The organism is Arthrobacter sp. RAF14, assembly GCF_052114185.1.
Taxonomy (GTDB): Bacteria; Actinomycetota; Actinomycetes; order Actinomycetales; family Micrococcaceae; genus Arthrobacter_E.
In genome coordinates this window covers 1-112,907 of record NZ_JBFREG010000005.1, presented here as the reverse complement: position 1 = coordinate 112,907, position 112,907 = coordinate 1, and the positions used below count along the sequence as shown (strand labels likewise).

The following is a 112,907-nucleotide window of genomic DNA, read 5'->3' as shown; positions in this document are numbered from 1 at the left end:
CTGATCGGCGTCGCCGTCGCGGTGGTCATGGCGGCCCTGATGGCGCTGGTCGCACACTGACCGACGACGGCGGGGCGGCCGGGCCGCCGGGCCTCCGGCCGGCCCTACCCGCCCATCCGGTTCTTGGTGCGGGCCGTCGCGACGGCGGCCCACGGGTCCTCCGGCCAGGGGTGCTTCGGGTAACGCCCGCGCATCTCGGCCCTGACCTGCGCATACGGTCCGGACCAGAATGACGCCAGATCCGCCGTCACGGCCAGCGGCCGCCCGGCGGGGGACAGCAGATGGAACACCACAGGCACCCGGCCGTCCACGAGACGCGGCGTCTCGGCCCAGCCGAAACACTCCTGCAGCTTCACCGCGACCACCGGCTGGGGCACCGGGGCGTCCCCGTCCGGGGACTCCTCCACCTCGGGATACTCCAGGCGCACCTGTCGCCCACTCGGCACCTCCAGTTCCGCGGGCGCCAGCTCCTCCAGACGCACGGCCTCCGGCCAGGGAAGCAGCCTCCGCAACGCATCCACCAAGGCCAGTCCCTTCACGGACGCCCCGCCGGCAAGCGCATCGAGTTCGCTCCCCAGCCACTCCTCGGCGCGGGCCAGCAGCGCCGCCGACGACATGTCCGGCCACGGCTCCCCCAGCACCCGGTGCAGCAGCGCGAGCCGACGCCGGAGCGCGTCCGCCGGGCCGGGGAAGCCGATGACTTCGAGCCCGTCCCGCTCCACAGCACCCAGGACGGCGGCATGGCCTTCCCGGGGGCCCGGCTTCACCGGAGTGGACGACAGAACGATCGCCCCGAGCCGGCGGACCTTCCGCGCGGCCACCCGGCCGCCCTCGAAGGACGCCTCCACACCGTCCGCAAGCAGAGGTGACGCCGCGAGCGCGGCCGTCTCCCCGGAGATCGCCGCGGCAGCCCGGATCACGGCCCCGGTCCCGGCAGCCTCACGACCTGCGGCGCGGCTCGCCTCCGCCACCGCCAGCCACTCGTGTCCGGCCAGCGGACTTCCGGCCGGCAACGCCGCCCGCGTCCCGGACGCCAGCAGGAACACTTCCCGCTCGCCCGGCACCCTGCGTGCCACCTGCGCCGGGAAGCCGAGCGCGACGACGGCGCCCACCTCCTCCCCGCGCGGCACCGCCCGGGCGGGGGCCGACGTCGTCGTGCCGGACGAGGCGGTCATCGCCGGCGAAGAGTCCGCGATCCTTTCGAAACGCCGGGCCTCGTCCTTCCAGGCCCGCGCCTGCGGGTCCTGTCCGGAACGCAGGCCACTCAGCAGCCTGCCCAGATCCGCCCCGGGCGCCCGGAACTCCCGCGCCACCAAGGCCACCGCCTCCGCCGCCGGACGGGCGCCCAGCAGCGCGGCGCCCTCCAACAGGGCGCGGCCCAGGCGCGGGTCGGCGGGGATGGCGGCGAGGACGCGGCCCTCGTCGTTCGCGTGGCCGTCCGTGGTCACGGCCCCGAGTGCGGTCAGCGTGGACACCGCGTCTCGCAGAGCGGCCTGCGGCGGCGCGTCGGGCAGGGCGAACCGCTCGGGGCCGTCCGCGCCGGCGAGCACTCCGGGCAGCGCACCCCAGCAGGCCAGCACCAGTGCGGCCTCGGTCAGATCGGCCGCGGCGATCTCCGGCGTCGGCTGCGCGGGAGCGGCCGCGAAAGCCCGTTCGTCGCAGCAGCGGACCGCTCGCCCCGGCCCCTGCCGCGCGGCGCGGCCGGCACGCTGTGCGGCACTCGCTCTGGACGCCGCCACCGTGACCAGACCGTTCATGCCCCGCGAGGCATCTCTGCGGGGCTCGCGGCTGAGGCACGAGTCGATCACCAGGCGCACACCCGGAACGGTCAGCGAGGACTCGGCGAGCGACGTGGAGACGACGATCCGCGGCCCGTCGCCGGGACGCCGCCCGGACACGGCCCTCTGTTGTTCCGTGGGGCCGATCTGACCATGCAGTTCAAGGACCTCCGTGCCGGGAACCCGGCCCCGGAGCCGCTCGGCGACGTGCCGGACCTCGCGAGCACCGGGCACGAACACCAGGGCGTCGACGTCCGGGTCCGCCGCGAGCGCCGCACGGTGCTCACGCGCGGCGGTGTCCGCCACATGATCCAGGAATCCCCGCGTCACACCCCGTTCGTCCATCCGGGCCACGGGCGACGGGTCCCACGCCACCTCGAGCGGATGCAGGGCGGAGGGGCAATCCACCACGGGCACCGGGCCTGCGGAACCACCCAGCAGCGCGGCGAACCGCGCGGCGTCCAGGGTGGCGGACATGGCGACCACCAGCAGATCGTCGCGGAGCTGCCGGAGCTCGGCGAGCATGGCGAAGAGCAGGTCGCTCTCCAGGGCGCGTTCGTGCACCTCGTCCAGGACCACGGCGTCCACGCCGTCCAGACCCGGATCGGCCAGGAGACGGCGCAGCAGGATCCCCGGCGTCACGAACTCGACCATGGTGTCGCGCCCGGCCTGCCGCTCGCCGCGGACCGTGAAACCCACCTTCCGCCCCAGCGGGCTGCCGTCCAGGGCCGCCAGCCGGGCCGCCGCGGCTCGTGCTGCCACCCTTCGCGGCTGGGTCACGACGACGCGCGGGCGCCTTCCACCGGCTCGCGCGGCGGCGAGTGTGGCCACCAGAGGGGGGACGAGGGTCGTCTTGCCCGTGCCGGGCGGCGCCTGCACCACCGCGGCGGGCCCGGCGTCGTCGTCCGCCCGGCCGGAAGCGGACCCGTCCGGTCCGCCCAGCGCGGCGGCCAGCTCCCCCAGGGCCGCGGCGAAAGGCAGCCCGGCCCCGATCACGTCAAGGTCGAACATCCCGTTCCCCTCTCGCGAGAAGCCAGCTGAGCACAGTCCGGGTGCTCAGGACTGTGCTCAACTGGCGTCTCGCGCCGCGGAGGCGGACGGGGAAGCGGCCGCAGAAGACTGGGCCCGGCGCAGCTTCGTCACGGACAGGACGGCGATCTTCAGACCCACCAGGACGCTGCGGAGGCCGAAGGCGAAGGCCAGCACCGTGGCCCCGGTGCCCGGCAGCACCGCGCAGAAGGAGGCCAGGACCAGGTCCAGCACGCTCCGGAAGAGGTCCTGCCACGGAGCGTCGGAACGGTTCCGCAGGACCTCCACCAGGCGGGTGGCCCCACTGGAAAGCAGGGTGAGCGCGGCCAGGTACACCAGCGCCGCGGACGGCAGAGGGATCAGCAGGACCACCAGGCCGGCCGCGACCCAGATGAGGCCCAGGAGCATGGGCCAGAGCCGGCGTCGCGACTTTCCGGCCCGGGCCTCCTGCGCGGCATCCGCCACGTCGTCCAGACCGGACAGGACGAACCCCACCCCGGCGTAGATTTCGATCCGGGTCAGCGCCCCGAGCGGATGCAGGAAGAGCCAGAGGCCGCCCGCCAGAGAGGCTAGACCCACCAGGAACACCACCCACCATGGCAGTCGTGCCACATGTTTGCCGAGCAGGCCAGGCAGGGTCCAGAAGCGCTGGTGGATGGAACTCATCCCCCTATTCTCCCCGGCGATCGCTCCCTGACCACGCACGCGAACCGCCACTTGATGCCCTTTTCCGGGGTGGATACGGGCATCAAGTGGCGGTTCGCGTGCGTGGTGGGGGAAGCGGCGGAGGATCAGTCCTCGAAGTACTCGATCCGGGCGCCGATGGAGTTGAGGCGGTCGGCCAGGTCCGCGTAACCGCGCTCGATCACGTAGATGTTGCGCAGGGTGGACGTGCCACGGGCGGCCAGCATGGCCAGCAGGAGGCAGGCGGCCGGGCGCAGGGCCGGGGGGCAGCCGATCTCCGCAGCGCGCCACTTGGTGGGGCCGTTGACGTAGATGCGGTGCGGATCCAGCAGCTGCACGTTGGCGCCCAGACGGTTGAGCTCCGTCAGGTAGATGGCACGGTTCTCGTAGACCCAGTCGTGGATCATGGTCTGGCCCTCGGCATTGGCCGCGATGACCGCGAAGAACGGCAGGTTGTCGATGTTCATGCCCGGGAACGGCATGGGGTGGATCTTGTCCACGGAAGCGTGCAGGACGCTGGGCTTCGTGGTGACGTCCACCAGACGGGTGTGGCCGTTGCGGGCCACGTACTCGCCCGAGATCTCGAGTTCCTGGCCCATGTGCTGCAGGAACGCCAGCTCGATCTCCATGAACTCGATCGGCACGCGGCGTACGGTCACCTCGGAGTTGGTGACGATTCCCGCGGTGATCAGGCTCATGGCCTCGATGGGGTCCTCGGACGGGAAGTATTCGATGTCCTGGTCGATGTTGGTGCGGCCGGTGATGCGCAGCGTGGTGGTGCCGATGCCCTCGATGGTCACACCCAGCATCTGCAGGTAGAAGCAGAGGTCCTGCACCATGTAGTTGGGGCTGGCGTTGCGGATCACGGTGGTGCCGGTGCGGTGGGCCGCGGCCATGATGGCGTTCTCGGTGACGGTGTCGCCGCGTTCGGTCAGCACGAAGGTGCGGTCCTTGCTGTCGGCCTCCGGGGCCTGGACCAGATAGAAGCCGGACTTCGCCTCGACGGAAAGGCCGAACTGGCGCAGGGCCTGCATGTGCGGCTCCACGGTGCGGGTGCCGAGGTCGCAGCCGCCGGCGTAGGGCAGCTGGTACTCCTCGCGCTCGTCCAGGAGGGGTCCCAGGAGCATGATGACGCTGCGGGTGCGGCGGGCGGCATCCACGTCCATGGCGTCCAGGTCCAGGACGGCGGGGCGGCGGATCTGCAGGTCGTTCTCGTTCAGCCAGGTGCACTCGACGCCGATGCTCGCCAGCACCTCGACGATGCGGTTGACCTCCTCGATGCGCGCCAGACGGCGCAGCGTGGTGGTGCCACGGTTGATGAGGCTGGCCAGCAGAAGCGCGACGCCGGCGTTCTTGCTGCTGTTGACGTCCACCGCTCCGCTGAGCTGATGTCCGCCCTCCACTCGCAGGTGGGTCACGCGCGGCCGCGCCGGGGTGAGGAGCGTGGCCTCGAACAGATCCTCCAGGCGACGGATCATGCGCAGGCTCAGATTCTGCTTGCCGGTCTCCATGCGGGCCACGGCGCTCTGGCTGGTACCCAGCTCCTCGGCCAGTTTCCCCTGAGTCCAGCCCTTGTCGCTGCGGGCGTCGCGAAGCCAGGAAGCCAGATGATCCATCGTCTCAGTCATGAGCACGAATATATCAGATGTGAGTTACCCGGAGGCAAATCACCGGTCCGGTGGCTCGAATATGGGATACCCAAGTCATATTGTGCGATATTTCTTCCCGGATTCCGCGTCACGATCCGGCTGCCCGGACCACATACCGACCGCGTCAGTACACCACGTGCCAGGCGCCGAACAGCACGGACAAACCCACGGACAGCCCGGCGATCACCAACGCTCCGAGAACCACCCACAGGTCCACGGCGGAGAGTCGGGACGGGCGCGCCCAGGTCCGCGGACCCGCGCCGAAGCCACGCGCCTCCATGGTCACGGCAAGTCGCGATGCCCGGCGGATCGATTGGACCAACAGCCCGAAACTCTGGCCCAGCTTGGCTGCGATCCCGGACAGCAGGTTCCCGGATGTGCCCACCCCTCGGGCCCGACGGGCCATCCCGATGGTCTGCCACTCCTCCACCATGAGGCCCACCAGACGGAGCGCCGCCAGCGTCCCGAGGACGAAGCGGTGCGGCAGCCGGGCCAACTGGGCCAGAGCGTCCGCCAGGTCGGTCGGTTCGGTGCAGGCCATCACGATCACCGCGGGCAGCGCGATCGCCAGACCTCGGAGCAGGAACCCCAGACCCAGCAGCAAGGAGTGCTCGCCCATGGTCCAGATCCCGAAACTGAAGAGGATCGGCCCCTTGTCCGGGGCGAGCACCGCCGTGCTCCATCCACCCAGGACGGCTGCCGCCACCAAAGGCCACGCCCTGCTCCACAGGAGACGGAGGTTCAGCCCGGCCAGGGGCAGCGTGAGGAGTTCACAGAGCACCGCGATCCCCGCGGACAGCCAGTCGATGGACCAGACCAGCGCCACGGTGATGATCGCCAGGGCTCCGAACTTCGCGAGCGGATTGGCTCTCCCCAGCAGCGGCTGTTCCGCCCGGGCGGCGGCATAAGGGTCCAGCGCCCCGCGGTTCTCAACCCCGATGCTCATGCGTCCCCCTTCGCGGGTCCGTGCCCGGTTCGTTCAGCACTCGCCGCACCGGCGAGCACGGCTCCCGTGGCACCCCCGAGCACCAGCTCCGTCGCGCCGAGCGCACGGGTGAAGTCGGCGTCGTGGGTCACGGAAAGGATCGAGACGCCGTCCCGGAGCAGTTCCAGCAGCAGCGAACCCAGCTCGGCCCAGGTGCGGGCATCCTGCCCGAAGGTGGGTTCGTCGAGGACCAGGAGACGCGGGTGGGCGGCCAGCACGGTCGCGACGGACAGCCGCCGCTTCTCACCTCCGGAGAGGGTGTACGGATTGGCGTCGGCCAGCCCGTCGAGCCGGAGACGATGCAGCAGTTCGTCCACCCGTTCCTCCCCGCGGCCGAGCTGCCGGGGGCCGAACCGCAGCTCGTCGAGCACGGTTCCGGTGACGAACTGGTGCTCGGGTTCCTGGAACACCGTCCCGATCCGCGTGATCAGTTCCTTCGCCTTCCAGCGGTATGGCTCGGGACGCCGGGGCACGGCCTCCCCCGCGGCCAGCAGCTCGGACGAACCGACGACGGCGCCCGCGGCCGGGGTAAGCAGGCCCGCCAGCGTGAGGGCCAGGGTCGATTTGCCCACGCCGTTGGGTCCGGTCACCGAGAGCGCGCGGCCGGCCCGGAGATCCAGCTCGACGCCGCTCAGCACGGGCGCGGCCTTCCGGGACCCGAAACCGCGGCGCGAGACCGCGGCCCGGCTCACCGCCAGGTCCCTGGCCTCCAGAAGCACGACGTCGCCGGACGAGGAGAGGGGAGAAGACGAGGACGAAGGCATTCCGGCACCGGGCGCCGCACCCGTCAGCACCGGAACCCGGCCGGGGATCCAGACTCCCTGGGCCGCCAGGGCCTCGCCCTGGGATTCGAGGACGGTGTCGGGATCACCCGAGGCCACCATCCCGGACGGCCCGTCGGGCCCTGCCCCGAGGACCACCACGCGGTCCACGGCGTCCTTCCAGACCTCCACCCGGTGCTCCACCACGAGCAGCGTCGCGCCTGAGGCGGTCACCGCACGGATCACCGCGTCCCGGACCTCCAGCACGCCGGCGGGATCGAGGTTGGCGGTGGGCTCGTCCAACAGGACCAGTCCGGGACGCATGGCGAGCACCCCGGCGAGCGCCAGGCGCTGCTTCTGGCCGCCGGACAGGGCGTGCGTCGGGTGGTCCAGCGGCAGGGACCCGAGCCCGACATCCTCCAGGGCCTGGCGTACGCGGGGCCAGATCTCGGCGGGAGGCACCGCGAGGTTCTCCGCGCCGAAGGCCACGTCGTCGCCCACCCTGCCGAGCACCACCTGGGTCTCCGGATCCTGCTGCACCAATCCGGCCCGGCCCCGGGCGTCGCGGGGAGAGCGGCCGTCGATCAGCAGCGCGCCGGACTCGTCGGCGTCGTCGTCCTCCGCCGAGCCGAGAACACCGGCCAGGGCGTGCAGCAGCGTCGACTTGCCCGCGCCGGACGGACCCAGCAGGAGGACTTTCTCCCCCGGTTCCAGGTCCAGGTCGAGCCCGGCCACGGCGGCGCGGCTGCGCCCGCCATGCCGCCAGCCCCAGTCGCGGGCCGTGACCCGGGCCGGGGTCACGGCGCTGGCGAAAGAGGCCATGCTCAGCCGAAGACCGGCTCGGCACCGGCCTTGCGGGACGCGAAGGAGGACAGGGCGCCGGTCCGGGCCAGGCCTCGCGTGGCCACCCAGGAGACGGCGCCCGCGATCACGGCGCCGGAGATGATGCAGAAGAGGATGTAGAGGAACTTGGCGGTGCCGTCGTAGGCGATGTTCCAGCCCCAGGGCAGGAAGCAGTCGTTGAGGCCGCAGAACAGGCCGGAGGCCGCGCCCGCCAGCACGGCGGTGGGCAGGTTGAACTTCCGGTAGAGGAACGCGGCGAAGATCAGCTCCGCGCCGAGGCCCTGCAGCAGCCCGGAGATCAGCACGGTGAGGCCGTACTGCGATCCCATGATGAGCTCACCGCTCGCGGCGACGGCCTCGCAGAAGAGAGCGGCGCCGGGCTTGCGGATGATGAGCCCGCCGAGCACGGCCGGGATCATCCAGCCACCGGCGTAGAGGCCGGAAAGCGGGGCGTAGGCGGCGGTCAGCGGGGTGATCAGGTTCGCGCCCTGGGACCAGGCCCAGAACAGCACGCCCCCGGCCACGGCGATCAGCGCCGCCACCACGATGTCCACCACGCGCCAGCCACGACGCTGCGCAATAGCCTGAGTAGTCATTGTCATCCTCCTGGGATTACAGGAGGGGAGGTGCCCGGAGGCACGTTCTGAGATGCTCGACTCCCTAGCGCCGGTACTAGCCGGATCAGGTTCGAGGGTCTGCGGTTGCTCCGCACTCTCAGCGCCCACACACCCTGCGGTGGCGGCGCTCCCCTGTCGTTCGTTGTGTCACTCAGTTTATACCCGCCCGACAACGCCGGCGGAGGCTCCGCTGTCACATTCCCGGGGTGCGGGGGCGGGGTGAGCCCGGGCCGGCGCCGGGCGGGCTGGGGCACCGGAGTCGGGGCGGGGTCCGGGTGCGCTCCCCGCCCACCGCGCACCCCGCCGACCGCGCACTCCACCCACTCGTGAGTCCGCTATGGAGGGGGTGAGTTCGCTACAACTGGTAGCGAACTCACCCCATCCATAGCGGACTCGGCATCGCTCGGCGCACGATCGCCCACATTCGGCGCCCCGTGCCCGTGCCCGTGCCCGTGCCCGTGCCCGTGCAACCCAACTCTGCCCCGCGCCCGCACCATCTCACCTCCCCCCGCGCCACCCCCGGTCCACGGCACCGAGGAACCGCTCGCCCCCTGTTGCCCGCCTCACGAAACTTGGCCCCCTCACGACGCGCTCGTTAGGCTCACTCGCAAGCCGAACGTGACGATGGAAGAAGACTGATGCGCAGCCAGAAGCCCGGATCGACCGCCAAGACCCTCCTCGCCTCGCTGTCCCTGGTCGTCGCGGCCGGGATGCTGGGAGCCTGCGCGGCGCCGTCGTCGTCGAGCGCTCCGGTGCCGTCCGCGAGCGCAGCCGGCACCGCACCGGCCACGCCATCCGCGGCGCTCATGGCGAAACTGGTTCCCACGGACGCCCGGACCCTCACCGATCCGGCGAAGCCCAAGACGACCCTGGTGCTCTTCACCGATTACCAGTGCCCGTACTGCGCCAAGATGGACACTCTGATCGAGCGCGCCACGAAGGAATACGGTTCGCAGGTGCGGATCGTGGTGCGCAACTTCCCGCTGCCCATGCACCAGAACGCGCCGCTGGCGGCGAAGGCCGTGGAGGCCGCGGCCGAACAGGGCGCCCTGGAGAAGATGGGCCACCTCGTGTTCAGCAAGCAGGCCGACTGGGCCAAGTCCACCTCCGGCCAGGCCGAGACCTTCACGGGGTACGCCCGCAAGCTGGGCCTGAACATGGACCGCTTCAACAAGGACTTCACCTCCCCGGCCATCGCGAACCGCGTCCAGCGCGACCTCGACGACGCCAAGGAGCTCGGCCTCCGCGGCACCCCGTCCCTGGTGCTGGAGGGTCAGCTGCTGCCGGTCGATTCGAGCGACTACAACACCCTGAAGGCACCGCTGGACGAGGTTCTGGGGAAGTGATCTCCCCCTCAACATTGCACTCGGTCCCCTAATTGCACTGGGTGCACAAATTGCCGTAGCATGAAACCATGGACTCCACCACCTTCCTGGACGGAACTCCACCGGATCATCCCCACGGCGGCTCCGCGGAGGAGAAGACGTCCCGCCGCGAGCTCAACAAGCAGGCCACCCGTGCAGCCATCATCGAGGCCGCGGTCAGCCTGCTCTCCGAGAACGGCCTGGGCAACTTCACGGCGGAGGACCTGGCCGACGCCGTCGGCATCTCCCGCCGCACCTTCTTCAACTACTTCCCGAGCCCCGAAGCCGCGCTGGCGGCCACCGTCCAGAACTTCCTGGACGGCGCCATCGAGGAATTCCGCCAGCGCCCCGGGGACGAGACCATCCTGGACTCCGCCATCGCCGCGGTCGTGGCCCTCGTGGAGCCCGGCTCGCTCTCCCGCATGGCGCGGGTCTGCCTGCTGACCGAGAATCAGCCGCAGGTCCAGCGCTGGCAGCTGCTGGCCTGGGATGACGCCACCAGCAAGCTCAGCGCCGCCGCCGTCGAACGTCTGGGAACCGAAGCGGACCCCTTCTTCGTCAGAACCATGGTGGGCGCCATCATCGGCGCCGGGAAGGCCGCCATGGAGTACTGGCTGGAATGCGAGGCACCCCGCAGCGGCCTGGTGACCGACGCCCACAGCGCGGCGCTCCGGAGCCTCATCACCCAGGCACTCCAGCATCTCCGGAACGGCTTCGCCTGAGCGGCCACCCCCGGAACACCCAGAACCTCCCGAACACTCGCACTCCGCACCCGCACCACCGGCACCAACAAAGGCACAGACCATGGCACTCCTGCTCTACAGGCTCGGCAAGTTCTCCTACCGGCACCGCTGGTGGGTCGTCTCCTTCTGGCTCGTGGTGCTCCTGGCCGTCGGCGGCTCCGCCGCGCTGTTCAAGGGGCAGCTGACCAACGAGTTCAAGATCCCGGGGACCGAGACCCAGCGGGTCATCGACCACCTCAAGCAGGCGCTCCCCGAAGCAGCCGGCGGCACCGCTTCCGTCGTGTTCCAGAACAAGGACGGCAAGCCGTTCACGGACGAGCAGAAGAAGGCCGTCTCCGACGCGCTGAGCTCGCTGGACGGCACCTCGCAGGTCCAGTCCAGCGTCGACCCGTTCGCCACGCAGGCCGAGGTGGACGCCGCCCCGGCCAAGCTGGCCGCTGCGCAGAAGCAGCTCGACGCAGGCAAGGCCCAGCAGGAGGCCGGCAACAAGCAACTGGACGATGCCAAGAAACAGCTGGACACGGCCAAGGCGCAGGCGGCGGCTGCCCAGAACTCGGGCGTGCAGGTGCCGGCCGCCCAGGCCGAGGCGGCTGCCGCCCAGATCGCCGCCGCGGAGAAGGATTACAACGTCGGCCGCGCCAAGTCGGAGGCCGCAGCCAAGGAGCTCGCGACCCACCAGGCCGAGCTGGACCTCTCCAAGCGCAAGGCCGACGCGTCGCAGGGCATCCGTTTCGTCTCGAAGGACAACACGGTCGCCGTCGCGCAGATCAGCTTCAAGGGCACCCTGAGCGCCCTCTCCACCGAGGACCGGAACCACGTGGTGGACAGCCTGGTCGCCACGGAGAAGACCGGCCTCAACGTCTACCCGAGCAAGGAACTCTCCGAGGACCTCGGAAGCCTGGCCGGTCCGGCGGAGATCATCGGCCTCTGCGTGGCGGTGCTGGTCCTCATCATCATGCTCGGCACCCTGATCGCCGCGGGACTGCCGCTTCTCATGGCGGTCGCCGGGGTGGGCGTGGGTGTCGGCGGCACCATCGCGCTCTCCGGAGTCATCCAGATGAACAGCATGACCCCCATCCTGGCCCTCATGCTGGGTCTGGCCGTCGGCATCGACTACTCCCTCTTCATCGTCAACCGGCACCGCGGCCAGATCCTGTCCGGGATGAGCATGGAGGAATCCGTCGCCCGCGCCACCGGCACCAGTGGCAACGCGGTCTTCTTCGCGGGCGTCACGGTGGTCATCACCCTAGCCGCCCTCGCCGTGCCCGGCCTGCCGTTCCTGAGTCTCATGGGTCTGGCCGCCGCCGCGACGGTCGCCGTGGCGGTGCTGGTCTCCCTCACCCTGACCCCAGCGGTGCTCGGGCTCATCGGCAAGCGCGTCATCTCGAAGCGGGGCTGGCGGCGTGCGGCTGACAGTGCCGCGCACCCGCTGGCCGACCACGACGACGCCGCCCGCGGCTGGGGCGCGTGGGTCACCAAGTGGCCGTGGCTGGCCGTGGTGGTGTCCGTCGTCGTGCTGGGCGTGGTCGCGCTTCCCGCGCAGAAGCTGCACCTGGCGCTGCCGGACGGCGGTTCCGAGGCCGCCGACTCCACCGCGTACAAGGCGTACTCCACCATCAGCACTTCGTTCGGCGACGGCATGAACGGACCCATCGTGGTGGTGGGCGAGTTCCCGGCCGGCCTCAGCGAGCAGGACGCCACCCTCAAGCAGCTGGATCTCGCGGACCGCCTGCGCTCCGTGCCCGGCGTGGTGGCGGCCGTTCCGGCCAAGCTCAGCGACGACCGCCAGACCGCCGTCTTCCAGGTCATCCCCACCGAGGGCCCGGCGAGCGAGAAGACCGTGCAGGTGGTGGCCGACATCCGCGCCAAGGGTGCGGACATCCAGCGGGACCTCGGCGTGAAGATCGGCCTGACGGGCCAGACCACCGCGAACATCGACGTCTCCAACAAGCTGATCGAGGCCCTCCCGCTGTACCTGAGCATCGTGGTGGGGCTGTCCCTGATCCTGTTGCTCCTGGTGTTCCGCTCCATCTGGGTCCCGGTCCTGGCGACGGCGGGCTTCCTGCTGTCCCTGGCCGCGTCGTTCGGAGCCGTGGTGGCCGTGTACCAGTGGGGCTGGCTGGGCGCCGTGTTCGACGTCCCGCACCCCGGCCCGATCCTGAGCATGCTGCCCATCATCCTGATCGGCGTGCTCTTCGGCCTGGCCATGGACTATCAGGTGTTCATCGGCTCCGGCATGCGCGAGGCCTATGTGCACGGCGCGAAGGCCAAGGCGGCCGTCCGGATCGGCTTCAAGCACGCCGCCGTGGTGGTCACCGCGGCCGCGATCATCATGACGAGCGTGTTCGCGGGCTTCATCTTCAACCACCTCACCATGGTCCGGCCGCTCGGGTTCTCCCTGGCGTTCGGCGTGCTGGTGGACGCCTTCGTGGTCCGCATGACACTGATCCCCGCCGCCATGCACCTGCTGGGCAAGCGGGCCTGGTGGCTGCCGGCCTGGCTGGAGAAGCACCTTCCGGACGTGGACGTGGAGGGCGCGCGCCTGAACCAGGAGCACGGCGAGAGCTCCGGCACGGACGACGACGCCGCGGGCCACGTTCCGGCCCTGGCCACCGCGACGACGGGGGTCAACGCAGGGGCGGGCACCTCTGCGGAACCGGCCACGGCTGCGCAGCGTGCCACCGGGGCGAAGAAGAAGGCGAAGGGGAAGCGCGTGGTCGCCGAGCAGCCCCAGGAGCCGCACGCCCACACCGGTTCCCACGCCCTCATCCAGATCCCCGACGCCGAGCCGCGCGAGCTGGGCAACCCGATCCCGGGTGGGCGACGGGAAGCGCGCCAGCGCGAACGGCTGATCGAGACGGGGATGATCCCCGTGGTGCCGGCCGCCGGCGAGCAGGAATCCCGCCGTGACGACGAACCGGAGAACGACCCGGTCAACGCCGGCCGCTGAGCCGGTCGCCGCTGAGCCCCCGCCGACCCCGGCGGGGGCTCAGCGCGTTCCCAGGCCACCGACTCGCTTGGGCCCCTCGCGTACTAGCGCCCAGTACGCTCCCCAACCTCGCTTCGCTCCCCACCGGCTCCCAAAACTCGCTGCGCTCGTTTCGGGCCCCTCGCCGACGGGGCCCCCGGTCAGGGCCCCTCGCGTACTAGGCTGGGGGGTGAAGGCATCGTCAGCACCGTGAGGGAGAAACATGCAGCTTCTGTTCAAATTGCTCGGTACGGCCGTGAGCATCGGCGCGGGTCTCGTGGGTTCGAAGCTGGTGAACGCGGCGTGGGAGAAAGCCACGGGCAACAAGCCCCCGCAGAAGGGCGACGACGCCGAGGCCAGCCTCCGCGCGGCCCTCAGCTTCGCGGTCATCTCCGCCGCCGTGAGCGCCGTGATCCAGGTCCTCACCAACCGCGGCACGCAGCAGGCCATCGCCAAGTTCAACAAGTCGCGGGACGTCGTCTAAACACGGCCCCACGCATCACCACGCCTCGAGTGGGCACTCGATCGTCGTCCCTCCAGGGGCTTGGCGATCAAGTGCCCACTCGAGGCGTTTCCGGGGCTTTCAGTGCGATCCGGGGGCGTGGCTGTCGTGGGCCGAACAATGCGACTGGCCGCCGTAGACCGGCGCCGGGGCAGGGTCGAGGTCCGCGTCGTGAACGATCTCCCCGCCCACCAGGGTCAGCGCCGCGTGGTGCTCCAGGAGGGCCGCCGGAGCCTGTTCATGGTCGTAGAGGTTCCCGCTCCACGCCACCAGATCGCCGTGCGCCCCCGGCTTGATGACGCCCAGATCGTCCTCCGCGTGCCAGGCCCAGGCACCCTCGGCCGTGTAGCCGCGCAGCGCCTGGTCCAGGGTGAGACGCTCCGCAGGGGTCCAGGCGTCGGCGCCGTCCAGCCCGGCCCGGGTGAGAGCGGAATAGAAGCCCACCACGGGGTCCATCTCGCCCACCTGCCAGTCGCTGGAGAGCGCCACATGAGCCCCGGATTCCATGAGCGAGCGGAAACGCCAGGCACGGTCCCAGCGCTGTTCGCCGACGTTCTCCATCCAGGTCCCGGCCACGAGATCCGGAGAGCAGTGCCGCGGCTGCATGGCCGCCGTGACCCCGAGTTCACGGAACCGGGGCAGATCCGCCGGATCCAGGCATTCGACGTGGACGATCCCGTGCCGGCGGTCGGTGGTCCCGTTGCTGCGCGCCGCGTGCTCGATCGCGTCGAGCGCCAGCCGGATGCCGCCGTCGCCCGTCGCGTGGGTGTGGGTCTGGAAACCGAGCCGGTCCAGTTCCGTGACGATGCGCGTGAGCTCGCCCAGCGCGGCCGAGGGGTGGCCGCGGTGACCGGGCCGGTTGGCGTAGTCCTCCAGCATCCAGGCGGTGTGGGGCTCGATCACATCGTCCGCATAGAGCTTGATGGGTCCCAGGCGGAGACGGTCGTGGGACGGGCCGTGGTCGACGGCGTCACGGAGTTCGCGACGGAAGGCGTCGTCGGCGTCGACGGGGTGGAAGAGCGCTGCGATCACGCGGGAGGACAGCTTGCCCTCGCGGATGGCGCGGTCCAGGAGCGGCACCTCGGCGAGGGGGACCTGCGGCTCCACCACGGTGGTGATGCCCGTTGCGGTGGCCATCTCCAGGCTGGAGAGGAACTTCCTGTATCGGCGGTCCGGGGAGTACATCGGGATATCGCGCTGGAGCCCGGCCAGGCCTGCCGTGGTCATGGCGCTCGTGTAGAAGTCGGTGACCCAGCCCGTGGGGCGGCCCTCGGCGTCGAGCTCCGGATTCCCCCAGGGGATGTCGCCGCCGCCGCTGATCCCCAGGACGCGCAGCGCCGCCTCGTTCAGCCAGACGGAGTGCTGGTCGTACGTGGTGACGAAGACCGGGCGGTCCGTCAGCCCGGCCAGGTCGCGGGCGTTCGGGCGGCGTCCCGGGACCACGGAGTAGACCGCGTTCTCGGCGCAGATCCAGCCCAGTTCCGGGCGGCGGTCCGCGAGTTCCTTGATGCGGCGGCGGACTTCTTCGAGAGTCTCCGCGCCCTCCAGGCTGACCGCGTCCGCGTCGAAACCGAGGAGCAGGTGGTTGTGGGAGTCGATCACGCCGGGGGTGACCAGAGCGCCGTCGAGCTCCCTGGTCCGGCGGGCAGCGGGGGCGTCCGCCGCGCTGCCCACATAGCTGATGCGACCGTTGACGATGCCCACGGCTTCGGCCCACGGCTGAGCGGGATCGAAGGTCCGGACGGTCGCGCGGGTCACGAGGAGGTCGAGCATGGTGGGTCCTGTCGGGGGTCAGAGGAATTCTTTGACATCAGCGTCAAGGAATTCCTCACAGTGAAGCACCCCGCCTCCGACGGCGTCAAGAGACGCGCCTCCCGAACACCGTGGTTTTCCCCGAGCGCACGGTTTTTCCCCGCGGCCGGAGCGCAGGGGAAAGACCGCAAGACCGGGGATTCCGGGCACGTCAGGTAACCTCAGGGGCATGGCGAGGCCCAGCAACCAGACTGCACGACGCGAGAAGCTCGTGGCGGCCGCCCTGGACGCGGCATCGGAGCGTGGGCTGCGGTCCATCTCCATCACGGATGTGGCGGCGAAAGCCGGGCTGACCAGGGGCGCCGTCCTGTACTACTACGAGGACCTCGACGAGCTGCTGGTCGAGGCGCACCGCGCCGGCATCGCGCGGTTCTGCGACGCCCGGGACGCGATCGTGGCGGAACTCCCCTCCCCCGCGGCCCGGCTCGCGGCGGCCATCCGGCACGGCCTCCCGAGCGGCCCGGACGACGCCCTCATGCGCCTGCTCTACGAATTCGACGTGCTGGCCGGGAACTCCGCACTGCACCATGAGCTGGTCGAGACCATGTACCGGCGCCAGCTCCAGACCTATCGGGGCATCCTGGAGACGGGCGCCGCGAGCGGGGACTTCACCCTCCGCCTGCCGGTCGACAGTCTGGCCATGAACCTCGTGGCGCTGGAAGACGCCTACGGCCTGCACATCACGGCGGGCAACAGCCTCATCACCGTGGCCACGGCGGAACAGGCCATGCGCGACGCCGCGGCAGCCCTGGGCGCGCCGCCCGCCTGAGCGGGACCCGGCCGCGCGCAGTCCGGCTAGGCCCAGCCACGGCCCGGCACGGCCCGGGCACGGCGCCGGCCCGTGCCGACCCTTACTTCTCCCGCTTCTCCGCCACCTGGGACACGACGGCGGCGAGGTCGTCTTCGCTCAGCAGCTCCGGGTGACGGTGCTTGGTGCGATAGCCGGCGCGGCTGACCATGTGCGCGGAGATCGGCACGGTCAGCAGCTGGAAGAGCCACGCCAGCAGGAGCAACGGCCAGACCACCCAGCTGCGCATCTGCAGACCGAGCGCCACCAGGACCAGGAACAGCCCCAGCACCTGAGGCTTGCTGGCGGCGTGCATGCGGCTCATGAGATCCGGGAAGCGGACCATGCCGACCGCGGCGCCCAGACTCAGCAGGGCGCCGAGGGCCAAGGCGACCCCGCTCAGGATGTCCACCACGGCGTTCCAGTCGATCCCGTTCCAGTCAGCGGTCATCATGGGGCTCCTCACGGCGGTCCTGCACGAAGCGTGCCACGGTCACGGAACCGATGAAACCCACCACGGTCAGGGAGATCACCAGAACCAGATTGTTCAGATGGCGGTGCACGGCCATGTCGATGCACAGCGCGGTGATCACGATGCTCAGCAGCACGTCCGAGGCGAGCACCCGGTCCAGCAGGGACGGGCCTTTGGCGATGCGGTAGATGGCCGCGGCGGAGGCGAGCCCCAGCGCCACGACGGCCACGGTCACGAAGACGGGGTTGATCATGCCGCCACCTCCCCGGCCCGCTCGGCGCGCAATCGCCGGAGTTCCTCACGGCTGCCCATGATCCCGATCAGCTTGGCTTCGATGCGGCGCACATCCGCGCGGACCTTCTCAGCCTCGGCCTCGGTGCGCACATTCAGCGCGTGCAGATACAGCGTGGACGTGGAACGGTCCACCTCCACCACCATGGACCCCGGGATCCACGAGCTGACGTGGCCCACCGCGGTCAGGATCAGGTCCGAGTGACTGCGCAGCGGCACGCTCAGCACCGCATTGCGCACCTTCGGGCCCTGGACGATCGCCACGAGGCTGACCTGGAGCGACGCCCACGCCATCCGGGCCAGGACCTCCGCCCCGAAGGCGACGGCCCGGAACACGTTGAAGCGCCCGCTGAGCTGCACCGGTGGCAGGTAGAACACCCGGGTCACGGCGACGGCCAGAAGCGCGCCGAACAGCAGGGTTCCGGGGCTGAAATCCTGCCAGAGCACGGCCCACACCAGCATCAGCCAGATGAGCAGGGGCAGCTCCTGCAGGAAACGGATCTTCCGGCGGTGGAGACTCATCGCGCACCTCCCTGGGAATCACCGGACGGGGAGTCGGCGGCTGGAACGTCGGCGGACGACGGCGGAGCGCCCTTGGGCGGCACCGCCACCTCCGGGCCGAGCACCGCGTGGATGTAGGAACTGCGGTCCAGCATCTGGGCGGCCGAACGGTCCGCGAGCCCGAAGAGCGGACCGGCGAACACCGTGAGGGCCACGCCCAATGCGACGAGCGCCGCCGTGGGGGCGACCATGCCCCGTGGCATGAGCCTGCGCGCCGCGGCACCCGTGGTGAGGAGCTCGGGCTCGGGATCCTCGGCGTCGTCGACCGTCCGCCAGAACGCACGGTTCCAGACACGGGCGATCGCCAGCAGTGTCAGCAGCGAGGCGAACACGCCGCCCACCACCAGGATCACGGCCAGGACGGTCCCCTGCGCCACACCGGCCTGCAGGAGCCCCAGCTTCCCGAGGAACCCGGAGAACGGCGGGATGCCGGCCAGGTTCATGGCGGGGATGAAGAAGAGCACCGCCAGCAGCGGGGACAGCTTGCCCAGCCCGCCGAGCCGGTCCAGCGAGGAACTGCCGGCCCGGAGCTCCACGAGGCCCGCGACGAGGAAGAGCGAGGTCTGGATGGTGATGTGGTGCGCCACGTAGAAGACGGCGGCGCCCAGGCCCGCGGTGGAGCTCAGGGCCAGCCCGAACACCATGTACCCGATGTGGGAGACCAGGGTGAAGGAGAGCAGACGTTTGATGTCGTTCTGCGCCACGGCACCCAGGATGCCCACCACCATGGTCAGGAGCGCCACCACCATCAGGGGCTGGTTGAGGGTGTCACTGGGGAACAGGAGGGTCTCCGTCCGGACCATCGCGTACACGCCGACCTTGGTGAGCAGGCCCGCGAACACCGCGGTGACCGGCGCGGGAGCGGTCGGATACGAGTCGGGGAGCCAGAAGGACAGCGGGAACACCGCCGCCTTGATGCCGAACGCCACCAGCAGCATGACGTGCAGCAGGGTCTGTATGCCGGGGTCCAGCTGCGCGAGCTTCACGGCCAGATCGGCCATGTTCACGGTGCCGGTGGCGGCGTAGATCATCCCGATCGCGATCAGGAACAGCAGGGAGGACACCACGGACACCACCACGTACGTCACGCCTGCCCGGATGCGCGCTTCCGTGCCGCCCAGGGTCATGAGGACGTAGCTGGCGGTCAGCAGGATCTCGAAGCCCACGTAGAGGTTGAACAGATCGCCCGAGAGGAACGCGTTGGAGACGCCCGCGATCAGGATCAGATAGCTCGGGTGGAAGATCGAGACCGGGCCGTCGTAACCGGATTCACTGGCGCCCTGGGCCGAGGCGTACAGAAGCACGCAGAGGCTCACGGCGGAGGAGACCACGAGCATCAGGGAGGAGAAAGCGTCCACCACCATGACGATCCCGAACGGCGGGAACCAGTGGCCCAGCCGCACGGCGGTCGTGCCGCCATCCCAGCTGGACGCCAGCAGGAAGCACTCGAGGAGCAGCGTCAGGGACAGGACGGAGACGCTGACGGCGCGCTGCGCCCGGGGGTGCCGGACGAGCGTGAACGCCACGGCCGCGCCGAGGATCGGCAGCAGGACGGCCAGAGGGGCCAGGTAGGCGAGGTTGACCGTCATGCCTGCTCTCCTTCCGTGGGGTGCTGCCCGTGGTCCGCTTCAGGGTCGGCGCGGTGATTCCAGCCTTCCTTGGGCTCGACGCCGGACTGCCGGCCGCCGCCGTCGGCCGCCGGGCCGCGGGTACCGCCGTCTGCGGAGCGGGTCGCGGTGTCCACGCCGTCCGCCAGGGCGGCCCCCGAACCGGACGCCCGCTGACCGCCGTCGCCGGAAGGCTCCGTGGCCCGGCCGCTGCCGCTGCCGGTGCCGTCGTCCGGCGCCCGGGAGGCTCCGGTGTGAGCGGCGCCCACGGCGGCGAGCACCGCGCCGTGGGTCGCGTCGTCGTCGGCCGTGAGCGGGAACTCGGTGGTCTCGTCCGGGATGACGGCGTCGTCCTCGGCGTCGAAGCTGGGCGTGTTGGCCACTCTCTGGTCTTCCGTGTCGTCCGCGATGACGTCCTGGCGGCCCAGGACCCACGTGCGGTAGATGATGCCGAGCATGAAGGCCGTGACCGCGAAGCTGATCACGATCGACGTCAGGATGAGGGCCTGCGGGAGGGGGTCGTTGTAGTCGTGCGGGTCGGTGCCCTTCACGAAGAGCGGGGCCAGCCCTGCGTACCCGCCGGTCACCAGGATCAGGAGATTGGTGGCGTTGGCCAGCAGCATGAGGCCCAGCGTGACGCGGGTGAGGCTCCGTTCCAGCAGCAGGTAGATGCCGCACGCATACAGGATCCCCATGATCACCAGGAGGGTCATATTGGCGCTCATCGTGCCGCCACCTCGCTTTCCTCCTCGAGTTCCACATCGATCTGGGCGCCGAAGCCCCTCAGCACATCCAGCACCAGGCCGACCACCACCAGGTACACCCCGATGTCGAAGAACGTGCTGGTCACGAACTTCACGTCACCCACCACGGGCAGGCTGAAATGGACGATCGCGCTCTGGAACACGTTGCCGCCCAGGAACAGTGGGGCGAGCCCGGACACGGCGGCCAGCGCGAGACCGATGCCGAGGACCAGGCCCGGGCTCATGCGGACGGCCTCGGCCAGTTCGAAACGGCCTCCAGCCAGATAGCGGATGGTCAGCGCCATGCCGGCCATCAGGCCACCGGCGAATCCGCCGCCGGGGAGATTGTGGCCCGCGAACAGCAGATAGACGGAGAACACCACCATGGTGTGGAAGATGAGCCTGGTGACCACCTCGAAGAGGATGGAACGGCGCTCCGGCGCCAGGGTCCGCCCGGCCACGAGCCAGGGGTTGCGCAGGGCCACCCCGGTCCTCGCCCGCGGCGGGGCGCCGAACTTGCGAGCCGTGGCCAGCGCCGCGGCCTCGGGCGACCCGTCGGCCTGGGCGCGCACCCGGCCCACGCTGCCGGTCTCCACCCCGGCGCTGCGGCCGAGGCTGTTGCCGATGTTGCGGACGAAGATCAGGCTCGCCACACCCGTGGCGGCCAGCGCCAGCACCGAGATCTCGCCGAAGGTGTCCCAGGCGCGCAGATCCACCAGGGTCACGTTGACCACGTTGAGTCCGCCGCCCTGTTCGTAGGCGAGCTTCGGGAAGTCCAGCGAGATGGGGGTGGCGACGCGGGAGTCCGTGGCGAACAGGGCGAACACCACCATGGCCGCGCCGAACGCGAGCCCGAGGATCACGCGGATCACCCGGAAATGCCCACCCGTGCGGTCGCGCAGCTCCGGGGGCAACCGGCGCATCGCCAGGACGAACGCCACCAGAGCCACGGTTTCCACGAGCATCTGGGTCAGGGCGAGGTCCGGCGCACCCTGCAGGGCGAAGATCAGGGCCATGCCGTATCCGGTCACGGATACGAACAGCACGGCCATGAAGCGCTTGTCCGCGCGGACGGCGCCGAATGCGCCGATCACGATCGCCAGGCCGATGAGCCACTGGAACGGCGAGCCCGGGTCGATCCAGTACAGATTGGACGGCACCGACTGGCCGTGCCAGAGCAGCGTCACGGACGGCATGATCACGGCGACGGCCAGGATGACCACCAGGTAGAAGAACAGCGAACCGCGCTGGGTGCGGCCCGTGACCCAGACGGCGGTGTCATCGAGCCCGCCGATGACGTGCTGGTACACCCGGTCCGCTTCGGGGACCTTGGGCATGGCCGCCTGGAATCGGGTGACCCGCTCCCGTCCGAGGACCAGCAAGGTGCCGGCCAGGAAGGTCACGGCGGTCAGCCCGAGTGCCGCGGTGAAGCCGTGCCACAGTTCCAGATGCCCGGCGGAGGCCGCCTCCTGGACGTGCTCCCCGGTCTCCTGGAAGAGGGCCGCGTACGGCTGGACCCAGGAGTCCACCGGAACCGGCCAGAGGCCGTACACCAGGCTGAGTCCGGCCAGGATGGCGGGCGAGGCGAGGAACGAGAAGCGGATCGGTTTGAACGGCGTCGGCGGCACCCCGGGCTTCGTGGCGAAGGCGCCCCATATGAACCGAGCGGAATATGCGAACGTGAGGATAGATCCCAGCACGATCCCGACCAGGACCACCGGGCCCCACGGACCCGGCGCCGTCGCGGACTCGCCCGTGGCCCAGTCGACGAAGGCCGTGAACACACTCTCCTTGGCCACGAAGCCGGCGAGAGGCGGGATGCCCGCCATCGAGGCCGCGCCCAGGATCGCCACGACGCCGAGCGCCCGGGAGGAGCGGAAGACCCCCGAGAGCTTGCGGACGTCGCGGGTGCCCGTCTGGTGGTCGATGATGCCGACCACCAGGAACAGCGCGGCTTTGAACAGACCGTGCGCCAGGAGCAGCGCGAGCCCGGCCAGCGCCGCCTCGGGAGTGCCCAGACCCACCACCATGGTCAGGAAGCCGAGCTGGGAGACCGTGCCGTACGCCAGGATGAGCTTGATGTCGGTCTGGCGCAGCGCCCGATAGCCTCCCACCAGCATCGTGATCAGGCCGAGCCCCAGGACCATCGGGAGCCAGGTGTCCGCCTGCGCGAACCCCGGAGCCAGGCGCGCCACCAGGTAGATGCCGGCCTTCACCATGGCCGCCGCGTGGAGGTACGCGCTCACCGGGGTGGGCGCGGCCATCGCGCCCGGAAGCCAGAAGTGGAAGGGGAAGAGCGCGCTCTTGGTGATGGCGCCCACCAGCACCAGCACGACGGCGACGTTCAGCGCGGCGGCCGCGGCGCCGTCGGCGTTCGCACCGCTCAGCAGGGCCGGCGCACGCTCCAGGAGGGCCGAGACACGGCTGGTCCCGGTGATCTGAACCATCATGATCAGGCCGATCAGCATGGTCAGGCCACCGGCCGTCGTCACGATCAGCGCCGTGAGAGCGGAGCGCCGGGCGGACAGACGGGCCCGGGCGTAGCCGATCAGGAGGTACGACAGGATCGTGGTCAGTTCCCAGAACACGAACATGAGGATGAGGTCGTCCGAGGTGACCAGCCCGAACATGGCCCCCGCGAAGGCCAGAAGCTGCGCGCCGAAGCTGCCCAGATAGGCGTCGTCCGCCTTGAAATAGCGGGCACAGTAGGCCAGGACCAGCGATCCCACACCGAGGACCAGAAGGCACATGACCCACGCCAGCGGGTCCATGCGGAAGGTGAGGTCCAGCTGAAGCTGGGGGATCCAGTCGAAGTGCTCCTCCAGCCCTCCGCCGTAGGCGGCCGGGTACTGGAAGAGCAGCCAGACGAAGGCGGCGGCGGGGGCCGCGGCCAAGAGGTAGAAAGCGTTCCGCCCCAGGCGCTTGAAGATCAGCGGAGCCACCGCGGCAAGCGCGAAAAGGGAACAGAGGACTAGGGTCACGTGGTCATCACCACTTCCGGTGTTGCTGGCCGCGGGCAGTCCTGTCATCCGGAGCGGTTCCTTAAACAGGTGTCTTCTCATTTTAGCAACTGGCGCCCGTTACTATTCGTGCTATGAGCCCCGAAGCGACTTACAACGCCGGTAGCGAACACGCGTCGCAGGAGACCGGACGGCGGCGGGGCATGGTCCTGGCCTGGGCGTCGTGGGACTGGGGTTCGGCCTCGTTCAACGCGGTGATGACCACGTTCGTTTTCACCGTCTATCTGACGTCCAAGGCCTTCGGCGGTGAGGACCACGCGTCCGGCGTCCTGGGACTCGGTTTCGGCCTGGCGGGCTTCGCGATCGCCCTGCTCGCCCCCGTGACGGGGCAGCGCGCGGACGCGGGCGGGCGGCGGAAGCTCTGGCTCGGCGTCTACAGCGCCGTGGTGGTCGTGCTCATGGCCCTGTGCTTCTTCGTCCGGCCCGAGCCGGAGTACCTCGTCCTCGGCGTGATCCTCATCAGCGTGGGGCACGTGTTCTTCGAGCTGGCCGGGGTCAATTACAACGCCATGCTGACCCAGATCTCCACCCCGGCGACCATCGGGAGGGTCTCCGGCTTCGGCTGGGCGGCCGGGTACCTGGGCGGGATCGTGGCGCTGCTGCTGGTCCTGCAGCTCTTCGTCCAGCCGGCGTTCCACTGGTTCGGGGCCTCGACCGACGACGCCCTCAACATCCGGCTCGTGGCGCTGTTCTCCGCCGTGTGGTTCGGGGTGTTCGCGCTGCCCGTGTTCTTCCGGGTGCCGGAGCCTCCGGTGCAGCCGGGCGAAGCCCGGGTGGGTTTCCTGCAGTCCTATGTGGTGCTGGTCCGGAGGGTCCGCGCGCTGTACCGCCGCGCGCCGCACACCATCTACTTCCTTCTGGCCAGCGCGGTGTTCCGGGACGGCCTGGCGGCGGTGTTCACCTTCGGAGGCGTGATCGCCGCCGGCACTTTCGGATTCCACCTCAAGGACGTCATCTTCTTCGCCGTCTTCGGGAACGTGGTGGCCGCCGCCGGCGCGGTGCTGGGCGGCTTCCTGGACGACCGGATCGGCCCGAAACGCGTCATCGAGCTGTCCCTGGTGGGGCTCCTCGTGGCGGGAACGGCCATCCTGGTCCTGGGCAACAGCGAATATTCCTTCTTCGGCATGCAGTGGCACGGCAAGCTGACCTTCTGGGTGTTCGGGTTGCTGCTGTGCCTCTTCGTCGGCCCGGCGCAGGCTTCCGCCCGGGCGTTCCTCGGGCGGCTGGCCCCCGACGGCGAGGTGGGCGAACTCTTCGGCCTCTACGCCACCACGGGCCGCGCGGTGTCCTTCCTGGCGCCCACGCTCTTCACCATCTCGATCGCCGTGGCGTCGCAGTACGTCGCGGAAGGCCAGGCCCAGCGCTGGGGCATCCTCGGGATCATGGTGGTCCTCCTGGCCGGGCTCCTGGTCCTGCTCCCTGTGAAGGCCCCGGCGAAGGCCGAGGCCACGGCCTGACCCGTCTTCCCCTCCTACGTTGTGTGCTCAGTAGTTGCGGGTGTTTCGGGCCAGGACCCGCAACTACTGAGCACACAACTGCGGGGACCGGGCCCCGGGAACCTGGGCCATCCACATACGTGAAACGGCCCGACCATTCGCGCTCCCGTCTTGTTCCGATGGGTGGATGAGAGCACAAGAACTTCCCGCACGACTCCTGAACACCTCGTTCACCGTGGCGGAAGCCCTGGCAGGCGGTGTGTCCAGCAGCCGCCTCCGAGCCGCCGACTTGCGGGCGCCGAGCCGTGGGATACGCATTCCCCGAGGCGCGGACCCGACACTCCTGGCGAGCCTTCGGGCTCTGACCGCACTTGACCACGCGACGGCGATCTCCGAGTTGACCTCTGCACGCGCCCGAGGCATCCCGCTGCCGTTCTGGGCTGATCAGCGGATCCATGTCTCGCGCACCCGGGGCGGGACGCATCCCCGCCGCACCGGTGTCGTCGGGCATCGAACGCTGCTGCTTCCAGGGGAAGTCGAATACGTGGCCGGTGTGCGCATCACCTCGGCGGCGCGCACCTGGCTGGATCTGGCGCACCATCTGCCCCTCGCGGATCTCGTGGCTGCGGGGGACCACCTCGTCAATGAGCACGGCTCGGATCATCCATTCCCACGGGAACCGCTCTGCACGGTGGCCGACCTCCGCCGCGTCACGATGGCCCACCCCAAGATGAAAGGGAAAAGGAACGCCCTGGCGGCGTTGGACCTGATCCGCCCGGGCGCGGACTCGGTGCAGGAGACCCGGATGCGCCTGATCCTGCTCGATCATGGCGTCCCCGAGCCGGAGCTCAATGTGGTTCTTTACGACCCTTGGGGCTACCCGCAGGTCTGGCCCGACCTCGCCTACCCGCGGCAACGGCTCAGCGTGCAGTACGACGGCAAGGTCCACGGGGCGGAGCGGCAGTACGGCAGGGACATCGCACGCGCCACGATCACAGCGGAACTGGGCTGGCAGGAACTACGGATCAGCGCGGCCGACCTCCGCGGTACGCGGCCGAGCGTGGTCCGGAAGGTACAACGGGCTCTTCGATCGGCCGGCGAACCCTCATGATCACGTTGTGTGCTCAGTAGTTGCGGGTGTTTCGGGCCAGGACCCGCAACAACTGAGCACACAACGCGAGGGGAGTCCGGGGACTAGGCTTATCCCATGCACGTGGATGAAACCGACCTCCCCGGACTCGGGGTGCGGAAAGACTTCATGACCGCCAGCGGCCGAAGGATCGGCGTGGTGGTCCACCGTGATGGAACCACGGAGTTCATCGTCTCCACCTGGGACGACCCGGACACTTGCCAGGCCTCCATCCCCCTCACCGGGCAGGAGACCACCACACTCGCTCAGCTCCTGGGCGGTCAGCTGATCGTCAATCAGCTCACGGAGGAGCACCGGGACGTCCCGGGGATCGTGACGCGCCAGTTCTCCATCCTCCAGGACTCCCCGTTCCGGGACCTGCCGATGGGCGCTGCCTCGATCCGCACCCGCAGTGGCGTCTCGATCGTGGCGATCATGCGGGAAGGCGAGGTGATCCCCTCGCCCGGCCCCGACGTCGTGCTCCACCGCGGTGATCTGCTCGTGGCGGTGGGGACGCTGGAAGGCCTGGACAAGGCCGCCGAAATCCTCCGCAAGGGATAGCGGTGGACGAACTCGCGGTGACCCTGATCGAGCTGGGGGCCGTGGTCTTCGTACTCGGTCTCCTGGCCCGGCTTGCCGGACGGGTGGGCATGTCCCCCATCCCGTTCTATCTGCTGGGCGGCCTGGGCTTCGGCGCGGGCGGTGTCATCCAGCTCGACGGCGTGCGCGAGTTCAGCCACCTCTCCGGCGAAATCGGCGTGATCCTCCTGCTGCTGATGCTCGGGCTCGAGTACAGCGCCGATGAGCTTTTCACCGGGCTGAAGAAGTCCTGGCAGGCCGGCGTGCTCGACGCCGTGCTGAACGCCATCCCGGGCGCGGCCGTGGCACTCCTGCTCGGCTGGGGTCCGGTGGGCGCGCTGGTGATGGCCGGCGTCACGTACATCTCTTCCTCCGGCATCGCGGCCAAGACCTTGACGGATCTGGGCCGGCTCGGCAACCGCGAGACCCCCGTGGTGCTCTCGGTGCTGGTGTTCGAGGACCTGGCCATGGCCGTCTACCTGCCCATCCTGACGGCCACCCTGGCCGGAGTGGGATTCTTCGGCGGATTGCAGGCCGTGGCAGTGGCCCTCGCAGTCATCACGGTGGTCCTCCTAGTGGCGATGAAGCACGGGCAGCGGGTCTCCGCCATCGTGCACAGCGAGAATGCGGAGGTGTTCCTGCTGACCGTGCTGGGCGCGGCACTGCTGGTGGCAGGACTGGCCTCGGCGCTCCAGGTCTCCGCCGCCGTGGGCGCCTTCATGCTGGGCATCGCCATCTCCGGAGCCACCGCGCACAACGCCACCCGGATGCTGGAGCCTCTGCGGGACCTGTTCGCCGCCATCTTCTTCGTCGCCTTCGGTCTCAGCACCGACGCCACGTCCATCCCGCCGGTGCTCGGCTGGGCACTCCTCCTGGCGGTCGCCACCACCGCGACCAAGATGCTCACGGGATGGTGGGCGGCCGGACGGGCCGGGATCGGCAAACCGGGCCGCGTCCGCGCAGGGGCGGCGCTCGTGGCCCGTGGCGAGTTCTCGATCGTCATCGCAGGCCTGGCGGTCGCCTCCGGTGCGGTGCCGGGGCAGATGGCCGCTCTCGCCTCGTCCTACGTGCTCATCATGGCGGTGCTCGGACCGCTCATCGCACGCTTCATCGAGAGCTGGGCCCGCCCCTTCATCAAGTCCCGCAAAGCACCGGTGGCCGGAACCGGCACCTCGTTCTGAGGTCCGGTTCCGGCCACCGGCCTGAGGCCCGGTTAACCTACTCAGCTCCTACAACGTCGGCCCCGATTGCGGCGTGTCCCGACTTTTGGTTTGGTCCCCTCTTACTTCTGACCACAGCCGAGATCAACACCCACAGACCAATCGCCACGATCCCAGCCCAAGCCGGGTTCTGTGATGCGCCCAGCGCGTACGCAAGTTGCAGCCCCATCAATGTGCCAGCTGCACCAAAAGTGTAGGACCAGCTCATCACACGGGAGTACTGAGCCTTGGTGAAAAACGTCTGACGATGCGTCTCCAGCACGACAGTGCGCAGGCGCGCAAGAACCACGTTCAGAAAGACAAACACCAGCGCAGATGCAAAATTAGCGCTCTCACAAAACAGTACGATCACGAACCATCCGATGTTCACTACAGACGCCAGGCCCGTGGCAGAGAGAAGTAGTTCAGTAGGGAACCGTCTCCCTATGCTTCGAGCCATCAAAGGACCAAACGTCGCCGCAAGACCGAACACGAACAGAACCATCGCCATCGCTTCAGGAGGCTGGAGGGCGGACCGCGAGGCAGCCCAGATTAGAACTAGGTGCCCCGTCAGCGCCCCGATCGTCTGAAGGACGAAGTTCACCGCTGGGGATGCTGGTCCTGATCTGAAGAGGTCGTGGAGAAATTGCACAAGCGGCTGAGCTTGACCTAGCGGCGAAAAGTCCTCAGAGTCTGCATCGTGGAGCGGCTTCGCTGGATACTTTCGGCGCGCATTCAACCTGAGCAGGGCACCGAGTCCCGAGAGGACGACGTTGGCCGTGACCAGTGCTGAAATAGATAGACCCGCGACCAACGCCCCGAGCGGTACCGCCACAATAAACCCAGCGATACCAAGCCAACTGTATAGCGACGCATTGAACGAAAGCGCGTGATCGGCACTTGTCTCGGCTAGCTTTGCTCCATAAAACTCATCGGCGATATCGCTCACGGGAGCCGTGAAAAGCATAAATCCCAGATAACAGATTAACAAGTTGACTTGCTGAACAGGCCAAACCGCCATCAATCCCACGACGACAATGCCAGATACCATCTCCATGAGATCTTCAATTATCAGGATCTTATCTGGAGACCATCGCTTCAGAACGCTAGCATAGGCCGGCAGCGCAAACTCGATGATCTTCCCGGCTGAGGTCAGTAAAACCAACCAATATATAGGAACTACTGCAGAAGCGGCAAGAGAATCCAAACCTCCATCGATGAGCCTGTTTCCAAGAACAGAAACAACTAGCCCCGAAACCATCCAGCGTCGGGCACGGACCGCAATTCGCAAATGCCTATCGTCCACGCGCGGCCTCCGCCCAGAATCGTTCGCATTGAGCGACAGGGAATGAGGCGTGATCGAGAATTCTTTGACCTCGAGACGCCAAGTTTCTTGGCATGGGAACATTCGCGCATAGCCACGAAACCAATTGGCACCAGTCAGGTCCAAAAATCTGTTCAGGAAGGTCGGAAAGAACGCGGGATAGATAGTTCGCCCGGAACGCGCATCTCGCGTACGGGACTTCGGATACTACGCCGTTCGCCTCAAGCACCTCAAAAAGGTGAGACAAATGAGTGTATACGTATAGAGCGTCGATGCAACGTTTTACGTCCCAGAGCGTCACTCCACCATTCAGCGACCACCACGGAATGGCGACCACATCGGACGTCCGCGGCGGATTTGGGAGTCCAAATGAGCGGGTTGTTCTAGCCGTCTTCGCATGCAACGCCTCGTGGAGTAGATTGGCCGCGTCCTCCCACATTGAATTTCCCACCCCTGGACCAAGACAAACGGCTCCCAGCGTATCCACCCAACTCGCGCCCGACAGCCGATGATCCTCGACAAGGAAAATTCGGGAAACATAGGCCCTCGCATCACGCCAGAGATGCGGGACGAAAGTCTCCAGAAAATTCGATGCTTCATCTACTCTCGCGACATGCGTCTCATCTTCGACGCGCGACGCACCCAGTCGTGACTCAACAAGGGCAGTCAGAGCGGCATCCAACGGGTGGGAGTCCGGAAACAAAGAAGCCACGTCGGACCAGTCATTCGAAACGTGAGATTCGTCCATATCCCGCACCGAACCGTTCGTGGCAAGGAGCTGCATTTCGAGAATGGGGTGCGGAACAACTCCATCGAGGCTTCGATCTATGCTCACACCTCTGTCTAGATACCAGGGTCGCGAATGGTCCAACACTAGGGAACTGTCTCCGAAACGTCCTACAAGGAGAGTGTCCATCAGATCTTCCCTGCGAGAAGATGGCTCAGGCTTGCCCGCGTGCGTAGTCGCCCGGAAGTAACAATAGGCCGACAAAATATCAAGTTGTTGAGTCCCTCGAATCCCGGAATTACCACCTGCACGACAGAAATTCCACTTGACTCGTCGGTCCAGATCACGCGGCCATAGACCTTGAACCCAGCTTGTTCGATCGCCGACATGGCCGATCCCCCTCCGGCAGGAAGAGCTTCTCTCATCAACGTGCGAAGCGAGATTCTGTGGCCGTCCAGCCGGGGGAATATGCGGGAAGCGATATTCTTCATATTCGGGAAACGGTCCAGATTGGAGGGCCGCTCACCGCCCTCCTTCTCCCACGTTTCGTCCACACGCCGCGCATGCTGCACCTGCTGCAATTCAGTCAGCGCCCTCTCCAATGCCACGTCGGGGTACATAGAGGCCCCGAATCCAAGCTCAGCATGCCCATCTGGCACCCAGGCCTGGGCGCAAAAGGCATACCCCGCAACGGTACTCAAGCTGTAGAGGGAACCTCTGCCTCCATATCCACCCGTCAGCTCGTGAAAGAGAGGCGAAAGATGATCCTCATCGTCGAGCTCGACCACAGTCCAGCTTGGGGCGCCCATACTGACGTCCAACAGGAATTTGCTCTCGGCGTCCCGCTCAATCAGTTCGTTTGTCGCATGGACGAACGCATCGTGTGTATTAGCCCCAGAGGCAATCCCCGTGTTGGACGCATAAGATGAGAGCGGCAGGAGGCGACCGAAATGCCGCTCGAGAGGCAGCGATACATCACAGACAATCGCCGGGTAGTACAGAACATCCTTCTCGTCGAGTCCTCTTTCATTGAGTCTGTAAAACCGATGGACTGGCTGGACATCGTCACCCGCGAAGCGCGCATACCGATACAGGTAGTCAATGTCCTCAATGTCCGCTGGCTCAAGCAGTCTGCGATCCCACACGGCCCTCTGTCCCGGCAACAGATATCTGAAAGCTGCGTGTTCAACTACCTCATAGACGGCGCTCGCTTTGCTCTGCGCGCCAATGCCCTTTCCCGCAGCCTCGGTCAGAAGCACGCCCCGGTCATCACTCAAGTACGCCTTGGTCGTCGACACGTCAGAAACGCCTGATCTACTGACCACCCTGGTTTCGACTCGAAGACCTTTGCGCCGCAATAGGTCGCCAATTCTGCGCAGAGCCTCATCAACCCCGACAGTCCGTTCCCGGTCAACCGTTCTCATCGGTGCACCCCAATCAGTCTCACTCAACCGAGCGTCGAGGGTGGGGCCGAACCAGCACCGCCACCCTCAACAGGCTCTAGTCCGTCCGCTCGTCTACAAAATCGAAGAACTCAGATTCAAGGTCGCTATCAATGGACTTCATGTCGACATAGTTCTTCTCGCCACTAGCAGTGTTTGTATTACCCACCCCTCACCTCCTTAGCAAGCCGGGGAGTGATCATCACTCCGCTTCACATCCAATCAGATGTAGGACATTTGCACAATGCTTTGCTGGGTTATCAGTCCAGTTGGGTGGCGTAGAGGTTTTGCGGATGATCCGTGGCAGCGCGCATCAAGCCCCGCAAAGCACCGGCGGCCGGAACCGGCACCTCGTTCTGAGGTCCGGTTCCGGCCACCGGCAGGACACCGAACGCCTGCGTGGAGCCCGCGTCAGGCGGCGAGCGCTTCTTCCGACCGGACGGGCGCCTCGGCCCTGGTCCGCGCCGCCAGCGCCTGACGGATCCTCCAGGCCGCGACGATGGCCACCACGCTGATCACCAGGTGCATGATGAGGAACGCGTCCCCGAGCCCCGCCCCCAGCAGCACGCCCGCGATCAGCGGGCCGGCTGCGGAGAACGCCGTCTGCAGTGCCGCGACCACACCCAGAGTCTGACCGACCATGCCCGCAGGCGCGAGCGATGCCGTGAGCGGGTTCAGCACCGGGCTGTAGACCGTCTCACCGACCGCGAAGATGCCGTACGTCATCACGAACAGCGCCGACGCGACTCCGGGCATGAACTGCGCCACCGAGAGCAGCAGCCACGACACCAGCCAGACCGAGCCGACCGCCATGAGCAGCGTCGCGGCGGGCCGCTTGGCCGTCAGCCGCACGACGACGAGCTGCAGCGCCACGATCACCAGGCAGTTCACGGCCGCCGCGGTGCCGATCACGGACGGTTCGGCGTTCAGGACCGTGAGCGCGTAGGCGGGCAGGCCGGACTCGAACTGGGCGTAGAAACCGAGCGCGAGCGCGATCGTCACGACGGCGGTCCAGCGCATCGCGGGTTCGGCGAAGATCAGGCGCAGGGCGCCACGGCGGCGCTCACCGCCGTCGAGGGCCTGGCCGGTGGTGGAGGTTCCGCCGTCGAGCACTGTGACGGCGCCCCTGCGGAGACCTCCGGCGAGGGCGATGATCGCGGAGGAGATCACGAAACCGGCCGCGGCCATGAGGAAGCCGACGGTGAGGCCGTCGGTGCGGCTGAGGTCGACGACCAGGCCGGCCAGGAACGCACCCGCGGCCATGCCGAGGGACTCGCCCGTGAACTTGTAGGCGAAGACCTTGCGGCGGTCGGCGCTGGAGGACCACTCGAGGGCCAGCACCTGCTTGGCAGGGACCGCGCCGGAGAGGCCGAGGCCGAACACCAGCATGCCCAGCAGGAACGCCCACGGTTCCTGAACGAACATCAGAGACCCCACCGCCAGAGCGCCGATCAGCTGTGCGAGCACGGCCACCAGCACCGGGTTGAAGCGGTCCGCCAGCCGACCGGCCACCGGCGAGGCGAAGAGCGCCCCGAGGGAGAAGAGCGATGCGGCTGCCGCAGCGATGAGGGCGCCCCAGCCGCGCGTTTCCGCGGCATAGGCGTACTGATAGGGAAGAACGGCTCCCCAGCCGAGAGAACCGATGGCGGACGCGAGGATCAAAAGCTTCGCGCGCATGAGTGCACCCCCTTGGGTCTGATGAAGGAACGATGTCCGCTGAAGGACATGGGCGTCGAATGCCCTGCGGTGAACAGGACGAGCCGCCCTCATTCCCTCCGGAGTGAGCGCGGCCACATTTATTCGACATCGAATATTTCGATATCGAAATATTACCAGATCGAAGGTCGTGAGAGAATCCCTGAATGCCCCCACGCAAGCCCAGTGCCCAGGAAGAACACCGCCGGAGCGTCGCAGCCTATGTCGCAGCCGGCGGCGAGGAGACCGTGCAGCGGGTCATCACCGCGGTGCAGTCGCTCAACCGGAAGCTGGACCAGTGGTACGCGCGCCAGCTGGCCGATCTGGATGTCACGGCGGGCGAATGGGGCGTGGTCACGGCCCTGGTGAAGGCGAAGGAGCCGCTCACGCCGAGCCAGCTGGCGGACCTGAGCAACGTCGCTCCGTCGTCGATGACGCACCGCCTGGACAAGCTCGCTCAGCGTGGGCTGGTCGAGCGCATGCAGGACCCCGGCAACCGCACCCGGGTGTTCGTGAGCCTCACGGAGGAGGGCCGTCAGCTCTTCAACCTCGCGATCAAGGGCTCCAGCGTCGTGGAGACCGACGTGCTTCAGGACCTCAGCAGCCCGGAGATGAAGGAGCTGGCGCGCATGCTGGAGGTCGTGATCGCCCGGCTCGACGACATCGAGGCGTAGGCGCCCTCAGGCCTCGGCGCCTTCGGCCTCCTCGGAGATCTCCTCGGACGCCTCCACGGTGGTGGGCAGTTCCAGGAGGACCACCAGCAGGATCATGACCACGGCGGCCGCCACCATGGAACCGAGAGTGTTCTCCCCCGGCACCAGCGCACAGGCTGCCAGGAGCACGGTCAGAACCAGGAAGACCAGGCTGATGGTCGGCGGCAGAGACTTCCTCAACGTGATGAACCAGGTGGTGAAGACGAAGAGCGCGATCGGCACGGTGAGGGTGGCGGCTGCGGCCACCCTCCCGAGTTCGGCGTGACCGTCCGCGAAGTCGATCGCCACCTCGATCCCGGCGGAGAACGATGCGGCGGCCGCGAAGACCAGGTAGTGGCTGTAGCCGAAAATCAGACTGTTCCGCAAGGAGCCGAAGTGCTCGTGGTGCTCGCGGGAGAAGTAGATCCACCACATCCCTGCGGCCAGGACCAGCCCGCAGGCGGCGATCGGCAGCAGCGCCCCGAGGTGCTCCTGCGCCCCGGCGGCATCCACGATCGCGCCGGTGGACGCCAGGATCGACTCGCCCAGCACGATCAGCGTGAAACAGCCGTACCGTTCGGCGATGTGATGAGGATGCCAGGGCGTGGTCCGTGCCGATTCGGCCCACACGGGGACGGCGACCTCGGCCAGCACCAGGACCAGGAAGGCCCAGAATCCGATCTCCGCCGGAAGCAGCAGCCTGAGCAGCCAGAAGATCTGGACCACGGCCACGCCGCCCGCATAGCGCAGCGCGGTGACACGGAGTTCCGGGCTGGACGCGGCGGCGCGGAGCCATTGGCAGACCAGCGGAACGCGCATCACCAGGTACCCGAGGGTCACCACGGTGAAGTCACCCTCGGACATGGCCGCCCCGACGCCGCCGGCCAGGACCAGGGCGCCGGCCATCTGGATGATCGTCAAGATCCGGTAGAGCCAGTCATCCGTGTCGAACGAAGTCGCGAACCAGGTGAAGTTCATCCACGCCCACCAGATGCCGAAGAACACCAGGAGGAAGGCCACCAGCCCCTCCCCCACGTGGTTCTCCGCGTAGAAGTGGTGCAGCTGGGCGGAGATCATCGACACCGCCACCACGAACACCAGGTCGAAGAACAGTTCCAGGGGGCTCGCGGCCCGGAACGCCTCGAAGGGGTCGCGCGGCGTCATGCGCCTCAGTCCAAGACGTGCCGTGCTCATCTGCGGTTCTCCCAGCGCAAGGCCGGAGCGGTTGGGCCCCGGGATTCCTGATCGGTTCTGCCTCCCAAGATATAGAACCCGCGCAAGGCCGACGACGTTCCGGGCCCGGAAACGCCGGTGTCCCCTGGGATCCGCACCGCGGAACCACCGCGGATCCAGGGGACACCGAGAACGCCGGGGCGCTCCTTCGGCGCGCCTTCAGGCGAAGTTGCCGATCTCCAGGACCAGGCCGCCGGGTGCGCGCACGAAGGCCGCACGCTGGCCCCATTCGCGGTCGGCGGGCTCGACGAGCGACTCCGCGCCCGCGGTGACGGCCTGGTGGTAGGCGGCGTCGACGTCGTCGGCGACGAAACTGAGCACGCCCGTGACCCGGGCGGAGTCGGCGGTCTCCAGCGGCTGCCCGGGCAGGTGGTTGCCGGCGGCTTCCAGCGTCCCGAAGGCCAGCTTGGTGTCGCCCGTGGCGACCTCGGCGTAGCCCTCGCCGTAGACCTGCGTCTGCAGACCGAAGGCGGTGCCGAAGAACTCGGCGACATCCTTGGCGTTGCCGACGTAGAACATGCTCTTGGCGTAGCGCATGGGATTCTCCTTCATGATCGATACGGGCACTTCCCGCATTCACCCTCTTGACGTCCGGCGTGCCCAGGATGTGACATGGCCACGGTGACTCGTCACATCTGAGGGGCCCCGAACGTCGAAGAGGCATGGAGAACATGGAATCCGAGCTGGAACTCGCCACCCGCTTCGATCAGGAGCGCCCCCGTCTGCTGGGCATCGCGCAGCGGATCCTCGGACCGTCCGGTCCGCTGGGGGCGGAGGACGCCGTGCAGGAAGCGTGGTTCCGCCTGGCGCGGCTGGACCAGGAGGTGGACAACCTCCCCGCCTGGCTGACCACCGTGGTGAGCCGTATCTGCCTGGATGCGCTCCGCTCGCACGCCCGGCACGAGGCGCTGGCAGAGACTCTCGCGGGGCAGCTGGATGAGGTCGCGCCCGGGCCGGAGGAACAGGCCCAGCTGGACGACTCCCTGAGCGTCGCCCTTCTGGTGGTGCTGGACACGCTGAGCCCGGCGGAGCGGGTCGCGTTCGTCCTGCACGACCTCTTCGGCGCCCCGTTCGAGGAGGTCGCCGCGGCGACCGGCCGCTCAGCGGCGGCCGCGCGGCAACTGGCCAGCAGGGCACGACGCCGGGTGCGCGGTCAGGCGGGAACGGAACCGGCCGCGTCTGCCGAAGTGGCCCCGGAACGGACGACGGCGGACGAGCCGGACGGCGCCCGGGCGCCGCGGGCCGTGGTGGAGGCCTTCCTGACGGCCGCGAAGGGCGGCGACCTGGCCGCGCTGGTCAGGCTCCTGGACCCCGATGTCGTCATGACCTCAGACGCGTCCGCTTCGGCGATGGGCTCCCCGGCCCTCAAACTCGGTCGGGACGAGGTGTCCGGCTTCTTCAACGGCAAGGCCAAGGCGGCGCGCTTCGCCATGCTCGGCGGCGAGCCCGGCCTCGTATGGCAGTACCGCGGCGTGGTCCAGGTGGCCTTCACCTTCCAGCTCCGCGACGGCGTCATCCACGCGGTGCGCCTGATCGGCGACCGCGAGGAACTGGACCGGCTCACGGCGTAGAGGCATGTTCCTGCGTTGCGGGGTCGCCGCTCTCCCGACGGCGTGCCGGATCGGGGAGACTGGGACCATGGACGAGATCCTGGCTTCACTCCCTCCCGACGCCGACCACCGCCTCGCCGAACACGCCTTCACCTCTGCCGGGTGGACGCCCTGCGGCGCCGGCGACTGGGCGATCGCCTTGCGTTCGCCCGACGGCTCGCTGGTAGCCAGGATCAGTCCGTTCGATCCGACCGGCCCGTACACCGCCGCGCTCTACCGGGCGGCCGCCCACACCCGGCAGGTTCCCCGGCTGCACGACCACCGCAGACTGGCCGGCGGCGGGGATCTTCAGGTGATGGAGTGGCTTGGCCCGGCAACCGAGGATGACGCCACGGAGTTTCTCCGGGCCGTGGCGGAGGGCGCTCCTCCGGTGAACGGCCTCGCGCGGATCGTCCATGAGGTGCATGCCCGCGCGATGGACGACCTCCCCTGGTGCGGCCCGCTGGACCGGAACCCGGCCAATGTGATGCGCGGCGCCGACGGCCGCCTGGTGGTGACGGACCTCTTCTACGCCGATGGGCCCGCCCTGTATGCGCAGGCGGAATCAGATCCCGGATCGTTCGTGACGAGGATGCCCCGGGAGGAACGCCGATTCATGACGGAGATACCCCTCGCCGCCTCCGGGCCGTGGCCCGAACCCGAGCGGGAAGCCCTGCGGGCGGCCATCGCAGAGGCGGACCGGGCACGGAGCCTTCCGGCCCGGCGCGACTCGCCTGGCGGCAGGGCTCAGCCTCTCAGCTGAGCCGCGCCTGCAACACCTCGAAGTGCTCTGGACCGATCCCGCAGCACCCGCCGATGATCGTCGCGCCCCGCTCGCGCCAGCGCTCCGCCCAGGCCAGGTAGCCGGCCGGGCCGAGGTCCTCGCGCAGCTCGTCGAGCCCGTCGTTCGCGGTGGCGTCCTCGGGCTGCGGCGGGAAGGCGTTCGCGTACACGCCGAGCTCCAGCTCAGCCCCGAGACGCTCGACGACGGCGCCCGCCTCAGCAAGGGCAGCCTCCATGACCTCGGGCCGGCTGCAGTTGAACAGCAGCGCCGCAGCGCCCAGGGTGACGGCCGTTTCAGCGGCCTCGGCCACGCTCTCCCCGGAACGCAGCACGGCCGGTCCGTCCTCCTGCTCGTCCTGCAGGGTGAAGGAGATCCAGAAGGGCAGGCCATCGTCGGGCAGGCCCGCCTTGACGGCGCGGACCTCGGCAAGGGAACCCTGGGTCTCGGCGAGCCACAGGTCCACGTGGCCGGACAGGCCCGCCACCAGGGGAGCCAGCACCTCCGGCGCGCGCTCGGCGTCGAAGAGATCGGGGCGGTAGGAGCCGAACAGCGGAGGCAGGGAGCCCGCGACGCGCACACCCGGCACGCCGGCGTCGTCGGCCGCGGCGCGCGCCACGCGGCCCGCACGGTCTGCCAGCGTCTGCGCCTGTGCGGCGAAGACGTCCTCGCCCAGGTGGAACGGGACCAGGGCGTAGCTGTCCGTGGTGATGACCCGCGCGCCTGCGCCGATGAAGTCCTGGTGGACGGCCTGGACGTGCTCCGGCGCCTCCATGAGAGCGAGCGCGGACCATTCCGGCTGGCGGAACGGAGCGCCGCGGCGCGCCAGTTCCCGGCCCATGCCGCCGTCCAGGAGCGTCAGGGGTGCGGACACCCTCAGATGTCCGTCCGGTGGAAGTTCAGGTGGCTGCGGGAGGCGGTGGGGCCTCGCTGGCCTTGGTACCGGTTGCCGTACTCCTGCGAACCGTAGGGGTGTTCGGCCTCGGACGTGAGCCGGAAGAAGCAGAGCTGCCCGATCTTCATGCCGGGCCACAGTTTGATCGGCAGGGTCGCGACATTGGAGAGCTCCAGCGTGACGTGACCGGAGAACCCGGGGTCGATGAAGCCCGCCGTCGAGTGGGTCAGCAGACCGAGACGGCCCAGCGAGGACTTGCCCTCCAGCCGGGCGGCGATGTCGTTGGGGAGCGTCACCGACTCGTAGGTGGCGCCGAGCACGAACTCACCGGGATGCAGGATGAAGGGTTCATCCCCTTCCACCTCCACCAGACGGGTCAGCTCGGGCTGCTCCTGCGCGGGATCGATGTGCGCGTACTTGTGGTTGTCGAAGAGGCGGAAGAACCTGTCCAGCCGGACATCGACGCTGGAAGGCTGCACCATGGAGGCGTCGAAGGGGTCCAGGGCGATGCGCCCTGCGGCCAGTTCGGATCGGATGTCGCGGTCGGAGATCAGCACAGTCTCAAAAATACCGCACCGGCCGTCAGGCCACGCGCTCCAGGGGCGTCTCCAGGATCGCCTTGAGCCGCTCCAGCTGACGGACCTCCTGCTCCAGGACGCGCTGGGAATCCCGCCAGTAGAAGCGGCGGAAGCCCCGCGGCGTGAAGTCCAGGGCGTACCGGACGCGGGTGGAATCGCCCTCGGTGCTCAGGTAATAACCGCCACGGGTGCCCACCGGACCGTACAGCACGGCGAATTCCAGCTCCGCGCCACTGCGGGAGGCCGTGATCCGGTAAGTGCCCGGAATGCTGCTGAGCGAGCCGTGTTCATAGGACTGCTGGTAGACGGCGCCCACCGCGCCCGGCGCACCGCTTCGCAGGATCACGGACCGGAGACCCTCCCGCCATCGCGGATTGTTCGCGCCGTCAGCCAGGAAGCTGAAGACAGAGAGCGCATCACAACGGATGAGCACATCATGCGATGCATGCACCACTGCCATAGTCCTTTCCGAGAGTCGTCAACAGCCCATATCCCCCGATCAAGGCACAAAAAAGAATACGTTTCACTTGCAGGTACAACCAGCACTTCCGGCCAGGATTTACCGAATGGTTATCCCCGGTCACGAAGAACGACCACGCCGTTCGTCTTCCACCCGGCGGAAAACCGGGGGATGATGAGCCTGACTGCACAGGGGGTTGCTCATGTCCGAAAACGTTCACGTGTCCGCACCGTCACCCGTCGGAGCGCCGCGTCTGGTGCGCGCCCTGGCCGCCGCGCTGGCGGTCGCAGCGCTCTCTCTGGGCCTGACGACGCCGGCCCACGCCACCGGGAATCCGCTCCCTTCCGCGGATCCGTCGCCGTCCGCGTCCAGCATCGCGGTGCTGGTGAACAAACAGCGGCCGCTCAACCCCACCCAGTACTACCCCGCCGATCTGGTGAACTTCCGCGGCACGGGATACTCGCTCCGCCGCGAGGCCGCCACGGCGCTGAACAACCTCTTCAACGCCGCCGGCGCCGCGGGGAAGCCCCTCACGGTCGTCAGCGCGTTCCGCAGCTATCAGACCCAGGTGAGCACCTACAACTACTACGTGAGTCAGTACGGAGAGGCGTACGCCAACACCATCTCCGCACGCCCCGGCTACAGCGAGCATCAGACCGGCCTGGCCGTCGACGTCGGGAACACCTACAACTGCGGACTGTCCACGTGCTTCGGTGACACACCGGAGGGCCAATGGGTCGCGGCGAACGCCTGGCGCTTCGGCTTCATCGTGCGGTACCCGAACGGCTACACCGGCACCACGGGATACGCCTATGAGCCCTGGCACCTGCGCTATGTGGGTGGCGACGTCTCCTCGGACATGCGCGCCCGGAAGGTGCCGACCCTGGAGCAGTACTTCGCGGGGAGCCCGGCCCGGGCCGCCACGGTCAAGAGCGGCGGTGACATCCTGGCCGTGGACGGTTCGGGCGCATTGCGGCTGTACCGGGGATCCGGGGGAACCGTCACGCTCGCCGGCACCGTCGGCAACGGCTGGTCGGGATTCCGGGAGGGGCACCTGGTGGACTGGACCGGCGATGGGATCTACGACGTCGTGGCCGTCACCAAGGACGGACGGCTCATGCTGTACCGCGGCGGGGCTCAAGGCGGATTCGCGGCGGCCCAGCAGATCGGGAGCGGCTGGGGGCCCATGACTCTGGCCATCGGACGCCTGAAAGCGGGCCAGCGGCCGGGGATCGTCGCCTACAACGCCGGCGGGTATCTCTACTACTACGCCAACACCACCGGCGGCGCCCCCGCGGCGGCCACGTACATCGGCGCGGGGTGGAAGGGCGCTGCCCTCTCGATCACGGATTTCAGCGGTGACGGCCAGGCCGATCTGATGGCCAGGATGCCCAGCGGAACGCTCCGCGCCTACCCGGGCAACGGCACCGGGTCGGTGCGTGGCTTCGCCACGGTGGCCACCGGCTGGCAGGGCTACACGAGCATCTTCGCGGACTACGGATTCGCGGGCGCGGGCAGCCGGGGATTGATGACCCGTCAGTCGAACGGAGGGCTGGTGTACCACGGCTTCCGGAATGGCCAGTGGCTGACGCCGAAGACGGTCGGCTGGGGCTGGGGACCACTGAACATCTTCCGCTGACCGCCTGGTCCAGCGGGCTGGACCGGATTCGCACCGGACGCGCGGCTACGCTAAGCTGAGGCGTGCTGTCAGGGTCCGACCCTGGCTCCGGGGCTGTAGCTCAATGGTAGAGCACCTGCTTCCCAAGCAGGTGACGCGGGTTCGATTCCCGTCAGCCCCTCGTTTCCGGAAGGCCCCCACTCACCGAGTGGGGGCCTTCCGCGTACCCGGCCGCGCGGCGTCGCGCTCGATGCTCCCGCCGGGTTCGGGGGTTCGCGCCGAAAGCGCGGGCTGCAGACCATGCCGTCGGCAGCACCCCCCGAGCTCGGCACAGACGGCGGCCCGGCACCAGCCCCGCTCCGGGCACGCGAAAGGCCGGCCACCCTTGCGGATGACCGGCCTTTCAGTCTCAGGCAGAGCGACCCTCAGAGGGTCACGGTCTTACCAGGAAGACTTGGTGATGCCCGGCAGCTCGCCCTTGTGGGCCATGTCGCGGAAGCGGACACGGGAGATGCCGAACTTCTGGAAGGTGCCACGGGGGCGGCCGTCGATGGCGTCGCGGTTGCGGACGCGGACGGGGGAAGCGTTGCGGGGCAGCTTCTGCAGACCCAGGCGGGCCTCCTCGCGTGCCTCGTCGGTCGCGTTCGGGTCGACCAGGGTCTTCTTCAGTTCGAGGCGCTTGGCGGCGTAGCGCTCAACGATGACCTTGCGCTGCTCGTTACGAGCAATCTTGGACTTCTTAGCCATGTGTTTAGCGCTCCTCTCGGAATTCAACGTGCTGGCGGACAACCGGGTCGTACTTCTTCAGGACCAGGCGGTCCGGGTCGTTACGACGGTTCTTGCGCGTCACGTAGGTGTAGCCGGTGCCCGCAGTGGACTTCAGCTTGATGATCGGACGTACGTCCTTGTCCTTCTTTGCCATTAGAGCTTCACCCCACGAGCCAGAATCTCGGCGACAACAGCGTCGATACCGCGCTGGTCGATGACCTTGATGCCCTTGGCAGAAACCTGCAGGGTCACGTTACGGCGCAGGGACGGAACCCAGTAGCGCTTCTTCTGGATGTTCGGGTCGAACCGACGCTTGTTGCGGCGGTGCGAGTGCGAAATGCTGTGCCCGAAGCCCGGCTCGGCCCCAGTCACCTGGCAGTGTGCTGCCATGATCGACTCCTCGATGTTCAGTGATACCGGGACGGTTTTCCTTCCCGGGCGCTGCCGTCGCGTCCACGCACGTCACCCCTGAAAGGATGAGCACGGGAAACAGAAATGGCTGACTTGAGCCCCTAACTACCGGCGAGCTTGACCGCGAGGTCCGCTGCAAGCCGGAGCAATCAGGCACACTTCACACAACTGAGCGCCTATCAAGTCTACGGGGCCGCGTCAATTAAGGCCAATCAGCGCGTTTCGCCGGGACGACGACGGCGGGCGGCGCCGTCGTCGCACCTGCCCGGTAAGGCGGTCCGCGGCTCAGTCCCCGAGCGTGCGAGGGTCGATCAGCCGCGGATAGCGGGGGCTCAGCGAATCGCCCGACGAGGTTCCGGTCAGGCGGCGCTTGACCCACGGCAGGGCTTCGTCCCTAGTCCACGCGGCGTTGGCCCTGAGCGCCTCGGCCCGCGGGACGAGCGGCACGGCCGGCAGACTCGGCGGCGTGAACGACCCCGGCTCCGCGCCGGGTTTCTGCGCGCCGCACAGGCGATGGAACACGCGCTCGGCCATGTTCCGGTGGCCCAGGGTGGACATGTGCATCCGGTCCACGCCCCAGAGGCGCCAGTCGTTGTACTCGGAGAAACGCCAGTAATCCACCACGGTCGCGTCATGGTCCTCGGCGATGCCGCGCACCAGTTCGTTGTAGATCGCCGTGCGGCCGCGCATGGCCCCGAAGACCTTGGAAGAGCGGGCGTCGAAGCCGGTGAAGAGGAGCACCTGCGCCCCGGAGTCCCGCAGCCGTGCGACGGTCTGTCCATAGTCGGCCAGGAGCGCATCGATGTCGATCTTCGGCCGGAGGATGTCATTGGCCCCGGCGTAGATGCTCACGAGCGTGGGTTTCAGCGCGAGCGCCGGCTCGATCTGCTCGGCCAGGATCCCGCGCATCTTGCGCCCGCGGATCGCCAGGTTCGCATAGCCGACTCCGCCGTCGTGGGCCGCGTCCTCGGCCAGCAGCCCGGCGAGCCGGTCCGCCCAGCCGCGCACGCCGTTCGGGCGGGTGGGGTCGACGTCGCCGACGCCTTCCGTGAAGGAGTCGCCCAGTGCCACATAGCGGGTGGTGAAGTCGGTCATGGTCCTTCCTTCAGCGGCCTTCCTGGAGTTCCCGGCCCTCGCGGAGGATCCAGTGGTCACAGTTGAGGCGTTCCACGATCCGTTCGCCGACGCGGGCCAGGTCTTCCACGTCCTGCTCGTCCAGGGCGTCGAACACCAGCTCGCGCACCACTTCGACGTGCTCCGGGGCCAGCCGGGTCAGGGTCTGGAAACCCTCGTCCGTCAGATGCGCCACGGTGACGCGGGCGTCCTCGGGATGCGATTCGCGCTGCACCCAGCCGCGGCCCTGAAGTTTGGTCACCACATGGGAGAGCCGCGACAGGGACGCCGACGTCCGGGCGGCCAGTTCGCTCATGGCCAGATAGCGTCCGTCCGCTTCGGAGAGCATGGCCAGGACGTTGTAATCGAACAGTGAGAGACGGCCTCGGTTGTTGAGGTCCGTGTCCAGCGCCGCGGGCAGGAGCGTGCTCACGCTCACCACCGCCAGCCAGGCGCGACGCTCGGCAGGCGAGAGCCACCGTACTTCCTTCATAGGGAGATTCTATGTGCACCGACGAGCGAGGTCAGGGCGGGGTTTCAAGGTCCCGGGCCGAACGCGCGGGAGCGGCGGCTCAGGAGGGATGTGTGCGGGTGCGGGGGACCGACGCCGCGCGCCTCAGGGTTGCTTCTTCCTCGCACCCCGTGTGGTCCAGAAGGCGATGAACAGCGCCATGGCGCCGCCCCATACGACATAGGAGGCCAGGAGACCTTCGACAATGCCCAGACCAGGTCGGGTCGGCGGATGCCACATCATCAGGCCGACGATCGCTCCGACCACAAGGACCAACGCGCTCCCGATCAGCGCCTGAGTGAACCCCGGGCTCATCCAGGTCTTCCTGATCACACGGTACGACGCCTTCTGGAAGCCGTTCCGCGGGGCCCCCTGACCGCCCAGGACCCCCGGGGCGCCTCCTATCGCGAGGAACCAGATCGGCACACAGAGGAGACCTGTAGCAGCGTCGCCGATGGCGATCCCCGGCTCCGAGGCCCACGCCACCAGAACCAGGGCCGAGAACAGGCATCCCCATCCCAGCAGACCCAGCGCCAGATACGGCCCCTGGAGGTACAGCGGCCGCTTCAACATGGCCGGCGTGACGCCCACCCGATAGACCGCGGCCGAGACGGCCATGTCCGACTCGGCTTCATCTTCAGTCCGTCGCCTGAGAAACCCGCTCGCGTCGGAGCCGGCGAGGGCCTCTCCTTGCCGGTCACGGAAATCGTCCAGTGCGGCCTGATATTCCGGCGATCCGGGCGTCATCGTCCTGAAATCAGAACCGCTCGCCTGAGGCACCGTGCCCGGCCGGATCGCCTCCCCTCTGAACATCTGGAGCAGTTTGACGACGATCACCACGAACACCAGCAAACCGAAGAGCTTGCCGAGGATGTCCCCCACCTTCACTTGACCGGCCGCGATGTCTTCGACGACCGCCACGAAGGCCAGGAGAACCGCGGGGAGTCCCACCATCAGCAAGATGATCGCCCCCACAAGAGCGATGTAGTTGCGCTCCCGCCTGATGCCGGGCTTCCGCCGAGCGGAAGTGTCACGTGGTTCCATCGATCGAACCTTCCTGAAAGGCGCCACCGGCCCATCCAGGATCATGATGCCTCATCGACACCGCGTTTCAGATGAGAAACCGCTCCGGAGCACCTCATGACGAGCGCGCGCCCACGTCACGAATCCCCTCCGACTTGAACCGATAATGAGAATCATTATCATTTAACGAATGACACGCACCCTCATGAAACACACCCCTGCCCACCCCCGCCCGGACTCGCGCCGCGCCAAGCCGTGGCGGGCGCTCACCGCACCGGCCGCCGTCGTCGGCCTGCTGCTCACCGGCTGCGGCGCTCCGGCACCTGCCGCCGCGCCCTCTTCGCCCGCCACGGCGACGTCGGACGCGAAGCCGCGCGAAGCCGCCGGGCCCACCCCGCGACTGGTCCTCAGCCACGACGGCGGCCTCACCGTCCTGGACGCCAAGACCCTCAAACCCGTGGGCGGCGCCGAGCTCGACGGCTTCCTCCGCCTCAACCCCGCCGGGGACGGCCGCCACGTGCTGGTCTCCACCGGGGACGCCTTCCGGATCTTCGACGCCGGAGCCTGGTCCGAGCCGCACGGCGACCACTCGCACCACTACACCTCCACTCCGCGGCTGACCGATCGCGCGTTCGCAGCCGATCACGCGGGCCACGTCGTGCGGCACGCCGGACGGACGGTCCTGTTCAGCGACGGCTCCGGCAAGGTCGAGTCCTTCGACCCCAAGACCCTCTCGGACGCCCTGAAGACCGGCTTGCCCGCCACCACCGTCTACACCACGCCCCAGCCGCATCACGGCGTGGCGGTCGAACTCGCCGACGGCAAGCTTCTGGTGACCCGCGGCGACGAGAAGACCCGCACAGGCATCACGATCCTCGGGCCGATCCCGCAGGGCGGCAGCGCCCAGGACCGGCCGGAACTCCTGAAGAACGACGACTGCCCCGGCGTCCACGGTGAAGCGGTCGCCGCGCAGGAAGCCGTGGTGGTCGGCTGCCAGGACGGGATGCTCATCTACCGGGGCGGCAAGATCACCAAGGTCCACAGCCCGGACTCGTACGGTCGCCTGGGAAACCAGGCCGGCTCCGAGAAGTCCCCCGTGATCCTGGGCGACTACAAGGTGGATCAGAAGGCCACCCTGGAACGGCCCACCCGCGTCTCCCTGGTGGACACCCGCACCGCCACGATGCGCCTGGTGGACCTGGGAACCAGCTACTCCTTCCGCTCCCTGGGCCGCGGACCGGCCGGCGAGGCGCTGGTCCTCGGCACCGACGGCGCGTTGCGCGTGATCGACCCGGCCACCGGCAGGATCACGTCCACCATTCCCGTGGTGGGAGCCTGGACCGAATCGGAGACCTGGCAGGACCCGCGACCCACGCTCCACGTCCGCGGCACCACCGCCTACATCACCGAGCCGGGCACCCGCACCCTGCACACCGTGGACCTCGGCACCCGCAAGGTCACCGGGAGCACGCAGCTGGAACACATCCCCAACGAGATGACCAGCATCGACGGCTGACACACGGTCACGCGAAGCCGTGTGACGTGGCCCCGTCGGCACCCTGTCCGGCGGGGCCACGAGGCCACTACCCTGGAAGCATGATCGTGGTGTCCCTCAGCTACAAAGTCCCGCTCGATGTGGTCGAGTTCCACATCCCCGCCCACCTCGAGTGGCTGGACGAGTGTTATTCACGCGGGCTGTTCGTGGCGTCCGGCCGCAAATCGCCCCGCACCGGCGGAATCCTGCTGTCCACGGCGGACCTCGACGAGGTCCGCACCGCGGTGGAACGCGATCCCTTCAACATCAACGGCGTGGCCGAGTTCGACATCGAGGAGTTCGTGCCGAACCGGGTCGCCGAAGGCTACGAGGCCCTCCTGCCTCCCGAGGCCGACTAGCCCCGTCACGGGATCCACCGGGCCGGGCACCGGCCAGCGGGGGCCCAGCGCATCGCCGCTGGACACTCCCCGGACCTTGCGCCCGAGCCACGGCGCGAAGTCGCGGCGCAGCCACGCGGCGTCGTCCCTCACGCGGCGCGCCAGAGTCGGCCGCGCCTCAGCCGACGACGACGGCGCGTCCCCCGCCGCCGTCAGGCGCGGCACCCCGAGAACCTCCAGGACTTTGGCCGCCATGTAACGGTGACCTTCCGTCGACATGTGGAGACGGTCCGGAGCCCAGAGCGCACGGTCCTGGAAGCGCTCGAAGCACCAGTAATCGACCAGGGGGCACTCCAGCTCCCGCGCGATCCGGCGGATCCGCGTGTTGTACGCGGCGTTGCGCAGCTTGAGGGGTTCCAGCAGCGGCGAGAGCGGCACGTTGTATCCGGTGAACAGGAGGACCTGAGCACCGGACTCCCGGAGGGTCAGCACGGCCCGTTCCAACCGGTCCAGAAGAGTGGCCAGATCCAGGCGGGCCATGAGCAGGTCGTTCCCGCCCGCGTAGAAGCTGACCAGCGTGGCGTTCAGGGTCAGCGCCTGGTCCACCTGCTCCTCGACGATCCTGTCGAGGCGTCGCCCCCGCACCGCCAGATTCGCATACTCGGTGCGCGGATTGAAGCGTGCGAGGTCCCGGGCCACGCGGTCCGCCCAGCCACGGCAGCCGTGGGGGAAACCCGGCGCCGCGTCGCCGACCCCCTCCGTGAACGAATCCCCCACGGCGACGAAGCGCAGCCGTCCGCTCAGGTCGACGCTCATGGGCGGCCCCCGTTCCTCTCGGCTTCCAGCAGGCGGCGTTCCGCGAGTTTCCGGAGGCCGCCCTTGCGCGGGACCTTCACGGGCTCCGGCCAGCGGGGACCGAGGGTGTCCCCCAGGGTCACGCCGCGCAGCTTCCGGCCGAAGAGCGGCAGAACCCAGTCGTGCACCCAGCGGCGCTGAGCGGCTTCCCACTCCCGGAATCCTCTCCGGGTGGGCGGAGACCAGTCCTTCTCCTTGATGCGGTGCGGAACGCCGAGCTGCTCCAGGACGCGGGCGGCCAGGTACTTGTGCCCGGCCTTGGACATGTGGAGCCGGTCCGTGTCCCACATCCGGGGGTCGCTGTAGGCGTCGAAGCACCAGTAGTCCACCAGGACCGCATCGTGCTCGGCGGCGATCTCCCGGACGCGCTCGTTGTAATAGGTGTTGCGCTTCTTCAGAGGTTCCAGGAGGGCGGAGACCTTGACGTCGTAGCCCGTGAAGAGGATCAGCCGGGCGCCCGTCGAGGCCAGGGCCGCCACCAGTTCCCGGTACTCCTCCATGAGGCGATCCATGTCCGTGCCGAGGTCGAGGATGTCGTTGCCGCCCGCATAGAGGCTGATCAGGGTGGGGTTCATGGCGAGCGCGGATTCCAGCTGCTCGTCGATGATGTGACGGAGTCGCTTGCTGCGGATCGCCAGATTGGCGTACTCCCAGCCCGGTTCCGCCTTGGCCAGGCGTTCCGCCACCCGGTCGGCCCAGCCTCGCACCCCATTGGGCATCAGGGGATGCCGGTCACCCACGCCCTCGGTGAAGGAGTCCCCCAGGGCGAGGTACCGTCGCACCCCGTTCTGCTCGGCCACAGCGCCAGCTTAGGGACGCCGGGCGACGGGGACGGAAAGGCCACGGAACGGGAGGGTGAACTCAGGGTCGCCGGGCGATCCCACCCAAACGGCCTGACCGCGCCGAAACAGTGAGCTTCCGTCGAAACAGCGAGCACAACGCACTGTTTCGACGGAAACTCACTGTTTCAGCAGAGGAAGGGGCCCTCAGTCCAGGACGCGGCCGTGACGCCAGTAGCCCATGAAGGCGACCTGCTTGCGGTCCACGCCGACGTCGCGCACCAGATAGCGGCGGATCTCCTTCACGACGCCGGCCTCGCCCGCCACCCAGGCGTAGAACGGCAGCGCACCCGCAGGCGCCTCCGGGACACGGGTCGCCTTGACCGCCGCCACATCCAGCAGCTGCGGGGTGTCCCACAGGATCTGGGCGTCGACGTCGATCTCCGCCGGTTCCGGCCCCACTCCTTCGACGGCGCCGGGCTCGGCTCCCAATCGCGTGTGCCCGGGAAGCGGGACGGCACGGCGCACGGCCTCCTGCAGGACCTCGCCATGAGGACGGGAACGGCCCAGCGCGGCGCCGCGCGCCAGCCAGGTGATCTCGACGTCCGCCGCGGTGTGCACATCCTGGAAGTCGCCGGACTCCGGAACCTCCAGGAAGGCGTGACCGCTCATGTAGGCCGGGAGCGTCTCCAGAATGGCGCAGATGGCGGGAACGGCGGTCTCGTCGCCGGCCAGGAGGACCCGCTGGGCCAGGCCCGGTCGCCACTCGATGCCGCCGTAGGTCTGGGCCGTGATGCAGTGCGCCGCCCGGTTGTTCGGGCCGATGACCAGCAGCTTCTGGCCCGCCGTCGCCTGTGCGGCCCACGTCGCTGCGGGACCCGCGTCGCCGTCGCCGTCCACGCCGTGCAGCACGAAGTCCACATCGATCTCCGGGTAGGCCGCGTCGAGACGGGCCTGCCGCACCGAGTAGGTGCGCATGGAGCCGCGCTCATCCTCCGGCAGCGCCAGCCACTGCTGGTACCAGCCCTCATCCTGCGCGTCGAGCACCGGCAGCTCGGCCCAGCCGCCGGGAATCCGCGGCGGGATGATCACCTTGATGCGGGTGTCCAGCAGATCGCCGTGCACGCCGAACTGACGCAGGCTGTACCCGCCGAACGTGATCCGGCGGTAATTGGCGCCCAGATCCCGGACCGCCGTCACCTGCACGGGGAATGCGATGGCCATGGGTTCGACGGCGGCGGTGCCTGCCGTCACGGACGTTCCACTCATGCGTGGGCCTCCTCGCGTCGGGTGCTGTGGTGTCTGCCGATGGGGACGATCAAGGGCGTCCCGGAGACGGGGTCGAGCAGGACCTGGGATTCCAGGCCGAACACCTCGGACACGAGGTCCTGGGTGAATACTTCCTGGGACGGACCCTGTGCCACGATCCGCCCCTCCTTCATGGCCACCACGTAATGAGCGTAACGTGCGGCGAGATTGAGGTCGTGGAGCACGATCGCCACCGTGGTACCCCGGCGCTGGTTCAGCTCCGTGACCACGTCCAGGACCTCCACCTGATGGGCCAGGTCCAGATAGGTGGTGGGCTCGTCCAGCAGGAGCACGTCCGTCTCCTGGGCCAGGGCCATCGCGATCCAGACCCGCTGCCGCTGGCCGCCGGACAGCTCGCTCACGGGACGCTCGGCCAGCTCCAGCGTGCCTGTGACCTCGAGCGCCTGATGGACTGCGGCGTCGTCGTCCGCGCTGGCGCTCCGGAAGAAGCCCTGGTGCGGGTAGCGGCCACGGCCCACCAGCTCCCGGACCGTGATGGCGTCCGGCGCCAGGGGGTGCTGCGGCAGCAGGCCCAGCTCCCGGGCCAGGTCGCGGGCGGGCCGGGTGTGGATGTCCTTGCCGTCCAGGCTGACCACGCCCCGCGCGGGTTTCAGGAGCCGGGACAGTCCGCGCAGCAGAGTGGATTTCCCGCACGCGTTGGCCCCCACGATCATGGTGATCCGGCCCTCGGGCAGCGTGAGGGAGAGATCCTCCACGATCGCGCGGTCCTGATACTGGAGGGTGATGTTGCGGGCGTCGAGCTGTGGCATCACGCCACCTTTCTTCCGGTGCGGCCTGCCGGGACCACGAGGAGCCAGAGGAGGAACGGGGCGCCGAGGGCACCCGTCACGATGCCCACGGGGAGCACGGAGCCGCCCAGGAGCAGCGGCGCCACATTGGCGCCCACGAAGTCGGCCAGCACGACGACCGCGGCACCGCTCAGCGCGGCGGCCGGAAGACCCGCGTGCGGATCGATCTGGCGCGCCAGCGGCAGGGCCAGGAACGCGACGAAGGCCAGCGGGCCGGCGCCGGCCGTGGCGAACGCGGCGAGCGCCACGGCCACCAGGAGCAGACCGAGCCGCGCCCGGGGGACGTTCACGCCCAGGCCCGCGGCGAGGTCGTCTCCGAGTTCCAGAGCCCGCAGCGGCCGGGAGAGCCACATCAGCGCCGGAATGAGCACCATCATGGCCAGCCCCAGCACGGTGATGCGCTCCCCCGAGGCGGGGTTGAGGGATCCGGAGATCCAGAGCAGCGCCTCCGAGGCGGTCTTGATGTCAGCCCGGGCCATGAGGAACTGGACCACCGCCTGGAGCGCGGCGCCGATCCCGATGCCTGCCAGGATGAGCCGCAATCCGGCGTTCCCGCCGCCGAGGCTTCCCCGGGAGAGCAGATGGATCAGGAGCGCGACGGCGAGCGCGCCGACGAGCGCTGCGGCGGAGACGGCCACGCCACTCGCGCCGAAGAGGACGATCGCCGTCACGGCACTGGCACTCGCCCCGGAGCTCACACCGATGACGTCGGGGCTGGCCAGCGGATTGCGCAGCATGGTCTGGAACGTCGCACCGGAGAGCCCGAAAGCGGTGCCGGCGAGAGCGCCCAGCACGGCGCGCGGGATCTTGTTCTCCAGCACGATGAAGCTCGCTCCGGGGATGCCCGGTTCGCCCTGGAGATTCCTGCTGATGATCGTCAGCAGATCCGGGATGGTCACGGTGTAGCTGCCCAGCAGGATGTACCCGAGGACCAGGAGCGGAACGAGGACCGCCAGCACCAGGGTCAGCGGGCGGACCCACTTCCGACGGCGACGGCCGGCGACGGCCGGCGCGGTCTCGGCAGGCGCGGAGCCAGCCGGCGCGGCGCCGGGGGTGGTGCTCGGAACGGGCATCGAAGCGGTCTCCTGCGGATCGGTCATCGTGCGGCTCATACCCCGACCCCCTTGCCCTTGCGCAGCAGCAGGATGAAGACCGGGGCGCCGATCAGGGCCGTGAGCACGCCGGCGGGGATCTCGCCCGGCAGCATGACGACGCGGCCCACGATGTCCGCCACCAGAACCAGCGCCGGAGCGGCGAGCACCGTGGCGGCCAGCAGCCAGCGGTGGTCCGGACCCGTGAAAGGACGCAGCGCGTGCGGGACCACCAGGCCGACGAAGCCGATCGGGCCCGCGATGCCGGTCGCCGAGCCGCAGAGCAGCATGACCGCGACGCCGGCGACCACCCGCGTCAGGCCGACCTTCTGGCCGAGGCCCCGGGCGGCGTCGTCGCCCATGGCCAGGGCGTCGAGCGGCCGGGCGAGCGCGAAGGCCAGCAGGCCGCCCACCACCAGGAAGGGCACCGCCGGGAGCAGGGCATCCCATTCCCGGGCGGCGACGCTGCCCAGCTGCCAGAAGCGGAAGCGGTCCAGCGTGTCCTGCCGCGTCACGAGCGCCATGCTGATGAGCGAATACAGCCCGGCGGACAGGGCCGCTCCGGCCAGGGCCAGGGACAGCGGGGTGGGTCCCGAGCCGCCCTGCGCGCGGGCCGCCAGACTGGCGAGCACGTAGACCAGCACCATCGCCACGGCGGCGCCGAGGAAGGCCACCCACAGGTACGCCCCGACGCTGGACAGGCCGAGGAACTGAATGCCGAACACCACGGCACAGGCCGCGCCGGCGTTGATCCCGAGTATCCCGGGATCCGCGAGCGGATTGCGGGTCACGCCCTGCATGACGACGCCGGCCAGACCGAGTGCCGCACCCGCCAGCACGGCGAGCACGGTGCGCGGAAGCCGGGAGAGGATCACGGCCTCGTCACCGTTGGCGGAGGACGCCGCATCCGTCGTGCCCGTGAACACGTGCCCCAGGGTGCCGAGGACCTCAGGAAGCGGGATGGCGCGGGCGCCGACGGAGAGCGACGCGAAGAGCGCCACCAGCAGCACGCCGGCGAGGAGCAGCAGGAGACCGAACCGGCGTCGAATGCCGGCGCCCCTTCCCGGGGCAGCGGTCAGTGGCCGGCGCACGGAAGGAAGGACCTTCCGCGCGCCGGCCGCCGTCCCGCCGGGGCTGCTCCGCTGCTCCACGAGGGACATGGACTACTTGCCGGCCTTCTCTGCCGCGGCCGCGATCTGGTCCAGCGTGGTGTCCAGGGCCCACGGGAGGCTCAGCGGGGAGGCCGCGGAGGTGGCCAGGGTGACCGTCTTGTCCTCGAACGCCACGAAGGCGCCCTTCTTGATGGCCGGGATCTGGCCGAGCAGCGGGTCCTTCTTGATGGCGTCCGTGGTCTTGGCATCCGGGACCCAGGTGACGAAGACGTCGCTGGCGAGCTCGTTCGCCTTCTCCGCGGACCAGGGCAGGAAGAACTCCTTGCTGCCCTTGCTCTTGTCCGCCACCACGGGCGCCAGGGTCATGCCGATCGCGGAGAGGAAGCGCGGGCGGTTGTCGTTCGCGGTGTAGACGTTCACGCCGTCGCCCTTGGCGGGCTCCAGGTTGCCGTAGATGAAGGACTTGCCGGCGATCGCCGGGTGGGCGGCGGCCTTGTCCTTGATCTGCTGCTCGACGTTCTTGACGAGCTCGTCGGCCTCGGTCTCCTTGCCGAGGGCCTTGCCGATCATCGTGGTGGCGACCTCCCAGGGGGTGCCCCAGGCGAGCTCCGGGTAGGCGACGACGGGCGCGATCTTGGAGAGCTTGTCGTAGTCCTCCTTGCTCAGGCCCGAGTAGGCGGCCAGGATGACGTCCGGGCTGGTCTTGGCCAGCTCGGTGAAGTTGATGCCGTCGGCCTCGGAGTACATGGCCGGGGCCTTGGCGGTGCCGAAGGAGGCGCCCAGCTTCTCCAGGGCGGCGTCCTTCCAGGGAGTGGAGCCCTTGTCATTGCCGCCCCACTCGACCTTGGGAACGCCGACGGGGACCACGCCGAGCGCGATGGCGACGTCGTCGTTGACCCAGGCGACGGTGGCGACGCGCTGCGGCTGCGCCTTGATCGTGGTCTCGCCGTACACGTGCTTGATGGTGACCGGGAAGGAACCGGAGGCCGCTGCAGGGCTGCTTGCGGCCGTGCCGCCCGTCGGGCCCGTGCTGCACGCCGCGAGGACGACGGCGGACAAGGCGGCAGCGCCCAGGCCGGCTCCCGTCCGGAGCAGGGTGCGGCGGCTGGGCTGGGTGATGTCGGACGACATGGGGGCTCCTCGGGGAACAATGAAAGGTACTTAGGCAAGGCTAAGCTATTTCGGAAGCAAATACGTTAAGTTTTTATCACTTATTGCTCTGAGCAGGGAATCCTCCGCCGCCGATGTGACGAAGTGCACGTCATCGGGCGCGCGCTACACTGGTGAAGTCGGAAAAGACACTTTCACAGTCCCGGGATCGGCCGGGCGGAGGAGTTGAGCATGCGCACCAGCACCGTGCCTCATGCCGCGGATCGCGGGGTGGCCGTCATGGCCTGCTGCGCACCGGAGCCCTCCCCGTCTCACCCCTGAACCGCCGGTTCCCTCACCCTCAGGCCCCGGGCATCTCCGTGCCCTGACGCGCCCTCTGAGCGACCCTCGCGGCGGTTCCCCACCGACTCACCGTGAAAGACAGAACCATGCAGCCCATCAGCGCGCAGAAAATCCGCTCCTCCTTCCTCAACGCCAGCCGCTCCGAAGCGTCCCGGCTCAACCTGCCCAAGAACTTCGACTCCCTCGACTGGGAGAACCTGGAGATCCTCGGTTGGCGGGACCCGAAGATGCCCCTTCGCGGGTACCTCGTCTTCCCGGCCGACGACGGCACCGTCACCTCCGTCCTCCTCCGGGCCCCCGAAGGCGGCGCCCGGAAGAACCGTTCCGTGCTGTGTGAGCTCTGCCGCGCGGTCCACGCCAAGAACGACGTCTTCCTCTGGGTGGCCCGCCGGGCCGGCCAGTCCGGGCGGGATGGCAACACCGTCGGCACGCTGATCTGCGCCGACTTCCTGTGCAGCGCGAACGTCCGCGTGGAGCCGCCGAAGAATGAGATCAATCCGGACCCGGCCGCCGTCGTCGCACAGCGCATCGAGGGCCTGAAGGAACGCACCCAACTGTTCCTCGACAAGGTCCGGGGCGGCTAGGTCCCGCCGGAGCCGGCTGAGTCCGCTATCCAAGTGGTGAGTCCGCTACATCATGTAGCGGACTCACACGTTCCATAGCGGACTCAGCCAGCTTGAAGCTCTACAGCCAGGCTCTCAGCCCCGGCGGGACGCCACCAGACGCCGGAACAGTGCCGGAGCGAGGACCACGAGCAGGCCCACCGCCGAGCCGATCACGGTGTCGATGAGCCGGTCATGGAACAGCGTCCCCGGTTCCACCGGTGCCACCAGCAGGGTGGACAGCAGGGCCAGCGGGGTCACCAGCACCTGCGCCAGGAAGTACTGCCGGGTGATCAGCAGCTCGACGCCGAACTGGCACAGGGCGATGAGCACCACCATCTGCCACACCTCCGGCCGGAGCGCCACGATGGCGCCGAGCACCGCCAGGCCGACCACGGTGCCGAACACACGCTGGAGGCCCCGGGTCACGCGATGCCGGGTGGAATGCCCCACCAGGGGCACCACGGACGCGACCATGGCCCAGTAGTTGTGCCCGAATCCGAGAGCCTGACCCACCGCGGTCGCCAGGGTGCCCGCGATGGCCGGCGCCACGATGTACCCGGCCGATTCGATCCACACCATGCGCCGTTCCGCCGGCGCCACCCGGATCCGCCAGACCCGCCGCAGTTCCTTCCAGTTCAGCGGTGTGCGGTGGGACGGACGGACGCGCGACAGCAGCCCGATGCCCAGACACAGGGCGATCGTGAGGATCGAGGTCAGCGCCACCTCCCAGAGCGGCGGCTGATGCGGGACGGACGCCACGGCGGCGAAGGCGAAGATGTAGAAGAGGGAACCCGCGGGCCGCAGATGCCACAGCCCGGCGATGACCGAACAGGCCCAGGCGACCCCGGTGGTCACGGCCACGCTGACCCAGGGGTCGAGGGTCCCGCCCGGGCTCTGCCGCGCCAGAAGGGTGGCGGCCATGAGCACGCCGAACATGAGGAGACCGGCCCGCGCCTGGGTCACCACCCGCATCCGGTGCGGTTCATTGCGCCCGTAGATCCCCGTGAACGCCGAGAAGTTGGCGAAGATGGCCAGGTCCAGACGCCCCGTCAGCACCAGCAGGAGCAGCGGCAGGAACAGCCCGAGCGCCACCCGGGCGGCCGGATGATGATCGCGCCCGGAGGGGCCGATGCTGAACAGCATCTCCCGGAAGAAGAGGGCTACGGAACGTGCCCGACCCCCGGCGGCCTGCCGGCCGTCGTCGGGGGTCCCGTCCAGTACGCCGCCGTGAGTCACGTGCCGCTTACTCCGCAGCGGCGAGCTGCCCGCAGGCGCCGTCGATCTCCTTGCCGCGAGTGTCCCGCAGCGTGGTGGGCACGCCCGCCTCGCGGAGCGTGGTGACGAAGAGGTCCTGGATCTCCGGCTCGGAGGCGGTCCAGATGGAACCCGGGGTGGGGTTCAGCGGGATCGGGTTCACGTGCACCCAGCCCCGGCCGCGCCGGTTCAGCTTCTTGGCCAGGAGCGCGGCGCGCCAGGCGTGGTCGTTCATGTCCTTGATGAGCGCGTACTCGATGCTCACACGGCGGCCGGTCTTGCGGAAGTAGTCGTACGCGGCGTCGATCGCCTCGTCCACGTTCCAGCGGTTGTTGACCGGGATCAGCTCATCCCGCAGCTCGTCGTCCGGGGCGTGCAAGGACAGTGCGAACGTCACGGGGACGTCCTCGTCCGCGAGCTTGCGGATCGCCGGGACCAGGCCCACGGTGGAGACGGTGATGTTGCGGGCGCTCATGCCCAGGCCCTGCGGCGAGGGGTCCACGAAGCGGTGCACGGCGGCCATCACGCGCTTGTAGTTGGCCAGCGGCTCGCCCATGCCCATGAAGACGATGTTGGTGACGCGCTCGTCGTCGTGTTCCTTCTCGCCCAGCTCTCCCGCGGCGATGGCCCGGTTGGCGGCCACGACCTGGTCCACGATCTCCGCCGTCGACATGTTGCGGGTCAGGCCGGCCTGGCCGGTGGCGCAGAACGGGCAGTTCATGCCGCAGCCCGCCTGCGAGGAGACACACAGCGTGATGCGGCCGGGGTAACGCATGAGCACCGACTCGACCAGCGCGCCGTCGAACAGCCGCCAAAGGAACTTGATGGTGTTGCCGTCATCCGTGCGGAGGCGGCGGACCTGGGTGAGCAGCGGCGGGAACATGGCCTCGACCAGTTCCTCACGGCCGGCCTTGGGCAGATCGCTCATCTGCTCGGGGTCCGTGGTCCAGTGCTGGAAGTAATGCGTGGAGAGCTGCTTGGCGCGGAAAGCGGGCAGGCCGAGCTCCTTGAGCTTGGCGGCGCGCTCGTCCAGGGTCATGTCCGCCAGGTGCTGCGGGGGCTGCTTCACGCGCGGCGAAGCGAACTGCAGGACCGGACGCCCCTCGGTGGTGCGGGCCTGCTCCCAGCCTTCGGCCGCGGGCCTGACCTGGGGCCGGTCCTCGGTCATGGCCACCTTCGCCACGGCCTCGCCATGGGTGTTGCCTGCCGTCTTTTCGCGCACGACGACGCCGCGCGGCGGCTGCGCGGGAGCCTTGCCGTTGTCGCGGGATTCAGAGCCGGGGTTACGAGGAGAGGAAGCCATCACCTTCCATTGTCCCACGGTCCCGCAAGGCCAGGCAGTGAGTTTCCCCACCGCGGCGCCCTACCCGTTGTCGCACGGTCCGTTGTCGCACGGTCCGTTGTCGGGTCCGTTGTCGCACGACCCCGCGGACCCGGCCGGACCCCACGTGCCGAAACAGTGAGTTTCCGCTGAAACAGTGAGCAGAACTCGCTGTTTCAGCGGAAACTCACTGTTTCAGCGGGGAGGACCCACGAAGGACCCGTCCCACCAGCACGAGGCCGACTGCGACCTCCAACCCCGGCGAACGAGTCCACCCGGCAGACCCGCCGGCCCTCTAGCCCAGCCGGATGTCGACGGGGTTCGCCTCGCTCCGGGGCTGGCCCGGGGCTGCCTTGCCACCCAGGGGAAGCACCCCGGAACGGTTGGTCCGTCGGTCCCTGAGGATCTCCGTGACGGATCCGAGGTGCCGCGACAGGTCGATCACGTTTTCCGGGGCCGCCAGAAGCAGCTGGAAACCGAATTCGTGGAGCGCGGCGATGCCCTGACCCGCGAACTCCTCGCTGGCCAGCACGAACGCCTCGTCCATCATCACGGTCCCGTAGCTCGTGAAGCCCTGCTCCGCGATGCCGAGCTGATAGCTCAGGGCCGCCGCCATGATGAACGCCGTGAACCGCTGCCGTTCGCCACCGGACATGGAGCCGGTGTCCGAGTGCATGAACACCTCGGCCCGGGGCTCCTCACCCTCCACCCGGACCATCCGGTGCTCCTTGCACGCGATGAACAGGTGCCCGCGGACATCCAGCACCTCGGCCCGCCACCGGCGGTCCTCCGGTGCCTGGGAAGACAGCCGGGTGACCAGGTTCTCCAGGGTCTTGTAGCGGATGGTGAGCTCGTCGTCGTCGCCCGTCGGGGCACCGGAGGCTCCGGCCGGGCCCGCGTCCGCGCCACGCGCGTGCCGCACCCGCAGGGCCCGCGAGATGGCGTCCTTGAAGGCCTTGGCGCTCGGCGGGACGGTCTGCTTGATGTCGAGTTCCAAGTGGCTGCCCTCGTGGAAGTCCACGCCGGCCAGGATGCCGTTCAGCGGCAGGATGCGGCTCGTGATGGCACGCCGCTCCTCATCCAGCAGGTGCAGCAGCGTGGAGAACGACTCGTGGGTGCGCTGATTGAAGAACGCCCGGAACTCCTCCTCCTGGGCGGGCAGGCCGTCCCGGACGATCGCGTGGTAACGCTCCTCGTAGTCCGGGGCCGCCCCGATCCCGGTGCCGTGGTCGGCCGAGACCGTTCCGCCCCAGCGGCGTGCGAAGGAGTCGAAGATCCTGGTCAGACGTTCGGCGGTGGCCTGCGCGGCGCTCTCGGCCCGGTGCAGCTCGTCCTGCAGGGCGGAACGGACGCGCACGGCGGCCAGGTCCAGTTCGGCGATGTCGCCGAACTCCCCCATCTCCTCGAAGCGCGGGGCGAGGGCCTCCACGGTCTCCGGCGACGGCGGGTTCTCCGACACCCGCTTGCGCGCGGCGGCGAGCAGTTTGTCCGCGGAGACGAGCTGGGTGTCAAGGGCTTTGTACTCGTTCTGGAGGACGGCCGCGGCCTCGGTGCTCTCCTGGTGCTGCCTGCGCGTCTGCTCGACCTTGGCCCGCAGGGGCTCCAGGTCCGCCTGGGCCGCGAGCGCATCCGCCAGGCGGCGCTCCAGACGCTGAACCTCCTCGGCCGCGACCTCCGCCGAGACCTCGCTCCACTCGCGGTGATCCGCCGCCACGCGGCGCAGGGCCTCGAGCTGACGGGCCACGCCCTGGTGCGAATCCTCGCGGTCCTGGGCCACCGTCTCCGCGGCCTTGAGGCTCTCTCGCAGCTCGGCGATGCGGTCCTGGACCATCGCGACCTTGCTGGCGTTGTCGAAACCGAGGACGAAGTCACGGCGCGCGGCGAATCGGTCGTCCTTCTCCACGGTGTGGCTGTTCCGCTTGACCACGCCGCCCAGGGAGAGACCGCGTTCCAGCCCGGCCAGCTCCGCCGGGTCCTCCACGCACGGGTAGGCGTAATCCAGCGCGATCCGCTCCCGCAGCCATTCCACCGCGGCTTCCCGGGCCGGGGTCAGACCGGTCTCCAGGAAACGCAGCTTGGCGAGCAGGTCCCGGGGCTCCACCGCGGACAGCGCTGCTTCCGCGCCGGGCAGCACGCGGGAGACGTCCACCGCGCGGAGGGCCCCACGGATGGTGGTGCCGTCCAGGAACTCGGTGACCTTGGTGAAGAGCTCGCCCGGGACCAGCAGCGTGGTGGCCAGGTTGCGGAGGGCGCGCTCGGCCGCGGGACGCCACCGCTCCTCTTCGGGAAGCAGGTCCATGAGCTCACCCGCGAACGGCAGCTCGGAGATCTCCACCTCCAGCGCCGCCGCGATGGCCGCGCGGTTCTCCAGGGACGGCTGCGGCATGAGCGAGGTGCCCGACTGCAGGGAACGCAGCTCCTTGCCGGCCTCCTCCAGTTCGCGCTTGGCCGTGGCGTGCGCGTCGAAGGCCTCGAAGCGGAGCGCCTTGAGGGACTCGGCGTCCCCGGTCAGTTCGGCGCTGCGCCGCTCCGCCTGCTGGTGCGCCTGCGCCCAGCCCTCGGCCGTCCACTGGAGTTCCAGGCCGGCGTCGCGCAGTTGCTTCTGCACGCCCGTCTCCAGGTCGCGCCGGAGCCGCTGCGCCAGGCGCGCATTCTCCAGTCCGGCCTCGATGGAGGCGATCGCATTGCCACCCTGGTTGTTGTAGTCCAGCTCCAGCTCGCGCAGCTGGGCGGCGAGCGCGTCACGGCTCATCCGCTCGGCCTTGAGGGCCTGGGCCTTGTCCGCGGCGCGCGCCTTGAGCCGCGCCACGGTGTTCTCATGCACGACGACGGCGAGCGCCTGCCGCTGCGCGTCGAACTCGGTGCCACCGAGGGTGCGGAGGCGGTTGGCTTCCAGGAGGTGGCGTGCGTAGTCCTTGTTCAGCTGCGGGACGGGGGCCAGATCATCGCGCTGGAGGCGGACGTCCTCGAGCCGCTGCCGGATGGAGATGAGGTTGCTGAACTCCTCCACCACGGCGTCCGCGGCGTCCAGGGTGGCCGGCGGGTCCAGGACCTGGTCGCGGAAGAAGGTGTTGACGCTGCCGCCCAGCCCCTTGCCCGCCTGGATGACGCGCAGGAGCGGGAGGGCCTGGTCGCTGCCGATGCCCAGGATGCGGCGGAACCGTTCGGCGAAGGTGCGGTGCACGTCGAACACCTGTGCGCCGGGGAACGAGTCCTCCAGGGTGGAGCGGGTGAAGCGCTTGTGCGCCAGGGTCTCCAGGACGTCCACGTCCAGCGGGACGGTGTCGATCATGTAGTGGCGGCCCACATTGGCCTCGGTGCCGTTCTTCGGCAGGTCGAAGAGGGCGGAGAGGGTCACCGTGGTGCCGGCGGCGTTGTCGAAGGTCAGCGCGACGGCGGACCACGTGGCGCCGGGCCGCTGGAAGGCGCTGGTGGCCCCGTCCGTGGTGGCGCGGTCGCCGACCTTGCCGCGCATGTAGGTGTAGGTGGTGCGCTTGTCGTCCACGGCGCCGCCCATCCGGGCCGCGGCGGCCTCGTTCGAGCGCGGGCGGGCGTCGAAGACGCGCAGCATGGCGTCGAACAGGGTGGATTTGCCCACGCCGGAGTTGCCCGTCAGAAGGGTGCCGCGGCGGTCCACGTGCATGACGTGGGCGCCGTGGAACGTGCCCCAGTTGACCAGCTGGACCCGGGCCAGGCGCATCTGCCCGGGGTTGATGTCATCGCCGATGGGCAGCAGTGCGGGGATGCTCATGCCTGCTCCTCCTCGGGGGTCGTGTCGGGTTCGTCAGCGACGGCGGCGGGGTCATCCTGCTCGACCGGCTCCACGGCGTCCTCCCCGCCGTCGTCGTCGATGTCCAGGAGGGCCTGGGTCCCCACCGCGTCCTCCGAGGCGTGCTGGAGCCGTTCCAGCTGGGCCGTGATGGCGGTGATGCTGTCGAACGGGAGGGCCAGAGGCAGAGCGCCGCTGATGCCGAAGACGTTGTCCAGCCCGGTGGGGAGGAGCAGCTGGCGCGCGCGCAGTTTGTCCACGGCGGCCTGGACGGTCTTGGCGTCCCGGTAGGCGTCCTGCTCAGCGGCGGGCTGGTAGTGCGCGACGATCTCCGCGATCTCCTCGAGGGTGACCGTGGGTTCCGTCTGCGCTTCGCTGTGCCGGTCCAGGAGAAGGCGGAGCCGCAGGAGGACGATCGTCTCCACGCGGCTGAGCGCACGCTGCTGCCTGAGGAGGCTGGACCGGGCGTTGCCGCCGAGCAGTTCGGGGTCCACGGGGCGCAGCACGGCGATCTTGCGTTCGTGGTCCAGGTGCAGGGTGAGGAAGAGCTCCGAGAGGCGGGACCGCAGGACCTGCTGGTGATCCGTCAAAGTGGTCCACAGCTTCTCGTCCCGGCCACCGTCCACATAGGGGCCCTTGAGCAGGCGCACCAGGGCATGGCGCAGCCGCAGCGGGAGGACGCCGGTGTCGCCGGGGTAGAGCTCGGCTCCGTCCACAAAGGTGTCCCGGGCGTCGACGCCGTGGATCTGCTCGCTCATTCCTGTCCTTCCTTGGTGCGTTGCCTGCGCGGGGTGCTCGACGTCGGCGGCGTGTCCGGCGCGGGCACAGGCTCCGCGCCGCCGTCGTCCGCGCCGCCGGGCAGCGTCACGAGCGGCACGGTGGCTGCTCTCAGACTGCCGTCCACCTGTTCGAACTCGACGCTCTCCTGGCCGGCGGCCGAGAAGGCCGCCCCAGAGTTGAGCGCCTCGGACAGCAGGGCGCGGATCGAGTTGATGTGCCGTTCCTGGGGCGGGAGCGCGGTCCACGCGTCCCCCACCGTCCGGGCGCCGGCCAGGGCGGTGCGGATCAGCGCGGGCTTCGCCTTGGGGGTCCGCGGCGCACGCGTCCGGTCCTGCTCGGCGAAGTCGATCGGGTCGGCCAGCCGCGGCGGTTCCTCGAATTCGTCCGGGTCGAAGAGCTGCACCATGGAGATCGACTCCAGCACACCGCCGAACAGTTCCGGGGCGGCGGCGAAGCCCGGCTTGTCCCGCTCGTACGGGAGACTCCGGACGGCCTGCTCGGCTTGGCGCAGTGCCTGCCGGAGCCGGAGCGAGTGCCGGAAGTCGTCGCTCTGCACGTAGGTGTTGAGGCTCTCGGAGAGCTTGCCGTAGATCCGCTGGATCTGCGCGTGCTGATTCCGGAGCTCCGAGACCAGGCTCTTGAGCGTCTCCCGGTCCTCGGCGGCGAGGGTGTCCGCGAACTGACGGCTGAGCACCTCGGCGATCGCGGAACGGAACCGCAGCTGCTGCTGAGGGTCTTCGAGGAAGGCGGTGAAGGAGCGGAAGGTCCTGCCCTCCGGGCTCTGGCGCAGGATGCGGTCCTGTTCCAGCACCTGGGCCATGGTGGCGCCCTTGGTGAGCGATTCCTCGATGATCTGGTTGCGGAGCTTGCCCACCAGGTCCTCGATGCTGTCGCGCATCTTCTTGTAGTCGGCCGGGAGGCTGGCGGCGAGGTCCAGGATGTTCTCGGTCGCTTCCACCGCCTCGTCCTCGTCCAGGAGGCCGTCGAGCTCTCCGGAGGTGATGCCACGGATCAGCTCCTGGCGCTCCTGGATCTCTTCCCGGAGCGATTCCAGGCGCGCCGTCTGATCCGGGTTGGTCTCGTGGGCCAGCTTCTCGACGTCGTTGAGCAGCGTCCCCAGGCGGGAGCCGGTGAGGGTGGAACGGGGTGAGCTGAGGCTCTCCAGGAAGGCGAGCACGCGGGAGGCGGCTTCGGTGAGTTCGTAGACGATGTGACCGGAGTGATGGCGGCGGGTCACGAACTTCCGGCGGGTCCATTCGTCGGCCACGGTGCGGCCGGTGTTGGCGCCCGCGACGGCGGGATCGGTGGCCCGCAGCTGTTCCAGGCAGAGATCCAGCTCCGCGTGGAACTCCTCCAGGGTCAGGCTCGGCCGGGTCCGGGTGAAGGTGGACTGGAGGACCGCGATCACCCAGGGAGCGGAGCGGGTCAGCGCCCAGGCGGGTCCCTTGGTCAGCGATTCGAGGGTGGCGAGCCGTCGCGTGAGGTCCGTGGTGTCCACCGGGCAGCACCTCTTTCCTCAACCTCTTGCCCTCGCGCGGAGCGAGGCACGCCGAAAATGACCAGCTTTAAGGGTACGCGGGCCGCGCGTCGGGTCCGGACCTGTCATTTTTCATCACAAACGAACTACGATTCCGCAACGGACCCGCCGCGCCGTTCCCCTGACCGCATCCGGGTGGCTACCGTTGGATTTCAGAGTTCCGTCAGAGCGCCCTAGGAACGCGCTCCGACACTCCGACACCAGGTCTGCACACCGCCAAAGGGGATGACGGCGAATGACATCTGATACCACCATGATCCTGAACCTCACCTTTGTGGGGACGCTGATGATCGCCGCCTTCCTGGCGGCTCTGGTTCTCTTCGCCGGCTGCATGGCGCTGGTCTTCACGGGACTCGGCAGGCTGGTCTATCTCGGCGCGAGCCGGCTGATCGGCGTCGGCCGGAATCTGGGCGGCCGCGTGGCCGCCGCACGCCAGACCACGGACGTCGGCACCGCGCTCGACGACGACGGCGCCACCGCCGCGCCGGCCCTCACCGCGGACGCGGCGAATGTCAGCCCGGACCGGGCTCCCGCCGCATCGTCCAGCGCCGTGAAGGCGCCGTCGGTAACGCCGGCGGACGCAGGCAGGTCCGGCCTCATCCCGTCCTGGAGCAAGGCGACCGCGCCCTCGGGGACCACGCCCTCGGGGAAAGCCTCCCCCTCCGTGAAGGTCACGCTGACCGAACCGGCCGCCACGCCGGCCGCCGTCGAGCTGCCGGCCGTCGAGCTGGCTTCCGCGCCCGCCGGGAAGACCTCCACGGTCACCCCGGCGAACGCCGCCCGCACGCCGAAAAAGCCCGGCGCCAACGGCGCCGCACGGAATGCCACCTGGCCCAAGGGTTCGGCCCGGAATGCCGTCCCGGGCCTGCTCCGCCCCTCCCAGGATTCAGAGGAACAGCACGCCAAGGGCGCTTGAGGCGCATAATCAATACCCATGGCTGCCCATTCCGGGACTCCGTCCCTCTCCAAGTCCGCGCCCAATGCCGTCCGGGTTGATGCGTGGCTCTGGGCCGTGCGCGCCTACAAGACCCGCTCCGCCGCCACCGCGGCCTGCCGTGCGGGCCACGTCCGGCTGAACGGCAACCCGGTCAAGGCGTCCCAGATCGTGATCCCGGGCGATGAGGTGCGCATCCGCATGCCCGGCTACGAACGCATCCTGGAGGTGCGCCAGCTGATCGCCAAACGCGTGGGCGCCGAGGCGGCGTCGCACGCGTTCACGGACCGCACGCCGCCTCGCCCGGTGGCCCCGCAGCTGGGCATCCCGGTCCGCGACCGGGGCACGGGACGGCCCACCAAGAAGGACCGGCGCGAGATGGACCGGCTGCGCGGGAGCTGAACCGCGGGCCCAGGGCGGACGGATGCACGCTGGAGGTTTGGGAGCTGCCCCGGACGCGGGCATGGCGCCAGTCACATTTCCGCCTCACCCGCGGTCCCCGGACACTGGTGGCATGACCCTCAAGTTCGCCCGTATCGGCTCCCCCGGGGCCGAGGAGCCCGTGGTGGTTGTCGATGACGCCAGCGGCCGCGCCCGGTATTTCAGCCTCCTGCCCCTGACGCAGGACATCGACTCCACCTTCCTGTCCCGTGACTTCGTGTCGGAGACCCAGTCCGCCCTCGACGCCGGGCTGCTGCCCGCCGTCGAGCCCTCCGAGCGGATCGGCGCCCCCGTGGCCCGGCCGGGGAACGTGGTGGGCATCGGTCTGAACTACGCGGCCCATGCCGCGGAGTCCGGCCTGGAGCCGCCGGCGTCGCCGGTCGTGTTCCTCAAACCCGCCAACACCGTCGCCGGACCGTACGACGAGTTCCCCGGCCTGCCCGGCAGCGAGCAGCTCGACTGGGAGGTGGAACTGGGCCTGGTGATCGGCCGCTCCGCGCACCTCCTGGCCGACGAGCACGAAGCCCAGGCGGCGATCGCCGGGTACGTCCTCGCCAACGACCTCTCGGAGCGTTCCCTGCAGCTGGGTGGCGCGGGCGGCCAGTGGACCAAGGGCAAGTCGCTGCCCGGCTCCACCCCGCTGGGCCCCTGGCTGGTCCCGGCCGTGGGCGCGGACGGCACGCCCTTCGACGTCTCCTCGCTCCCCCTCGCCACGCGGGTGAACGGTGTGGAGTGCCAGCGCTCGACGACGGCGGACATGGTCTTCCGCGCCGCGTTCCTGGTGCACCACGTCAGTCAGTTCATGGCGCTCGAGCCGGGCGACGTGATCATCACGGGCACCCCGGAGGGTGTCGCCATGTCCGGCCGGTTCGCGTACCTCAAGCACGGCGACGTGGTGGAGATCGAGGCTCCGGGCCTCGGCGCCCAGCGCATCGTCGTCGGCTGACCGCTTCCTCTCTCTCCGGTCTCCGGCTCGCGAGACGCCACTTGAGCACAATGTCCGCGTGAAGCATTGTGCTCAAGTGGCGTCTCGCGAGCTGAAGGACGAGCCGGAAGGACCAGAAGGTCCGGAAGACTCGGCGCGGCGCTTTCGGTGGTTGCTCAACGCAACTAGCCTGGGGTCATGACTCTGGATCTCACCGCCATTTACAAAGACCTCCACAGCAACCCGGAACTCTCCTTCCAGGAGACCCGCACCGCCGGCATCGTCGCCGGGCACCTGCGGGAGCTCGGCTTCGAGGTGACGGAAGGCGTGGGCCGCACCGGCGTCGTCGGCGTCCTGGCCAACGGCGTCGGACCCACCGTGCTGCTGCGCGCGGACATGGACGGCCTTCCCGTGGAGGAGCAGACCGGCCTCGACTACGCGAGCACCGCCCGTGGGACCGATCCAGACGGCAACGACGTTCCCGTCATGCACGCCTGCGGTCACGATGTGCACGTGACCTGCCTGCTCGGGGCGGCCGAACATCTGGTCGACTCCCGCGAGGAGTGGTCGGGCACGCTCGTCACGGTCTTCCAGCCCGCGGAAGAGGCCGGAGGCGGCGCCGCGGAGATGCTCCGTGACGGGTTCCTGGACCGTTTCCCGCGCCCCGATGTGGTGCTCGGCCAGCATGTGGCTCCGATCCCGGCCGGGTTCATCGGCTTGACCCCCGGCCCGGCGATGGCTGCCGCGGACAGCCTGAGCATCACCCTGCACGGCGTGGGAGGCCACGGCTCGCGCCCCGAGGCCACCGTGGACCCCGTGTACCTCGCGGCCAATGTCATCAACCGCCTGCAGGGCGTGGTGTCCCGCGAGATCAGCGCCCTGGACACGGCCGTCGTGACGGTCGGCCAGGTCCACGCCGGGACCAAGAACAACATCATCCCGGACAAGGCGACCCTGGGCCTGACGGTGCGCAGCTACCGCGAGGAGGTCCGTTCCAAGGTCCTGGAGAGCGTGGAGCGCGTGGCCAAGGCGGAGGCACAGGCCTCGGCCAGCCCGAAAGAACCCACGATCGAGTACTTCGAGCGCTTCCCCGTCACGGTCAACGACCCCACGGCCAGCGAGCGGGTGGCCACCGTGCTGCGGGGTGTCCTGGGCGAGCAGCGCGTGCTGAACCCGGGCCCGCTGTCCGGCAGCGAGGACGTCGGCGAGTTCGCGACGGCGGCGGACGTGCCGCTGGTCTACTGGTTCCTGGGCGGCGGCGAGCCTTCCCTGGCGGAGATCGTGGCGAGGACCGGTCGGATGCCCGACGACGTCCCCTCCAACCACTCGCCGTTCTTCGCCCCGGTGATCGATCCGACGCTGGGCAACGGCGTGAAGGCGCTGGTGGCCGCGGCCCGCGAGTTCCTGGGCTAGCTCGAGCGAGGCTTCCTGAGTACTGCGATTGACAGCCACCGTAGAACTTGACGGTGCTGTTCAGCGGGCGTCGCCGTTGAACGCGGCGTCGGCTGAACCCCGCAGTTCTCCGGAGTGCCGCCCGAGACCCCGCCTCCCCCGCTTCCGAGGGCCCTGAGACGCTCCGGCGGCGCCTGCAACTTTCGACAGACATGGCACTGGGAAGCGGGTATAGCCTGGGACCGACCACACCGAATGGGCTCACACCGAGCGGATCAAGGAGCTGTCATGGGACACGACAAGAACGACGAACTGCGCGAAGAGCACGGCGAGCAGGAGGAGCAGCGTCAGGAGCGCCGCGACGCTGATTTCTTCGAGGGGAACGACGGCGCCGACCTCGGCTCCCAGGACGACCGCCGCGAAGAAGGCGACGAGAAGAAGCACCACTGATCAGCGTTTCCTCTGCTGAATCCTGAGGCTTCTTCGGGTACGAATCCCCCGACGGGCGCGCACTGGCGCGTCCGTCGGGGGATTTTTGCGTCAGTGCAGATTCCGACCACATCAAATCTTCTGGGGCGCGAAACGAAAGACCAGCGGGATTTTTGACTGCGAGTTCCACAGCGGGAGGTCGCAAACGACAGCTCCAGCCTGATCCGCTTGAACCTCCCAAAACTCGTTCAGGATGCCTCTGACCTCATCGAGGTCAGCAGCGCTCAAATTCTTAAGACCCTTCCCACTCGGTCGATCGCCGAAATGATTCTCCAGTGCATCAAGGACTGTGACCGGAGGAGCACTGCGCGCCGAGTCTGCAAACATGGTCCAATTCTTCGCCGCTTAAACCCGTCAGGCATCAACCTAGAGCTCACCATTTTCTCGATCTGGCCGCCCAGATCACCAGACCTCTGTCCCGGCAGAGTGCTCGCCTCCCCGCGGCTATCACGTGGGGTGCAGGCTAGTGCTGCCACGAGCGGTATCGGCCGATCGTGGGGCACGAGATCGCGATTCGTGCCCGGTTCCGCGTCTCTCAGGATCGCTCAGTCTGGTACCGAACGCACTATGATAACGCGACTCTGGGTCTGATCCACGAACCGATTTAGCGTCGTTCGTAGACATCTCGTCGTCTGTCTATGGAGACCCTATGAGAATTGCCATCACGGGTTCGTATGGTGCCGGAAAAACAACACTGGTCAAGAAGTTGGTCACCAATGTCGGCCTGCACTACCAACATGTTCCCGAAATGAGCTCCCCGCTGTGGCAGGCCGGCAAGCAGGCGACCGAATGCAGCCGGGACGAGCTCATCGAACTTCTGATCCGGCGCCTGATGGACCGGGCGGCCTTGGAGTTCGACGAGCCTGATGTCGTCTCGGACGGGTCTCTCCTGCACGACTGGGTGTTCGTGCGCACCATGCTGATGCACGGCGCACACCCCACTCCTGACGTTCACGCAGACACCAGCTGGCAGATTGAATCCATCGAGCCGATCCGGCGAGCGCTTCTGACCCGGATGGCCGACCTTTACGACCTCGTCGTCCACCTCCCCATCGAGTTTCCGCTCGCGGTGGAGAACCGGCCGGTGTCCGACAAATTCCGGGAGCTCAGCGACCGCTACCTCATCTCGGAATTGGAGCACCTCTCCATCCCGACCCTGGAGGTCACCGGAACCCTCGATGAGCGCCTAGCACAGTGCCAGGGCGCCATCGAATCAACCACCCACTGAGAAAGACCACTGATGAAAAACAACCTCAAGCTCGCAATTTCCGGGACGTATTCCACCGGCAAGAGCACCACCACCGAGGCGCTGTCCATTGCAACGGGCATCCCGCGGACTCACGCCATGACATCACGGGAGATCCTGATCGACCTCATCCCCGGCAAGACCGTGATGGAGCTCAACGGCATGGAGCTGATCAAGCTCATGATGAGGCGATTCGAGGAGCGTGTTCACAACGAGGCCGGAGAGGGTCCCTTCATCTCCGACGGCGGCGTCTTCCACGAGTGGGTCTACCTCGAGGCGCGCATGCGGATCGGGATCAATCCGGGAGCGCCGGCCTGGTTTCAGGCGGTGAAAAAGATCACCGGCCTCCCGGTCAAGCACTTCTACAAGTCGTACGCCGACATGCTCGGCGAAGTGACCCGCCGTCGCGCACGGGGTCTGTACGACGCCTACGTGCATCTGCCCGTCGAGTTCGACATGCATGCCGATGGTCATCGCCCTGTGTCCGAGCCCTTCCGCCGTCTCTCCGATGATCTGCTGATCGACACCGTCTCCACCATGGGCAAGCCCTTCTACATCGTCGGAGGTTCCGTTGAAGAACGGCTGGAGAAGATCATCGACCTCTTCGACCTGCCCGTGGCCGTGCCGATCGAACAGGCGATCGCCCAGGCCCGGACGAACGTCGCGGCGGCCACCAAGATCCTGGAGGACGACGCCCGGTTCCATGACGCACAGCGCACCAAATCGTTCACCCGGCAGCTCAGCTACGCCCTGCGTTACTGACCTTCTCCACAGACCGCACGCACGGCCTTCACCACACGCACAGCCCTCATCCACCCACAGAAACGGATCACCACCCATGAGCGCACCGCGCCTCCGGCACCCCGGAGTGACCCTGGCTCTGCTGGCCTTCGCCCAGCTCGTCATCGCACTCGACTACAACATCGTCTTCGTCGCACTGCCCAAGATCAGTGAAGGCCTGGCCTTCACTGAATCCGCCCTCCAGTGGGTTGTGAGTGGCTACGCCGTGGTCTTCGGCGGCTTCCTCCTGCTCGGCGGGCGCCTCGCGGACCTCTTCGGGCGGCGCAGGATGTTCGTCGCCGGCATGGTTCTGTACGCGATCGCTTCGCTCGCCGGCGGTCTCGCCACTGAACCATGGCTCCTGATCGTCGCCAGGGCAGGTCAAGGCCTCGGCGGGGCTCTGCTTGCCCCGGCCACCCTGTCCCTGGTCACCACGATCTTCGAAGAGGGCCGGAGCCGCAATCGCGCCATGGGCCTGTGGGCCGCGGCCGGCAGCACCGGAATGGTCCTCGGGTCCCTCCTCGGCGGCGTCCTGGCCGGCGCTCTGGGCTGGGGCTCGGTGTTCTTCGTCAATGTCCCGCTCGGCCTCATCGGCGCCGGCGCAGCGTTCGTCTTCCTTCCCGCCGACCAGCCCTCGACCGCGAAAACCCGTCTGGACATCCCCGGTGCGGTGACGTCCACCGCCGGCATCCTGGCCATCGTCTACGGCATGGTTCAAGCCCCGGAGATCGGCTGGGCGGCGGCCGGAACCCTCCTTCCGCTCGTCGCGGGAATCATCCTCCTGGTCCTGTTCGTCGTCATCGAACGAAAAGTCGCCTCACCCCTCGTTCCGCTGGCCCTCTTCAGCAACGCCGGACTGCGCACCGGCACTGCGACGACCTTCGTGTTCATGGCCTCATTCGGGGCGCTTCCGTTCTTCATCACCATCTACCTTCAGCAGATCGCCCATGTGGCCCCTCTGGCCACGGGCTTGATCTTCATGCTCCCCTCGGCCTGTGTGCTGCTGGGCACGATGATCGGAGGGCGTCTGAGCAACATCTGGTCCAGCCGACGGATTCTCGCACTCGCCTGGAGTGTAGGCGCGGTCGGCACGATTCTGACGGGAATCGTCATGGCGGCCCGAGGGCCCGTCCTCCTCGGGGCACTTCCTTTCGCGGTCCTCAGCCTCGCCCAAGGCGTCGTGTTCACGGTGATGTACTCCGTAGCCACGGCCGAGATCCCTGCCTCCGACCAGGGCGTGGGCTCCGGCATCGCGACCTCGGGGCAGCAGATCGGAGGCGCGGTCGGCTTGGCAGTTCTCGTCGCGGCTGCGACAGCGGCCGGCCACACCACGGTGGGCGCACTCACCCTGGACTTCACGACGGCGGGCATGGCGGGGATCGTCGTCCTGCTTCTCCTCGGCCTGCTGATCGCGGCGTCCGTCCGCAGTTCGGCACAGACCACCGTCGAGGCACCTCACGAGGACCGTAAAGCGACCGCCGTCAGCTGAACCGGAGTCACGGGAATCGGGGGTTCTGACCAGATGCAGATCTACTACCTGCACCACGCGGGAGGCTTGCCCTGCGTTCCCCGTAACCTCCGAGCGGCCCTGCGCACAGGCGACTCCACGGTCACGCCCCTTCGGTTCGCCGGCACGGGGTCCACCATCGAGGACTTCGCGCACCACGCCATCTCAGACCTTGTGGCCCGGACGACCGTCCGGGCCACAGGCCCGCGCGTTCTGTACGGGCACAGCATGGGCGGAACCGTAGCCTACGAGATCTGCCGCCAGCTGGGGCCGGCCATCGAGCAATTGATCGACGTCGTCGTTCTCGCAGCGACCGCTCCATGGTGGCTCCCCGGCGTGACCAGACCGCGTATCGCCGCACCGGGGCCGGGGATCAAGGGCAGAAGCGAGCAGCGCCTGGTCACCCATCTTGCCGCTGTCGACCGCTACCTGCCGTGCGACCACGACGTTCCGGACGTGCGGGTTAGAGTTCTCTACGCCACCCGGGACCCCCTGGTCGTGCCGCACGCGGCACTGAAATGGGAGTCCCTCGGCTGGGAGGATCTCCGTTTCCACGCGGTGGAAAGTTCCTCCCACCTCTTCCACACCGAAATCGTCGATGATCCTGAGGAACGCCGTTGGGAGTCCTTCATCGGAGAACTCAGATCGGAGACGAGTCCAGAAAGCAGGCGCTGGCTGCAGTGAGCACGAATTTGCCCGAACGTCGTCACGACTCTGCGGCGGTACGGCGTCGCTGGCTTGGCTCCTTCCTCAGGGCCAAACGCGAAAGCCTGAAGCCGTCCGACGTCGGACTGCCCACCACTGAGCGGCGCAGAACCCCGGGTCTGCGACGCGAAGAGGTCGCGGTCTTGGCCAGCGTAGGGGTCACCTGGTACACCTGGCTCGAGCAGGGCCGGGACATCACCGTTTCGACACCGATCCTCGGGGCGATCGCCGAAGCCCTGAAGCTGGAGGGCCAGGAGCTCGAGCACCTCTACACCTTGGCAGGCAAGGCACTACCGGAGCTGAACAGCGCCAACGGCCGGGTCACAGAGACGCTCAGCCGCCTCCTGGGCGCTGTCCGCGAAGTCCCGGCGTATATCGCGGACCGCTACTGGAACGTCCTCGCGGTGAACGAACTCGGGCACTATATCTTCGGGCTGACCCCCGACAGCAACTGCCTGGTCAAGTTCTTCACGGACGAGAAGTACGCCGCGAAGTACCCGTTCCGGGAAACTGCGGCCACCATGATGGTCGCTCAGTTCCGGCAACGGGCCGCGTCCTTTCCGTCCGACACCGCTTTCCAGCTGCTGGCCGACGAACTCAAGCAGGAGTCGCCGGAGTTCGCCCACCTCTGGGACGGGCACAGCATGGCTCAGGACCCCCACCTTGAGGTCTCCTACGACCACAGCGCCTTGGGCCGGCTCTTCTTCGATTCAGTACTTCTGACACCCATCGACGCCGGAGACCTCATGCTTTTCATGTACATCGCCCGCCCCGAATCGGCCGCCGCAATCGGAAGGCTCAGCTGACATGGCCGTCGCCCCAGAACGCTGGTACTCGCCCGCACAGTCACGGCACATCACCCTGGGGGACCTGAAGATCTCCTATGTCCCTGACGGATATGTGGAGCTGGAGCCTGAGGGATGGTACCGAACGACGACGTTCCCCACGAGGCCTCCAGTCTCAGAAGACGGTTACCTCATCGGGTCAGTCGGGAGCGTGGTCATTCACGAAGCGGATGGTCTCGTCGTGATCGATGCAGGCTTCGGCCCTCTTCAGTTGCCGCGCCACCGGACGCACCCTTCCCTGGGAACCATGAGAGGTGGGCTGAACCCCGAGTACGCAACGCTCGGTGACGAACGCATCAAGGCCTTGGCCATCACGCATGCCCACGAGGATCATGTCGGCTGGATCGGCGCCGACCAACCGGACCGGTTGAGTCCCGAGCAGGTGTTCGTCGGCGCCCCCGACGCGGCCAGGCTGGCCCATCTCACCGGCACGATCAACGTCGGAGCCCTCCGCGGCGGCGAACAGATCAGCGATTCCGTCCGAGCGATCCACACCCCAGGCCATACCGCCGGACACATGTCCTACATGGTCGAGTCGCGGGGAGAGCGGGCCCTGATCTTCGGGGACGTCTTCCACAGCCCAGTCCAGTTCCATGACACGACCATGGGCCCCTGGTCGGACGAGAAGCCGGACCAAGCTCGTCGGTCCCGCAAGCTCGTCGCCGAGCTCCTGACCGAGCCCCATACGGTCGGCGTCGGCTATCACTTCGCCGACATCGTCTTCGGCACTCTCACCCCGGAAGGCTGGCAGCCGCTGCACCTCTAATCAGCCAGGCATGATCACTGCCAGTATCACGAAGCTCTGGCTCTGGTAGCCCACCCCCGGAAGGCTGAACACGACACAAATTCAGCCCTCAAGGGGGAGGACACACATGCACACTACGACGCCTACGGTGGATTCCATTCTGGGACCCGCCTCAGATCGATACTTCGGATCCCGCTACGCCCAGGTCATCCCAACCATTGAGCACCTGGACTCCTGGCAGAGCCAGGATGGCCGGCACACGGCCAAGGGATCGGCGTCGATTCAGATCAGCGGTCTCTGGTCCAAGAAGGGGGCCCGGACCGCGGTCCCGCACCTTGGAACCATCGACGTTCTCAGCCTCTCGTTGCAGGCCACCGAAGCCGCCCTGGCCCGGCTCGCCCGACCTGTGAGCTGGACAGTCACCATCTTGGAAGTGCGGGCACCCTCCCAACCGGTGGAATCAGGATTCGAGGCCCTGCCTCTGACCCTCATCCTGGACACCACCGAGGACATGGCCCGCAGTGTAGTCGTTGTCGGAGGATTCACCGTCTCCATCGGCCTCGCACCCCAGGAACTGCCCGAGGGCGGCCTCAACGGCGCCGGCAGCGTGTACCGGGACGTCTTCCGGTCTCGGGTCCCCGAGCTGGCTCCAATCGACCGGGTACAGGACGTCATCCGCACCCAGGTCAGCGTCGGCGTCGGCACCCCAGGACCTACTCCCACCGCGTTGGACGCGACCAAAGCCCGTGGGCTGAACCTCATCGACGCCTTCGTCACGGTCCTCCAACTGGGTCAAGTGCTCCTCTACGAACTCGACGGCCTCACCCGGGCCGACTCCGAAACCCTCTGGATGCGCACTACCCGCATTGTGGCTTGCACGACCACGGCTCCATTCACCACGGCGACCGCCACCTTGGAGAACCCCAGGATCCGAACCCTGCGCCAGGGGACCTGGCGCCTGGCGACCATCACGGGAGCACTTGGAGAACACTTCACCGTCTCCTGCGCCGTCGCCCACCACATCCCCTGACCACGACCCTTCCCTTCCCTTCATAAGGAACGAGCACCCATGCCCGAATCCTCCACTCATCACTCCATCCCCGTGCTCTGCGGCCTCGGCGCCGCCCTGCCTGCCCGCAAGATCACCAACCACGAAATCCACCAGGACCACGGACTGGAACCATCCTGGATCGAGGCCCGGACCGGGATCCGTACCCGCCACCGCGTCGATACGGGAACCACCACCAGCGATCTGGCCACCGAGGCCGCACGCCAGGCCCTCGCGTCCGCCGGCCAGCTCGAGGTCGACCTCGTCATCGTCGCCACCACCACGCCCGACTGCCCGGTACCTGCAACAGCACCCAAAGTCGCCAGGCAGCTCGGCCTCACCCACGCTGCAGCCTTCGACATCAACGCCGTGTGCAGCGGATTCGTCTATGCCCTCGCCCAGGGGGCGGCCGCCATTGCTGCTGGTCAGGCCCGCACCGCCCTGGTGATCGGCGCCGATGTCTTCAGCTCTCTGCTGGACCCCGAAGACGCAGTCAGTCACGCCATCTTCGGTGACGGTGCCGGTGCCGTCGTTCTCAAGGCCGGCACCCCGGAAGAGCGGGGTCAGATCGTTGCTTCACGGCTACGTGCAGACGGTCAGGGCGAGCAAAAAATCTGGGTCCCGAACAGTGGCTCCGAATCCCCGTACTTCCGGATGGACGGCCGTGACGTCTTCAAGGAAGCCGTGAAGAAGATGACCGAGGTCAGCCAGCAAACTGCAGTCGAGGCCGCTTGGAATCTCGCGGAGGTCAACTGGCTCGTTCCTCACCAGGCCAACCAGCGGATCCTCAACCAGGTTGCCCTGGCGTTGGGCGTGAACAACCGCTCGGTCATCACTCATCTCGACGAAGTCGGCAACACCTCTGCCGCATCCATCCCCCTGGCCATGGCACGCCATCACGAGCGGTTCGCTGCCGGTGACAAGCTCCTCCTGACCGCCTTCGGTGGCGGCTATACCTGGGGTGCCATTGCTCTGACCTGGCCCGAAGGCCTCCACGTTCTCTCCATCGCCCACATCACTGCAGCAAAGGACGACTGATCATGCCCACCCAGACCCTCTCCGTAGAAGAACTCGTCGACCTGATCAATGAGCACATTTCCGAGCTCGGCGGCCGCGCCACCCCCACGGCAGCATTCACCGATATCGAAGTCGACTCGCTCATCTGCGTCGAGCTCGTCGTGTTCCTCGGCCAGCGCTACCATGTCGACCTCGAAGAATATGAAATCGCGTCCGCCGAGAATTTCACTGCCCTGGCGGAACTCATCTCCGAGCGCATGGCCGGGGGAGGAGCCCGGGTTTGAACCAGACGGCCGCGTATTTCGACGTCGACGAAACCCTCACCCACGACGTCACCCTGTTCTCCTTCCTCCGCCACGACGCGCACACCACCGGGCAGACCGAACAGGCCGAGACATTTCTCCGAGAGCTCGCCGCCCGGCGTGCTCAAGGGGAACCGCGGGAATCCACCAATCGGTACTACTACCAGTGGTGGAAGGGCCGGGACGTCCGGAAGATCTGCGACCTGGCTGGCAACTGGTGGGCCGGCCGGCTGCAGGAACCTGGCCTTTTTCTCAGGAGCGATGTCCTGGCCAGGTACGAGTGGCACTCCCGGCAGGGCCACGCCCGGATCCTGCTCTCAGGGTCCTTTGTGCAGCTCATCGAACCGTTGGCCGCAGCCCTCGACGTGACCAGGGTGATCGCCACCGTTCCCCTGACCGGTCAGGGCCGATTCACCGGCGAGATCGGCGAACCCATGATCGGCGATGCCAAACGCACGGCACTCCTCGCCGACGCTCGGGCTCACGGGATCGACCTCACCAAGTCGCACGGTTACGGAGACCACCGCAGCGACCTGCCATTTCTCTCCGTTCTTGGGCACCCCCACCTGGTCACACCCCCGGGAAAAGACTGGTAGGACCCTGGCTTTCCCATCGCCATCTGGCCGCCCACCGCGGACATGCATCCGGCATGGTCACAACCTTCCAGAGAAAGGACAACAGACCCTGCCCAAGATCATGCACATCAGTTTCAGCCCCGGGAAGGTCGACGGGCAGTCCCTGAAACTAGCCAAGAACATCCTCCACCAAGTCACCCAGCACGCCCGGGCGAGTGGGGGATCTCAGATCCAAATGAACTCATCGAAGCCATCCACTATCGGAGATTGCCACTGTGAAACCAACTCCAACGCCGACCCCGACGCATCTGTCCCCGCTTAGCACACTGACGTCGAACCTCCAGACGTTCGTCACATGGGCCATCATCGTCCTGGCAGTGTGTGCAGTTGTGATCGTTGCGCTATTCATTCTGGTACCGAGAGCGCGTATCCGCCGTTACGCGGCGCAAGCACAGTTGAACGAGAAGGAGATCCTCCGGATCAGAGGAGAGCTCTTGGGTTTTGTGAAGGACCAGTCTCCCACCCAAGGCAAAGCAGTCCCCCTGGGAGTCTTCTGGAGGCAGAAGGGGACGTCGAAGGCAGACAGGCACTGGATCTTGGCGGACCTCCGATCACGGCAGATCATTCTCCCGGCGTACTCACAGGACAAGCTCGAGCAGTTCTTCCAAACCCTGTCATGGGTGCTCTTCGCTAACCCACCCTCGTACGTGAAGCTCAGCGATCGCGACTGGCATCAACTCGCGAACGGAGCCAAGACTGAGGTGACTATCAAGACACTCATCGGGAACCAGACCAAGATCAAGAAGCAGAAGAAGAAGAAGACCAAGACAACCATCAAAAACAGCCCCGGAAGTGCCATCGCGGTGGGGACCGCGAATACAGCGATAAGCCAAACCCGGCGGATCGAGACGCTGCCTACTGAGCAACTGGTCCAACTCATCGAGGCACTGCGTCTAGATTCCGGGTCGTTGTCCGGCGTTGAGGCAGAGGAGGCTGCATCTACGGCAGATGCTCTGGAAGCGGACATGAACGCGGGCCGCGAATCTAGCGCCATAAATAAAGCGAACGCCCTCCTCGATTTGATCTCCAAAGCTACCGGAGCATGGACTGCGACCACCGTAGTCCTGAGAACGATCGGGGCGATTCCCTAAGAAAGGGCCCCGGTGAAAGTCATACCTTCTGCTCCGCCTCAGCGCCGATCGCGCCCTGGTCGCAGAGGCAGACCGACACGAGGCGGTCCATGAGTGGATCGACGAGGTGTCCGTGTCCTGGGACGAGGAGTGAGGGGCGAGATCTGGACGGTGGCCGGTGGCGGGTATGCCCCCAAACCTCGACCGGCGCTGATCATCCAGGATGACCGTTTCCGCGATGTCGGATCCCTGACGGTCATTCCCCTGATGTAGCCTCTGCCGGATGCGCCCCTGCTGCGGATCCCGGTGGAGCCCTCCGCCCGGACGGGCCTGAAGGCCCCGAGTCAGCACCTGCAGGCGAAGCTCGAATCGTTCGCCGTATGTCCAGGCGTCTGGCTCGCTTCAGGCACGATATGTTCCGATCTGATGGGCGGTAGTCCTCGCCTCATGCTAGACATGGCTCCACAGACCTTCCTCCGGCGCCAGCGCACGAAACCCCGTTCCCCGCACGGTCGCCATGCCCGGCGGGCCCGGTGGCTTTGACGCTCGTGATTGATTCTTGAAGAATGGCCGTGCGAGGCGTTTCTCGCGATCCGGTGCCGTCCGTCCAGAGAAATCCCAGTTCAGGACCACGGCGCCGCGCTCCGGTCCCCCGTGGATCCGGAGGGCCGAGGGTCCGCCCTCAGCGCCGAGTGCACCTCGCCCGGGATACGGAAGCCTGACCCGAACGACCGAAGGAGAGCACGACATGACATTCGACAGTGACTCGCAACTCGACGCCCCTGTGCCGTCGACCACGGAATCGGGCGCGCGCCGCGACAACGACGCACACTCACTGAGTGTGGGGCCGGACGGCCCCTTGCTCCTGCATGACATCGCCCTCGTGGAGAAGCTGGCGCGGTTCGACCGTGAACGCATCCCGGAGCGCAGCCCTCACGCGAAGGGCTCGGGCGCCTTCGGACAGCTCGAGGTCACCGAGGACGTCTCGGCCTACACCAAGGCGAAGGTGTTCCAGCAGGGCGCCGTGACCCCCATGCTCGCCCGGTTCTCCACCGTGGCCGGTGAACTCGGCTCGCCGGACAGCTGGCGGGACGTGCGTGGATTCGCGCTGAAGTTCTACACCGAAGACGGCAACTACGACATCGTCGGCAACAACACGCCGACCTTCTTCGTCCGGGACCCGATGAAGTTCCCGGACTTCATCCACTCCCAGAAGCGCCTGCCGGACTCCGGCCTGCGGGACGTCAACATGCAGTGGGACTTCTGGACGCTCTCCCCCGAATCCTCGCACCAGGTCTCCTACCTCATGGGCGACCGCGGCATCCCGCGGAGCTGGCGCCACATGAACGGCTACTCCTCCCACACCTACATGTGGGTCAACGAGGCCGGTGAGCGCTTCTGGGTGAAGTACCACTTCCTGACCGAGCAGGGCCTCGAGTTCCTCACGAACGACGAAGCCGCCACCCTGGCCGGCGAGGACGCCGACGCCCACCGCCGGGACCTCTTCGAGGCGATCGGCCGCGGCGAGTTCCCGTCCTGGCGCGTCGAGGTCCAGATCATGCCGTACGAGGAGGCCCGGAGCTACCGCTTCAACCCCTTCGACCTGACCAAGGTGTGGTCCAAGAAGGACTACCCGCGCATCCCGGTGGGCCGCTTCACGCTCAACCAGAACCCGGTGAACCACTTCGCCCAGATCGAGCAGGCGGCCTTCAGCCCGTCCAATCTGGTGCCGGGCATCGGCGTCTCACCGGACAAGATGCTGCTGGGCCGGATCTTCTCCTACCCGGACGCCCAGCGGAACCGTCTCGGCACCAACTTCAACCAGCTGCCGGTCAACCGCCCGGCGGTCCCGATGAACTCCTACGACAAGGAAGGGGCCATGCAGTACCACCACAGCGGCGCGGCCCCCGTCTATGCCCCGAACTCGTACGGCCGTCCCTTCCAGGACACGCAGGGCCGGGTCGACAACGGCTGGGAGGCCGACGGCGAGCTGGTCCGTTCCGCGTACACGCTGCACGCCGAGGACGATGACTTCGGCCAGGCCCACACGCTGGTCCGCGACGTCATGAACGACGGGGAGCGCGACCGGCTGGTGGACACGGTCGCCGGCATGGTGGCCGGGCAGGTCGTGGAGCCCGTCCTCAGCCGGGTCTTCGAGTACTGGAAGAAGATCGATCAGGAGGTCGGCGAACGCATCGAATCGGCCGTCCGCGCGAGCGACGCGGTCTAGTCCGAGCGCTCCATCTGCCAGACCCCGGACGGTCGGCACGAATTCGGCCCGCCGGCCCGGTGACATCACCGGGCCGGCGGGCCGCGGCGTGTCCGGAACCGTCAGGCCCGGCGAGAACCGGCGATGCCCGGGAGGATCAGGCGAGCGCGATTCCGCCCCAGGCCGCCAGGAGACAGAGCACCGCGCCGCCCAGGCCGTAGAGCACCGCTCGCAGGGGCTCGCGGTTGTGGAGGAGCCGAACGGTCTCCAGGCTGGCCGTGCTGAACGTCGTGTACCCGCCCAGGAACCCCGTTCCCGCGATCAGCAGCACCTCCGGCCCCATGCTGCGGGCCGCGACGGCGCCGGCCAGCACGCCCAGGGCGAAAGACCCGGTGACGTTGATGAGTAGGGTGGCGAACGGGAAGTCGGTGGGCCAGCGGCGCCGCACCGCGCCGTCGAGCATGAAACGCACGACGGCGCCCGCGCCTCCCGCGAGAGCCAGCCACAGCGGGATCAACGCGCTCATGCGCCCCCTCCCGCCGTCGGGCGAGCATCACGTCGAGTCTCCCGCAGCCGGTGACTCAGCGCGGCGAGCCAGATGCCGAGGGCCGTGGCCGCGCCCCCGAGCAGGAGCGTCGCGGCCAGGTACCCGAAGGCTCCGGCGAGGCGGCCCGCCTGCAGCAGATGGACGGCGTCGACGGCGAAGGTGCTGTACGTGGTGAAGGCGCCCAGGAAGCCCGTGCCGGCCACGAGGCGGAGCCGACGGGCCCAGCCGATGTCCGAGCCACGGCGGATGAGCGACTCCAGCAGCAGGCCGAGCAGGAAGGCGCCCAGCACATTGATCAGCACGGTGGCCACAGGCCAGCCGTCGGGGGCCGGGACAGCCGCGGACAGACCGTACCGCGCATAGGCGCCGAGCACTCCACCGCCGAAGACCCAGCCGATCGCCCGGGGGTCCAGATGCAGTGGGGGGACCGTGCCGTGGGCGGTGGTCCTGGACGGCTCGCGCATCGGTGAAGCTCCCTCCGGACGGTGTGACACGGCTTCGACACACGCCGCCTTCCAAGGCTAGCGCGAAGTTCCCCGGGAGCCCGGCGTGGCGATCGATGGCCTGCTCTTCCCGCGTCATCCCGCGGAAGTGGCGGAGTGGACTCTCAGTTCACGCTGATTTTTTGAAGATGTCATTTCATGACAAATTTAGAAACCCCTTGACTGGGGGTTAACTCCTCCTGCATTCTCAGTCGGGGGGCAACACCAAACCAAATCAGGAGGAATCATCGTGCGATCCACGTCAGGCCTCAAGAGGCTGGGAACCATGTGCGCTGTCGGTGCACTCGCCACAGTCGGCCTTTCCGTCAACACGGCCTGGGCCGGCCAGAGCAACCCGGACGACAGCCAAGCGTTCACCTCGAAGTCAGGCCAGGCCGAAAGCTTCGTCTTCAAGAGCAAGTCACATCGTGTCGATCGCAATACCGTCAGCGGAATGCTGGAGGAGTCGTTCGGCTCGGCGCCCGGATCCCAGTTCAAGCAGGTCCGGGACCAGCAGCTCGGAACGGGCCACCTCGCCCGCTTCGTCCAGGTGATCGACGGTCACGAGGTGGCCGGTTCCTCGATCGCCCAGACCCTCGACAAGGACGGCGCCCTGATCCAGGCCATGGGTTCGGTGGCCACCGGCACCACCACGGCCACCTTCCCGCAGCAGCGTGATCTGGCCAAGGGCGAGAAGGCCGCCAAGGAAGCGGCCGCCGCCCAGGTCAAGCTCCCGGCCTCCAAGGCCAAGGTCACCAAGACCGTCTGGTACGCCCCGGCCCTCGCAGGCTTCCCGGAGGGCGGCACCGTCGGCCAGCCCGCTTACCAGGTCGTGGTGAGCAACAAGGACGCCAGCTTCACGGTGACGGTCGCCGCGAACGGCTCATCGGATGTCCTGGCCACCGCCACGAACACCCACGAACTCAACCGCGCCGTGTGTGACGCCAACCGCAACAGCGGCGTCACGTACGACGACCTCAAGTGCGGCGCCACCACCAAGAACAAGCTGGCCCGCAAGGAAGGCCAGGCGGCCTCCAGCGTGGCCGACGTCAACGCCGTCTACAACTTCTTCGGCGACACCAGCTCCTTCTACGCGGCCAACACCAACGCCGGTGACCTGACCACCCTGGTGGGAGCGAACTACAACGACGGCATCGGCACCGCGATCCGCGGCAGTGTCCGTCAGTGCGTCAGCGGCGACGCCTGCCCCTACACGAACGCTTTCTGGTCCGACGAGATCAGCGCCATGGTCTACGGCGAGGGTGTCACCACCGACGATGTCACCGGCCACGAACTGACCCACGGCGTCACCTCCAAGACCAACGGCCTCCAGTACCAGAACGAAGCCGGCGCCATCAACGAGTCCATGTCCGACGTGTTCGGTGAACTGGTGGACATCACCAACGGCAGCTCCGATGACACCGCGGCCAACCGCTGGAAGATGGGCGAAGGCAGCTCGCTGGGCGTCATCCGTGACATGAAGAGCCCGAAGAGCTACCAGCAGCCGGAGATCTACAAGGGCACGTACTGGCACGCGACCAGCACCAACCCGAACCAGAGCAACGATTACGGTGGAGTCCACACCAACAGCGGCGTGGGCAACAAGCTGGCCTACCTGATCACCGACGGCGCGACCTTCAACGGCCAGACCGTCACCGGCCTGGGCGTCCACAAGGCGGCCGAGCTGTACTGGACCACGCAGACCCTGCTGCCGTCCAACGCCACCTACGCCTCCCTCAAGAGCGCACTGAAGCAGGCCTGCACCGCGAACGTCACCAACGGCGTCGCCGGCACCACCGCCGCAGACTGCACCCAGGTGAACAACGCCATCACCGCGGTGGGCATCTGATCCCGCTCCATCCCGCGAAGTAACAGTTGGTGCCCCTTCCCCCCGCGGGAAGGGGCACCAACTGTTCTCTCGCGGCTCAGGGGCACGACGACGGCGACCCGCCCACCGCCCTGCCCGGACCGGTTCCGCCAAGCCCGGCGTGCCTACGATGGCACCATGGGAAATGCGCAGGGGGAGAACGTCATCCGGGTGACTCGTGCGAGCACGAACAACCTCAGGAATGTGAGTGTCGACGTGCCGAAGAAGGCACTGACGGTGGTGACGGGGGTTTCAGGGTCCGGGAAGTCCTCGCTGGTGCTCGACACCATCGCCGCAGAGGCCCAACGGCTCGTCAACGACTCCTATCCGACGTTCGTGCGCAACCGGCTGCCCCAGATGCCCGCGCCGGAGGTCCAGGCGATGGGCGGCCTGACGTTCACCGCTCTCATCGATCAACGCCGCTTCACCGGCAACGCCCGGTCCACCGTCGCGACCGCCTCGGACATCGCACCGCTGCTGCGCCTGGTGTTCTCGCGCGTCGGGGAGCCTTCCGCCGGGTACTCCCCGGCCTACTCCTTCAACGATCCCGCGGGCATGTGCCTCCGGTGCGAAGGCCTGGGGACGGTGGTCGACATCGACGTCGACGCACTGATCGACCTCTCCAAGAACATCGATGTAGGCCCGGTGCGCTTCAGTCAGTTCCGGCCCGGCGTCTACCGGTGGAAGCGATTCGCGTACTCCGGGCTTTTCGACCGTGCGAAGCCCCTCGGCGAGTACACCCCGGAGGAGATGGAGTTGTTCCTCTACGCGGACCAGCTCAAGCTCAAAGACCCGGACCCCCGTTTCCCGAAGACCGCGCGATTCGACGGGGTGGTCACTCGCATGCGCGATGTGTACGTCAAGAACCGGCCCGAGAAGATCTCGGCGCCCGTGCGCGACGAACTGGAACGCCTCACGTCCCACCGGCAGTGCCCCGAATGCGGGGGCGCCCGGCTGAACGCCGCAGCGCGGGCCAGCCTCATCGACGGCCGGTCGATCGTGGACTGGTCGGCCATGTCCGTCTCCGGACTCCGGGCCCTCCTGGAGGAGATGGATGACCCGCGCGTGGAGCCCGCCCTGGTGGGGATCCGCCACACCCTGGACGCGCTGCTCTCCGTCGGTCTGGGGTACCTGTCGCTGGACCGCCAGTCCTCAACGCTGTCCGGCGGGGAAGCCCAGCGCGTGAAGATCGTGCGTCATCTGGGCAGCGCGCTCACCGATGTCACGTACGTCTTCGACGAGCCGTCCACCGGGCTCCACCCCGCCGATGTGCAGAGACTGAACCGGCTCCTGCAACGGCTGCGGGAGGAAGGCAACACGGTGCTGGTGGTCGAGCATCACCCCCAGGTGATCCGCATCGCCGACCACGTGATCGACATCGGCCCCGGGGCGGGCGCCGCCGGCGGGCGGATCGAGTTCGAGGGCACCCCGGCCGCCCTGGCGGAGAGTGACACGCTCACGGGACGGCTGATCTCCCGTCCGCTCCGCCTCAAGGAGACAGCGCGGGAGGCCCGCGGCAGCGTGAGCGTCCGCGGGGCCTCGGCGCACAACCTCCGGGGCTTCGACGTCGACGTCCCACTCGGCGCGCTCACCGCGGTGACCGGCGTGGCGGGTTCCGGCAAGAGCTCCTTCGCCACCGAGGAGCTGCCCCGCCAGCACCCCGGTTTCACGGTGGTGGGCCAGGACCCGCTCCGCGGCGGCATCCGCTCGACCTCCCTCAGCGTCCTCGGCGTCGCGGATGAGGTCCGTGACGTCTTCGCCGACGTCGGCGGCCTGGCGCCGGCCTGGTTCAGCTTCAACTCGAAGGGCGCGTGCCCGGCATGCAAGGGCAAGGGCCACATCACCACGGAACTCGCCTTTCTGGACGATGTCGCCACCCCCTGCGACGTCTGCGGCGGAGAGCGGTTCAACGGCGAAGCACTGAGCGTCCGGATCGACGGACACACCGTCGCCGACGTCCTGCGAATGACCGCCGCACCACTGGCCGCCCTGTTCTCCGGACATCCCGCAATCGTCTCCGCCATGAGCTGGCTGGAGAGGGTCGGGCTCGGCTATCTCGCCGTCGGGCAATCGCTGGACACCCTCTCCGGAGGTGAGAAGCAGCGGCTCCTGCTCGCCAAACACCTGCGCTCCTCCGAGAATCTCAGCGCCGAACACATCGTGCTGGACGAACCCACCACGGGCCTTCATCCGAGCGACGTGGACCGGCTCAACGCCCTGTTCGCGGAACTCGTGGATGCGGGCGCCACCCTGGTGGTGGTGGAACACAATCTGCGGGTCATCGCGCAGACCGACCACGTGATCGACATCGGTCCCGGCGCAGGATCCGACGGCGGCAGTCTGCTCTTCGCCGGCCGCCCCACGGACCTGCTGGAGTGCGCCGAGTCGCTGACGGGCCGCGCGCTGGCCCTCGCTTCGGCACGGTGAGATGGACCGGCGACCGGGCGAGGTCTGCCGTGGCCGCTGAACAGTCAGCGCACCGCGACTGGATCCTCCTGGCGACGGAACGGCTCATCGGCTCCACCCTGCCGGGCGGAACCACGGTCCCGCGGTACATGGTCGACACTCTGCGGCTGGTGAAACCCGCCTCGCTGGACAGGTTCGCCTTCTCCCCGGCTGAGCGCCAGAGCGTCTCGGCCGCCATGATCATGGCCCAGGTCCGCGCCAATGACCAGGTGGCCACCCAGGAACTCGCGGACGCGGTGCGCGCATCGCGGCTGTCCGCAGCCCCCGCCGCCACGGACTCCGTGCCGGGCTTCCTGGCGCTGGAGGCGGCACTGTCCGAGGCGGCCCTCGCCGGAGGGCTCTCCACCGTCGCCCTGGAGCACGGAGTCCGGCTCTCCGACTACGCCGCGGCACACGGCGATCCCCTCTGGATCCAGCGGACCCACGGCCTCCTCGCCGCGGCGGCGGCGTTCGGCGGCGAGCATCAGGCCGCAGAGGACCACCTGACCGCCATGCGGGAGCTGGCGCGGAAGCAGGGCTGGGACACAGGGCGCGCCGAGTACATGGAAGCCATCGCGGAATCCCTGATCGCGTTCACCCGCTCGGATCAGGCCCGGATGGACCGTCTCCTCCCCCGTGTGGAAGCCCTGCGGGACTCTGACGCCGGCGCCGGTTCGCTCGTGGACATGGTCGCCACGCTCGGCCACATCCTGCACGGCCGCCTCCATGAAGCCATGACGCAGGCCTCCCTGCTCTCCATGGGCAAGAGCCAGCCGTTCACCCCTCACCTTCTCCGCGACTACGCCGTCTCCATCCAGGCATTCCTCCTGATCCTCCGCGGAGATCCGCTCCGCGCCCAGGGCGTGCTGCGAGGTCTGGATTCCTCGGAGAACCACTTCCTCTGCACCGGCACGCTGCGGGCCTCGGCCGCGCTGCAGCTCCAGGACTACCGCGGCGTCCTGAGCGGCACCAGCGATTGCCTCCAATTGCGCACCACCCACAATCTCTGGACCCTGCCCCAAGTGCTGTTGCGCCGTGCGATCGCGAATCTCCGCCTCGGCAACACTCAGACGGGCCTCCACGAGTTCGGTGACGCGATCCATCTCCTGCGGCTCTCGGCCTCCGGCCCGGCACTGCTGACCACCCCGGTCGACGAACTGGAATTCCTCCTGACGCAAGTGGAGCAGCAGGCCCCCTGGCTCGCAGACGACGCCGTGCTCCTCCGCCGCCAGGCCCGGGATGTCCTCCAGACCGCCACACCGGCACTCGTGCTGCCCACCTTGTCCGAGCGCGAACGGCTCGTGGCCACCCTGCTCCGCTCCGATTCCACGCTCCCCCGGATCGCCCGCGAACTCCATGTCGCCCCCAGCACCATCAAGTCCCAGGCGATCGCCATCTACCGCAAACTCCAGGTCAACTCCCGGCAGGAAGCCGTGGAACTGCTGGAACGCGGCGGATTCTTCGAAAGCTGAGACGCCCCTCACCAACCCGGGTGACCGGCTTCACCCAACGCGCCGGAACGGGTGGAAAGCCCGGTGGAAAGCCGACGGAACGGTCCGGATCCGTCGTTCTCCTTGGATAGTTTCTCCAAGTCAGGCAGGTCGTCCGAGCTGCCGCACAGATCCCGGCCGCAGGTCATCGCCGCCGGGCCGGAGACTTCCAGGAGCATGCATGTCAAACCACGCCACTGACTACCCTCAGGCCTCAACGGACAACACCCGGACCGGGCCACAGCACCGGGGCGCCCTGACAGGACCGGGACGGCGCTCCGTCTCCCGGCGCTCGCTCGTCCAGGCGTCCGCCTGGTCCGTGCCGGTGATCGTCGCGGCCGTCGCGGCTCCGGCGGCCGTCGCGAGCGCCGCTCCCCGTCTGGTGCTCAACGGGGTGCCCGGCGTCGTCGTCGGAGGCTCCACCGTGACCGGAGTGACCACGACGGCGACGGCGAGCAACGGCCTCGACACGGCCGTGACCCTGCCAGTGGGGTTCGCCTGGGTGGACGGGACCGGGCAGCCCGGCATGCCGCGCGTCATCGGCCGGGGGGACGGAACGTTCGCGGTGCCGCCTTTCCGCGCCGGAACCCGAGCGGGGACGGTCTCCCTGCTGGCCGGGTTCCCGGGCACGGGTGTCACGGCGTCCGCGGTCCTGACGGTTGAGCCGGTGTACTCCCTGGCCCTGCTCGGCGGGATCAACGCCATCGGCGACGGTCCCGATGAATTCCGCGCCGACTTCACCGCCGTCGTCCCCCGGGGCGTCCGCCCGCGCAGGCTCGAGTACCTCTTCTACCCGGAGGCCGGGACCGGCTGGACCACGCTGAGCACCACGGCACGGCCGGTCGACCAGCGCTACGACGTCGTGCACGCCGAGCGCCTGGAGGACGACTTCGAGAGGATCTTCCTCTCCGCCCGCGGCGACGCGGATGTCCCCAACGCCCCCTTCGGCTCCCACCTCTGGCCCCTCCGCGCCACATGGCCGGACGGCACGGTCACCACGCTGGCCATGCCGTTCGAGCAGATCCACTTCGGGGGCGACGGCAGGCCACTGGGGGTCAACGCCTGGGACACCATCACCTCCGGCGTCCCGGGATACCCCGGCCCCGACTCACAGACCGGCTGGGGAAATGTGGTCAGCGCCGGATCCGACGGGCTGATCGACGGAAACCGGTTCTTCGTCGGCGCGAAGGCCTCCGGGCGCACCGCGGCCCAGGGCAACGACCTGACCACCTCGGTCTACTTCCAATTCGTCCACGAATCCGGCACGGCCGCCTCGATCACCCCCGAACCCCGCGTCCTGACCATTCCGCACCGGATCGGCGACCTCTCCGGCGTCTACCTCGGAGGCACCCTGGGCTCCTTCCGCCTCGACCTCTCCGGCTACTGGAAGTTGCTCATCTGGCCGCAGAGCAGCAACTCGCAGCCGGGCAACCCGGCCACTCCCGAAGGCGTCGCCTGGAACCCCGCCACCGAAGCCGGACATCAGATCGGCTCGGTCTTCTACGAGCTTCCCGGCTGAGGGCCGCGGCCGGGTTTCGGGTTCGGAGCCCCGGACGCACACATGTCACCCTCGTCCGCGATGGCCGCTCGACGTGATCGGAGCAGCCCGGGAAAGAAAACCGCCCTGCGAGGGCGCTCCCAACGGGAATACGCTGAATCATGGAGACAGAACGAAAAACGTGGCATGACAAACACCGTGCCTCGCTCACGCCGGGTGAGCGGGCAGCGGACTTCATGCGCAATGGGATGGGCAGTTGGCCGTTCGTGGTCGGCTTCCTGGTATTCATGATGACGTGGGCCGCCGTCAACAGCTGGGTTCTGGCATCCACTGCGTGGGATCCCTACCCCTACATCCTGCTCAACCTGTTCCTGTCCATGCTGGCCGGGCTACAGGGTGCCATCCTGCTGATAGCAGCCAAACGCCAGGACGCGATCGCCGCCGCCATGGCTCAGCACGACTTCGACACGAACGTCGAAGCCAAGCTCGAAATCGAGCAATTGATGAGGATCAACCAGGAGCAGCTTGAGATCCTGCAACAGCTTCAGTCCCTGTCGCCGTCGGCCGTTCCCCGCACCGCGCCCCCGGGGCCATGACTGACAGGAGAATCCGGAACGCTCAGTATTCGCCCTTGATCACGAAGTACGAACCGCGGATCTCCCCGGCCAGCTTCGACTTCTGGCGCGCGAACTTGAAGCGCGACGCCAGCTCCTCCGGGACCTCCATGCCCTGGGAGAGCTTGAAGCCCACGGCCCGTTTCCCGCCGTCCTCCAGCGCGTACATCACATTGAGGACCAGGCCGGATTCGTAGATGACGTAGTCCATGCGGATCCCGTCCACCTCGAAGGAGGAGACCTCCAGCGGCGTGGAGGCGATGACGATCTCCCGCTCCTCGCGCAGGATCCGGTTCACCCGGTCCAGCACCTCCGGAGCCTCGGAGGCCGGCTGGACGGTGAAGACGTGGTCGTACTTGTTCTTGAAGTACCTGGCCTCATTGGCCCTCAGGCCCGCGAGCGCGTCCACGACGGGCGAGGACTCCAGCCCGGCGGTGGAGACATTGACGAAATCCACGGCGTACGACATGGGACCTCCTGAGATCGGTTGACTACAGCAACCATAGCGAACCGGACCGACAAGCGATCCGGAGACGCCAGGGGCCCTCCGGCAGCGCCGGAGGGCCCCTGGTCCCGCGGTCACTGTTTGACGCAGTTCTCCGCGAAACGGTTGTCTTTGACGCACGGTTCGATGGCGACCATGAAGCGGGCGCCGAAGTCCGCCACGGTGCCGAGCGGACTCGCCAGCCAGCCGCCGCCCTCCTTCACCGCGACCAGCGGCGCGGTGTCCAGCCCGATGTTGCGCAGCAGTTCGACGTCCTTCAGGCAGCCGCCCCGCTTCTCGGCGTCGTCGAAACCACCCAGCGGCTTCATCCAGAGGCAGCTGTCGGCGATCTGGAAGGCTGCGCCACCGCCACCCCCGCTGCCGCTCTTGAGCTCCGCGGCGAGTTTGAGGTTGATGCGTGCGACGTCGCCGTCCACCGCAGCCTCGCCGCCGGCCTCCTGCACGGTGACCTGGAACTGGCGCAGCGAGCGGGAGACCGACGGATTGATCAGTGATCCACCGTAAATGGAGACGAGACGGCGCTCCGCGAGCGGCAGGGTCTCGGCGAACGGGGTGAGATCGGAGCCGCCGGAGTTGAGCGCGGCGGCCAGGCCGTCGAACATGCCCTTCGCGGCGGCCTCCGGGGTGTCGAAGCGCTTGGCGTCCACCACGCGGGCGCCACGGTCAGCCTTGCCGCCGTTCCGGCCCAGCATCTGACGGCCCAGTTCCGCTCCGGACATCATGGGGCTGATGTACCAATCGCCCTCCTTCACGGTGACCAGTCCGAACTGCGTCTGGGGCCCGAACTGCCGGTGCAGGGAATCCACATCGATCGTCAGGGGAAGCATGCGCTTGACCTGCTCCAGGGATTTCTCCTTCTGGCGCTGCAGTTCCTGCTTGATCTCCTCGTCGTCGGCGCCGGTGGCCTTCGCTTTGTCACGGGCTGCGGCTTCACCCGCCGTGGCCTGGAGGTCGGCGATCTTCTCGGCGTCGCCGTCGATCACGAGCCTGCCGCTGGTGATCTCGACGAACGTGACACCGTCTGCGATCTTCTCCTCCGTGAACGTCAAGGAATTCTCCTTGACGCTCAGGCTCTGGAAGGCGTCCTGGGTGCGCTTCATGGTGTCCAGGCCGCCGTTGGGCTTCAGCTTCGCCGCTTCCTGGGTGACCTGGGTGATGAACTTGGCTTCGCTGGGCGCCATGATCGAGGTCAGCTTGAGCAGGTCGTGAGAGCCGATGCCGTCGATCACGTTGGTGACGGCGGCCGTGGGCGTGGCGCCTCCGCCGGGTCCCCGGACGAGCGCCCAGAGGCCCACCCCACCGATCCCCAGCACGACGACGAGCGCCGCCACCAGCGCGATCACGAGCCCCGTGCGCCGCTTCCGGGGTGGCTGTGGCGCGTGATCGGGCAGCGGCGGCATGGCGGGCGCCTGGTCAGGAACGCCGTACGGCTGCGGCGCCGGGACGCCGAACGGTTCGGGCTGAAACCCGCTCACGGGTTCGGGCTGCCGGCCCGGTGCGGCGGCCTGGCCACCCTGATTCTGGGGCTGCCCGCCCGGCATGCCGGGCCGTCCGTCCTGATTCTGGGCAGCGCTGTCCGCTGCCGGATCATTCGGTGTCAAAGTCCTGCTCCGTTCATTCCTTGTCCCCCTGCCCGGAACTACCCGGTGTGCCGGAAATCCGGCCTCCGCCACTCGTCGGGCGGAGTCAGACACGCGACTCGCCGGGCGGTCCCGGATCTCCGGCGGACCTGCTCCTGGCGAGCGGCATCATCACAGTCTCACCGAGTATCCCGCAAGCAGGCAAGCCGGTCATGTCGCACGACAGGGCCGGGTCAGGATGCAGGACGGGGCGCCGGAACGGCGGCTCAGCCCCGTGTGAGCCAGAGGGCCAGCACCGAGGCGACCATCACCAGCGGCGCGGCGACCAGGCCCAGGCGGATGTACGCGCCCCAGCTGACACTGACACCCACCGTTTTCAGGCGGTCGTGCCACAGCAGCGTGGCCAGTGACGCCCACGGGGTCACGAGCGGCGCGGTGTTCACACCGATGAGCAGGCTTCCGAGCAGCTGGGGCGATGTGGCGAACGGTTCCAGGCCCAGATATGCCGGCAGATTGTTCACGGCGTTGGATCCGACGGCGCCGCTCCCGGCCATGGCCAGAAGCTGCGGCAGGCCGGACCCCTGACCGCCAAGGCCCGCCAGGACGCTCGTGACACCGAGCGAGTGCACGGACTGCACCACTAGGAAGAGGCCGCACACGAAGACGATCAGCGGCCCCGGGAACAGTCGCCAGCTCAGGGAGGCCCGGCGTCGGACGGCGAACACCACGAGCAGCACGAACGCCGCCCCGCACGCCGGGATCCACGGTTCCAGGCCGCTGGTCAGCAGCGGCAGCAGCACCGCCGTCACCCCGGCCGAGATCCAGAAGAGGACCTTGTCCTCGGGCGGCTTCACGGCCTCGGGGGTGAACGTCCCGCGCAGTTCCCGGCGGAACAGCAGGAAGATGAGAAGCGCCGGGAGCAGGCTGGCGACCAGGGCGGGCGCCCAGAGCAGCTGGAGGAACGCCCCGGCGCTGCCATCACCCAGGCGGTGAGTGGCGAGCAGATTGCTCAGATTGGACACCGGCAGCCACAGCGACGCCGTGTTGGCCAGCCAGACCGTGGTCAGGGCGAACGGGAACGGACGGAGCCCGGCATGGGATGCCAGGAGCACCACCACCGGCGTCAGGAGCACGGCCGTGGTGTCGATCGACAGGAACGCCGTGCACAGGATGGAGAGCAACACGATCAGCAGCCAGAGCAGCACCGTGCGGCCCCGCGCCAGGCCCGCCAGCAGGCCGGAGACGGCGCGGAACACCCCTGCGTCGGCCGCGAGTTCGGCCACCACGGTGATCCCCCCGGCGAACAGCAGCACCGGTAGCACCCGCTCACCCAAGGCGAGCGCCTCGGCGGCCGGGAGCACTCCGGTGAGCACCGCGATGCCGCCCAGGAGGAGGAGGCCGCAGCCGATCAGGAGAAGTCGCACCTTCTGATGGTACGGACCCAGGCTCTCGACAGGACACTCTCCCCAGGCCAGAGTGGATTCATGAGCACCGTGGACACTCACGCACCCCGGCCCGACGGCATCCGGACAGCCCCGGCGGAATGGGAGGAGGTGGAACGCCTCTTCTCCCTGGGCGGGGATGCGGCGGGCTGCTGGTGCCAGTGGTTCACCCTCCGGCCGGCCGAGTGGAAGAGCCACTCTCGGGAGGAACGCAAGGAGCTCCTCCACGGGCAGTTCCAGCAGGATGCCGTGCCCCCGGGGGTTCTGGCCTTCGCCGACGGCGAGGCGGTGGGCTGGGCCGCGGTGGCCCCGCGTCGCTGTTATCCCCGCGTGGAGCATCTGCAGCTCGTGCAGCGCTCCGACCGGGTCGCCCCGCCCGAGGACGGCGAGCACTGGGTGGTGAGCTGCTTCGTGGTGGCGCGGACACACCGCCGTCGCGGGGTGGCCCGCGCGCTGCTGGACGCGGCGGTCGCCTTCGCGGCCGAGCACGGGGCCGACTGGGTGGAAGGCTACCCGGTGGACACCGCCAGCCGGCCCAAGGCGACGTCCTCGGATCTGTTCCATGGGACGGTGGCGCTCTTCGAGCAGGCGGGCTTCGAGTCGGTGTACGACGGCGTGCCCGGCCGCGCGCTCATGCGTCGCCGGGCGCGGGAGAACCGGACGGCCTAGCCTCCGCCGCGCCTCTCGCCGCCAGGACCTCGATCCAGGCGACGGACGCCTGAACCGCCAGGCTGAGCCCCTCCACCACCCGTTCGGACGGCGTCGCGGCGGCGACCGCCGCGTGAAGCGCCGGCTGGCCAGCGGGGCTGGTGAGCCAGAGGGGGTCCGGCGAGACGGCGTCGGCCGCCGAACCGAACACCACGGCGTCGAGCATGGACACCACCGCGACACGCTGTCCGGCCGGCACGCCCGCTTCGACGAGCAGCGCGACCAGCGCCTCGTAGACCGCAAGCGTCGGCCGGTCATCCACCATGCGCCCCATCAGGAGCGGGATCGCGGCGGGATACTGGGCCACGGCCTCGCGGTAGGAGCGGATCCAGTGCTCCACTCGCTCCTGCCAGGGACGGTCCGCGTCCCGCAGCGCGTCGAGGCTGATCTTCCGGTAGAACCTCTCGCGGAGCGCGTTGATGATCTCGTCCCGGCCGCCGCTGAGGTGGTGATACAGCGACGAAGGGTTCACGCCCAGATGCTTGCCGATCCCCTGGATGGTGAAGTCGTGGTGGCGGTCGATCAGTTCCAGCGCCGCGTCCAGGATGATGTCGCGCGAGAGCAGGCGCGTGCGGGGTCTGGCCATGGTCCGAGTATTCCAGTCAGGCCGGGTTCAGCCCAAAACCAAATGCCATTTGATTAAAATGTGATCCAGGCCATACCATGGTGAAAACTTTCGTTGCCTGGAAGGCAACCCGTCCCGTCCGAACCGCCGTCATCCCCCTTCTCCCGGACCTCACGGCTCCGGGGATCCCTCCCCTCGAAGGAATGCCATGACCACCACCCCTTCCGAAAGCGGCAGCCCGGCCCGGCTCATCGAGGCCCGGTCCATCGACTGGGTCCCGGAGAGCGAACGCCACGGCAAACTCTGGCACCAGGGGCCGCTGTGGTTCCTCGGCAACTTCCAGTACTTCTCCATCCCCATCGGCTTCATCGGCCCGTCCATGGGCCTCTCCCTCGGATGGACCGTGGTGGCCAGCGTCCTGGGAATCGCCGTCGGGACGGTCTTCATGGCCTTCCACGCCTCCCAGGGCCCCACCATGGGTCTGCCTCAGCTGATCCAGTCCCGGGCGCAGTTCGGCTACCGCGGCGTGGTGGTCCCCCTGATCGCCACCCTCTTCACATACATCGCCTTCAACGTGGCGGACACGGTGCTGCTGAGCGAAGGCCTGAACAGCTCCTTCGGCTGGAACCCCACCCTGATCGCCATCCTGGCGACGGTGGCGGGCGCCGGACTGGCGATCTTCGGCCACGACTGGCTGCACAAGGCCTTCCGGGTCCTGCTGTACGTCTCGCTCCCCGTCATGACCGTCCTCACGATCGGCGTCATCAGCGGTGGGGCCGGCGGGTCCTGGGATTCCTCGCACTACGGCTTCACCTGGGTCGCCTTCATGGCGCAGTTCGCGGCCTGCGCCGCGTACAACATCACCTACGCCCCGTACGTCTCGGACTACTCGCGGTACCTCCCCACGAACACCCCGGCCCGGTCCGTGATCGCCGCCGTCTTCTTCGGCGCCTCCTCCTCGGCCATCTGGCTGATCTCGCTGGGCGCCTGGCTGTCGATCGCCCTGGGGGCCACCGACGGCCTGGCCGGGCTCCAGACCGCAGGCAACACGATCTTCCCGAACCTCGGGAACGTGGCGGCGCTGCTCTCCGCACTCGCCCTGACGGCCACCATGGGCATGAACGCCTACGGCGGGATGCTCACCGTCCTCACCACGGTCGACTCGATCCGTCCGATCAAACCGAAGACCACCGCCCGCGTGATCACCGTCCTCGGGCTCGCGGTGCTCTGGTACCTGGTCGCCTCGTCCATCAGCTCCGGTTCCGTGGCCACCGTCTTCTCGGCCCTGACCCTGATGCTCTACATCCTGGTCCCGTGGACGGCCACCAATCTGATCGACTTCTTCGTGGTGCGCCGTGGGCATTACGCGATCGCGGATCTGTTCACCCCGAAAGGCATCTACGGCGCCTGGGGCTGGCGCGGCCTGACCGCCTTCGCCATCGGCCTCCTGAGCGAGATCCCCTTCATGGTGCTGCCCACCATCGGCGACTGGAGCTTCGTGGGGCCGGTGGCCTCGGCGCTGGGCGACGTCGACATCGCGTGGCTGGTCGGCCTCGCGACGACATCCGTGGCCTACTGGCTGCTGGGCCGCAGCCTCGACCTCGCGGCGGAGGAGAAGGAACGGCACCGCAGCGAGGAACAGCTGTCCGGGCAGGGTTCCGAATAGCAGGGTTCCGCGCAGCCGGTTGTTCCAGGCAGCCGGTTGTTCCAGGCCGCCGAGCACTTCAGCAGCTGAGTTTTTCAGCGAGTCCATCAGCATCGTTCCGATCAGGAGATCACCATGACCGAAGCCACCACCTTCCGCGCCGGGCGCGGCGTCTCGCAGGAGCCCCTCACCGTGGCGGCCCCCGGACCCGGACAGGTCCGGGTGGGCATCCGCGCCACCGGCGTCTGCCACTCGGATCTGCACATCGTCAACGGCGACTGGCCCGCGGAGCAACCCCTGGTCCTGGGTCACGAGGCCGCCGGGGTGGTCGAGGAGACGGGCCCCGGCGTCACCTCCGTGCAGCCCGGGGACCATGTGGTGCTGTCCTGGTTCGCCCCCTGTGGCCGCTGCACCAATTGCGCGGCCGGCCGGGGATGGCTGTGCACCGGAACCACCGCCCTGTCCAACACCCTTCCGGACGGCTCGACCGCGTTCCGGGACGCCGACGGCGAGCCGCTGTGGCCCTACCTCGGACTCGGCACCTTCACCCCGACGGTCGTCGTGCCCGAGTCGGCCGCGGTCAAGGTCGACGAACGGCTGCCCTTCACGGTCGGCGCGCTGCTCGGCTGTTCGGTGACCACCGGTGTGGGCGCCGTGCTGAACACCGCCCGGGTGCCCGCCGGAGCGTCCGCCGTCGTGATCGGCTGCGGCGGCGTCGGGCTGTCCGTGGTGATGGGGCTCCGGCTGGCGGGTGCGGACCCGATCATCGCCGTCGACCTCTCCGAGGAGAAACGCGCCAAGGCCCGGGAGCTGGGGGCCACGGTCACCCTGGACCCGCGCGAGACGGACCTGACCGGTTACGTCGCGGACCACTTCGGCGGAGTGGATTTCGCGTTCGAGGCGATCGGGAACGAGAAGGTCATCGAGACTCTTCCCGGGCTGCTGGCTCCCGGCGGCGCGGCCGTGCTGGTCGGCATGACCCGGATCGGCGCCCGGGCCAGCATCGACCCCTTCGACCTGGCGGACCAGGGCAAGAGCATCCTGGGCTGCAACTACGGGTCAAGCGTGGCGCAGGTGGACATCCCCCGCCTGGCACGCCTTCACCTCGCCGGACTGCTGCCCCTGGAGCAGCTGATCGACCGGGTCCGGCCCCTCTCCGAAGCACCCGACGCGCTGGAGGATCTGGCCGCCGGGACCGGGCTGCGGTCGGTCCTGACCCCGTAAACGGGCTCAACGGACCGGGCCCACGCCTCAGGCGGCCCGCGCCGCCTCCCACCAGCGCAGGCGATGGGGATCAAGTATCTCGGCGACCCAAGCAAGGCCACGTGGACGGCGGCATTCTTCGGTCAATTATGAGGCTCGAAAGAAACCCATTGCCCAACATTTCTCAAGTCGCAATTTCATATCAGACGTGACAAGGTCACATGCTTCAAAATGCCCACAGCGCTGTCTTATACCGGAAGTAGGTCGGCGGTCTCTCCGGTGCCGATAAGTCGGTGAATGGAGGAACCAGATGCTCAAAGCATGGAATAGGTTCAGTGTTCCGATTCGAGTCTGCGCGGTCATCACGCTGGCCTTGGTACTCGCGGGGGTCGCAATCTTGATGACCACCCTGCTCTCCACCGAACACGGTTCGGGATCATTTGATGCAGGAATGGCAGCATCTCGGTGGGTCCTGCAAGGTGGCGCACTCCTCGGCCTGTTGACCCTCCTCTGCATCCTGATCAGGAAGCCCAAGAAGCACCCGTAGGCCGGGCTAGAACGGCAGAGGGTCGAGACCCAGGAATGGGTCTCGACCCCCTGCCGGGTTCTGCGGCCAGGCTCTACGGACCGGGGCCGCTCCTCAGGCGCGCTGCCCCGCGTCCCACCAGCGCAGGACCCGCAGCGCCCGGAGCGTGACCCAGCGGGACGGGAGACCGGCGCCGTCGTCGAGGGTGAACCAGACCCTCCCCCGGAGTTCCTCGCTCAGGAGCCACCGCCCGTCGTCCTGACGGCGGTTCCGCAGATGCTCGATCACCGGAGCGATCCGCGGGTCCGGCGCCGTCCCGTCCAGGAGGGACGCGGCCCGCAGGTGGTCTGCGGCGCGGAGCACGTCGTAACGCCACCGCCAGGGATACCGGAGCTCCAGGTAGCCGGGGTCGGCTGGCTCGCCGGTGGTCCGCCGCCGGAAGAGGCCACGCTCCAGGAGATACTCCTCGCCGTCGTGACGGACCCGGCGGGTCTCCGGCGTCCCCTGACCGGACCGCTCCAGTTCCAGGAGGGCTTCGAGCACGTTGATCGTGGTGTCGAAGGAGGCGCGCACGGAGCCGTTCTCGCGCTCACAGTTCCAGCCGCCGTCGGGCTGCTGTTCGGCGAGCATCCACTCGACGAGGGCGGGAAGTGCGAGTCCGAAATAGACGCCGTCCGCGAGCGTCCTGGCGTTGATGCAGGTGTCCACTTCGCCGTCCCAGAACCGCTGGCCGTCATGGTCCCAGCGGGAGTTCCGGCCCACGAGTTCCACGATCTCCCGGATCCGCGGGGTGGAGGGGTCCAGACCGAACTCGCGCAGCTGCGTGAGGCTGTACGTGGTGGCGGTCCAGGGCTGCCCCTCCGCCTTCCAGTCCGCCCGGGTGAAGCCCTCGGGTACGAAGGACCCGCCGGCCCATTGGCCGTCCTCCCCGGCCAGAGCGAGGAGCCTGGCTCCGGCGCCCTCGGTCGCGATCCGCGCCCGTTCGGCCTCCCACACCGACTCGGGCGCGTCCAGGAGATCGCGCTGGACCTGCCAGCGCAGTGCGGGGTCACCGCTCAGGAGCCAGTCGATGACCCGCCGGTCCCGGTCCGGGCTCCCACCGTGCCGTGCCGTCATGGCCCGACCGTCCTCTCCACAGACCCGCTTCTCCACAGACCCGCTGCCGCGGGCATCAGCACATCTCGATGGCGGGGACGCTCCACCCCCTGCACGGAGCGTCCCCGCCGAATCAGCTAGCTCAGGCCCTTGTCCTTGAGCCAGGCCGTGGCGATCTCGGCCGGCTGGCGCTTGTCCACCGTGCTCTGAACGTTGAGCTTCACCAGTTCCTCGGTGGTCAGCTTCGCGCTGATGGCGTTGATCGTCTTGGAGATCTTGCCCGAGACGGCCTCGCTCGCGATCGGCACCACGTTGGAGGACAGGATCATGTTCTTCGGATCCTTGAGCGTGACCAGGTCGCCCTTCTCGAAGGCCGGATCCGCTGAGTAGATGTCCGCCACCTGTACCGTGCCGGCGCGCAGCGCGTCCAGGGTGGTGGGACCGGTGGCGGAGAAGGCGAGATCCACGCCGTACTGGGTCTTCGCGGCAGCGGGGCCGTACGGACGCTTCTCGAACTCCGGAGCGCCGCCGATCGTGACCTTGCCCTGCACCTTGCTCAGGTCCCCGATGGTCTGGAGGCCGTACTTGTCGGCGGTCGCCTTGGTCACCGTGTAGGTGTCCTGGTCCGCGGCCTGGGCGTAGTCGAGCGCCACGAGACCCTTGGGCAGGGCCTTCTTCAACTCGGCGTACACGTCGGCAGGGCTGGTCGAGGCGGCCTTGCCCTGCAGGAACTCCAGGAGGTTTCCGGTGTACTCGGGGAACAGGCTGATCGCCCCGGACTTCACGTCACCCATGTAGGCGTCGCGCTGACCGATGTTGAAACGGCGTTCCACCTTCTGGCCGTCTTTTTCGAGGCCCTGGGCGTAGATCTCGGCGATGATCTCGTTCGAGTAGTACGCCTGTGACCCGACCACGATCTTGTCCCCGGAGCCGCCTCCCGCGGTGCTGGGCTGATCCAGCGGATTGCTGGAACCGCAGGCGCTGAGAGCGAGGGTGACGGCGAGCGCGGCGCCGGCGGCGGCGATCCTGGCGATGCGAGCAGTGAACATGGTGGTTCCTCTCTTCACTTCCTCACGCGGAGTTTCACTCTGCGTGCTGTCTGGACGCGGCTGGGGTGTTCAGCCGGACGCGGGATGCGGTGCGACGGCGCGCACGGGGTTCGGCCTCCTGGCGCCCGCCGCCGGACGCGCGGACCCCGGCGGGGACGGCGGCGCGCTGGGCCAGGGCGAACAGGAGATCGACGATCAGGGCGAGGACCGCCACCAGCAGGGCGCCGGCCAGGACCTGATCGAAACGGCGCAGCGGGATGCCCTGGATGATGGGCCAGCCAAGGCCGCCCAGATTGACGTAGGCGGCGATCGTGACGGTGGCGATGACCTGGAGTGTGGCGGCACGCAGACCGCCGATGAGCAAGGGCAGTCCGAGCCGGAACTCCACCTTCCAGAACACCTGCCATGGGGTCATGCCCATGGCCTTGGCCGCGTCGATCACTCGGCGGTCGATCGCCTCGATCCCGGTGTACGCGCCGGCCAGCAGGGATGGGATGCCGAGCAGCACGAACGTCACCAGGGCGGCCGCCGGGACCTGCAGCACCCCGAACAGCAGCACCAGCAGGATGAGGAGACCGAAGGACGGGATCGCCCGGGCGGCGCCGGAGATCGCGACGGCCACCTCGCGGCCGCGGCCCGTGTGGCCGATGAGCCAGCCGGCCGGAACGGCGACGACGGCGGCGATCAGCACGGAAAGCACCGTGTACAGGAGGTGCTGGCCGAGGAGGGTGGGCAGCGCGTAGGTGCCGGTCCACTGCTCGGGATCGGTCAGCCAACGGACCGCATCGGCGAAGAGGTTCATGCGGAGACCTCCGCCCGCTCCACGGTCCGCGAGCGCTTCGCCCGGCCGTTCGTGGCACGCTGCCAGGGCATGAGCAGGCGCCCGAGGAGCACCAGGACCACGTCCACGAGCACCGCCAGGATCACCACCGCCGCGACTCCGGCGAACACCTCTTCGATGAGCCGGCGGTCCAGCCCGTTGGTGAAGAGATAGCCCAGATTGGTGACCCCGATCAGGGTTCCCACCGTGGCCAAGGCGATGGTGCTCACGGCCGCCACCCGCACCCCGGCGAGGATGACAGGAGCGGCCAGAGGCAGTTCCACCGTCCAGAACCGCCGGGCCGGGGCGTACCCCATGGCCGTGGCGGCGCGCCTGACGTCCGGGTCCACGGCGTCGAGCCCGTCCGCCACCGAACGGACCAGGATGGCCACGGCGTAGATGGTCAGTGCCGTCACGAGGTTGGCCTCATTCGTGGCCGGGTAGCCGAAGAGCGCCGGCAGCAGGATCAGCAGCGCGAGCGACGGGATCGTGTAGAGCAGCCCGGTCAGCAGGATGACGGGCCCGCGGACCAACCGGTACCGCCAGGCGAAACGCCCCAGCGGGACCGCCACCACGATGCCCAGGACGAGCGCGATGACGCTCTGCCGCAGATGCACCACGGTCAGATTGAAGATCAGCCCCAGGTTGTCGAGGATCCAGGTCACGTCAGCCGCCGGCCCCGTCCGCCGGCGCCACTGACGGCACGACGCCGTCCAGGGCACCAGGCTCCACCGCGTCCGCGATCAGAGCACCCTGGGCGCGCCCCGTGGCGTCGACCACCACGGTGCCTTCGGGGGTCTCCACCAGCCGCAGGGCGCGCTTGCCCCGGTCCGCGCCGATGAAAGCCGCCACGAAGTCGTCCGCCGGGTTCGCGATGATCTCCTCCGGGGTGCCTTCCTGAACGATCTGCGCACCGGCTCCGAGGATCACGATCCGGTCCCCGAGCAGGAACGCCTCATCGATGTCATGGGTCACGAACACCACGGTCTTGCCGAGTTCGGATTGCAGGCGCAGCAGCTCCTGCTGGAGTTCGGCACGGACGATCGGGTCCACGGCGCCGAACGGCTCGTCCATGAGCAGGATGTTGGGGTCCGCCGCGAGACCACGGGCCACGCCCACCCTCTGCTGCTGTCCGCCGGAGAGCTGGCTCGGGTAACGGTCCGCCAGATTCCGGGCGAGGCCCACGGTGTCCAGCATCTCCCGGGCCCGGGCGTGCGCGTCCGCACGGGACGCCCCGTTGAGCCGCATGACGGTGGCGACGTTGCCCAGCACCGTGAAGTGGGGCATCAGACCGGAGTTCTGCATCACGTAGCCGATGCCGCGCCGCAGAGCCACCGGGTCACGGTCCAGGACGCTCTCCCCGTCGATCTCCACGCTTCCCGCACTGGGTTCCACCATGCGGTTGATCATGCGGAGCAGCGTGGTCTTGCCCGATCCGGAGGAACCGACGAGCACGGTGGTCTGACGGGGAGGGATGACGAGATTGAAACCGTCCACGGCGAGCGTGCCGTCGGGGAAGGTCTTGGAGACGGAGCGGAATTCGATCATCGTCCGGCACGCTCCCCGCCCCGGGCGCCTGCGGGAGCGCCGCCCCGGGCCTCAGCCACGCTGCGGGCGGACCCGTGCCCGCGCGGGGCGCTGTTTCCTGCGGATTCGGTGTGCATGATCTTCCTTCTCCCGTGTCGTTCCGACACTACGGTGAGCCTCTGACACTATTCGGAGCGGCCCGCTCAGGCGGATTGCCGCCCGTACGACTCGAGCAGGCGGAGCCAGACCTCGCTCAGGGTGGGGTAGGTCGGAACGGCGTGCCAGAGTCGCTTCACGGGCACCTCGCCCACCACCGCGACGGCGGCGGCGTGGATCAGCTCGGCCACGTCCGGCCCCACCAGGGTCACCCCGAGGAGCACCCCGCGGTCCTCGTCTACCACTATGCGGGCACGCCCGCTGTAGCCGTCCTCGTGCAGGGACGCTCCGGCCACCGAGGAGAACTCCGCGTCCACGGCCCGGACACGACGCCCGGCCTCACGGGCCTCCGCCTCGGTGAGTCCCACGGCGGCGACCTCCGGCTCGGAGAAGATCACCTGCGGCACCGCGGCGTGATCCGCCGTGGCGGCGTGCCGGCCCCAGGCGCCGTCGTCGACCGCTTCGCCTCGTGCGCGGGCGGCGATGACGTCCCCTGCGGCACGCGCCTGGTACTTGCCCTGGTGGGTGAGGAGCACCCGGCCGTTCACGTCGCCCACGGCGTAGAGCCAGTCGATCCCGGGCACGCGCAGGGTGTCGTCCACCGTGACCGGGGCTCCCGGTTCCAGCCCGACCGTCTCCAGGCCCACGTCGGCGCTGCGCGGCTTCCGGCCCGTGGCCACGAGGATCTCCGCGGCGCGCACGTCACCGCCGTCGGTGCGGACGGTCACGCCGGCCTGGTCGCGCTCCACGGACAGAGTCTTCACCCCGGTGCGGACGTCGACGCCGAGGTCCTTCAGACCGTCGGCCACCAGTTCACCGGCGAACGGCTCCACCGAGCCGAGCAGCCCGCTCCGCGCGAGCAGCGTGACGTCGGAGCCCAGGGCGGCGTACGCCGTCGCCATCTCGACGGCCACCACGCCGCCGCCCACCACCACGAGGGACTCCGGCACCTCCTGAGCGCTGGTGGCCTCGCGACTGGTCCAGGGTTTCGCCTCGCGCAGGCCGGGGATCCCGGGGACCGCGGCGTCCGAGCCGGTGCTCAGCACGACGGCGTGACGGGCCGTGAGCGTGCGCTCCTCGCCGTCCGGCGTCGTGACGGTGACCTGCCGCTCGCCACTGAGCCGCCCGTGTCCGCGGACCAGGTCGATCCCGGCCGAGTCCAGCCAGGACACCTGCCCGTCGTCCTCCCAATGGCTCGTGAAGGAGTCGCGCCGGTCCAGAACGGCGCGCACCTCGAGGTCGCCCGTGACGGCTTCGGCACTGCCCGGCACCTTCCGGGCGGCGCGCAGCGCCTGCGGGGACCGGAGCAGGGCCTTCGACGGCATGCAGGCCCAATAGGAACACTCTCCCCCGACCAGCTCGCTCTCCACGATCACCGCCGTGAGGCCACCTTGGACGGCGCGGTCCGCCACGTTCTCACCGACGGGACCCCCGCCCAACACGATCAGGTCATACTCGTCACTCATGCGCAGCGCCGCCTCCCCGGTTCGCGTGGTCCTTCCACTCAAGCCGATCGGCTCACCGCACGTCAACCACCCATGACGAAACCGCAGTTCAGAGGCCCCTTCCGGCGCCTTCGGGGCTCACTTCCGGCGCTTGAGCCGGCGGAACTCCTTGCTCCATTCCTGATGCGCGTCCCGCTCCACGGACCGCGGCTTCGGCGCCACCCGCCCGGGACGGGTGCGCGGCAGGGCCTTCCACCCGGCGTCGAGCACCAGGAGAGCCCGCTCGGTGAGGGCCGCATTGCGCAGCTGCAGGGCCGTGCCCTTCCGGCGGAGGACCTCGGTGAGGGTTTCGTCGGCGTCCTTCAGCCGGCCGCTCTGACGCTGGGCCCGGGCCCGGAGCAGCAGGAGGGCCGCGCTCAGCTCGTCCGCGTTCCGGGCGCCCTCGCTGAGGCGGATGACGGATTCGAAATCTTCGTGCAGGCTCGCGAGCTGGGCGAGGGCGAGCGCCTTCGCCGGTGAATGCGGCACCTGCTCCAGCTCGACGACGGCGGCCTCCAGTTCGCCGACCTCCCGGAGGGCGTGGGCGGCAGCGTAGTGCAGGGCCTCGTCGGAGTAGAGGATGCGGGCCGCGATCCCGTCACTGAGCTCGACCTCCACCATCAGACCCAGCAGGTGGCGCTGCATGAAGCGGTGAGCGGAGTCGTCCACCAGGGTCTCCTGACCGCGGCGCAGCAGCTCCACGGCCTGCGGATACTGCCTTCCCTGATAGGCCCGCAGCCCGGCCAGCACATAGCAGAGCCCGGCGAAGCCGCTGTGGCTGCGGGCCAGGAGGATGAGCCGCTCGGGTCCGCCGCCCATCGTGATCTCGGCGTGCAGGGCCTTGGCGAACTTGCCGGAGAAGCCCTGGAGCCGGCCCGGCCCTTCGCGGAACGCGAAGCGGTTCACAGGATCCAGGCCACGCCCCGCCCTGATCCGTTCGCCCAGCCCTCCCGCGATCTTCCGCACGGAGACCTGGACCACCACCCCCACGAACGGGGTGATCTCCCGGGTCTCGCGGTGCACGGGCATCCCGCCGCCCACCGGATGCGGAGGGAGGCCCCTGGAAGGACGGGGGTCCGGCACGGCTAGTCCACTCCTTTGATCCGCACCACGAACACCGCCCCGAGCAGCCCGATCACGGCGGCGGCGACGTAGAGGGAGAGGTACCCGCCCCAGAGGGTGACGAACGGCCAGGCGATGGCCGGCGCGATCACCTGCGGCAGGGAGTTGGCGATGTTGATGACTCCCAGGTCCTTGCCGCGCTCCTCGGCGTGGGGCAGGACCTGGGTGATGAGCGCGAAGTCGACGGCCAGGTACGCGCCGAAGCCGATGCCGAGCACCGCGGCCCCCACGAGACCGCCGGCCCAGGTGGGGGAGAACGCGAGGATCAGGGCGGAGACGGCGATGATGGCGGAGGAGATGATGACGAGCGGCTTGCGCCGGCCCATCCGGTCGCTGATCCGGCCGCCGATCACGCTGGTGATGATCACGAAGATCGCGTACAGCCCGGTCAGGATGAGCACGCCGGTCTCCGCGGGGATGCCCTCCGTCTCCTGCAGGCGCACGGCGTCGGTGAGGAAGAAGAGCAGGTACAGCGTGATCATGTGATTGCCGATGTTCACGAGCAGTCGCGTGATCCAGGCCCAGCGGAAGTCCGCGGAGGACAGCGGCGTGATGAAGCCCTTCAGGAACCTCCCCCAGTTCAGGGGCGGCACGGCCTCGCGTGGGAGGGGCGCGTCCCCGGAACGGAATGCGAACAGCAGCACCCCGAGCACCAGGGCCAGAGCGGCCAGTCCGTAGCCGAGCCACAGATTGCCGCTGACCACGGCCGCGATCACGGCGCCGAGCAGGATGCCGGCCGTCTGACCCATCGCCGCGAGCCCGCCCACCGTGGCGCGCTGCTCCGTGGGCACCTTGTCCGGAATGGCCGCGGTGATGGCCGCGTAGGCGCCGTTGCATCCGGCCTGCACCAGGCACCAGGCCAGGGTCATGAGGGCCACGTTCGGCACTCCGGCGAGGGCCACCAGGGCCAGGGCCCCGATCACCGCACCGCCCACCACCCAGGGGACGCGCCGCCCGAACCGGCCGGTGGTCCGGTCGCTGAAAGCCCCGAAGACGGGGTTGGCCACGAGGGACACCGCCGCGCCGCAGCCGGTCACCAGGGCGAGGATGCCTTCCTTCTGTCCCGGGTCCAGCTGAGCGGCCTGCAGTCCAAGCAGGACCTGGAGCGGGGCGAAGAAGGCCGCGTTGATCCCCAGGTTGACCAGGACCACACCCGTGATCCACACCGGGCTCACGTCGCGCGTGGGCTCCTGGGCCACGCCCGAGGGTCCGTGCTGGGCGATTGACATGCCGTGCTCCTCATCCCCTGGAGGCCGGGTCCCGTGTCCTGCACGCGGGCCCGCCGTGCCTCATCCTATGCCGAGCGGAGGCGTGGGCCCAGGCCGTGGAGGGGTCAGTGCGAAAGGCTCACGCCCGCCAGTACCCCAGGGCGTCCACCCGGTCACGGGCCATTCTGTGGGTTCCCCGGAGCTCCTTGTTCAGGAGACGGAAGCTGGAGGTCTCGCAGGCGATCCAGACGAAGTCCTGCTCCGGGTCCAGCGCCTGTTCGCCGGACGCCCAGGCCGCGCTGACCTCGTTCACGAACCGCTGCCCGCCGTCTTCCCGGGGGACCCAGCGCAGCTGGTCCTGGGGGCGCAGACGGAGGGGGATGCCGCCGTCGCTGTCGTGCTGGCGCTCCAGGAAGACGACGGCGGGCGTCTCGCCCAGCGTGTCCAGCAGGGTGTTGAGGCCCGGGATCGCGGCGGCGTCGCCGATCGCGTAGACGCGCCGGGGCGCGGTGCCCGGGAGCTGGAACCTGCTGCCCTGGATGGTGACGTCCACGACGTCGCCCGGGGCGGCGTCGCGCGCCCAGTCGGCGGCCGGGCCCCGGTGCATGGCGAATTCAAGGCTGAAGGTGCCCGCCGTCAGGTCAGGGCCCACCAGGGTGTAGGCCCGCTGATGGCCGCGGCCTCCGCCGGGGAACCAGACGCGGATCCAGGCGGTGGGGTGGGTTCCGCTGGCCTCCAGGAGGTCCTTGCCGGTGAAGTCCACACGGAGGTAGTCCTCCGTGACCCAGCGGCTGCCCGTGACCTGGACCCGGAAGTCCTTGGCGCCGAAAGCCTTGAGGACCACGCCCTCCCAGCCGTGTTTCGTCAGGGCCATGTGTTCTCCGCCGTCCGTCGCGCGGCGCCTCCGGAACGCTCCGGTGGGCCGCTGGGGTTTCAGGCCCCTCGATTCATGTGCGGAATTAGGATAGCTTAACCTTCCCTATTCGCATCCGCGGAGCGCTTCGCCGCCGTCGCCCACGGCCAGTACACCGCGGCGGTCACCACGATGCCCACGATCCAGGAGATGTCCGTCCCGCCCAGGTAGGCGGTGAGGGGTCCGGTGTAGAGCGCCTGGGAGAGGAACGGGATCTGAACCAGGATGCCCACGGCGTAGGACACCAGGGCCACCACGTTCCAGCGGCCGTAGCGGCCGTCCGGGTCGTACAGCGCAGCGACGTCCACGCGGTGACCGGAGATCTTGTAGTAGTCGATGAGGTTGATGACCGACCACGGGGTGAAGACCATGAGCAGCAGCAGGATGAAGTTCTTGAAGAGGTTCAGGAAGTCGGCCGAGGCCACCAGCGCCACGATCACACTGAGCGCGATCACCACCAGGACGGACACCGCGCGCACCACGGGGCGGACCGTGTTCCGGCGGGTGAAAGCCGTGGAGATCGTGGCGGAGCACATGAAGGAGCCGTAGGCGTTGAGGCAGTTCACCGTCAGCTTGCCCGTGACGATCATGATGTAGACGCCCAGGGCGAGCAGCCCGCCGCCCGCCAGGTCACCCATGTACCCCACCTGGTTTTTGAGGAAGCTGCCGCCCAGCCCGGCCGCGGACAGCCCGCCGGCCAGGGCACCCAGCGTCATGGCCCACTGCGCCCCGATCGTGGACCCGGCGAAGGTGCACCAGAACGTCTTCTTCGCGCTGGTCTCCTCCGGCAGGTAGCGGGAGTAGTCGGCGACGTACGGGCCGAAGGTCAGCTGCCAGCCCGCCGCGACGGAGACCGCGATCAGGAAGGTGCTGAGCTCGAACGGCTTGGTGAACAGGACCTGGGAGATGTCGTAGCGGGTCAGGATGACCACGGTCAGGAAGGCGAAGCCCGCCAGGCCGAGCACGGTCGCCACACGCCCCAGGACGTGGATGTACCGGTAGCCCATGATCGCGAGGACGGCCGTCAGCGCGCCGAACACGATGATGCCGACGGCCCGGTTGTCAGAGCCGATGATGAGGTTGATGGCCTGCCCGGACAGCACCGTGCCGGTGGCCGCGAATCCGATGTACATCAGGATCACGAACACCAGCGGGATGATCGCGCCGTACACCCCGAACTGCGCGCGGCTGGAGATCATCTGGGGCAGTCCCAGGCTGGGGCCCTGCGCCGAGTGCAGCGCCATGACCGCGCCGCCCAGGAGATTGCCGACCAGCAGGCCGATGATGGCCCAGAACGCATCGGCCCCGAACACCACGGCCAGAGCTCCGTCCACGATCGCCGTGATCTGGGCGTTGGCCCCGAACCAGAGGGTGAACTGGCTCCACGGGCTGCCGTGGCGCTCCCCGCTGGGGACCCTGTCGATGGATCGGATCTCGAGTGTGGCTGCCGCCATGGTCACGCTCCCGGGTGAGTTTCCTGCGCTCTGGTCTTCCGCTCCATTGCACTCCGGCCGCACGGCACTGTGAACCGGATCACGCGCGAAGCTGTCCGGCATCCCGGACAACGGTCGACGACGGCGAGGGGTGCGGCGACGGCGACCGGCCCGCCGCCACCACGCCCGCCGTCGTCACGCCGCCCACCCCCGCGAAACGCCAGTAGGCGCCCTTATTCACGGGGAATACGGGCGCCTACTGGCGGTTCGCGAAGGATAACGGGAGGCGGAGAGCCTCAGACGATGTGCGGCTCGTGGGCGTTGAGGTACTTCCGGCCCGTGAAGATGGCCACCAGGGACAGGACCATGATCACGGCGGCGAAGAAGAACGGCACCTGAGCGCCGAAGTGTTCGCCGAGCTGCGCGGCGATGAACGGCGCCAGCGCGCCTCCCATCCAGCGCACGAAGTTGTACCCGGCGGACGCCACCGGGCGCGGCGAATCGGACACCTCCATGGCCAGCTCGGTGAACAGGGTGTTGTTGATGCCGAGCAGCGCGCCGGAGACGATCACGAGCACCACCACGGTGGGCACGGAGTGCGCCAGGGCGGCCAGGCCGAGCCCCACCAGCACCAGCAGCAGGCCGGTCAGCGCCATCATCACGCTGCGCGTGGTGCCGAAGCGGCGCTGCATGATCGGAGCCACGAAGATGGAGAAGATCGCCAGGGCGACGCCCCAGCCGAAGAACACGGCGCCGATGCCATAGGCGTCCATGTGCAGGATGAACGGGGTGAACGCCAGGATGGTGAAGAAGCCGAAGTTGTAGAACAGGCCGGCCAGGGCGGTGGTGCGCAGACCCGCGTGGCCGAGGGCCAGGATCGGATCCCGCAGGCGGACCTTCTGCGCGGGCTTGGGCAGCGTGGGCAGCATGAAGAAGAGGGCGATGAACGCCGCGGCCATGAGGAACGCGGTGCCGAAGAACGGGGCACGCCACTGCCAGCCGCCCAGCAGGGCGCCCAGGAGCGGGCCGAGCGAGATGCCCAGGCCCAGCGCGGCCTCATAGAGGATGATCGCCACGCCGGAGCCACCGCTGGCGACACCCACGATCACCGCGAGCGCGGTCGCGACGAAGAGCGCGTTGCCGAGTCCCCAGCCGGCGCGGAAGCCCACGAGCTGTTCCACGGAGCCGGACAGGCCGGAGAGGGAGGCGAACACCGCGATCAGGCCCAGCCCGATCAGCAGCGTCTTCTTCCCGCCGATCCGCGAGGAGACGAAGCCGGTGATGAGCATGGCGACGGCGGTCACCAGGAAGTAGCTCGTGAAGAGCAGAGAGACCTGGCTGGGGCTGGCCTGCAGGTTCTCCGCGATCGCCGGGAGGATGGGGTCCACCAGGCCGATCCCCATAAAGGAGAACACGGCCGCCAGGGCGGTGGCCCAGACGGCCTTCGGCTGGCGGAAGAAGGACGCCTTCTCCTCTTCCAGGACTTCTTGACTCTCGTGGATGGTCTCATCCAGCTGGTTCATTACTCGCTTCTCTCCTGTGGGCGGGTTCCGGCGGTCACCGGTCACTCGCCACGCAAACGTTCGTAAATACTGGTCAGAACAGGAATGGCGGACTCCAGAGCCGCCCGCTCGCGCGGCTCCATCCCTTCGATCACGGCGGCGACGGCGCGGTTGCGGCGCAGGTTGACGCGGGTCACTGCGTCCCAGCCGTCATCCGTGAGCCGGACGACGACGGCGCGCGAGTCCTCGGGATCGCTTTCGCGCCGCACGTAGCCGCGGCCTTCCAGCCGGGTGATCTGCTCCGTCGCGGTGGGTGCGCGCACGCCCAGGTTGCGGGCGATGTCGCTGACCCTGGCGCCGCCGTCGGACAGCAGCGTGAGAAGGCTCAGTTGCGAGCCGGTCAGCTCGGTCTCCCCGACATCCAGGCGGCGCGTGACGTAGACCGCCTGACGGAGGGCCTCCCGGAAAGTCCGGGCCAGCTCCAGAGCGGCATCTGATTCGCTGTTCATACTTAGGCATCCTAACAGTTAGGTTCCCTAAGTTCAAGGGTGGATGCGTCCGGAGGCACTCCGGCCCGCGACCTGCCCGCTTCGACATATCGGCGCGCAGAGACTGAAAGCATTCGACAACTGTCCCCATCGGAGAAATCCCCTTCGCGCTAGGCTATGAGCGGCAAAATGTCAGCCAGGTCACATCCAGGCACTGCGAACGAGAGGGCCCCGCATGATCAATCCGCAACCGGCCACCACAGTCACCCGGACTCCCGGAACCACGCCCTCAGGCGACGGCGAACCACACCTCGCCCGGGCGCTGAGCAACCGGCACATCCAGCTGCTGGCCATCGGCGGCGCCATCGGCACCGGCCTCTTCATGGGCAGCGGCAAGACCATCTCCGTCGCCGGCCCGTCCGTCATCTTCGTGTACATGATCATCGGCTTCATGCTGTTCTTCGTCATGCGCGCCATGGGCGAACTGCTGCTCTCCAACCTCAACTACAAGTCGTTCAGCGACTTCGCCGGCGATCTCCTGGGCCCGTGGGCCGGGTTCTTCACCGGATGGACCTACTGGTTCTGCTGGGTCGTCACCGGAGTGGCCGACGTGATCGCGATCGCCGGCTACGCGGAGACGCTCATCCCCGGCATCCCCCTGTGGATCCCCGGCGTGCTCACGATCCTCATCCTGCTGGCACTGAACCTGCCCACGGTGAAGGCCTTCGGTGAGACCGAGTTCTGGTTCGCGCTCATCAAGATCGTCGCGATCGTGGCGCTGATCGTCACGGGCCTGGTCATGATCTTCACGGGCTTCCAGTCCCCGGCCGGCCAGGCGAGCTTCACCAATCTGTGGAGCCACGGCGGCTTCTTCCCCCGTGAGTTCATGGGCTTCGTGGCCGGCTTCCAGATCGCCGTCTTCGCCTTCGTGGGCATCGAGCTGGTGGGCACCGCGGCCGCCGAGACCAAGAACCCGGAGCACAACCTGCCCAAGGCCATCAACGCCATCCCCGTGCGCGTGATGCTCTTCTACGTGGGCGCCCTCATCATCCTCATGTCCGTCACCCCCTGGACCGAGTTCAAGGCCGGGCACAGCCCCTTCATCGGCATGTTCTCCCTGGCGGGCCTCGGCATCGCCGCCACCGTGGTGAACCTCGTGGTCCTGACCTCCGCCATGTCCAGCGCCAACTCCGGCATCTACTCCACCTCGCGCATGGTGTTCGGCCTGGCCCGCGACGGCGACGCCCCGGCGGTCTTCGGCAAGCTCTCCCGCCGGAAGGTTCCCCAGAACGCCCTGTTCCTCTCCTGCGTGCTGCTGCTCGCCGGCGTCGTGCTGCTCTACGCGGGCAAGGACATCGGCGCCGCGTTCGACATGGTCACCACGGTCTCCGCGGTCTGCTTCATGTTCGTCTGGAGCATCATCCTGCTGAGCTACCTGGTCTACCGGAAGAAGCGCCCCGAACTGGCCGCGGCCTCCAAGTACAAGATGCCCGGCGGCGTCGCGATGGTGTACGTGGTCTTCGCGTTCTTCCTGTTCCTGATCTGGGCGCTGACCACTCAGCCGGACACGCTCATCGCCCTCCTGGTGACGCCGATCTGGTTCGTGATCCTGGTGATCGCCTGGCTCCTGATCCGCCGATCGCCCCATCACCTGGCACGTCATGAGGCGTGGAAACAAAGTATGAAGTAGCGTCTTTTAGTGGGCGGGCCTGAGGCCCGCCCACTAGTATTTCGACAGTGTTGCCAGCACAAGATCCGTGTGAGTCGATCGGAGTTTTCACCATGGGGTTCCAGGGAGTCGGAGTCAATCCGGGCCGCGTCATCGCTACCGTCAAGCACATGCCGGAGCCGTTGGCGGAGCCTCAGACCGGGGAGACTCTGCCGCCGGGCGCGGATCCCGCGGAGGTGATCGCGGGCCTGAAGGCAGCCGCCCTGGCGGTGCACGACGAACTCCGTGACCGCGCCTCACGGGCCGGCGAGGACGGCAAGGCCGTGCTCGAGGCGACCGCCCTGATGGCCAAGGACACCATGCTCCTCAAGGCCGCCGGCAAGCTGATCACCGCCGGCACCGGCGCCGAGCGGGCCGTGTGGGAGGCCGCCGAAGGCGTCGCCGCACAGTTCAAGGCCCTGGGCGGCTACATGGCCGAGCGGGCCACGGACGTCCTGGATGTGCGCGCCCGCCTGGTCGCGCAGCTGCGCGGCGTCCCCGCCCCCGGCATCCCGGCCTCGGCCACCCCGTTCATCCTGGTGGCGGAGGACCTGGCCCCGGCCGACACCGCCACCCTGGACACTTCAGTGGTCCTGGCCCTCGCCACCTCCGGCGGTGGACCCCAGTCCCACACGGCCATCATCGCCCGCTCGCTGGGCCTGCCGGCCGTGGTCGCGGCCGAGGGGATCGACGAGATCCCGGAGGGCACCGAAGTGTACGTCGACGGCGCGGCCGGACTGATCGTCCCGGAGCCCGGGGACGAGGAGCGGGAAGCGGCCGCGAAGTGGGCCAGCAGCGCCGCGACCCTGGCCACCTTCGACGGCTCCGGCACGACGGCGGACGGCCACCTGGTGCCGCTGCTCGCCAATGTGGGCAACGCCAAGGACGCCGAGGCCGCCGCGGCTCTCGGCGCGCAGGGTGTGGGCCTGTTCCGCACCGAATTCTGTTTCCTGGAGCGCGACACCGAGCCGTCCGTGAACGAGCAGGCCGACGCCTACCGGGCCGTTTTCGCCGCCTTCCCGGGCCAGAAGGTCGTGGTCCGGACCCTGGACGCGGGCGCGGACAAGCCCCTGCCGTTCCTCACCGACACCACCGAACCGAACCCGGCCCTGGGCGTGCGCGGCTACCGCACCGACTGGACCACCCCGGGAGTGCTGGAGCGCCAGCTCTCCGCGATCGCCGTCGCCGCCGTGGACACCGACGCCGAGGTCTGGGTCATGGCGCCCATGATCGCCACCCAGCCCGAGGCCGCGCACTTCGCCTCGCTCTGCGCCGCCGTGGGCCTGAAGACCCCCGGCGTCATGGTCGAGGTCCCCTCGGCGGCCCTGACCGCGCGCACCGTGCTCAAGGACGTGGCCTTCGCCTCCCTGGGCACGAATGACCTGACCCAGTACACGATGGCCGCGGACCGCATGCTCGGACCGCTCGCCGGGCTCAACGACCCGTGGCAGCCCGCCGTTCTCCGACTGGTCCAGCTGACCGTCGAGGGCGCCAAGGCCGCTGGCGACAAGGCCGTGGGCGTCTGCGGTGAGTCCGCCGCGGACCCGGCACTCGCCGTCGTGCTCACCGGTCTGGGCGTGAACACGCTCTCCATGACCGCGCGGTCGCTGGCCGCCGTCGGCACAGTGCTCAAGAGCGTGACACTGGCCGAGGCCCAGGAGCTCGCCGCACTGGCCCTGAACGCCGCCACCGCGCCGGAGGGCCGCGCCGCCGTCCGCGCCCGGCTGCCGATCCTGGACGACCTCGGTCTCTAGCAGTCCCTGGGATTCCACCCGAACCTCACCGATCACCATCTGAAGGAGAACCCCATGCCCGAACGCACCGCAGTCGTCGCCAGCGCCTCCGGCCTGCACGCCCGTCCCGCCGCGATCTTCGCCGAGGCAGCAGCCGAGCTGGACGTCGAGGTCACGATCGCCCTGGACGGCACCCCCGAAGACGAGGCCATGGACGCCTCGAGCATCCTGTCCCTGATGACCCTGGGCGCCGGCAACGGCGACACCGTGATCCTGCGCGCCGAAGGCCCCGGAGCAGA

103 protein-coding genes, 1 tRNA gene, 2 pseudogenes and 1 riboswitch (1 of these 107 running past the window's edge) are annotated in these 112,907 nt (G+C 68.5%); of the genes and pseudogenes, 47 read left to right on the top strand and 59 right to left on the bottom strand.

The window, feature by feature from the left end; translation table 11 throughout:
• Nucleotides 1-60, top strand: partial view of a hypothetical protein gene (locus AB4Y75_RS12805; protein ID WP_441436263.1) — the final stretch only. It extends 600 nt beyond the left edge of the window; the window shows 60 of its 660 coding nt (coding positions 601-660); the start codon falls outside the window, past its left edge; its stop codon occupies nt 58-60.
• A gap of 44 nt (nt 61-104) precedes the next feature.
• On the opposite strand, the gene hrpB is transcribed toward AB4Y75_RS12805, so the two are convergent.
• The 6 genes from hrpB to AB4Y75_RS12775 form a co-directional block, all read right to left on the bottom strand.
• On the bottom strand, nt 105-2,789 hold the full coding sequence (gene hrpB / locus AB4Y75_RS12800) for an ATP-dependent helicase HrpB (protein ID WP_441436262.1): 2,685 nt from the start codon (nt 2,787-2,789) through the stop codon (nt 105-107).
• A 57-nt stretch (nt 2,790-2,846) separates the two neighbouring features.
• Nucleotides 2,847-3,473 (bottom strand): HdeD family acid-resistance protein, encoded by a 627-nt coding sequence (locus AB4Y75_RS12795; protein WP_441436261.1) that lies wholly within the window; start codon nt 3,471-3,473, stop codon nt 2,847-2,849.
• A 125-nt stretch (nt 3,474-3,598) separates the two neighbouring features.
• Nucleotides 3,599-5,119 (bottom strand): UDP-N-acetylglucosamine 1-carboxyvinyltransferase, encoded by a 1,521-nt coding sequence (locus AB4Y75_RS12790; RefSeq protein WP_441436260.1) that lies wholly within the window; start codon nt 5,117-5,119, stop codon nt 3,599-3,601.
• 145 nt (nt 5,120-5,264) lie between these two features.
• Entirely contained in the window at nt 5,265-6,086 is an 822-nt protein-coding gene (locus AB4Y75_RS12785; protein WP_441436259.1) for an energy-coupling factor transporter transmembrane component T family protein, read from the bottom strand.
• The gene (locus AB4Y75_RS12780) at nt 6,083-7,708 is read right to left on the bottom strand and encodes an ABC transporter ATP-binding protein (protein WP_441436258.1); all 1,626 of its coding nucleotides are present in this window, start codon (nt 7,706-7,708) and stop codon (nt 6,083-6,085) included. Before AB4Y75_RS12780 ends, AB4Y75_RS12785 begins: the two co-directional genes overlap by 4 nt.
• Nucleotides 7,709-7,710: 2 nt before the next feature.
• Nucleotides 7,711-8,325 carry an ECF transporter S component gene (locus AB4Y75_RS12775; protein ID WP_441436257.1) on the bottom strand — a complete coding sequence of 205 codons (615 nt, stop codon included), beginning with the start codon at nt 8,323-8,325 and terminating at the stop codon, nt 7,711-7,713.
• 44 nt (nt 8,326-8,369) lie between these two features.
• Nucleotides 8,370-8,490, bottom strand: a riboswitch (TPP riboswitch).
• Between the two features lie 494 nt (nt 8,491-8,984).
• On the opposite strand from AB4Y75_RS12775, the gene AB4Y75_RS12770 reads away from it, so the two are divergent.
• The 4 genes from AB4Y75_RS12770 (at nt 8,985) to AB4Y75_RS12755 (ending at nt 13,905) form a co-directional block, all read left to right on the top strand.
• A complete protein-coding gene (locus AB4Y75_RS12770) occupies nt 8,985-9,692 on the top strand; it encodes a DsbA family protein (protein ID WP_441436256.1) in 708 nt (235 codons plus the stop codon).
• A gap of 68 nt (nt 9,693-9,760) precedes the next feature.
• Nucleotides 9,761-10,432 carry a TetR family transcriptional regulator gene (locus AB4Y75_RS12765; RefSeq protein WP_441436255.1) on the top strand — a complete coding sequence of 224 codons (672 nt, stop codon included), beginning with the start codon at nt 9,761-9,763 and terminating at the stop codon, nt 10,430-10,432.
• An 82-nt stretch (nt 10,433-10,514) separates the two neighbouring features.
• On the top strand, nt 10,515-13,403 hold the full coding sequence (locus AB4Y75_RS12760) for an MMPL family transporter (RefSeq protein WP_441436254.1): 2,889 nt from the start codon (nt 10,515-10,517) through the stop codon (nt 13,401-13,403).
• A 241-nt stretch (nt 13,404-13,644) separates the two neighbouring features.
• A complete protein-coding gene (locus AB4Y75_RS12755) occupies nt 13,645-13,905 on the top strand; it encodes a DUF4235 domain-containing protein (protein ID WP_066213955.1) in 261 nt (86 codons plus the stop codon).
• 99 nt (nt 13,906-14,004) lie between these two features.
• Here AB4Y75_RS12755 and AB4Y75_RS12750 read toward each other — a convergent pair whose 3' ends face one another.
• On the bottom strand, nt 14,005-15,696 hold the full coding sequence (locus tag AB4Y75_RS12750; RefSeq protein ID WP_441436253.1) for an amidohydrolase: 1,692 nt from the start codon (nt 15,694-15,696) through the stop codon (nt 14,005-14,007).
• A gap of 208 nt (nt 15,697-15,904) precedes the next feature.
• Between AB4Y75_RS12750 and AB4Y75_RS12745 the strand changes: the two genes are divergently transcribed.
• A complete protein-coding gene (locus AB4Y75_RS12745; protein ID WP_441436252.1) occupies nt 15,905-16,504 on the top strand; it encodes a TetR/AcrR family transcriptional regulator in 600 nt (199 codons plus the stop codon).
• Between the two features lie 82 nt (nt 16,505-16,586).
• Here the strand turns inward: AB4Y75_RS12745 and mnhG are convergent, their stop codons facing one another.
• The 6 genes and pseudogenes from mnhG to AB4Y75_RS12715 all read right to left on the bottom strand — a co-directional run bounded on the left by mnhG (nt 16,587) and on the right by AB4Y75_RS12715 (nt 23,177).
• Nucleotides 16,587-16,973 (bottom strand): monovalent cation/H(+) antiporter subunit G, encoded by a 387-nt coding sequence (mnhG, locus tag AB4Y75_RS12740; protein WP_441436292.1) that lies wholly within the window; start codon nt 16,971-16,973, stop codon nt 16,587-16,589.
• On the bottom strand, nt 16,963-17,247 hold the full coding sequence (locus tag AB4Y75_RS12735; protein WP_441436251.1) for a monovalent cation/H+ antiporter complex subunit F: 285 nt from the start codon (nt 17,245-17,247) through the stop codon (nt 16,963-16,965). The genes mnhG and AB4Y75_RS12735 overlap by 11 nt, the downstream gene beginning before the upstream one ends.
• The gene (locus tag AB4Y75_RS12730) at nt 17,244-17,807 is read right to left on the bottom strand and encodes a Na+/H+ antiporter subunit E (protein WP_441436250.1); all 564 of its coding nucleotides are present in this window, start codon (nt 17,805-17,807) and stop codon (nt 17,244-17,246) included. The genes AB4Y75_RS12735 and AB4Y75_RS12730 overlap by 4 nt, the downstream gene beginning before the upstream one ends.
• Nucleotides 17,804-19,435, bottom strand: a complete 1,632-nt coding sequence (locus AB4Y75_RS12725; RefSeq protein WP_441436249.1) for a Na+/H+ antiporter subunit D — start codon at nt 19,433-19,435, stop codon at nt 17,804-17,806. Before AB4Y75_RS12725 ends, AB4Y75_RS12730 begins: the two co-directional genes overlap by 4 nt.
• A 326-nt stretch (nt 19,436-19,761) precedes the next feature.
• A pseudogene (locus AB4Y75_RS12720) lies at nt 19,762-20,178 on the bottom strand (Na(+)/H(+) antiporter subunit C); the annotation flags it as partial.
• A complete protein-coding gene (locus AB4Y75_RS12715; protein WP_441436291.1) occupies nt 20,175-23,177 on the bottom strand; it encodes a Na+/H+ antiporter subunit A in 3,003 nt (1,000 codons plus the stop codon). The pseudogene AB4Y75_RS12720 and the gene AB4Y75_RS12715, both read right to left, overlap by 4 nt.
• Nucleotides 23,178-23,290: 113 nt before the next feature.
• Between AB4Y75_RS12715 and AB4Y75_RS12710 the strand changes: the two genes are divergently transcribed.
• The 4 genes from AB4Y75_RS12710 to AB4Y75_RS12695 all read left to right on the top strand — a co-directional run bounded on the left by AB4Y75_RS12710 (nt 23,291) and on the right by AB4Y75_RS12695 (nt 27,541).
• On the top strand, nt 23,291-24,673 hold the full coding sequence (locus AB4Y75_RS12710) for an MFS transporter (RefSeq protein ID WP_441436248.1): 1,383 nt from the start codon (nt 23,291-23,293) through the stop codon (nt 24,671-24,673).
• A gap of 166 nt (nt 24,674-24,839) precedes the next feature.
• Nucleotides 24,840-25,763, top strand: a complete 924-nt coding sequence (locus AB4Y75_RS12705) for a hypothetical protein (protein ID WP_441436247.1) — start codon at nt 24,840-24,842, stop codon at nt 25,761-25,763.
• Nucleotides 25,764-25,859: 96 nt separating this feature from the next.
• A complete protein-coding gene (locus AB4Y75_RS12700) occupies nt 25,860-26,342 on the top strand; it encodes a cation:proton antiporter regulatory subunit (protein ID WP_441436246.1) in 483 nt (160 codons plus the stop codon).
• A gap of 2 nt (nt 26,343-26,344) precedes the next feature.
• On the top strand, nt 26,345-27,541 hold the full coding sequence (locus tag AB4Y75_RS12695) for a cation:proton antiporter (protein ID WP_441436245.1): 1,197 nt from the start codon (nt 26,345-26,347) through the stop codon (nt 27,539-27,541).
• A 37-nt stretch (nt 27,542-27,578) separates the two neighbouring features.
• Here the strand turns inward: AB4Y75_RS12695 and AB4Y75_RS12690 are convergent, their stop codons facing one another.
• The 3 genes from AB4Y75_RS12690 to AB4Y75_RS12680 form a co-directional block, all read right to left on the bottom strand.
• On the bottom strand, nt 27,579-28,820 hold the full coding sequence (locus tag AB4Y75_RS12690) for an MFS transporter (RefSeq protein WP_441436290.1): 1,242 nt from the start codon (nt 28,818-28,820) through the stop codon (nt 27,579-27,581).
• Between the two features lie 978 nt (nt 28,821-29,798).
• Entirely contained in the window at nt 29,799-30,908 is a 1,110-nt protein-coding gene (locus tag AB4Y75_RS12685) for a YcaO-like family protein (RefSeq protein ID WP_441436244.1), read from the bottom strand.
• Nucleotides 30,909-31,463: 555 nt separating this feature from the next.
• Nucleotides 31,464-32,729: an MFS transporter gene (locus AB4Y75_RS12680; protein WP_441436243.1), complete on the bottom strand. Its 1,266-nt coding sequence runs from the start codon at nt 32,727-32,729 to the stop codon at nt 31,464-31,466.
• 185 nt (nt 32,730-32,914) lie between these two features.
• On the opposite strand from AB4Y75_RS12680, the gene AB4Y75_RS12675 reads away from it, so the two are divergent.
• The gene (locus AB4Y75_RS12675) at nt 32,915-33,421 is read left to right on the top strand and encodes a MarR family winged helix-turn-helix transcriptional regulator (RefSeq protein WP_441436242.1); all 507 of its coding nucleotides are present in this window, start codon (nt 32,915-32,917) and stop codon (nt 33,419-33,421) included.
• A 6-nt stretch (nt 33,422-33,427) separates the two neighbouring features.
• Here AB4Y75_RS12675 and AB4Y75_RS12670 read toward each other — a convergent pair whose 3' ends face one another.
• Both AB4Y75_RS12670 and AB4Y75_RS12665 read right to left on the bottom strand, forming a co-directional pair.
• Nucleotides 33,428-34,633, bottom strand: coding sequence for a low temperature requirement protein A (locus AB4Y75_RS12670; protein ID WP_441436241.1), 1,206 nt, complete (start codon nt 34,631-34,633; stop codon nt 33,428-33,430).
• Between the two features lie 198 nt (nt 34,634-34,831).
• Complete coding sequence (locus AB4Y75_RS12665; RefSeq protein WP_441436240.1) at nt 34,832-35,209, bottom strand: VOC family protein; 378 nt, start codon at nt 35,207-35,209, stop codon at nt 34,832-34,834.
• A 125-nt stretch (nt 35,210-35,334) separates the two neighbouring features.
• Between AB4Y75_RS12665 and AB4Y75_RS12660 the strand changes: the two genes are divergently transcribed.
• Both AB4Y75_RS12660 and AB4Y75_RS12655 read left to right on the top strand, forming a co-directional pair.
• The gene (locus AB4Y75_RS12660) at nt 35,335-36,243 is read left to right on the top strand and encodes a sigma-70 family RNA polymerase sigma factor (protein ID WP_441436239.1); all 909 of its coding nucleotides are present in this window, start codon (nt 35,335-35,337) and stop codon (nt 36,241-36,243) included.
• Between the two features lie 67 nt (nt 36,244-36,310).
• A complete protein-coding gene (locus tag AB4Y75_RS12655) occupies nt 36,311-37,024 on the top strand; it encodes a hypothetical protein (RefSeq protein WP_441436238.1) in 714 nt (237 codons plus the stop codon).
• On the opposite strand, the gene AB4Y75_RS12650 is transcribed toward AB4Y75_RS12655, so the two are convergent.
• From AB4Y75_RS12650 to AB4Y75_RS12640, 3 genes are read right to left on the bottom strand one after another with little or no spacing between them, the layout of a single operon-like run.
• The gene (locus AB4Y75_RS12650) at nt 37,017-37,916 is read right to left on the bottom strand and encodes a homocysteine S-methyltransferase family protein (protein ID WP_441436237.1); all 900 of its coding nucleotides are present in this window, start codon (nt 37,914-37,916) and stop codon (nt 37,017-37,019) included. The genes AB4Y75_RS12655 and AB4Y75_RS12650 overlap by 8 nt on opposite strands.
• A gap of 2 nt (nt 37,917-37,918) precedes the next feature.
• On the bottom strand, nt 37,919-38,494 hold the full coding sequence (gene dcd, locus AB4Y75_RS12645; protein ID WP_441436236.1) for a dCTP deaminase: 576 nt from the start codon (nt 38,492-38,494) through the stop codon (nt 37,919-37,921).
• 25 nt (nt 38,495-38,519) lie between these two features.
• Nucleotides 38,520-38,975: an SRPBCC family protein gene (locus tag AB4Y75_RS12640; protein WP_441436235.1), complete on the bottom strand. Its 456-nt coding sequence runs from the start codon at nt 38,973-38,975 to the stop codon at nt 38,520-38,522.
• A gap of 202 nt (nt 38,976-39,177) precedes the next feature.
• Between AB4Y75_RS12640 and AB4Y75_RS12635 the strand changes: the two genes are divergently transcribed.
• Entirely contained in the window at nt 39,178-40,614 is a 1,437-nt protein-coding gene (locus AB4Y75_RS12635; protein WP_441436234.1) for a M15 family metallopeptidase, read from the top strand.
• Nucleotides 40,615-40,703: 89 nt separating this feature from the next.
• A tRNA-Gly gene (locus tag AB4Y75_RS12630) sits at nt 40,704-40,774 on the top strand.
• A 260-nt stretch (nt 40,775-41,034) separates the two neighbouring features.
• Here the strand turns inward: AB4Y75_RS12630 and rpsN are convergent.
• The 6 genes from rpsN to AB4Y75_RS12600 all read right to left on the bottom strand — a co-directional run bounded on the left by rpsN (nt 41,035) and on the right by AB4Y75_RS12600 (nt 44,440).
• Nucleotides 41,035-41,340 carry a 30S ribosomal protein S14 gene (rpsN, locus tag AB4Y75_RS12625; protein WP_066213895.1) on the bottom strand — a complete coding sequence of 102 codons (306 nt, stop codon included), beginning with the start codon at nt 41,338-41,340 and terminating at the stop codon, nt 41,035-41,037.
• Nucleotides 41,341-41,344: 4 nt separating this feature from the next.
• Entirely contained in the window at nt 41,345-41,515 is a 171-nt protein-coding gene (rpmG, locus tag AB4Y75_RS12620; RefSeq protein ID WP_066213893.1) for a 50S ribosomal protein L33, read from the bottom strand.
• Nucleotides 41,515-41,751 (bottom strand): 50S ribosomal protein L28, encoded by a 237-nt coding sequence (rpmB, locus tag AB4Y75_RS12615; RefSeq protein WP_066214183.1) that lies wholly within the window; start codon nt 41,749-41,751, stop codon nt 41,515-41,517. Before rpmB ends, rpmG begins: the two co-directional genes overlap by 1 nt.
• 306 nt (nt 41,752-42,057) lie before the next feature.
• Entirely contained in the window at nt 42,058-42,867 is an 810-nt protein-coding gene (locus AB4Y75_RS12610; protein ID WP_441436233.1) for an SGNH/GDSL hydrolase family protein, read from the bottom strand.
• A 10-nt stretch (nt 42,868-42,877) separates the two neighbouring features.
• Entirely contained in the window at nt 42,878-43,378 is a 501-nt protein-coding gene (locus AB4Y75_RS12605) for a MarR family winged helix-turn-helix transcriptional regulator (RefSeq protein ID WP_441436232.1), read from the bottom strand.
• Between the two features lie 123 nt (nt 43,379-43,501).
• On the bottom strand, nt 43,502-44,440 hold the full coding sequence (locus tag AB4Y75_RS12600; RefSeq protein WP_441436231.1) for a hypothetical protein: 939 nt from the start codon (nt 44,438-44,440) through the stop codon (nt 43,502-43,504).
• Between the two features lie 169 nt (nt 44,441-44,609).
• Here AB4Y75_RS12600 and aztD point away from each other — a divergent pair, with 169 nt between their 5' ends.
• Nucleotides 44,610-45,935, top strand: coding sequence for a zinc metallochaperone AztD (gene aztD, locus AB4Y75_RS12595; RefSeq protein ID WP_441436230.1), 1,326 nt, complete (start codon nt 44,610-44,612; stop codon nt 45,933-45,935).
• An 80-nt stretch (nt 45,936-46,015) separates the two neighbouring features.
• On the top strand, nt 46,016-46,312 hold the full coding sequence (locus tag AB4Y75_RS12590) for a YciI family protein (protein ID WP_441436229.1): 297 nt from the start codon (nt 46,016-46,018) through the stop codon (nt 46,310-46,312).
• Nucleotides 46,313-46,594: 282 nt separating this feature from the next.
• On the opposite strand, the pseudogene AB4Y75_RS12585 reads toward AB4Y75_RS12590, so the two are convergent.
• The 7 genes and pseudogenes from AB4Y75_RS12585 to AB4Y75_RS12555 all read right to left on the bottom strand — a co-directional run.
• Nucleotides 46,595-47,107, bottom strand: a pseudogene (locus AB4Y75_RS12585) (SGNH/GDSL hydrolase family protein); the annotation flags it as partial.
• Nucleotides 47,104-47,946 carry an SGNH/GDSL hydrolase family protein gene (locus tag AB4Y75_RS12580; protein WP_441436228.1) on the bottom strand — a complete coding sequence of 281 codons (843 nt, stop codon included), beginning with the start codon at nt 47,944-47,946 and terminating at the stop codon, nt 47,104-47,106. The pseudogene AB4Y75_RS12585 and the gene AB4Y75_RS12580, both read right to left, overlap by 4 nt.
• A 186-nt stretch (nt 47,947-48,132) precedes the next feature.
• Complete coding sequence (locus tag AB4Y75_RS12575; protein WP_441436227.1) at nt 48,133-49,194, bottom strand: siderophore-interacting protein; 1,062 nt, start codon at nt 49,192-49,194, stop codon at nt 48,133-48,135.
• Nucleotides 49,191-50,003, bottom strand: a complete 813-nt coding sequence (locus tag AB4Y75_RS12570) for an ABC transporter ATP-binding protein (RefSeq protein WP_441436226.1) — start codon at nt 50,001-50,003, stop codon at nt 49,191-49,193. The genes AB4Y75_RS12575 and AB4Y75_RS12570 overlap by 4 nt, the downstream gene beginning before the upstream one ends.
• Nucleotides 50,003-51,154, bottom strand: a complete 1,152-nt coding sequence (locus AB4Y75_RS12565) for a FecCD family ABC transporter permease (RefSeq protein WP_441436225.1) — start codon at nt 51,152-51,154, stop codon at nt 50,003-50,005. The genes AB4Y75_RS12570 and AB4Y75_RS12565 overlap by 1 nt, the downstream gene beginning before the upstream one ends.
• Nucleotides 51,151-52,293: a FecCD family ABC transporter permease gene (locus AB4Y75_RS12560; protein WP_441436224.1), complete on the bottom strand. Its 1,143-nt coding sequence runs from the start codon at nt 52,291-52,293 to the stop codon at nt 51,151-51,153. Before AB4Y75_RS12560 ends, AB4Y75_RS12565 begins: the two co-directional genes overlap by 4 nt.
• A 3-nt stretch (nt 52,294-52,296) precedes the next feature.
• Nucleotides 52,297-53,376, bottom strand: coding sequence for an ABC transporter substrate-binding protein (locus AB4Y75_RS12555; protein ID WP_441436223.1), 1,080 nt, complete (start codon nt 53,374-53,376; stop codon nt 52,297-52,299).
• A gap of 407 nt (nt 53,377-53,783) precedes the next feature.
• Here AB4Y75_RS12555 and AB4Y75_RS12550 point away from each other — a divergent pair, with 407 nt between their 5' ends.
• Entirely contained in the window at nt 53,784-54,281 is a 498-nt protein-coding gene (locus tag AB4Y75_RS12550; protein WP_441436222.1) for an FBP domain-containing protein, read from the top strand.
• A gap of 114 nt (nt 54,282-54,395) precedes the next feature.
• On the opposite strand, the gene AB4Y75_RS12545 is transcribed toward AB4Y75_RS12550, so the two are convergent.
• From AB4Y75_RS12545 to AB4Y75_RS12525, 5 genes are all read right to left on the bottom strand, one after another.
• A complete protein-coding gene (locus AB4Y75_RS12545; RefSeq protein ID WP_441436221.1) occupies nt 54,396-55,538 on the bottom strand; it encodes an FUSC family protein in 1,143 nt (380 codons plus the stop codon).
• 7 nt (nt 55,539-55,545) lie between these two features.
• Nucleotides 55,546-56,859 carry a 23S rRNA (adenine(2503)-C(2))-methyltransferase RlmN gene (gene rlmN / locus AB4Y75_RS12540; protein ID WP_441436220.1) on the bottom strand — a complete coding sequence of 438 codons (1,314 nt, stop codon included), beginning with the start codon at nt 56,857-56,859 and terminating at the stop codon, nt 55,546-55,548.
• 313 nt (nt 56,860-57,172) lie between these two features.
• The gene (locus AB4Y75_RS12535) at nt 57,173-60,628 is read right to left on the bottom strand and encodes an ATP-binding protein (RefSeq protein ID WP_441436219.1); all 3,456 of its coding nucleotides are present in this window, start codon (nt 60,626-60,628) and stop codon (nt 57,173-57,175) included.
• Nucleotides 60,625-61,404 (bottom strand): DUF4194 domain-containing protein, encoded by a 780-nt coding sequence (locus AB4Y75_RS12530; RefSeq protein WP_441436218.1) that lies wholly within the window; start codon nt 61,402-61,404, stop codon nt 60,625-60,627. The genes AB4Y75_RS12535 and AB4Y75_RS12530 overlap by 4 nt, the downstream gene beginning before the upstream one ends.
• Nucleotides 61,401-62,924, bottom strand: coding sequence for a DUF3375 family protein (locus AB4Y75_RS12525; protein WP_441436217.1), 1,524 nt, complete (start codon nt 62,922-62,924; stop codon nt 61,401-61,403). The genes AB4Y75_RS12530 and AB4Y75_RS12525 overlap by 4 nt, the downstream gene beginning before the upstream one ends.
• A gap of 274 nt (nt 62,925-63,198) precedes the next feature.
• On the opposite strand from AB4Y75_RS12525, the gene AB4Y75_RS12520 reads away from it, so the two are divergent.
• The 5 genes from AB4Y75_RS12520 (at nt 63,199) to AB4Y75_RS12500 (ending at nt 67,105) form a co-directional block, all read left to right on the top strand.
• The gene (locus AB4Y75_RS12520) at nt 63,199-63,879 is read left to right on the top strand and encodes a hypothetical protein (RefSeq protein WP_441436216.1); all 681 of its coding nucleotides are present in this window, start codon (nt 63,199-63,201) and stop codon (nt 63,877-63,879) included.
• An 18-nt stretch (nt 63,880-63,897) separates the two neighbouring features.
• On the top strand, nt 63,898-64,299 hold the full coding sequence (locus AB4Y75_RS12515) for an RNA-binding S4 domain-containing protein (RefSeq protein ID WP_441436215.1): 402 nt from the start codon (nt 63,898-63,900) through the stop codon (nt 64,297-64,299).
• A gap of 112 nt (nt 64,300-64,411) precedes the next feature.
• Complete coding sequence (locus AB4Y75_RS12510; protein ID WP_441436214.1) at nt 64,412-65,284, top strand: fumarylacetoacetate hydrolase family protein; 873 nt, start codon at nt 64,412-64,414, stop codon at nt 65,282-65,284.
• A gap of 177 nt (nt 65,285-65,461) precedes the next feature.
• Complete coding sequence (locus AB4Y75_RS12505) at nt 65,462-66,676, top strand: amidohydrolase (RefSeq protein WP_441436213.1); 1,215 nt, start codon at nt 65,462-65,464, stop codon at nt 66,674-66,676.
• Between the two features lie 267 nt (nt 66,677-66,943).
• Complete coding sequence (locus tag AB4Y75_RS12500; protein WP_441436212.1) at nt 66,944-67,105, top strand: hypothetical protein; 162 nt, start codon at nt 66,944-66,946, stop codon at nt 67,103-67,105.
• Nucleotides 67,106-67,216: 111 nt separating this feature from the next.
• On the opposite strand, the gene AB4Y75_RS12495 is transcribed toward AB4Y75_RS12500, so the two are convergent.
• Entirely contained in the window at nt 67,217-67,471 is a 255-nt protein-coding gene (locus AB4Y75_RS12495) for a hypothetical protein (RefSeq protein WP_441436211.1), read from the bottom strand.
• Between the two features lie 322 nt (nt 67,472-67,793).
• Between AB4Y75_RS12495 and AB4Y75_RS12490 the strand changes: the two genes are divergently transcribed.
• The 13 genes from AB4Y75_RS12490 (at nt 67,794) to AB4Y75_RS12430 (ending at nt 79,274) form a co-directional block, all read left to right on the top strand.
• Nucleotides 67,794-68,372: an AAA family ATPase gene (locus tag AB4Y75_RS12490; RefSeq protein ID WP_441436210.1), complete on the top strand. Its 579-nt coding sequence runs from the start codon at nt 67,794-67,796 to the stop codon at nt 68,370-68,372.
• A gap of 12 nt (nt 68,373-68,384) precedes the next feature.
• A complete protein-coding gene (locus tag AB4Y75_RS12485; RefSeq protein ID WP_441436209.1) occupies nt 68,385-69,152 on the top strand; it encodes an ATP/GTP-binding protein in 768 nt (255 codons plus the stop codon).
• 76 nt (nt 69,153-69,228) lie between these two features.
• Nucleotides 69,229-70,659, top strand: coding sequence for an MFS transporter (locus AB4Y75_RS12480; protein ID WP_441436208.1), 1,431 nt, complete (start codon nt 69,229-69,231; stop codon nt 70,657-70,659).
• 33 nt (nt 70,660-70,692) lie between these two features.
• Nucleotides 70,693-71,361, top strand: a complete 669-nt coding sequence (locus AB4Y75_RS12475; RefSeq protein ID WP_441436207.1) for an alpha/beta fold hydrolase — start codon at nt 70,693-70,695, stop codon at nt 71,359-71,361.
• Nucleotides 71,358-72,188, top strand: coding sequence for a helix-turn-helix transcriptional regulator (locus AB4Y75_RS12470; protein ID WP_441436206.1), 831 nt, complete (start codon nt 71,358-71,360; stop codon nt 72,186-72,188). Before AB4Y75_RS12475 ends, AB4Y75_RS12470 begins: the two co-directional genes overlap by 4 nt.
• Nucleotide 72,189: 1 nt before the next feature.
• On the top strand, nt 72,190-72,993 hold the full coding sequence (locus AB4Y75_RS12465) for an MBL fold metallo-hydrolase (RefSeq protein WP_441436205.1): 804 nt from the start codon (nt 72,190-72,192) through the stop codon (nt 72,991-72,993).
• A gap of 106 nt (nt 72,994-73,099) precedes the next feature.
• Nucleotides 73,100-74,002 (top strand): AvrD family protein, encoded by a 903-nt coding sequence (locus AB4Y75_RS12460; RefSeq protein ID WP_441436204.1) that lies wholly within the window; start codon nt 73,100-73,102, stop codon nt 74,000-74,002.
• 39 nt (nt 74,003-74,041) lie between these two features.
• Nucleotides 74,042-75,058 carry a beta-ketoacyl-ACP synthase 3 gene (locus tag AB4Y75_RS12455; RefSeq protein WP_441436203.1) on the top strand — a complete coding sequence of 339 codons (1,017 nt, stop codon included), beginning with the start codon at nt 74,042-74,044 and terminating at the stop codon, nt 75,056-75,058.
• Nucleotides 75,059-75,060: 2 nt separating this feature from the next.
• Nucleotides 75,061-75,321 carry a hypothetical protein gene (locus AB4Y75_RS12450; RefSeq protein WP_441436202.1) on the top strand — a complete coding sequence of 87 codons (261 nt, stop codon included), beginning with the start codon at nt 75,061-75,063 and terminating at the stop codon, nt 75,319-75,321.
• On the top strand, nt 75,318-75,935 hold the full coding sequence (locus AB4Y75_RS12445; RefSeq protein WP_441436201.1) for an HAD family hydrolase: 618 nt from the start codon (nt 75,318-75,320) through the stop codon (nt 75,933-75,935). Before AB4Y75_RS12450 ends, AB4Y75_RS12445 begins: the two co-directional genes overlap by 4 nt.
• 434 nt (nt 75,936-76,369) lie before the next feature.
• Complete coding sequence (locus AB4Y75_RS12440; protein WP_441436200.1) at nt 76,370-77,065, top strand: hypothetical protein; 696 nt, start codon at nt 76,370-76,372, stop codon at nt 77,063-77,065.
• Nucleotides 77,066-77,158: 93 nt separating this feature from the next.
• Nucleotides 77,159-77,317, top strand: a complete 159-nt coding sequence (locus AB4Y75_RS12435) for a type II toxin-antitoxin system PemK/MazF family toxin (protein WP_441436199.1) — start codon at nt 77,159-77,161, stop codon at nt 77,315-77,317.
• 475 nt (nt 77,318-77,792) lie between these two features.
• Complete coding sequence (locus AB4Y75_RS12430; RefSeq protein ID WP_441436198.1) at nt 77,793-79,274, top strand: catalase; 1,482 nt, start codon at nt 77,793-77,795, stop codon at nt 79,272-79,274.
• Between the two features lie 136 nt (nt 79,275-79,410).
• Here AB4Y75_RS12430 and crcB read toward each other — a convergent pair whose 3' ends face one another.
• Nucleotides 79,411-79,779 carry a fluoride efflux transporter CrcB gene (gene crcB, locus AB4Y75_RS12425; RefSeq protein ID WP_441436197.1) on the bottom strand — a complete coding sequence of 123 codons (369 nt, stop codon included), beginning with the start codon at nt 79,777-79,779 and terminating at the stop codon, nt 79,411-79,413.
• Nucleotides 79,776-80,264, bottom strand: coding sequence for a fluoride efflux transporter FluC (locus tag AB4Y75_RS12420; protein WP_441436196.1), 489 nt, complete (start codon nt 80,262-80,264; stop codon nt 79,776-79,778). The genes crcB and AB4Y75_RS12420 overlap by 4 nt, the downstream gene beginning before the upstream one ends.
• Nucleotides 80,265-80,532: 268 nt before the next feature.
• Here AB4Y75_RS12420 and AB4Y75_RS12415 point away from each other — a divergent pair, with 268 nt between their 5' ends.
• The 5 genes from AB4Y75_RS12415 to AB4Y75_RS12395 all read left to right on the top strand — a co-directional run bounded on the left by AB4Y75_RS12415 (nt 80,533) and on the right by AB4Y75_RS12395 (nt 88,178).
• The gene (locus tag AB4Y75_RS12415; protein ID WP_441436195.1) at nt 80,533-82,131 is read left to right on the top strand and encodes a M4 family metallopeptidase; all 1,599 of its coding nucleotides are present in this window, start codon (nt 80,533-80,535) and stop codon (nt 82,129-82,131) included.
• Between the two features lie 156 nt (nt 82,132-82,287).
• Complete coding sequence (locus AB4Y75_RS12410) at nt 82,288-84,576, top strand: excinuclease ABC subunit UvrA (protein WP_441436194.1); 2,289 nt, start codon at nt 82,288-82,290, stop codon at nt 84,574-84,576.
• 29 nt (nt 84,577-84,605) lie between these two features.
• Nucleotides 84,606-86,066 carry a response regulator transcription factor gene (locus AB4Y75_RS12405; protein WP_441436193.1) on the top strand — a complete coding sequence of 487 codons (1,461 nt, stop codon included), beginning with the start codon at nt 84,606-84,608 and terminating at the stop codon, nt 86,064-86,066.
• Between the two features lie 199 nt (nt 86,067-86,265).
• Nucleotides 86,266-87,603 (top strand): hypothetical protein, encoded by a 1,338-nt coding sequence (locus AB4Y75_RS12400; protein WP_441436192.1) that lies wholly within the window; start codon nt 86,266-86,268, stop codon nt 87,601-87,603.
• A 140-nt stretch (nt 87,604-87,743) separates the two neighbouring features.
• Nucleotides 87,744-88,178: a DUF1003 domain-containing protein gene (locus AB4Y75_RS12395; RefSeq protein ID WP_441436191.1), complete on the top strand. Its 435-nt coding sequence runs from the start codon at nt 87,744-87,746 to the stop codon at nt 88,176-88,178.
• Between the two features lie 22 nt (nt 88,179-88,200).
• Here the strand turns inward: AB4Y75_RS12395 and AB4Y75_RS12390 are convergent, their stop codons facing one another.
• The 3 genes from AB4Y75_RS12390 to AB4Y75_RS12380 form a co-directional block, all read right to left on the bottom strand.
• Nucleotides 88,201-88,665, bottom strand: coding sequence for a phage tail protein (locus AB4Y75_RS12390; RefSeq protein ID WP_441436190.1), 465 nt, complete (start codon nt 88,663-88,665; stop codon nt 88,201-88,203).
• A gap of 110 nt (nt 88,666-88,775) precedes the next feature.
• Nucleotides 88,776-90,302 carry a hypothetical protein gene (locus tag AB4Y75_RS12385; protein WP_441436189.1) on the bottom strand — a complete coding sequence of 509 codons (1,527 nt, stop codon included), beginning with the start codon at nt 90,300-90,302 and terminating at the stop codon, nt 88,776-88,778.
• Between the two features lie 245 nt (nt 90,303-90,547).
• A complete protein-coding gene (locus tag AB4Y75_RS12380; RefSeq protein WP_441436188.1) occupies nt 90,548-91,705 on the bottom strand; it encodes an SLC13 family permease in 1,158 nt (385 codons plus the stop codon).
• 60 nt (nt 91,706-91,765) lie between these two features.
• On the opposite strand from AB4Y75_RS12380, the gene AB4Y75_RS12375 reads away from it, so the two are divergent.
• Nucleotides 91,766-92,392: a GNAT family N-acetyltransferase gene (locus tag AB4Y75_RS12375; protein ID WP_441436187.1), complete on the top strand. Its 627-nt coding sequence runs from the start codon at nt 91,766-91,768 to the stop codon at nt 92,390-92,392.
• Here the strand turns inward: AB4Y75_RS12375 and AB4Y75_RS12370 are convergent.
• Nucleotides 92,355-93,017: a TetR/AcrR family transcriptional regulator gene (locus tag AB4Y75_RS12370; RefSeq protein ID WP_441436186.1), complete on the bottom strand. Its 663-nt coding sequence runs from the start codon at nt 93,015-93,017 to the stop codon at nt 92,355-92,357. The genes AB4Y75_RS12375 and AB4Y75_RS12370 overlap by 38 nt on opposite strands.
• A 187-nt stretch (nt 93,018-93,204) precedes the next feature.
• On the opposite strand from AB4Y75_RS12370, the gene AB4Y75_RS12365 reads away from it, so the two are divergent.
• Together AB4Y75_RS12365 and AB4Y75_RS12360 are read left to right on the top strand one after the other, a co-directional pair.
• Nucleotides 93,205-94,662, top strand: a complete 1,458-nt coding sequence (locus AB4Y75_RS12365) for a purine-cytosine permease family protein (RefSeq protein ID WP_441436185.1) — start codon at nt 93,205-93,207, stop codon at nt 94,660-94,662.
• Between the two features lie 114 nt (nt 94,663-94,776).
• On the top strand, nt 94,777-95,865 hold the full coding sequence (locus AB4Y75_RS12360; protein WP_441436184.1) for an alcohol dehydrogenase catalytic domain-containing protein: 1,089 nt from the start codon (nt 94,777-94,779) through the stop codon (nt 95,863-95,865).
• A gap of 619 nt (nt 95,866-96,484) precedes the next feature.
• On the opposite strand, the gene AB4Y75_RS12355 is transcribed toward AB4Y75_RS12360, so the two are convergent.
• The 13 genes from AB4Y75_RS12355 to AB4Y75_RS12295 all read right to left on the bottom strand — a co-directional run bounded on the left by AB4Y75_RS12355 (nt 96,485) and on the right by AB4Y75_RS12295 (nt 109,188).
• Nucleotides 96,485-97,486, bottom strand: a complete 1,002-nt coding sequence (locus AB4Y75_RS12355; RefSeq protein ID WP_441436183.1) for a hypothetical protein — start codon at nt 97,484-97,486, stop codon at nt 96,485-96,487.
• 116 nt (nt 97,487-97,602) lie between these two features.
• Nucleotides 97,603-98,514, bottom strand: coding sequence for an ABC transporter substrate-binding protein (locus AB4Y75_RS12350; RefSeq protein WP_441436182.1), 912 nt, complete (start codon nt 98,512-98,514; stop codon nt 97,603-97,605).
• A 34-nt stretch (nt 98,515-98,548) separates the two neighbouring features.
• On the bottom strand, nt 98,549-99,316 hold the full coding sequence (locus AB4Y75_RS12345) for an ABC transporter permease (RefSeq protein ID WP_441436181.1): 768 nt from the start codon (nt 99,314-99,316) through the stop codon (nt 98,549-98,551).
• Entirely contained in the window at nt 99,313-99,999 is a 687-nt protein-coding gene (locus tag AB4Y75_RS12340; RefSeq protein WP_441436180.1) for an ABC transporter permease, read from the bottom strand. The genes AB4Y75_RS12345 and AB4Y75_RS12340 overlap by 4 nt, the downstream gene beginning before the upstream one ends.
• A gap of 1 nt (nt 100,000) precedes the next feature.
• Complete coding sequence (locus tag AB4Y75_RS12335) at nt 100,001-100,882, bottom strand: ABC transporter ATP-binding protein (protein WP_441436179.1); 882 nt, start codon at nt 100,880-100,882, stop codon at nt 100,001-100,003.
• A gap of 182 nt (nt 100,883-101,064) precedes the next feature.
• Nucleotides 101,065-102,483 carry a dihydrolipoyl dehydrogenase family protein gene (locus AB4Y75_RS12330; RefSeq protein ID WP_441436178.1) on the bottom strand — a complete coding sequence of 473 codons (1,419 nt, stop codon included), beginning with the start codon at nt 102,481-102,483 and terminating at the stop codon, nt 101,065-101,067.
• Nucleotides 102,484-102,600: 117 nt separating this feature from the next.
• Entirely contained in the window at nt 102,601-103,524 is a 924-nt protein-coding gene (locus AB4Y75_RS12325) for a hypothetical protein (RefSeq protein WP_441436177.1), read from the bottom strand.
• A gap of 62 nt (nt 103,525-103,586) precedes the next feature.
• Nucleotides 103,587-104,852: an MFS transporter gene (locus AB4Y75_RS12320; protein WP_441436176.1), complete on the bottom strand. Its 1,266-nt coding sequence runs from the start codon at nt 104,850-104,852 to the stop codon at nt 103,587-103,589.
• A gap of 118 nt (nt 104,853-104,970) precedes the next feature.
• Complete coding sequence (locus tag AB4Y75_RS12315; protein WP_441436175.1) at nt 104,971-105,705, bottom strand: siderophore-interacting protein; 735 nt, start codon at nt 105,703-105,705, stop codon at nt 104,971-104,973.
• Between the two features lie 95 nt (nt 105,706-105,800).
• Nucleotides 105,801-107,198 carry a purine-cytosine permease family protein gene (locus AB4Y75_RS12310; RefSeq protein WP_441436174.1) on the bottom strand — a complete coding sequence of 466 codons (1,398 nt, stop codon included), beginning with the start codon at nt 107,196-107,198 and terminating at the stop codon, nt 105,801-105,803.
• Nucleotides 107,199-107,277: 79 nt separating this feature from the next.
• A complete protein-coding gene (locus tag AB4Y75_RS12305) occupies nt 107,278-107,418 on the bottom strand; it encodes a hypothetical protein (RefSeq protein WP_441436173.1) in 141 nt (46 codons plus the stop codon).
• Between the two features lie 55 nt (nt 107,419-107,473).
• Nucleotides 107,474-108,700: an MFS transporter gene (locus AB4Y75_RS12300; RefSeq protein ID WP_441436172.1), complete on the bottom strand. Its 1,227-nt coding sequence runs from the start codon at nt 108,698-108,700 to the stop codon at nt 107,474-107,476.
• Between the two features lie 41 nt (nt 108,701-108,741).
• Nucleotides 108,742-109,188: a MarR family winged helix-turn-helix transcriptional regulator gene (locus tag AB4Y75_RS12295; protein ID WP_441436171.1), complete on the bottom strand. Its 447-nt coding sequence runs from the start codon at nt 109,186-109,188 to the stop codon at nt 108,742-108,744.
• 214 nt (nt 109,189-109,402) lie between these two features.
• Between AB4Y75_RS12295 and cycA the strand changes: the two genes are divergently transcribed.
• From cycA to AB4Y75_RS12280, 3 genes are all read left to right on the top strand, one after another.
• On the top strand, nt 109,403-110,857 hold the full coding sequence (gene cycA / locus AB4Y75_RS12290; RefSeq protein WP_441436170.1) for a D-serine/D-alanine/glycine transporter: 1,455 nt from the start codon (nt 109,403-109,405) through the stop codon (nt 110,855-110,857).
• A 92-nt stretch (nt 110,858-110,949) separates the two neighbouring features.
• Nucleotides 110,950-112,629, top strand: a complete 1,680-nt coding sequence (gene ptsP, locus AB4Y75_RS12285) for a phosphoenolpyruvate--protein phosphotransferase (RefSeq protein ID WP_441436169.1) — start codon at nt 110,950-110,952, stop codon at nt 112,627-112,629.
• Nucleotides 112,630-112,683: 54 nt separating this feature from the next.
• Nucleotides 112,684-112,907: HPr family phosphocarrier protein (locus tag AB4Y75_RS12280; protein WP_441436168.1), on the top strand; the 224-nt coding region annotated here is incomplete at its 3' end.

What these genes read in the sequence shown, in the direction of transcription:
- hrpB (WP_441436262.1), bottom strand. Translation starts at nt 2,789, where the DNA reads ATGTTCGACCTTGACGTGATCGGGGCCGGGCTGCCTTTCGCCGCGGCC.
- AB4Y75_RS12795 (WP_441436261.1), bottom strand. Translation starts at nt 3,473, where the DNA reads ATGAGTTCCATCCACCAGCGCTTCTGGACCCTGCCTGGCCTGCTCGGC.
- AB4Y75_RS12790 (WP_441436260.1), bottom strand. Translation starts at nt 5,119, where the DNA reads ATGACTGAGACGATGGATCATCTGGCTTCCTGGCTTCGCGACGCCCGC.
- AB4Y75_RS12785 (WP_441436259.1), bottom strand. Translation starts at nt 6,086, where the DNA reads ATGAGCATCGGGGTTGAGAACCGCGGGGCGCTGGACCCTTATGCCGCC.
- AB4Y75_RS12780 (WP_441436258.1), bottom strand. Translation starts at nt 7,708, where the DNA reads ATGGCCTCTTTCGCCAGCGCCGTGACCCCGGCCCGGGTCACGGCCCGC.
- AB4Y75_RS12775 (WP_441436257.1), bottom strand. Translation starts at nt 8,325, where the DNA reads ATGACTACTCAGGCTATTGCGCAGCGTCGTGGCTGGCGCGTGGTGGAC.
- AB4Y75_RS12770 (WP_441436256.1), top strand. Translation starts at nt 8,985, where the DNA reads ATGCGCAGCCAGAAGCCCGGATCGACCGCCAAGACCCTCCTCGCCTCG.
- AB4Y75_RS12765 (WP_441436255.1), top strand. Translation starts at nt 9,761, where the DNA reads ATGGACTCCACCACCTTCCTGGACGGAACTCCACCGGATCATCCCCAC.
- AB4Y75_RS12760 (WP_441436254.1), top strand. Translation starts at nt 10,515, where the DNA reads ATGGCACTCCTGCTCTACAGGCTCGGCAAGTTCTCCTACCGGCACCGC.
- AB4Y75_RS12755 (WP_066213955.1), top strand. Translation starts at nt 13,645, where the DNA reads ATGCAGCTTCTGTTCAAATTGCTCGGTACGGCCGTGAGCATCGGCGCG.
- AB4Y75_RS12750 (WP_441436253.1), bottom strand. Translation starts at nt 15,696, where the DNA reads ATGCTCGACCTCCTCGTGACCCGCGCGACCGTCCGGACCTTCGATCCC.
- AB4Y75_RS12745 (WP_441436252.1), top strand. Translation starts at nt 15,905, where the DNA reads ATGGCGAGGCCCAGCAACCAGACTGCACGACGCGAGAAGCTCGTGGCG.
- mnhG (WP_441436292.1), bottom strand. Translation starts at nt 16,973, where the DNA reads ATGACCGCTGACTGGAACGGGATCGACTGGAACGCCGTGGTGGACATC.
- AB4Y75_RS12735 (WP_441436251.1), bottom strand. Translation starts at nt 17,247, where the DNA reads ATGATCAACCCCGTCTTCGTGACCGTGGCCGTCGTGGCGCTGGGGCTC.
- AB4Y75_RS12730 (WP_441436250.1), bottom strand. Translation starts at nt 17,807, where the DNA reads ATGAGTCTCCACCGCCGGAAGATCCGTTTCCTGCAGGAGCTGCCCCTG.
- AB4Y75_RS12725 (WP_441436249.1), bottom strand. Translation starts at nt 19,435, where the DNA reads ATGACGGTCAACCTCGCCTACCTGGCCCCTCTGGCCGTCCTGCTGCCG.
- AB4Y75_RS12710 (WP_441436248.1), top strand. Translation starts at nt 23,291, where the DNA reads ATGAGCCCCGAAGCGACTTACAACGCCGGTAGCGAACACGCGTCGCAG.
- AB4Y75_RS12705 (WP_441436247.1), top strand. Translation starts at nt 24,840, where the DNA reads ATGAGAGCACAAGAACTTCCCGCACGACTCCTGAACACCTCGTTCACC.
- AB4Y75_RS12700 (WP_441436246.1), top strand. Translation starts at nt 25,860, where the DNA reads ATGCACGTGGATGAAACCGACCTCCCCGGACTCGGGGTGCGGAAAGAC.
- AB4Y75_RS12690 (WP_441436290.1), bottom strand. Translation starts at nt 28,820, where the DNA reads ATGGTTTCGGGGCTAGTTGTTTCTGTTCTTGGAAACAGGCTCATCGAT.
- AB4Y75_RS12680 (WP_441436243.1), bottom strand. Translation starts at nt 32,729, where the DNA reads ATGCGCGCGAAGCTTTTGATCCTCGCGTCCGCCATCGGTTCTCTCGGC.
- AB4Y75_RS12675 (WP_441436242.1), top strand. Translation starts at nt 32,915, where the DNA reads ATGCCCCCACGCAAGCCCAGTGCCCAGGAAGAACACCGCCGGAGCGTC.
- AB4Y75_RS12670 (WP_441436241.1), bottom strand. Translation starts at nt 34,633, where the DNA reads ATGAGCACGGCACGTCTTGGACTGAGGCGCATGACGCCGCGCGACCCC.
- AB4Y75_RS12665 (WP_441436240.1), bottom strand. Translation starts at nt 35,209, where the DNA reads ATGCGCTACGCCAAGAGCATGTTCTACGTCGGCAACGCCAAGGATGTC.
- AB4Y75_RS12660 (WP_441436239.1), top strand. Translation starts at nt 35,335, where the DNA reads ATGGAGAACATGGAATCCGAGCTGGAACTCGCCACCCGCTTCGATCAG.
- AB4Y75_RS12655 (WP_441436238.1), top strand. Translation starts at nt 36,311, where the DNA reads ATGGACGAGATCCTGGCTTCACTCCCTCCCGACGCCGACCACCGCCTC.
- AB4Y75_RS12640 (WP_441436235.1), bottom strand. Translation starts at nt 38,975, where the DNA reads ATGGCAGTGGTGCATGCATCGCATGATGTGCTCATCCGTTGTGATGCG.
- AB4Y75_RS12635 (WP_441436234.1), top strand. Translation starts at nt 39,178, where the DNA reads ATGTCCGAAAACGTTCACGTGTCCGCACCGTCACCCGTCGGAGCGCCG.
- rpsN (WP_066213895.1), bottom strand. Translation starts at nt 41,340, where the DNA reads ATGGCTAAGAAGTCCAAGATTGCTCGTAACGAGCAGCGCAAGGTCATC.
- rpmG (WP_066213893.1), bottom strand. Translation starts at nt 41,515, where the DNA reads ATGGCAAAGAAGGACAAGGACGTACGTCCGATCATCAAGCTGAAGTCC.
- rpmB (WP_066214183.1), bottom strand. Translation starts at nt 41,751, where the DNA reads ATGGCAGCACACTGCCAGGTGACTGGGGCCGAGCCGGGCTTCGGGCAC.
- AB4Y75_RS12610 (WP_441436233.1), bottom strand. Translation starts at nt 42,867, where the DNA reads ATGACCGACTTCACCACCCGCTATGTGGCACTGGGCGACTCCTTCACG.
- AB4Y75_RS12605 (WP_441436232.1), bottom strand. Translation starts at nt 43,378, where the DNA reads ATGAAGGAAGTACGGTGGCTCTCGCCTGCCGAGCGTCGCGCCTGGCTG.
- AB4Y75_RS12600 (WP_441436231.1), bottom strand. Translation starts at nt 44,440, where the DNA reads ATGGAACCACGTGACACTTCCGCTCGGCGGAAGCCCGGCATCAGGCGG.
- aztD (WP_441436230.1), top strand. Translation starts at nt 44,610, where the DNA reads ATGACACGCACCCTCATGAAACACACCCCTGCCCACCCCCGCCCGGAC.
- AB4Y75_RS12590 (WP_441436229.1), top strand. Translation starts at nt 46,016, where the DNA reads ATGATCGTGGTGTCCCTCAGCTACAAAGTCCCGCTCGATGTGGTCGAG.
- AB4Y75_RS12575 (WP_441436227.1), bottom strand. Translation starts at nt 49,194, where the DNA reads ATGAGTGGAACGTCCGTGACGGCAGGCACCGCCGCCGTCGAACCCATG.
- AB4Y75_RS12570 (WP_441436226.1), bottom strand. Translation starts at nt 50,003, where the DNA reads ATGCCACAGCTCGACGCCCGCAACATCACCCTCCAGTATCAGGACCGC.
- AB4Y75_RS12565 (WP_441436225.1), bottom strand. Translation starts at nt 51,154, where the DNA reads ATGAGCCGCACGATGACCGATCCGCAGGAGACCGCTTCGATGCCCGTT.
- AB4Y75_RS12560 (WP_441436224.1), bottom strand. Translation starts at nt 52,293, where the DNA reads ATGTCCCTCGTGGAGCAGCGGAGCAGCCCCGGCGGGACGGCGGCCGGC.
- AB4Y75_RS12555 (WP_441436223.1), bottom strand. Translation starts at nt 53,376, where the DNA reads ATGTCGTCCGACATCACCCAGCCCAGCCGCCGCACCCTGCTCCGGACG.
- AB4Y75_RS12550 (WP_441436222.1), top strand. Translation starts at nt 53,784, where the DNA reads ATGCAGCCCATCAGCGCGCAGAAAATCCGCTCCTCCTTCCTCAACGCC.
- rlmN (WP_441436220.1), bottom strand. Translation starts at nt 56,859, where the DNA reads ATGGCTTCCTCTCCTCGTAACCCCGGCTCTGAATCCCGCGACAACGGC.
- AB4Y75_RS12535 (WP_441436219.1), bottom strand. Translation starts at nt 60,628, where the DNA reads ATGAGCATCCCCGCACTGCTGCCCATCGGCGATGACATCAACCCCGGG.
- AB4Y75_RS12530 (WP_441436218.1), bottom strand. Translation starts at nt 61,404, where the DNA reads ATGAGCGAGCAGATCCACGGCGTCGACGCCCGGGACACCTTTGTGGAC.
- AB4Y75_RS12520 (WP_441436216.1), top strand. Translation starts at nt 63,199, where the DNA reads ATGACATCTGATACCACCATGATCCTGAACCTCACCTTTGTGGGGACG.
- AB4Y75_RS12515 (WP_441436215.1), top strand. Translation starts at nt 63,898, where the DNA reads ATGGCTGCCCATTCCGGGACTCCGTCCCTCTCCAAGTCCGCGCCCAAT.
- AB4Y75_RS12510 (WP_441436214.1), top strand. Translation starts at nt 64,412, where the DNA reads ATGACCCTCAAGTTCGCCCGTATCGGCTCCCCCGGGGCCGAGGAGCCC.
- AB4Y75_RS12505 (WP_441436213.1), top strand. Translation starts at nt 65,462, where the DNA reads ATGACTCTGGATCTCACCGCCATTTACAAAGACCTCCACAGCAACCCG.
- AB4Y75_RS12500 (WP_441436212.1), top strand. Translation starts at nt 66,944, where the DNA reads ATGGGACACGACAAGAACGACGAACTGCGCGAAGAGCACGGCGAGCAG.
- AB4Y75_RS12495 (WP_441436211.1), bottom strand. Translation starts at nt 67,471, where the DNA reads ATGTTTGCAGACTCGGCGCGCAGTGCTCCTCCGGTCACAGTCCTTGAT.
- AB4Y75_RS12490 (WP_441436210.1), top strand. Translation starts at nt 67,794, where the DNA reads ATGAGAATTGCCATCACGGGTTCGTATGGTGCCGGAAAAACAACACTG.
- AB4Y75_RS12485 (WP_441436209.1), top strand. Translation starts at nt 68,385, where the DNA reads ATGAAAAACAACCTCAAGCTCGCAATTTCCGGGACGTATTCCACCGGC.
- AB4Y75_RS12480 (WP_441436208.1), top strand. Translation starts at nt 69,229, where the DNA reads ATGAGCGCACCGCGCCTCCGGCACCCCGGAGTGACCCTGGCTCTGCTG.
- AB4Y75_RS12475 (WP_441436207.1), top strand. Translation starts at nt 70,693, where the DNA reads ATGCAGATCTACTACCTGCACCACGCGGGAGGCTTGCCCTGCGTTCCC.
- AB4Y75_RS12465 (WP_441436205.1), top strand. Translation starts at nt 72,190, where the DNA reads ATGGCCGTCGCCCCAGAACGCTGGTACTCGCCCGCACAGTCACGGCAC.
- AB4Y75_RS12460 (WP_441436204.1), top strand. Translation starts at nt 73,100, where the DNA reads ATGCACACTACGACGCCTACGGTGGATTCCATTCTGGGACCCGCCTCA.
- AB4Y75_RS12455 (WP_441436203.1), top strand. Translation starts at nt 74,042, where the DNA reads ATGCCCGAATCCTCCACTCATCACTCCATCCCCGTGCTCTGCGGCCTC.
- AB4Y75_RS12450 (WP_441436202.1), top strand. Translation starts at nt 75,061, where the DNA reads ATGCCCACCCAGACCCTCTCCGTAGAAGAACTCGTCGACCTGATCAAT.
- AB4Y75_RS12430 (WP_441436198.1), top strand. Translation starts at nt 77,793, where the DNA reads ATGACATTCGACAGTGACTCGCAACTCGACGCCCCTGTGCCGTCGACC.
- crcB (WP_441436197.1), bottom strand. Translation starts at nt 79,779, where the DNA reads ATGAGCGCGTTGATCCCGCTGTGGCTGGCTCTCGCGGGAGGCGCGGGC.
- AB4Y75_RS12420 (WP_441436196.1), bottom strand. Translation starts at nt 80,264, where the DNA reads ATGCGCGAGCCGTCCAGGACCACCGCCCACGGCACGGTCCCCCCACTG.
- AB4Y75_RS12410 (WP_441436194.1), top strand. Translation starts at nt 82,288, where the DNA reads ATGGGAAATGCGCAGGGGGAGAACGTCATCCGGGTGACTCGTGCGAGC.
- AB4Y75_RS12400 (WP_441436192.1), top strand. Translation starts at nt 86,266, where the DNA reads ATGTCAAACCACGCCACTGACTACCCTCAGGCCTCAACGGACAACACC.
- AB4Y75_RS12395 (WP_441436191.1), top strand. Translation starts at nt 87,744, where the DNA reads ATGGAGACAGAACGAAAAACGTGGCATGACAAACACCGTGCCTCGCTC.
- AB4Y75_RS12390 (WP_441436190.1), bottom strand. Translation starts at nt 88,665, where the DNA reads ATGTCGTACGCCGTGGATTTCGTCAATGTCTCCACCGCCGGGCTGGAG.
- AB4Y75_RS12375 (WP_441436187.1), top strand. Translation starts at nt 91,766, where the DNA reads ATGAGCACCGTGGACACTCACGCACCCCGGCCCGACGGCATCCGGACA.
- AB4Y75_RS12370 (WP_441436186.1), bottom strand. Translation starts at nt 93,017, where the DNA reads ATGGCCAGACCCCGCACGCGCCTGCTCTCGCGCGACATCATCCTGGAC.
- AB4Y75_RS12365 (WP_441436185.1), top strand. Translation starts at nt 93,205, where the DNA reads ATGACCACCACCCCTTCCGAAAGCGGCAGCCCGGCCCGGCTCATCGAG.
- AB4Y75_RS12360 (WP_441436184.1), top strand. Translation starts at nt 94,777, where the DNA reads ATGACCGAAGCCACCACCTTCCGCGCCGGGCGCGGCGTCTCGCAGGAG.
- AB4Y75_RS12355 (WP_441436183.1), bottom strand. Translation starts at nt 97,486, where the DNA reads ATGACGGCACGGCACGGTGGGAGCCCGGACCGGGACCGGCGGGTCATC.
- AB4Y75_RS12350 (WP_441436182.1), bottom strand. Translation starts at nt 98,514, where the DNA reads ATGTTCACTGCTCGCATCGCCAGGATCGCCGCCGCCGGCGCCGCGCTC.
- AB4Y75_RS12345 (WP_441436181.1), bottom strand. Translation starts at nt 99,316, where the DNA reads ATGAACCTCTTCGCCGATGCGGTCCGTTGGCTGACCGATCCCGAGCAG.
- AB4Y75_RS12335 (WP_441436179.1), bottom strand. Translation starts at nt 100,882, where the DNA reads ATGATCGAATTCCGCTCCGTCTCCAAGACCTTCCCCGACGGCACGCTC.
- AB4Y75_RS12330 (WP_441436178.1), bottom strand. Translation starts at nt 102,483, where the DNA reads ATGAGTGACGAGTATGACCTGATCGTGTTGGGCGGGGGTCCCGTCGGT.
- AB4Y75_RS12320 (WP_441436176.1), bottom strand. Translation starts at nt 104,852, where the DNA reads ATGTCAATCGCCCAGCACGGACCCTCGGGCGTGGCCCAGGAGCCCACG.
- AB4Y75_RS12315 (WP_441436175.1), bottom strand. Translation starts at nt 105,705, where the DNA reads ATGGCCCTGACGAAACACGGCTGGGAGGGCGTGGTCCTCAAGGCTTTC.
- AB4Y75_RS12310 (WP_441436174.1), bottom strand. Translation starts at nt 107,198, where the DNA reads ATGGCGGCAGCCACACTCGAGATCCGATCCATCGACAGGGTCCCCAGC.
- AB4Y75_RS12300 (WP_441436172.1), bottom strand. Translation starts at nt 108,700, where the DNA reads ATGAACCAGCTGGATGAGACCATCCACGAGAGTCAAGAAGTCCTGGAA.
- AB4Y75_RS12295 (WP_441436171.1), bottom strand. Translation starts at nt 109,188, where the DNA reads ATGAACAGCGAATCAGATGCCGCTCTGGAGCTGGCCCGGACTTTCCGG.
- cycA (WP_441436170.1), top strand. Translation starts at nt 109,403, where the DNA reads ATGATCAATCCGCAACCGGCCACCACAGTCACCCGGACTCCCGGAACC.
- ptsP (WP_441436169.1), top strand. Translation starts at nt 110,950, where the DNA reads ATGGGGTTCCAGGGAGTCGGAGTCAATCCGGGCCGCGTCATCGCTACC.